At 65.6% G+C, this 115,343-nt stretch carries 99 protein-coding genes and 1 pseudogene (1 of these 100 running past the window's edge); 55 read left to right on the top strand and 45 right to left on the bottom strand.

Annotated elements, in window-relative coordinates:
• A protein-coding gene (locus HZI36_RS07140; RefSeq protein WP_343050027.1) for a FecR family protein crosses the window boundary here: on the bottom strand, positions 1-651 show its 5' end (the start). Its footprint begins 681 nt before the window's first position; 651 of the gene's 1,332 nt are visible here — the first part of the coding sequence; its start codon is at positions 649-651; its stop codon lies off the left edge, out of view.
• 204 nt (positions 652-855) lie between these two features.
• On the opposite strand from HZI36_RS07140, the gene HZI36_RS07135 reads away from it, so the two are divergent.
• The 8 genes from HZI36_RS07135 to HZI36_RS07100 all read left to right on the top strand — a co-directional run bounded on the left by HZI36_RS07135 (position 856) and on the right by HZI36_RS07100 (position 16,090).
• Positions 856-1,674, top strand: a complete 819-nt coding sequence (locus HZI36_RS07135; protein ID WP_179401931.1) for a Crp/Fnr family transcriptional regulator — start codon at positions 856-858, stop codon at positions 1,672-1,674.
• A gap of 31 nt (positions 1,675-1,705) precedes the next feature.
• The gene (locus HZI36_RS07130; protein WP_179401930.1) at positions 1,706-2,920 is read left to right on the top strand and encodes a glycosyltransferase; all 1,215 of its coding nucleotides are present in this window, start codon (positions 1,706-1,708) and stop codon (positions 2,918-2,920) included.
• On the top strand, positions 2,917-4,614 hold the full coding sequence (locus tag HZI36_RS07125) for a mannose-1-phosphate guanylyltransferase/mannose-6-phosphate isomerase (protein WP_246326989.1): 1,698 nt from the start codon (positions 2,917-2,919) through the stop codon (positions 4,612-4,614). Before HZI36_RS07130 ends, HZI36_RS07125 begins: the two co-directional genes overlap by 4 nt.
• A gap of 548 nt (positions 4,615-5,162) precedes the next feature.
• Positions 5,163-5,762, top strand: coding sequence for a cyclic nucleotide-binding domain-containing protein (locus HZI36_RS07120; protein WP_179401929.1), 600 nt, complete (start codon positions 5,163-5,165; stop codon positions 5,760-5,762).
• Between the two features lie 475 nt (positions 5,763-6,237).
• Positions 6,238-13,089: a DUF4214 domain-containing protein gene (locus HZI36_RS07115; protein WP_179401928.1), complete on the top strand. Its 6,852-nt coding sequence runs from the start codon at positions 6,238-6,240 to the stop codon at positions 13,087-13,089.
• 125 nt (positions 13,090-13,214) lie between these two features.
• Positions 13,215-14,504, top strand: a complete 1,290-nt coding sequence (locus HZI36_RS07110) for a glycosyltransferase family 4 protein (protein ID WP_179401927.1) — start codon at positions 13,215-13,217, stop codon at positions 14,502-14,504.
• A gap of 15 nt (positions 14,505-14,519) precedes the next feature.
• The gene (locus tag HZI36_RS07105) at positions 14,520-14,966 is read left to right on the top strand and encodes a nuclease (protein WP_179401926.1); all 447 of its coding nucleotides are present in this window, start codon (positions 14,520-14,522) and stop codon (positions 14,964-14,966) included.
• Positions 14,967-14,971: 5 nt separating this feature from the next.
• On the top strand, positions 14,972-16,090 hold the full coding sequence (locus tag HZI36_RS07100; protein WP_179401925.1) for a DUF3396 domain-containing protein: 1,119 nt from the start codon (positions 14,972-14,974) through the stop codon (positions 16,088-16,090).
• 27 nt (positions 16,091-16,117) lie between these two features.
• Here the strand turns inward: HZI36_RS07100 and vapB are convergent, their stop codons facing one another.
• The 3 genes from vapB to HZI36_RS07085 are packed head-to-tail and all read right to left on the bottom strand — an operon-like array spanning position 16,118 to position 16,770.
• Complete coding sequence (vapB, locus tag HZI36_RS07095; RefSeq protein WP_179402006.1) at positions 16,118-16,354, bottom strand: type II toxin-antitoxin system VapB family antitoxin; 237 nt, start codon at positions 16,352-16,354, stop codon at positions 16,118-16,120.
• 19 nt (positions 16,355-16,373) lie between these two features.
• Positions 16,374-16,553 carry a type II toxin-antitoxin system PemK/MazF family toxin gene (locus HZI36_RS07090; RefSeq protein ID WP_179401924.1) on the bottom strand — a complete coding sequence of 60 codons (180 nt, stop codon included), beginning with the start codon at positions 16,551-16,553 and terminating at the stop codon, positions 16,374-16,376.
• Positions 16,537-16,770, bottom strand: a complete 234-nt coding sequence (locus HZI36_RS07085; protein WP_179401923.1) for an antitoxin of toxin-antitoxin stability system — start codon at positions 16,768-16,770, stop codon at positions 16,537-16,539. Before HZI36_RS07085 ends, HZI36_RS07090 begins: the two co-directional genes overlap by 17 nt.
• Positions 16,771-16,863: 93 nt before the next feature.
• On the opposite strand from HZI36_RS07085, the gene HZI36_RS07080 reads away from it, so the two are divergent.
• Positions 16,864-17,187: a transcriptional regulator gene (locus tag HZI36_RS07080; RefSeq protein ID WP_179401922.1), complete on the top strand. Its 324-nt coding sequence runs from the start codon at positions 16,864-16,866 to the stop codon at positions 17,185-17,187.
• A gap of 4 nt (positions 17,188-17,191) precedes the next feature.
• Positions 17,192-17,464 carry a helix-turn-helix domain-containing protein gene (locus HZI36_RS07075; protein ID WP_179402005.1) on the top strand — a complete coding sequence of 91 codons (273 nt, stop codon included), beginning with the start codon at positions 17,192-17,194 and terminating at the stop codon, positions 17,462-17,464.
• Positions 17,465-17,518: 54 nt separating this feature from the next.
• On the opposite strand, the gene HZI36_RS07070 is transcribed toward HZI36_RS07075, so the two are convergent.
• From HZI36_RS07070 to HZI36_RS07060, 3 genes are all read right to left on the bottom strand, one after another.
• Positions 17,519-17,824 carry an HVO_A0114 family putative DNA-binding protein gene (locus tag HZI36_RS07070; RefSeq protein ID WP_179401921.1) on the bottom strand — a complete coding sequence of 102 codons (306 nt, stop codon included), beginning with the start codon at positions 17,822-17,824 and terminating at the stop codon, positions 17,519-17,521.
• Positions 17,825-17,908: 84 nt separating this feature from the next.
• A complete protein-coding gene (locus tag HZI36_RS07065; protein WP_246326988.1) occupies positions 17,909-18,112 on the bottom strand; it encodes an AbrB/MazE/SpoVT family DNA-binding domain-containing protein in 204 nt (67 codons plus the stop codon).
• A 188-nt stretch (positions 18,113-18,300) separates the two neighbouring features.
• Positions 18,301-18,534, bottom strand: a complete 234-nt coding sequence (locus HZI36_RS07060) for a SymE family type I addiction module toxin (protein ID WP_179401920.1) — start codon at positions 18,532-18,534, stop codon at positions 18,301-18,303.
• A gap of 445 nt (positions 18,535-18,979) precedes the next feature.
• Between HZI36_RS07060 and HZI36_RS07055 the strand changes: the two genes are divergently transcribed.
• Positions 18,980-19,288 (top strand): hypothetical protein, encoded by a 309-nt coding sequence (locus HZI36_RS07055; RefSeq protein ID WP_179401919.1) that lies wholly within the window; start codon positions 18,980-18,982, stop codon positions 19,286-19,288.
• 173 nt (positions 19,289-19,461) lie between these two features.
• Here HZI36_RS07055 and HZI36_RS07050 read toward each other — a convergent pair whose 3' ends face one another.
• From HZI36_RS07050 to HZI36_RS07035, 4 genes are all read right to left on the bottom strand, one after another.
• On the bottom strand, positions 19,462-19,749 hold the full coding sequence (locus HZI36_RS07050; RefSeq protein ID WP_179401918.1) for a HigA family addiction module antitoxin: 288 nt from the start codon (positions 19,747-19,749) through the stop codon (positions 19,462-19,464).
• 10 nt (positions 19,750-19,759) lie between these two features.
• Positions 19,760-19,942: a type II toxin-antitoxin system RelE/ParE family toxin gene (locus tag HZI36_RS07045; protein ID WP_343050034.1), complete on the bottom strand. Its 183-nt coding sequence runs from the start codon at positions 19,940-19,942 to the stop codon at positions 19,760-19,762.
• A gap of 412 nt (positions 19,943-20,354) precedes the next feature.
• Entirely contained in the window at positions 20,355-20,831 is a 477-nt protein-coding gene (locus HZI36_RS07040; RefSeq protein WP_179401917.1) for a hypothetical protein, read from the bottom strand.
• A 727-nt stretch (positions 20,832-21,558) separates the two neighbouring features.
• Positions 21,559-23,163 (bottom strand): EAL domain-containing protein, encoded by a 1,605-nt coding sequence (locus HZI36_RS07035; RefSeq protein ID WP_179401916.1) that lies wholly within the window; start codon positions 23,161-23,163, stop codon positions 21,559-21,561.
• A 523-nt stretch (positions 23,164-23,686) separates the two neighbouring features.
• Between HZI36_RS07035 and HZI36_RS07030 the strand changes: the two genes are divergently transcribed.
• From HZI36_RS07030 to HZI36_RS07015, 4 genes are all read left to right on the top strand, one after another.
• Entirely contained in the window at positions 23,687-24,466 is a 780-nt protein-coding gene (locus tag HZI36_RS07030) for a mechanosensitive ion channel family protein (protein ID WP_179402003.1), read from the top strand.
• Positions 24,467-24,665: 199 nt separating this feature from the next.
• Positions 24,666-24,950, top strand: coding sequence for a hypothetical protein (locus HZI36_RS07025; RefSeq protein WP_179401915.1), 285 nt, complete (start codon positions 24,666-24,668; stop codon positions 24,948-24,950).
• 111 nt (positions 24,951-25,061) lie between these two features.
• Complete coding sequence (locus HZI36_RS07020) at positions 25,062-25,364, top strand: addiction module antidote protein (RefSeq protein WP_179401914.1); 303 nt, start codon at positions 25,062-25,064, stop codon at positions 25,362-25,364.
• Positions 25,354-25,587 (top strand): type II toxin-antitoxin system Phd/YefM family antitoxin, encoded by a 234-nt coding sequence (locus HZI36_RS07015; RefSeq protein ID WP_179402002.1) that lies wholly within the window; start codon positions 25,354-25,356, stop codon positions 25,585-25,587. Before HZI36_RS07020 ends, HZI36_RS07015 begins: the two co-directional genes overlap by 11 nt.
• A 74-nt stretch (positions 25,588-25,661) precedes the next feature.
• Here HZI36_RS07015 and HZI36_RS07010 read toward each other — a convergent pair whose 3' ends face one another.
• A complete protein-coding gene (locus tag HZI36_RS07010; RefSeq protein WP_179401913.1) occupies positions 25,662-26,342 on the bottom strand; it encodes a VTT domain-containing protein in 681 nt (226 codons plus the stop codon).
• 172 nt (positions 26,343-26,514) lie between these two features.
• Between HZI36_RS07010 and HZI36_RS07005 the strand changes: the two genes are divergently transcribed.
• Both HZI36_RS07005 and HZI36_RS07000 read left to right on the top strand, forming a co-directional pair.
• The gene (locus HZI36_RS07005; RefSeq protein WP_179401912.1) at positions 26,515-26,856 is read left to right on the top strand and encodes a nucleotidyltransferase domain-containing protein; all 342 of its coding nucleotides are present in this window, start codon (positions 26,515-26,517) and stop codon (positions 26,854-26,856) included.
• Positions 26,853-27,287: a HEPN domain-containing protein gene (locus HZI36_RS07000; RefSeq protein ID WP_179401911.1), complete on the top strand. Its 435-nt coding sequence runs from the start codon at positions 26,853-26,855 to the stop codon at positions 27,285-27,287. The genes HZI36_RS07005 and HZI36_RS07000 overlap by 4 nt, the downstream gene beginning before the upstream one ends.
• A 72-nt stretch (positions 27,288-27,359) precedes the next feature.
• Here the strand turns inward: HZI36_RS07000 and HZI36_RS06995 are convergent, their stop codons facing one another.
• A complete protein-coding gene (locus HZI36_RS06995) occupies positions 27,360-27,683 on the bottom strand; it encodes a helix-turn-helix domain-containing protein (RefSeq protein WP_179401910.1) in 324 nt (107 codons plus the stop codon).
• Between the two features lie 165 nt (positions 27,684-27,848).
• Between HZI36_RS06995 and mutL the strand changes: the two genes are divergently transcribed.
• Entirely contained in the window at positions 27,849-29,876 is a 2,028-nt protein-coding gene (gene mutL, locus HZI36_RS06990) for a DNA mismatch repair endonuclease MutL (RefSeq protein WP_179401909.1), read from the top strand.
• Positions 29,873-30,847: a tRNA (adenosine(37)-N6)-dimethylallyltransferase MiaA gene (gene miaA, locus HZI36_RS06985; RefSeq protein ID WP_179401908.1), complete on the top strand. Its 975-nt coding sequence runs from the start codon at positions 29,873-29,875 to the stop codon at positions 30,845-30,847. The genes mutL and miaA overlap by 4 nt, the downstream gene beginning before the upstream one ends.
• Positions 30,848-30,915: 68 nt before the next feature.
• Here the strand turns inward: miaA and HZI36_RS06980 are convergent, their stop codons facing one another.
• Together HZI36_RS06980 and HZI36_RS06975 are read right to left on the bottom strand one after the other, a co-directional pair.
• Entirely contained in the window at positions 30,916-31,308 is a 393-nt protein-coding gene (locus HZI36_RS06980) for a YybH family protein (RefSeq protein ID WP_179401907.1), read from the bottom strand.
• Positions 31,309-31,378: 70 nt separating this feature from the next.
• Positions 31,379-32,431, bottom strand: a complete 1,053-nt coding sequence (locus tag HZI36_RS06975) for a DUF1176 domain-containing protein (protein WP_179401906.1) — start codon at positions 32,429-32,431, stop codon at positions 31,379-31,381.
• 344 nt (positions 32,432-32,775) lie between these two features.
• On the opposite strand from HZI36_RS06975, the gene HZI36_RS06970 reads away from it, so the two are divergent.
• The 3 genes from HZI36_RS06970 to HZI36_RS06960 all read left to right on the top strand — a co-directional run bounded on the left by HZI36_RS06970 (position 32,776) and on the right by HZI36_RS06960 (position 44,195).
• On the top strand, positions 32,776-42,081 hold the full coding sequence (locus HZI36_RS06970; protein WP_179401905.1) for a two-partner secretion domain-containing protein: 9,306 nt from the start codon (positions 32,776-32,778) through the stop codon (positions 42,079-42,081).
• Positions 42,056-42,301 (top strand): hypothetical protein, encoded by a 246-nt coding sequence (locus tag HZI36_RS06965; protein WP_179401904.1) that lies wholly within the window; start codon positions 42,056-42,058, stop codon positions 42,299-42,301. Before HZI36_RS06970 ends, HZI36_RS06965 begins: the two co-directional genes overlap by 26 nt.
• A gap of 154 nt (positions 42,302-42,455) precedes the next feature.
• Positions 42,456-44,195 (top strand): ShlB/FhaC/HecB family hemolysin secretion/activation protein, encoded by a 1,740-nt coding sequence (locus HZI36_RS06960; protein WP_179401903.1) that lies wholly within the window; start codon positions 42,456-42,458, stop codon positions 44,193-44,195.
• Between the two features lie 99 nt (positions 44,196-44,294).
• On the opposite strand, the gene purM is transcribed toward HZI36_RS06960, so the two are convergent.
• Complete coding sequence (gene purM / locus HZI36_RS06955; protein WP_179401902.1) at positions 44,295-45,350, bottom strand: phosphoribosylformylglycinamidine cyclo-ligase; 1,056 nt, start codon at positions 45,348-45,350, stop codon at positions 44,295-44,297.
• A gap of 139 nt (positions 45,351-45,489) precedes the next feature.
• Between purM and hda the strand changes: the two genes are divergently transcribed.
• Genes hda through panB form a run of 6 tightly spaced genes read left to right on the top strand, consistent with a single transcriptional unit; the run spans position 45,490 to position 50,667 of the window.
• Positions 45,490-46,209: a DnaA regulatory inactivator Hda gene (hda, locus tag HZI36_RS06950; protein ID WP_179402001.1), complete on the top strand. Its 720-nt coding sequence runs from the start codon at positions 45,490-45,492 to the stop codon at positions 46,207-46,209.
• An 11-nt stretch (positions 46,210-46,220) separates the two neighbouring features.
• Positions 46,221-46,898, top strand: a complete 678-nt coding sequence (locus HZI36_RS06945) for a histidinol-phosphatase (protein ID WP_179401901.1) — start codon at positions 46,221-46,223, stop codon at positions 46,896-46,898.
• Between the two features lie 2 nt (positions 46,899-46,900).
• A complete protein-coding gene (pcnB, locus tag HZI36_RS06940; RefSeq protein ID WP_179401900.1) occupies positions 46,901-48,526 on the top strand; it encodes a polynucleotide adenylyltransferase PcnB in 1,626 nt (541 codons plus the stop codon).
• Positions 48,527-48,559: 33 nt separating this feature from the next.
• On the top strand, positions 48,560-49,099 hold the full coding sequence (gene folK, locus HZI36_RS06935) for a 2-amino-4-hydroxy-6-hydroxymethyldihydropteridine diphosphokinase (protein ID WP_179401899.1): 540 nt from the start codon (positions 48,560-48,562) through the stop codon (positions 49,097-49,099).
• Positions 49,100-49,121: 22 nt separating this feature from the next.
• A complete protein-coding gene (locus HZI36_RS06930) occupies positions 49,122-49,811 on the top strand; it encodes a deoxynucleoside kinase (protein ID WP_179401898.1) in 690 nt (229 codons plus the stop codon).
• Positions 49,812-49,851: 40 nt separating this feature from the next.
• A complete protein-coding gene (panB, locus tag HZI36_RS06925; RefSeq protein WP_179401897.1) occupies positions 49,852-50,667 on the top strand; it encodes a 3-methyl-2-oxobutanoate hydroxymethyltransferase in 816 nt (271 codons plus the stop codon).
• A 77-nt stretch (positions 50,668-50,744) separates the two neighbouring features.
• On the opposite strand, the gene pabB is transcribed toward panB, so the two are convergent.
• The 4 genes from pabB to grpE all read right to left on the bottom strand — a co-directional run bounded on the left by pabB (position 50,745) and on the right by grpE (position 56,691).
• The gene (pabB, locus tag HZI36_RS06920) at positions 50,745-52,592 is read right to left on the bottom strand and encodes an aminodeoxychorismate synthase component I (RefSeq protein ID WP_179401896.1); all 1,848 of its coding nucleotides are present in this window, start codon (positions 52,590-52,592) and stop codon (positions 50,745-50,747) included.
• 6 nt (positions 52,593-52,598) lie between these two features.
• A complete protein-coding gene (dnaJ, locus tag HZI36_RS06915) occupies positions 52,599-53,732 on the bottom strand; it encodes a molecular chaperone DnaJ (protein ID WP_179401895.1) in 1,134 nt (377 codons plus the stop codon).
• A 250-nt stretch (positions 53,733-53,982) separates the two neighbouring features.
• On the bottom strand, positions 53,983-55,926 hold the full coding sequence (gene dnaK / locus HZI36_RS06910) for a molecular chaperone DnaK (protein WP_179401894.1): 1,944 nt from the start codon (positions 55,924-55,926) through the stop codon (positions 53,983-53,985).
• 189 nt (positions 55,927-56,115) lie between these two features.
• On the bottom strand, positions 56,116-56,691 hold the full coding sequence (gene grpE, locus HZI36_RS06905) for a nucleotide exchange factor GrpE (protein WP_179401893.1): 576 nt from the start codon (positions 56,689-56,691) through the stop codon (positions 56,116-56,118).
• A gap of 365 nt (positions 56,692-57,056) precedes the next feature.
• Here grpE and HZI36_RS06900 point away from each other — a divergent pair, with 365 nt between their 5' ends.
• Positions 57,057-57,221: a hypothetical protein gene (locus HZI36_RS06900; protein WP_179401892.1), complete on the top strand. Its 165-nt coding sequence runs from the start codon at positions 57,057-57,059 to the stop codon at positions 57,219-57,221.
• Here the strand turns inward: HZI36_RS06900 and HZI36_RS06895 are convergent.
• The 3 genes from HZI36_RS06895 to hrcA form a co-directional block, all read right to left on the bottom strand.
• Positions 57,190-57,600, bottom strand: a complete 411-nt coding sequence (locus HZI36_RS06895; protein WP_179401891.1) for an RNA-binding S4 domain-containing protein — start codon at positions 57,598-57,600, stop codon at positions 57,190-57,192. The two genes, HZI36_RS06900 and HZI36_RS06895, sit on opposite strands and share 32 nt — an antisense overlap.
• 7 nt (positions 57,601-57,607) lie before the next feature.
• Positions 57,608-58,672 (bottom strand): ferrochelatase, encoded by a 1,065-nt coding sequence (gene hemH / locus HZI36_RS06890; RefSeq protein ID WP_179401890.1) that lies wholly within the window; start codon positions 58,670-58,672, stop codon positions 57,608-57,610.
• A 159-nt stretch (positions 58,673-58,831) separates the two neighbouring features.
• Positions 58,832-59,854 carry a heat-inducible transcriptional repressor HrcA gene (gene hrcA / locus HZI36_RS06885; protein ID WP_179401889.1) on the bottom strand — a complete coding sequence of 341 codons (1,023 nt, stop codon included), beginning with the start codon at positions 59,852-59,854 and terminating at the stop codon, positions 58,832-58,834.
• A 141-nt stretch (positions 59,855-59,995) separates the two neighbouring features.
• Between hrcA and HZI36_RS06880 the strand changes: the two genes are divergently transcribed.
• Positions 59,996-60,898, top strand: coding sequence for an NAD kinase (locus HZI36_RS06880; RefSeq protein ID WP_179401888.1), 903 nt, complete (start codon positions 59,996-59,998; stop codon positions 60,896-60,898).
• Between the two features lie 19 nt (positions 60,899-60,917).
• Positions 60,918-62,567: a DNA repair protein RecN gene (gene recN / locus HZI36_RS06875; RefSeq protein ID WP_179401887.1), complete on the top strand. Its 1,650-nt coding sequence runs from the start codon at positions 60,918-60,920 to the stop codon at positions 62,565-62,567.
• A 44-nt stretch (positions 62,568-62,611) separates the two neighbouring features.
• Here recN and HZI36_RS06870 read toward each other — a convergent pair whose 3' ends face one another.
• From HZI36_RS06870 to HZI36_RS06845, 6 genes are all read right to left on the bottom strand, one after another.
• Positions 62,612-62,875, bottom strand: a complete 264-nt coding sequence (locus HZI36_RS06870) for a hypothetical protein (RefSeq protein ID WP_179401886.1) — start codon at positions 62,873-62,875, stop codon at positions 62,612-62,614.
• Positions 62,876-63,511: 636 nt separating this feature from the next.
• On the bottom strand, positions 63,512-63,799 hold the full coding sequence (locus HZI36_RS06865) for a PAAR domain-containing protein (RefSeq protein ID WP_179401885.1): 288 nt from the start codon (positions 63,797-63,799) through the stop codon (positions 63,512-63,514).
• A gap of 28 nt (positions 63,800-63,827) precedes the next feature.
• Entirely contained in the window at positions 63,828-65,324 is a 1,497-nt protein-coding gene (locus HZI36_RS06860) for a T6SS phospholipase effector Tle1-like catalytic domain-containing protein (protein WP_179401884.1), read from the bottom strand.
• Positions 65,324-65,773, bottom strand: coding sequence for a DUF3304 domain-containing protein (locus HZI36_RS06855; protein ID WP_179401883.1), 450 nt, complete (start codon positions 65,771-65,773; stop codon positions 65,324-65,326). Before HZI36_RS06855 ends, HZI36_RS06860 begins: the two co-directional genes overlap by 1 nt.
• Before the next feature lie 81 nt (positions 65,774-65,854).
• Positions 65,855-66,757 (bottom strand): DUF4123 domain-containing protein, encoded by a 903-nt coding sequence (locus HZI36_RS06850; protein ID WP_179401882.1) that lies wholly within the window; start codon positions 66,755-66,757, stop codon positions 65,855-65,857.
• 186 nt (positions 66,758-66,943) lie between these two features.
• The gene (locus HZI36_RS06845) at positions 66,944-69,496 is read right to left on the bottom strand and encodes a type VI secretion system Vgr family protein (RefSeq protein ID WP_179401881.1); all 2,553 of its coding nucleotides are present in this window, start codon (positions 69,494-69,496) and stop codon (positions 66,944-66,946) included.
• A 411-nt stretch (positions 69,497-69,907) separates the two neighbouring features.
• Between HZI36_RS06845 and HZI36_RS06840 the strand changes: the two genes are divergently transcribed.
• On the top strand, positions 69,908-71,251 hold the full coding sequence (locus tag HZI36_RS06840) for an APC family permease (protein ID WP_179401880.1): 1,344 nt from the start codon (positions 69,908-69,910) through the stop codon (positions 71,249-71,251).
• A gap of 109 nt (positions 71,252-71,360) precedes the next feature.
• Here the strand turns inward: HZI36_RS06840 and glnE are convergent, their stop codons facing one another.
• On the bottom strand, positions 71,361-74,147 hold the full coding sequence (gene glnE / locus HZI36_RS06835) for a bifunctional [glutamate--ammonia ligase]-adenylyl-L-tyrosine phosphorylase/[glutamate--ammonia-ligase] adenylyltransferase (protein ID WP_179401879.1): 2,787 nt from the start codon (positions 74,145-74,147) through the stop codon (positions 71,361-71,363).
• 177 nt (positions 74,148-74,324) lie between these two features.
• On the opposite strand from glnE, the gene HZI36_RS06830 reads away from it, so the two are divergent.
• The 3 genes from HZI36_RS06830 (at position 74,325) to tldD (ending at position 81,011) form a co-directional block, all read left to right on the top strand.
• Positions 74,325-78,557, top strand: coding sequence for a YhdP family phospholipid transporter (locus HZI36_RS06830; protein WP_179401878.1), 4,233 nt, complete (start codon positions 74,325-74,327; stop codon positions 78,555-78,557).
• A 57-nt stretch (positions 78,558-78,614) separates the two neighbouring features.
• Positions 78,615-79,442, top strand: coding sequence for a carbon-nitrogen hydrolase family protein (locus tag HZI36_RS06825; protein WP_179401877.1), 828 nt, complete (start codon positions 78,615-78,617; stop codon positions 79,440-79,442).
• Positions 79,443-79,544: 102 nt separating this feature from the next.
• The gene (tldD, locus tag HZI36_RS06820) at positions 79,545-81,011 is read left to right on the top strand and encodes a metalloprotease TldD (RefSeq protein ID WP_179401876.1); all 1,467 of its coding nucleotides are present in this window, start codon (positions 79,545-79,547) and stop codon (positions 81,009-81,011) included.
• A 110-nt stretch (positions 81,012-81,121) separates the two neighbouring features.
• Here tldD and HZI36_RS06815 read toward each other — a convergent pair whose 3' ends face one another.
• Positions 81,122-81,364: a hypothetical protein gene (locus HZI36_RS06815; protein WP_179401875.1), complete on the bottom strand. Its 243-nt coding sequence runs from the start codon at positions 81,362-81,364 to the stop codon at positions 81,122-81,124.
• Here HZI36_RS06815 and aroG point away from each other — a divergent pair.
• The gene (aroG, locus tag HZI36_RS06810; RefSeq protein WP_179401874.1) at positions 81,363-82,436 is read left to right on the top strand and encodes a 3-deoxy-7-phosphoheptulonate synthase AroG; all 1,074 of its coding nucleotides are present in this window, start codon (positions 81,363-81,365) and stop codon (positions 82,434-82,436) included. The two genes, HZI36_RS06815 and aroG, sit on opposite strands and share 2 nt — an antisense overlap.
• Here the strand turns inward: aroG and hmpA are convergent, their stop codons facing one another.
• Positions 82,437-83,657: an NO-inducible flavohemoprotein gene (gene hmpA / locus HZI36_RS06805; protein ID WP_179401873.1), complete on the bottom strand. Its 1,221-nt coding sequence runs from the start codon at positions 83,655-83,657 to the stop codon at positions 82,437-82,439.
• Positions 83,658-83,864: 207 nt separating this feature from the next.
• Positions 83,865-84,440: a cob(I)yrinic acid a,c-diamide adenosyltransferase gene (locus HZI36_RS06800; RefSeq protein WP_179401872.1), complete on the bottom strand. Its 576-nt coding sequence runs from the start codon at positions 84,438-84,440 to the stop codon at positions 83,865-83,867.
• 169 nt (positions 84,441-84,609) lie between these two features.
• Between HZI36_RS06800 and HZI36_RS06795 the strand changes: the two genes are divergently transcribed.
• The 6 genes from HZI36_RS06795 (at position 84,610) to proC (ending at position 91,756) form a co-directional block, all read left to right on the top strand.
• Positions 84,610-86,019 (top strand): FAD-linked oxidase C-terminal domain-containing protein, encoded by a 1,410-nt coding sequence (locus HZI36_RS06795; RefSeq protein ID WP_179401871.1) that lies wholly within the window; start codon positions 84,610-84,612, stop codon positions 86,017-86,019.
• A 69-nt stretch (positions 86,020-86,088) separates the two neighbouring features.
• A complete protein-coding gene (locus HZI36_RS06790; RefSeq protein WP_179401870.1) occupies positions 86,089-87,582 on the top strand; it encodes an FAD-linked oxidase C-terminal domain-containing protein in 1,494 nt (497 codons plus the stop codon).
• Between the two features lie 138 nt (positions 87,583-87,720).
• Positions 87,721-88,809 carry a glycolate oxidase subunit GlcE gene (gene glcE, locus HZI36_RS06785; RefSeq protein ID WP_179401869.1) on the top strand — a complete coding sequence of 363 codons (1,089 nt, stop codon included), beginning with the start codon at positions 87,721-87,723 and terminating at the stop codon, positions 88,807-88,809.
• Between the two features lie 7 nt (positions 88,810-88,816).
• Positions 88,817-90,043 (top strand): glycolate oxidase subunit GlcF, encoded by a 1,227-nt coding sequence (gene glcF / locus HZI36_RS06780; RefSeq protein ID WP_179401868.1) that lies wholly within the window; start codon positions 88,817-88,819, stop codon positions 90,041-90,043.
• Between the two features lie 162 nt (positions 90,044-90,205).
• The gene (locus HZI36_RS06775; RefSeq protein WP_179401867.1) at positions 90,206-90,904 is read left to right on the top strand and encodes a YggS family pyridoxal phosphate-dependent enzyme; all 699 of its coding nucleotides are present in this window, start codon (positions 90,206-90,208) and stop codon (positions 90,902-90,904) included.
• A gap of 39 nt (positions 90,905-90,943) precedes the next feature.
• A complete protein-coding gene (gene proC, locus HZI36_RS06770; protein WP_179401866.1) occupies positions 90,944-91,756 on the top strand; it encodes a pyrroline-5-carboxylate reductase in 813 nt (270 codons plus the stop codon).
• Between the two features lie 51 nt (positions 91,757-91,807).
• Here proC and ubiA read toward each other — a convergent pair whose 3' ends face one another.
• The 8 genes from ubiA to recG form a co-directional block, all read right to left on the bottom strand.
• Positions 91,808-92,671, bottom strand: a complete 864-nt coding sequence (gene ubiA, locus HZI36_RS06765; RefSeq protein WP_179401865.1) for a 4-hydroxybenzoate octaprenyltransferase — start codon at positions 92,669-92,671, stop codon at positions 91,808-91,810.
• 6 nt (positions 92,672-92,677) lie between these two features.
• Positions 92,678-92,995, bottom strand: coding sequence for a helix-turn-helix domain-containing protein (locus HZI36_RS06760; protein ID WP_179402000.1), 318 nt, complete (start codon positions 92,993-92,995; stop codon positions 92,678-92,680).
• A 7-nt stretch (positions 92,996-93,002) separates the two neighbouring features.
• Positions 93,003-93,332 (bottom strand): type II toxin-antitoxin system RelE/ParE family toxin, encoded by a 330-nt coding sequence (locus HZI36_RS06755; protein WP_179401864.1) that lies wholly within the window; start codon positions 93,330-93,332, stop codon positions 93,003-93,005.
• A 114-nt stretch (positions 93,333-93,446) separates the two neighbouring features.
• Complete coding sequence (locus HZI36_RS06750) at positions 93,447-93,602, bottom strand: hypothetical protein (RefSeq protein WP_179401863.1); 156 nt, start codon at positions 93,600-93,602, stop codon at positions 93,447-93,449.
• A gap of 77 nt (positions 93,603-93,679) precedes the next feature.
• Positions 93,680-95,122, bottom strand: coding sequence for a catalase (locus HZI36_RS06745; protein WP_179401862.1), 1,443 nt, complete (start codon positions 95,120-95,122; stop codon positions 93,680-93,682).
• 78 nt (positions 95,123-95,200) lie between these two features.
• Positions 95,201-95,335 carry a hypothetical protein gene (locus tag HZI36_RS27195; protein ID WP_281376253.1) on the bottom strand — a complete coding sequence of 45 codons (135 nt, stop codon included), beginning with the start codon at positions 95,333-95,335 and terminating at the stop codon, positions 95,201-95,203.
• A 203-nt stretch (positions 95,336-95,538) separates the two neighbouring features.
• Complete coding sequence (locus HZI36_RS06740) at positions 95,539-96,498, bottom strand: hydrogen peroxide-inducible genes activator (protein WP_179401861.1); 960 nt, start codon at positions 96,496-96,498, stop codon at positions 95,539-95,541.
• A gap of 133 nt (positions 96,499-96,631) precedes the next feature.
• The gene (gene recG / locus HZI36_RS06735) at positions 96,632-98,875 is read right to left on the bottom strand and encodes an ATP-dependent DNA helicase RecG (protein WP_179401860.1); all 2,244 of its coding nucleotides are present in this window, start codon (positions 98,873-98,875) and stop codon (positions 96,632-96,634) included.
• A gap of 150 nt (positions 98,876-99,025) precedes the next feature.
• Between recG and queA the strand changes: the two genes are divergently transcribed.
• From queA to HZI36_RS06700, 7 genes are all read left to right on the top strand, one after another.
• A complete protein-coding gene (gene queA / locus HZI36_RS06730) occupies positions 99,026-100,078 on the top strand; it encodes a tRNA preQ1(34) S-adenosylmethionine ribosyltransferase-isomerase QueA (RefSeq protein WP_179401859.1) in 1,053 nt (350 codons plus the stop codon).
• Between the two features lie 83 nt (positions 100,079-100,161).
• Positions 100,162-101,355, top strand: coding sequence for a tRNA guanosine(34) transglycosylase Tgt (gene tgt / locus HZI36_RS06725; RefSeq protein WP_179401858.1), 1,194 nt, complete (start codon positions 100,162-100,164; stop codon positions 101,353-101,355).
• A gap of 217 nt (positions 101,356-101,572) precedes the next feature.
• On the top strand, positions 101,573-101,899 hold the full coding sequence (gene yajC, locus HZI36_RS06720; protein ID WP_179401857.1) for a preprotein translocase subunit YajC: 327 nt from the start codon (positions 101,573-101,575) through the stop codon (positions 101,897-101,899).
• 100 nt (positions 101,900-101,999) lie between these two features.
• Entirely contained in the window at positions 102,000-104,033 is a 2,034-nt protein-coding gene (secD, locus tag HZI36_RS06715; protein WP_179401856.1) for a protein translocase subunit SecD, read from the top strand.
• 18 nt (positions 104,034-104,051) lie between these two features.
• A complete protein-coding gene (gene secF, locus HZI36_RS06710; protein WP_179401855.1) occupies positions 104,052-105,002 on the top strand; it encodes a protein translocase subunit SecF in 951 nt (316 codons plus the stop codon).
• A 237-nt stretch (positions 105,003-105,239) separates the two neighbouring features.
• A complete protein-coding gene (locus HZI36_RS06705) occupies positions 105,240-105,518 on the top strand; it encodes a BrnT family toxin (protein ID WP_179401854.1) in 279 nt (92 codons plus the stop codon).
• Positions 105,493-105,780 carry a BrnA antitoxin family protein gene (locus HZI36_RS06700; RefSeq protein WP_179401853.1) on the top strand — a complete coding sequence of 96 codons (288 nt, stop codon included), beginning with the start codon at positions 105,493-105,495 and terminating at the stop codon, positions 105,778-105,780. The genes HZI36_RS06705 and HZI36_RS06700 overlap by 26 nt, the downstream gene beginning before the upstream one ends.
• A 193-nt stretch (positions 105,781-105,973) precedes the next feature.
• Here the strand turns inward: HZI36_RS06700 and HZI36_RS06695 are convergent, their stop codons facing one another.
• The 3 genes from HZI36_RS06695 to HZI36_RS06685 all read right to left on the bottom strand — a co-directional run bounded on the left by HZI36_RS06695 (position 105,974) and on the right by HZI36_RS06685 (position 107,761).
• Entirely contained in the window at positions 105,974-106,555 is a 582-nt protein-coding gene (locus HZI36_RS06695; RefSeq protein ID WP_179401852.1) for a YceI family protein, read from the bottom strand.
• A gap of 77 nt (positions 106,556-106,632) precedes the next feature.
• Positions 106,633-107,190 carry a YceI family protein gene (locus tag HZI36_RS06690; RefSeq protein ID WP_179401851.1) on the bottom strand — a complete coding sequence of 186 codons (558 nt, stop codon included), beginning with the start codon at positions 107,188-107,190 and terminating at the stop codon, positions 106,633-106,635.
• Between the two features lie 10 nt (positions 107,191-107,200).
• Positions 107,201-107,761, bottom strand: a complete 561-nt coding sequence (locus tag HZI36_RS06685; protein ID WP_179401850.1) for a cytochrome b — start codon at positions 107,759-107,761, stop codon at positions 107,201-107,203.
• 252 nt (positions 107,762-108,013) lie between these two features.
• Here HZI36_RS06685 and HZI36_RS06680 point away from each other — a divergent pair, with 252 nt between their 5' ends.
• The 5 genes from HZI36_RS06680 to HZI36_RS06660 are packed head-to-tail and all read left to right on the top strand — an operon-like array spanning position 108,014 to position 113,938.
• The gene (locus HZI36_RS06680) at positions 108,014-108,679 is read left to right on the top strand and encodes a paraquat-inducible protein A (RefSeq protein ID WP_179401849.1); all 666 of its coding nucleotides are present in this window, start codon (positions 108,014-108,016) and stop codon (positions 108,677-108,679) included.
• An 8-nt stretch (positions 108,680-108,687) separates the two neighbouring features.
• Complete coding sequence (locus tag HZI36_RS06675; protein WP_179401848.1) at positions 108,688-109,341, top strand: paraquat-inducible protein A; 654 nt, start codon at positions 108,688-108,690, stop codon at positions 109,339-109,341.
• On the top strand, positions 109,334-110,974 hold the full coding sequence (locus HZI36_RS06670; RefSeq protein ID WP_179401847.1) for a PqiB family protein: 1,641 nt from the start codon (positions 109,334-109,336) through the stop codon (positions 110,972-110,974). Before HZI36_RS06675 ends, HZI36_RS06670 begins: the two co-directional genes overlap by 8 nt.
• Positions 110,971-111,741, top strand: a complete 771-nt coding sequence (locus tag HZI36_RS06665) for a PqiC family protein (protein ID WP_179401846.1) — start codon at positions 110,971-110,973, stop codon at positions 111,739-111,741. The genes HZI36_RS06670 and HZI36_RS06665 overlap by 4 nt, the downstream gene beginning before the upstream one ends.
• Before the next feature lie 31 nt (positions 111,742-111,772).
• Positions 111,773-113,938 (top strand): site-specific recombinase, encoded by a 2,166-nt coding sequence (locus tag HZI36_RS06660; RefSeq protein WP_179401845.1) that lies wholly within the window; start codon positions 111,773-111,775, stop codon positions 113,936-113,938.
• A gap of 48 nt (positions 113,939-113,986) precedes the next feature.
• Here HZI36_RS06660 and HZI36_RS06655 read toward each other — a convergent pair whose 3' ends face one another.
• Positions 113,987-114,868, bottom strand: coding sequence for a class I SAM-dependent methyltransferase (locus HZI36_RS06655; RefSeq protein WP_179401844.1), 882 nt, complete (start codon positions 114,866-114,868; stop codon positions 113,987-113,989).
• Between the two features lie 74 nt (positions 114,869-114,942).
• On the opposite strand from HZI36_RS06655, the pseudogene HZI36_RS06650 reads away from it, so the two are divergent.
• Positions 114,943-115,203, top strand: a pseudogene (locus HZI36_RS06650) (MerR family transcriptional regulator); the annotation flags it as partial.
• Between the last annotated feature and the right edge of the window lie 140 nt (positions 115,204-115,343).

Below are 115,343 nucleotides of genomic sequence, written 5' to 3'. Positions count from 1 at the left end.
CTGATCGGGCATCAGTTGCGGCTGCGGCGTCTGGATCACGTCCGGGCGCACGCTTCCGCGATACAGCTGCAGCAGCGCACCAGACTGCCGCGCCGCGTAGAGCTCGGTCGACGCAGGCCCTTCGCACGGACCGACGGCGGCCGCCGTGCAGCCCGCGCCGAGCGGCGTCATCACGATGCCGCCGCTACGCACCTCGGCGCGCGTCACGTTCGTATCGGTAAACACGGAGAAATCGGTGCCGCGAATGCCGAGCGCGGCGACCGGCGTATTCATCCGGTACTTGTCGCGCGCCGCGCGCGCGCCTTCGCCGGAGATTTCCCGGACGACGCCCTTGCGAAGTGAAAGATTGATAACTGTGTCGTGCGGATGCGCGGGATCGTATTCGTAGCGATCGACCGACAGCTCGGAGTCGGGGCGCACGCTGATGAAGCCTTTGTCGACGGTCGTCACGTACACATAGCCGTCCGCGCCCGTCTCGATCGTGTCGCCCTGCGCGATCGCCGCGCCCTGCTTCAGCGGCACGCATTCGCGCACGTCGGCCGCACCGGCAGTGCCGGCCTTCACGCACGCGCGCCCGACGACGACAATCGCGTGCCCGATCGCCGTCTCGGCGGCATGCGCGACGTCATGCGCGGGCAATGCGGCCAGCACGGCGCATGTCCCGACCCATAGCCCCCATTTCCGACTGCTACGTCTTCTCATCTTCGCCGTTCCCCCGAGCGCCCAACTCTACGGCTGTGCGATGTTTAATCATCGTTAAAAAATGCCGCCCAAGCTGTGATGGCCGTCACAGAAATCCGCAACCCGTCCGTTTATCTTGCTACGCGGTGAGAGACCCACCCGCATGCGCCATCCATGTCGCCCAAAGAGATAAACATCAGCAGTCCGCTAAAAGCCATCGACCTCCTGAAGCAGCAGAAGCTGTTGCGTAACGTCACCGACGACGTGATCGCCGAAGTCAGCCGGCATATCCACTATCGCCGCTTCGGGAAGCGCGACTTCGTCGTCCACAAGGGCGACGCGGGCACATCGCTGTTGATGCTGATTTCCGGGCGATTGCAAGTGATCGCGCTGTCGGAGGACGGGCGCGAGATCGGGCTCAACTTCGTCGAGACCGGCGATTACTTCGGTGAGCTGTCGATCATCGACGGCGGCCCGCGCTCGGCGTCGATCGTCGCGACGACGGAATCGGTCGTCGGCTTTTTGCCGAAGCCGCAGGCCGAAGCGCTGTTCTATCGCAATCCGGCGGTCGTCGAGGCGCTGCTGCAGCGGCTGTGCCGCACGATCCGGCAGGCGTCGAATTACCGCTCGATGCTCGGGCTGAGCCGGGCGTACGCGCGCGTGTATTCGGTGCTCGCGACGTCGATGCGAAAAGGCGTCGGCGATCTGCTGACGATCGAGAACCTGCCGAATCAGCAGGCGATCGCGATCATGGCGAACGTCAGCCGCGAAACAGTGTCTCGCGCGATCCGGTCGCTGATCGACTCGCAGGTCATCGAGCGCGACAACCGGAGGCTGATCGTCCGGAAACCGGAACTGCTCGCGAAGCTCGCACGCGGAGAAGCGGGGCCGGAGTTCCGGCAAAGAGTGATGAACGACGGCGCGCCGACGCAAGTGTGGCCCGAACAGCAATCAGACGAACCCGCTCCGGGATTGAAGAAGCAGTCGCGTTAAATCCGATCCACCGCCGCCCGGATATCGAGTCATGCGCATTCTCCATTTTTACCGCACCTATTTCCCCGACACGATCGGCGGGGCGGAGCAGTCGATCTACCACTTGTGCCGTGCCGGCGCGAAGCTCGGAGTCGACAACACGGTGCTGACACTGACGCGGCAAACGGACGGGCCGGCGTCGATCCAGTTGCCCGATCACGTCGTCGAGCGTTCGTCGAACAACTTCCGGATCGCGTCGGTCGAGCTGTCGTCGCGCGTGCTGCGGCGCTTTCGCGAGCTCGGCGAGCAGGCGGACGTGATCCATCTGCACTTCCCGTGGCCGATGGCGGACATCGCGCATCTCGTCACGCACCTGCACAAGCCGACCGTCGTCACGTATCACGCGGATATCCAGCGGCAGCGCTGGCTGTTCACGCTTTATCGCCCGCTGATGCAACGGTTCCTGCACAGCGTCGACCGGATCGTCGCGACGTCGCCGCAGTACGCGGCGACGAGCCCGGTGCTGCGCAAGCATTACCGGAAAGTCAGCGTCGTGCCGCTCGGCATCGACCGCGCAATCTATCCGACGCCTGACGACGACCTGAAGGTCCGGTGGTCCGAGCGCATCGGCGGCCCGTTCTTCCTGTTCGTCGGCGTGTTCCGCTACTACAAGGGCCTGCCGACGCTGATCGAAGCGGCCGCGCGCACCGCCTATCCGCTCGTCGTCGCCGGCGACGGCCCGCTCGCGGGCGAGATCCGCGCGCTCGCCGCCCGGTTCGGCGCGACCAACGTCACGTTCGTCGGTCAGGTGTCCGAAGTCGACAAGATGGCGCTGCTCGAACTGAGCACCGCGGTGATCCTGCCGTCGACGAACCGCGCGGAAGCGTTCGGCATCTCGCTGCTCGAAGCCGCGATGATGGGCAAGCCGATGATCAGCTGCGAGATCGGCACCGGCACGAGCCACATCAACGCGCACCGCGAGACCGGCCTCGTCGTGCCGCCGGGCGACGCGCACGCGCTCGCCGACGCGATGCGCGAGCTGTGGAAGAGCCCGATCCTGCGCCAGCGCCTCGGGCGCGGCGCGGCCGCACGCTTCGACGTGAACTTCACCGCCGACCGGACGGCTGCCGCGTACGAGCGTATCTACCGCGAAGTCGCCGCCGGGCAGCGTTCCGGCGCGCGTGCGCCGCACGCCGCACCACAACCCGCCGCGCGGCCGAGAACCGGGCCGCAGACGCAATGCGACCCGATCACCAAACATCAATGATGGACACCACCGTGGGCCACGCCGACCATCTCCCCCGCATCCTCGACGGCCGCATCGCGGCCGGGATCTCCGCGATGCCCGATTGGGCACCCGACGTGGTACTCGACGCGACGCCCGACGCGATGCCCGACATGGCACTCGCCGCGACGCCCGACGCCGCACCCGACGTTGCGCCCGACATCCTGCCCGTCGTGCTCGCGGGCGGTTCGGGCACGCGGCTCTGGCCGCTGTCGCGCGAAGCGTATCCGAAGCAGTTGCTCGGGTTGCTCGGCGAGCGCTCGCTGCTCGAGCAGGCGGTCACGCGCCTCGACCGCGCCGGAACGAACGCGGCGAATACAGCGAATACAGCGAATACAACGAACGCGGCGAATCGCGGGCTGATGGTCTGTGCGGCCGGCCATCAGTATCTGGCCGCCGAGCAATCGAAGGCCAGCGCGCGCAAGTGGCAGATCATCGTCGAGCCGGTCAGCCGCAACACCGCGCCGGCGCTGACGCTCGCCGCGCTCGCGGCGAGCGCCGACGGCCGCGACCCGGTGCTCGTGATCACGCCCGCCGATCACGCGATTAGCGACACGCTCGCGTTCGAGCGCGCGATCGCCGCCGCCGCGCGCCTCGCGCACGCGGGCCACGTGGTGACGCTCGGCGTCGTTGCGACGCGCGCCGAATGCGGATACGGCTACATCGAGATCGGCGAGCCGATCGACAGCGAACGCGCATCGGGCGCGCGCACGGTTGCGCGCTTCGTCGAGAAGCCCGATCGCGCGACCGCGAACGCGTTCCTGAACGGCCAGCGGCACTGGTGGAACAGCGGGATCTTCGTGATGCGCGCGTCGGTCTGGCTGCGCGCGATCGACACGCTGCGCGCCGACATCGGCCGCGCGTGCCGCGCCGCGCTCGACAACTATCACGCGGACCAGGACATCTGGAACGTCGCGGCGGACACGTTCGCCTGCTGCCCGTCGGATTCGATCGACTACGCGGTGATCGAGCGGCTCGCGGAAGGCGGGCTGTCCGGGGCGGTGGTGCCGCTCGACGCCGGCTGGTCCGACGTCGGCTCGTGGGATGCCGTGTGGGACGCGATGCCGAAGGATGCGCAGGGCAACGTCACGCGCGGCGACACGCTGCTCGAGAATGCGTCGGGCATGTACGTGCATTCGGAAGGACGCCTCGTCGCATGCGTCGGCACGAACGATCTGGTCGTCGTCGAGACCGCCGACGCGGTGCTCGTCGCGCACAAGGAACACGCGCAGCAGGTGAAGGCGCTCGTCGCGCGAATGCAGGAGCGCGAACGCAGCGAGCGCACGCACCATCGCAAGGTGTTCCGGCCGTGGGGCTACTACGATTCGATCGATCGCGGCTCACGCTTTCAGGTGAAGCGGATCGTCGTCGCGCCCGGCGCCGCGCTGTCGCTGCAGCTCCACTATCACCGCGCCGAGCACTGGATCGTCGTGCGCGGCACCGCACAGGTCACGCGCGGCGACGAGACGTTCCTGCTGACGGAGAACCAGTCGACGTACGTGCCGGTCGGCATCAAGCACCGGCTCGAAAACGTCGGGCGGCTACCGCTCGAGCTGATCGAAGTCCAGTGCGGCGATTATCTGGGCGAGGACGACATCGTCCGCTTCAACGACCGGTACGCACGGCAGACGGTCGGTGAATGCGAGCCGAAATCCCGGAATAACGGCGGTATTTAGCCTTTTTTCAAATCGTCGCGCGGTTCACGGATAGACTCAGGCGTTTAAACCGTCCAGGCGGTCGGCGGGCCGCCGGACACCGTAAAAAATGCCGGAGACAAAATCACATTCACCCTCCCGTCCCGCCGCCAGCCTTGCCGGAGGTACCATCTGCCGATTTTTTTATGCGTGGGAATCGAGCGCATTGCAAATCGTTTGCGGGGGAAAAAGAGGCAGCTTTAATTCACATGTTTGCCACGTGAGCGCGATCGCAAACGTTTTCTTTAAAGCGCAGCCGCGACTGTAATATTTGACAGTATTTGACGAACGCCCGAATTTCAAGATAAGCTCTCAGCGCCTCTTTAAAAAAGAAACGTCCGTTTTCAAACGAGACGAGAATAGTTGGGCGAGAACATCTTTCATCAGAGGGAATGGCCGGGGCTGCCATCAAATTTTCGCCGTCAGACCAATTGCATCAGACCAGGTGTTAAAAAATGCGGCAGGAATTGCGGGCACGGCTGGGAAAATTATCGATCTTTCAATCGAGCGAACCACGCACACTGGACATCGTGGAACGATTCGCTCGCGTCAAAACCTACGAACCCGGTGCGATCGTGTGCATGCAGGGCGACATGCAGTCGCCACTGATGCTGGTGCTGTCGGGCCAGCTCCGCGCATGCTCGATCTCGCCTGACGGACGCGAAATCCAGGTCGGCACCGCCGACGCGGGCACGTGCGCGGGCGAAGCGCCGATCATCACGAACACGCCGTCTCCCGTTCACATTCTTGCAACCGACCGATGCGTCGTCGCGTTGCTGTCGCGCGAGCATGCACGGCAGGTGTTCGCCGATCCGGAGGTGATGCGCGCGATCAACCTGCGGCTCGCGGAAAAACTGACGCACCTCGTGCGCAGCACATCGGATCAGGGCGTGCAGCGCGCGGCGTCCCGCATCTCGGCGATCATTGCCGACGCACTGGACGACAACGGTGGTGACTGCACGGTTGCGCTGAAGTTGCCGAACCAGTCGCTGATCGCCGCGCGCGCGCGGGTGAGCCGCGAAACGGTGTCTCGCGAACTGGCCACACTGCAGCGCCGCGGCATCATCATGAAGGAAGGACGCTGCATCTTCGTGCGCGATCCCGCCACGCTACGCAGCACGCTCAACTGAACGGCTGAACGGCTTCGGCGCGTGACCTTCACGCGCCGCTTCCCGCACGCATCGAAATCGCAAGATTGCAAACTCGCTCGCACCGCAACGGCGTAGGCGATGTGTGCTTGCGTGCGCAACCAATTCGGGCGACCACCGGCACGACTGATCACCCGCGCGCCGGACCGCCCCCTGCACGCCCTCTTCCATTCACTCGCACGCGTCGATCGCGCGTTGCCGACGCATGCGCCCATGCGCCGGCGAACGCGGCTGCGCGCACCGCCCACCGGGCGATTGGCAAGCGTCCCCTACTCGCCTGACTATTTGCGATTTTGTGCGCGCCATCACACATCGCTTTAAAGGGGCCGCAGAGAATGCAGCCAGCGTTGTAATGCATGTGAATGGTCGCATGGGTCATTGCCTCCTGGCCGGTCACACGCCATCGACGCACACACGTGTGGGTTCGCGAGCGAACTCTCTATAAGGAGAAGATTCAATGGCTGCAGCACAATATAACGAGCTGATCCAGGAAGCCTACATCGCCTACTACGGGCGGCCGGCTGACCCCGCGGGTCTGGCTTACTGGGCGCAACAGTTGGCGAACGCCAACGGCAATCTGAACGTGATCATCAACGCGTTCGGGAATTCGGCGGAATCGCAGGCACTGTATGGCGGCTCCAACACCGCGGCGCAGGTCAACGCGATCTATGAAACGCTGTTCGGCCGTCAAGCGGATACCGCCGGCCTCAACTACTACGTTCAGGGCATCACCCAAGGCCAGTTCACGCTCGCCTCGGTTGCACTGAACATTTACAACGGCGCGCAAGGCGCCGACGCCACGCTGCTCGCCGACAAGCTGGCCTACGCAGACGCGTTCACGGCCGGCGTCAGCCAGTCGACGTCGGCTCAGATCGCCTACAACGGCACGATCGCAGCGAACAACGCGCGCGCGGCACTCGGCGCCGTGACGGACCCGGGTAGCGAGCAGACGGCCCTGACCAATCTGCCGACGACGCTGTCGAACATCGGCGTCGACAACAGCCAGACCTATACGCTGACGGCAGCCACGAGCAGCGTGAACGAAGGCGCGCATGACCTGATTACCCTGCACACGACTGGCGTCGCGGCAGGCACCGTGCTCACGTACAACATCACCGGCATCGACGCGACGCGCCTGACGAGCGGCACGGGCACCGGCCAGGTGACGGTCGACGCGAACGGCAATGCAACCATCGATCTCGGCGTGGTCGCGAACAACCACACCGACGGCCCGACGACCGCCAACGTGGCGCTCGCCAACGGCAAGGCTGCCGTGAACGTCGTGGTGAACGATACGTCCGTCACGCCGGTGCCGACCTATACGCTGACGGCGACGACGGACAGCGTGAACGAAGGTTCGAATGACCTGATCACGCTGCACACGACCAACGTCGCGGCAGGCACCGTACTCACGTACAACATCACCGGCATCGACGCGGCGCGCCTGACGAGCGGCACGGCCACGGGCCAGGTGACCGTCGACGCGAACGGCAACGCGACCATCAATCTCGGCGTGATCGCGAACAACCACACGGACGGTCCGACGACCGCCAACGTGGCGCTAGCCAACGGCCAGGCTGCAGTGAACGTCGTGGTGAACGACACGTCGCTCACGCCGGTCGTGCCGGTGCCGACCTATACGCTGACGGCAGCCACCGACAGTGTGAACGAAGGCGCGCATGACCTGATTACCCTGCACACGACCAACGTCGCGGCAGGCACCGTGCTCACGTACAACATCACCGGCATCGACGCAACGCGCCTGACGAGCGGCACGGGCACCGGCCAGGTGACCGTCGACGCGAACGGCAACGCGACCATCGATCTCGGCGTGATCGCGAACAACCACACGGACGGCCCGACGACCGCCAACGTGGCGCTAGCCAACGGTCAGGCCGCAGTGAACGTCGTGGTAAATGACACTTCCGTCACGCCGGTGCCGACCTATACGCTGACGGCGGCAACGAGCAGCGTGAATGAAGGCTCGGATGACCTGATCACGCTGCACACGACCAACGTCGCGGCAGGCACCGTGCTCACGTACAACATCACTGGCATCGATGCAGCGCGCCTGACGAGCGGCACGGCCACGGGCCAGGTGACCGTTGACGCGAACGGCAACGCGACCATCGACCTCGGCGTGATCGCGAACAACCACACGGACGGTCCGACGACCGCCGTCGTGTCGCTGGCGAACGGCCAGGCTGCGGTCGACGTCGTGGTGAACGACACGTCGCTGACGCCGCCGCAGGTGCTGACCACCGGGACCGACACCATCGCCGCACAGGCGGCCGACATGACCATCCTGGGTCAGGTCGGTGACGGCGGAAACGGCACGGACAACGTGTCGACGCTGAACTCGTCGGATATCATCCACGGCAATTCGAGCGACCTGAACGTGCTGAAAGTGACGGCCACCGGCTACACGCCGTCGGTCAACGGCTTCAGCATGGACGGCGTTCAAACGCTGGAAGTGGATTCGTTCACGAGCGGTGAGGGTAATGGCGTCACGCTCGGCCTGGTGAACGTTCAGGGCCTGCAGCACGTGGTGTCCACGAACAGCACGGGCAACATCACGCTGGACGCCATCCAGAACAACGTCGACCTGACGCTGAACGGCACCGGCGGCACCGCTTCGGGCGGCGTCGACGTCACGCTCCAGTATTCCGCTGGCGCGGTCGCGGCCGACGCGACGCAGGCGATCGCACTGAACGGCTTCGGCGGCAACATCATCGTGGGCGACGTGAACGGCAACGGCATCTCCGAAGTCGATGTCACGACCACCGGCAGCGCGTCGAACATCACGTTGGCTAGCAACGATCTGGCGACGCTGAAGATCGCCGGCACGGCCGACCTGAGCCTCGCGACGAACAGCAGCCTGCTGGGCACCGTCGATGCGTCCACGTTCAACAACAACCTGACGCTGGCGGCCCAACTGGCCGGTGATTCGACCGTGACCGTCGGCAACGGCGCGAACGAGCTGAATCTGGATGTCTATGGCGGCACTTCCGGCGGGGCTGTCCCCACCGGTCCGGCTCCGGCCATGCCGGTCTCGGCGTCCGGCGCTACCACGATCAACGTGGGCAACGGCGCGAATATCGTCAACATCACCGAACATACGGGCGATGCGCTGTTGGGCTCGCACAATGGCCCGCATGAAGCATCGATCACGGTCAATGCCGGCTCGGGCGCCAACCAGATCAATGTGATCGGTCTCGAGGGTGGGTTCACCGACGTGACGGTCAACGCTAGCGGGGGCGGCAATACCATCGATGTCGGCGTGCAGAGCAACTGGTCTGGCGGCGGCGACTGGGCTCACACCGCCCACAATGTCAACATCACGACGCTCGGCGGTAACAACACCATCGACGTCGCCAATGCGAACGTGGTGGCGATCAACACTGGCACCGGCACCGGCACCAACAACATCGACGTCGGCAATACGTACTCGGTGGCAATCGGCACCGGCGACGGCACCAACAACATCGACGTCGGCAATGCGAACTCGGTGGCAATCAGCACCGGCGATGGCACCAACACCGTTGACGTCGGCAACGTTGTCACCAACGCGATCATCGCCGGCGGCGCGGGCAATGACACGGTGACGATCGGCAACGTGACGGGTACGCTGGTTGCGTTGCTCGGCAACGGCGAAAATAGCCTGACGACGGGCACGGTGCATACGGCTCGCGTGAGCGACGTCGGCGGCAGCGACGGCGGCGGCGACGGCGACAACACCATCACGATCGGCGGCCTGACTGCCAACGCGGCGCTGACCGTAAGCCTCGGCAACGGAAACAACAACGTCACGCTCAACAACGCCAGCAGCGGCGGCTCGAACATTTCGATCAGCGCGGGCGACGGCACCAACTCGGTCGATCTCAGCGGGTTTACCGGCTATGCGGCGGGCGTCCTGCCCGCCGATCAGCTGACGGTCCAGCTCGGCAACGGCGCCAACACCGTGACGCTGGGCGAATCCGGGCTCGAGTATGGCAACACGAACACCGCGGCAAGCAACACCTACACGATCACGGCCGGCACGAGCGGCGAAAACACGCTCGTCGCGCCGACGTTCGACCACCTGATGGGAGCCGGCGACTTCTCAACCGTCAGCAACTTCCAGACGCTGGAGATCACGGGCCATGCGAATGGCTCGTTCGACGGCATCACGACGGGCGCGAACACGACAGGCATCGTCAACTACGTGCTGGACGGCCAGATCAACGGCAACCTGGCGCTGACGAACGTCGTCAACAACGTGACGGTCGACGTCAACGGCGGCACCGATCGCGTCTGGGGCTGGGGCCACGCGGTGGATCTGAGCATCGCCCAGCCGGCAGTAGGCACTGCAACGGTGGCCAACGTCAACTTCAACGTCGGCGAGGGCACGACGAGCACCTACGGCAGCCATGGCGCCAACACCCATGTGTCGTTCGAGAATGTCGGCACGCTGAACCTCGACGCCAGCTACGTTCCGGTCGACAGCGACCTCTCCGGCGCCAGCACCGTCAACCTGCGCAGCGTGATTGCCCACGACACGACGACGCTGAACATCTCGGGCAACGCCAACGTCAATATCAGCACGGCGTACAACAACAATGACATTGCCAAACTGTCGACGATCAATGCGAGCACCGAGACCGGCAACCTGACGCTGGATCTGTCCGACGCCAATCATCCGGCTGTCGGCGGCATCACCATCACGACCGGCACGGGCTCGAACGACATCACGACCGGTATCGGCGCGGTGACGATCGACGCAAGTGCCAGCAACGTCGACAACTGGTTCTACGTCGAATCGGGCGGCGGCGATATCACGGTCACGGCGGGCGGTGTCGCCGATGCAAACGGTGTCTCCGGGTCGAGCGATTACGCCAACCTGTGGACGGACGTTGGCAACATCAACGTCCACATGGGGGACGGCAACAACTCCATCTCGGCAGACGCGGTCAACGGCACGACGTCGATCACGCTGGGCAACGGCAACAACACCGTCACGTCGACCGCGCTCGGCGGCACGTCGATCACGCTCGAAAACGGTAACAACACCGTCACGTCGGAGACGCTCAACGGCACGACGTCGATCACGCTCGGTAATGGCACCAACACTGTCAATGCCAACACCTTCAACGGGGACGACTCGTCAGGCAACGTGACCGTTACCGCCGGCAATGGCGTCAACGTCGTCACGACCGGCGTCAATGTCGGCTCGGGCGTGCACGCGGTGAACACCACGGACACCATCACGCTTGGCCTGGATCATGAAGTCACGACCTGGGACATCAATGGCAACCGCAGCACGGTGGTCACGACGGGCAATAACGGCGGCACCGACGGCAACGACACTGTCCACTCGTACAGCCACAACTCGGTCATCACGACCGGCTCCGGCAACGACACGATCTACGTGCAGAACGACGGGATCACGGAAGTCCACGCTGGCGCCGGCGACGATACGATCATCATCGGCTACGGGAACGAACTGACTGCCGCGGACATTCTGGACGGCGGCTCCGGCAACAACACGGTGATCATGGAAAGCGGTGGCATTAGCGGCACCGGCAGCCTCGGCACGCAAGACGATTCGCTGTTCCGCCACTGGTTCGGCATTCAGAACCTCCACCTTGCCGACGGCCACAACGATCTGACGCTGGGCTGGATCGCGCAGAACGATGCAGGCCTGCAGTCGGTCTGGCTGTCCGACAACGGCACGGGTGCAACGGGTGCAGGCGACACGCTCCGGTTCAACAACGACTTCACCGGGTCCATCAATGTTCATCTGAGCAATGGTGCCGACACGATCGAGAGCAGCACGATCAATCCGGTGACGTATGGCGGCCCGGCCGCGGTGAGCGTGTACGCGAACGACTCGCAGGTGACGTCCGCTGACATCCTCAACCTCAACGGTTTCAACGGTACGAATACGCTGTTCGTCACGGCCACTGGCTACGCTGCCGACCTGACCGCGCTGCAAGGCGGCTTCGAGAATGTCAATGTCGTTGCGGGCACGCAGGGCTTCGGAACGACGCTGAGCCTCGGAGCCGACGGTTCCATCGTGAACGGTGGCGAGGCACTGACCATCGATGCCCGCGGCCTGACCAACCTGAACGTTCCCAGCAGCGCCGTCCATGACGTCGCGACAGATCAACCGATCAACCCGGCCGGAACGTTCACGCTCACCGACAACGGCAATACGTCGATCACCAACGGCCTGACGATCTTTGGCGGCGCGGGTTCGAACGACATCGAACTGGGCCACACGACCAGCGTTGTCAGCATCGACCTGACGAATAGCACTGCCGCTAACACTCAGTACCACACCGTCAGCGGCATTTCGTTCAATGGTTCGCCCCTGATCGGCACTCTGGCGGTCGACAACGTCGTTCACCTCGGATCGGGCGCCAGCACCGTCACGACCGGCAACAACAATTCGTACATTGCTGTTGACGGCCTGGGCATGAATGGCGACGCCGCCGCCGGCGTCGGTAATAGCAACATCATCGTCGGCAATGGCAACAACATTGTTTCGGTGGGCGGCGCGCTGGCGTCGACTAACGACACGGTGACGATCGGTACGGGCAACAACCAGATCGCCGAGCACTCAAGCGGCATTGGCTCGTCGCTGACGGTAACCTCCGCCGGTGAAAGCACCGGGATGAACTGGATCGACAGTTCGGCCCTGAGCAACACCATCACCCTGGGTGACAGCAACAACTTCATCCATACGAGCGCCGGTAACGACCTCATCACCGTCGGTAACGGTAACAACTGGATCGATGCGGGTGCCGGCGGCAACACCATCACCGTCGGTAACGGTAACAACTGGATCGATTCGGGTGACGGCGGCAGCACCATCACCGTCGGTAACGGTAGCAACGTGATCTACTCGGGCGTGGGCGCGGACACCATCAACCTTGGTGTGGCGGGGCCAAGCCATGCTCAGGACACGATCGTCTACACCAGCAACGCCGATTCGTCCGGCACGGCGCTCGACACGATCAACAATTTCACCGTTGGCCGCGGTGGTGACGTCATTGATCTGTCGCGTGTGGTGGCTGCAGCTGAGGTAGCCGCCGGGCACGCTCTGACTGCGCAATTCCTGGGCAGTTTCGATAATTTCGTCGATGCATCGTTTGCGCTGGCAAGCGCGGCGGCTAATCAGGTCAGTGTCGTGTACGACAACGCAGACCACCGTCTGATTGTTGATTACAACCACAATGGCGTGGTCGACAGCGGCGACATGAGCATCAAGCTGATCGGCACGACGAATCTGACGGCGGACAACGTGCAGTTCCACACCCCCGTCTGATCGCCGGTTGATTAACCCGTCGATGTCGTTATAGACGGGTTTGATCGCCCCCAAAGGCCAACCGCAAGGTTGGCCTTTTTTTATCAGGATATGGGTAGGACGACCGCAAACTCTGTTTTCTGATCATGCAAAACCAGCCGATTTCCCCCGAACCGACCCCGCCCGCACAGTCCGCCAACGCAACACGCCGCCCGATGCGCGTCGGCTTTTTGTCGATGACTGCGCTGATCGACCCGGCGAGCGGAGCGTCCCAGTCGATCCTGACCATGCTGCGCGCACTAGCCGAGCGCGGCGTCCAGTGCCACGCGCTGTCGGGAACCTGCTTCGATTCACCTCACGGGCAGCAGCTGCCCGCCTTTCTCGAGGGACAAGGCCTGACGCCCGGCGCCTTGCGCCAAGGCGGCCCGCTCGTCTGGCGAGGTTCAGTGCAAGGTGTCGCGGTGCACATGATGCATGTGCAATCCCAGCATCGAATGACCGCGACCGCGATCGAGGAGTTGAATTTTCGGGATCTCGCGGAGTCCTGGCTTCGGCAGACGAAACCGGACGTGATCATCGCGTTCGGAGGATTCGTGCTCGACATGGAATTGATGCGCCAGGCACAGCGCCACGGCGCGGCGGTCGTGTTCTATCTCGCCAATGGCAATTACGCACGGCTTCAAACATTCGAGCCGGTCGACTTGGTCATCACCAACTCGGCCAGCACGGCGGCGCTATACAGGAGCCGACTGCAACTGACGGCGCACAACGTCGGCCTGTTCGTCGACAGCCGGCCGCAGGAATCTCCGCTGGCGGACCGACGGTACGTCACGTTCGTCAATCCACAGCCGGAAAAAGGTGTCACGCTGTTCCTGGCGCTGCTTCAACGGGCTGCGCGGGAATGCCCGGACATGCGCTTTCTCGTCGTGGAAAGCCGCGCGGAGCTCCTTCCCGCGATCAGGAAGCTTGGGTTGCCGGAACAATTGCTGGACAAGGTCGAACGCGTGCCGCGCCAGACCAGCCTCAAGCCGATTTATGCACAGACACGGATACTCCTGATGCCGTCGTTCTGGTTCGAGGCCGCGGGCCGCGTGCTGATCGAGGCGACGAGCAACGGCATACCGGTGATCGCCGCCAATCGGGGCGGCATTCCCGAGACGCTGGCGGGCGGCGGCGTCGTGCTCGACATTCCCGAAGCCTGCATCAAGGATCACTGGCAAGTACCGGACGAACGGACCGTCGATGCGTGGTGGAGCCATCTCAAGCGCCTTTGGGAAGACGCCGACGCTTACGCGCACGCATGCACGACGGCGTCGACGGCAGCACGCAGCCATGCGCTGGACGTCAAGGTTCAACGATTGCTGACGTTGCTCCACGCTGCGTTGGCAAACCGGAATCGACGCATCGAACGGCTTGCGCAGATGTCGCATGGGTAACCGCCGTCGCCGATCATGTCCGACGCCGATCCGCTGGTGCCGCACGACAACCTGTTGGACTATATCCGCAACAGTTGGCCGGGCAGGATGGCCGACTACCTGGAGGGGAAGCGGGCCGGAAAAATACAAACGCGCCGACCTGACGTAGTGGTCGTGAACGACCCCTCGCAGCCGCCAGTACAATCGAACATTCGAGCGGTCGTCGAAATGAAGTTCGACGACGATTTCGGCCCCGGTCAGGACGACGCCTATCGTCGGATTGCCGGCGACGACGACAAATACGCCCCGCTCGGCCGCGCCGACTGTGGATGTGGGGACGAGAAGCGTGAGAAGCAGCCTGCTCGATCGGCAAAGACGCATTCCGAAACTGAAGAGCTTTTCGGCGACACTCCGAGGGGGTTGAACCGCACGCCCCTCGGTTTGCCGCCAGCCCCAGTCCCATCGCCCATTCCGATCCTCTGAAGGCCATGACGAAAGACGAACTGATTGCGTGGGCCAAAGATCCGCGGCGACAAGATACCCTGCCATTCGGCCTGTACGAAGAGCCCTACCAGAAGGGAATCGTGGGCGCTGCGCTCGTCGTGCGCGGTGTACTGTACTTCAAGGGCGGATACACCCGCGAGGTACGGCGAACGCTCGTCCAGTGCTACGACAGCTACCTCGCGGCAATCACCGAGTACGAGAAAGCTTCCGCAAAGGAAGGTGGAATCGAAGTACCGACGGCCGGCCCGATGCGCTGGTTCTACGAAGAGGGCGCAAAGCCTGTCGCCTTCGACAAGACGCCTGGATTCCCGCACTTGGCGAAGGATCTGCCAAGCGAATCGATCCTCGTTTCCTCGACGACGAGCGCCGACCACAAGCTCGCGGCGGGTTTCTACGAATTCTCTGTCTTCTGCCTCGAGGACTGGCAAGCAGCGATGGGTACCCGGGGCCTCGACGTGATGGTGTTCACGGTACCGCGTCGGTTCCTGCAGATCAGCCCGGGCACGTTCGAGAAGCTGTTCGCCGAGTTTGCTGCAGCCGTGCCGACCGTCCACGGGCATGCGGGCTACGGAGTGAACGTCCCGCCGATGGGCCGTCGGCCGAACGAAGCGAGCGAATATTTCTGGGGACGCCTTTACGGCCCCGGAATCGACGTCGGCGATCCGATGCGGACCGGACTCCGTGACCTGGTGGAGAAGATCAAAACCGTCGACTGGCTGGTCGCGCTGAATGCTGACCTCGTTCAGCGGGCGGGCGGCGCTGATAGCCTGATGCTCCCACCGGACTGGTACCGAAAGACAACGCTCGACGATGGCGGCCTGATCATTCAGGCAGGCATAGATCCGGTCGCTGGCGTGGCCTTGGGAAAGGGAGTCCCGCCCGCGCCTCCCTCCGCGTATGTGCTGCTGAACCATGCGTTGCACGCGATCGTCGCCGACAAGATCAACAGCCTACAGAGCGGCACCGCGAGCAGCACCGCGCCGCTGCTCAATACCAGCGTGGCAAGCGAGGCATGGTTGCAGCGCTTCAACGTGCCCGCCGATGAACTCAACGAGTACTGGGTTGAACTGCACAAGACACCGAAATTCCCGCCGGGGGGGTAATGCCCGTGTCGAGTATGAAGCGCGCCATTACGGGGCCTCGCGCTCGGCCTGCTCCTGATCGCCGCGACCTTCGGCCATGAAATCCGCCCCGAATCTCGCGAATTTCTTCAGCACGCCGGCAAGCGACCGGCGGGCGGGCCGAATACGCAGTTCGTCGCCGATGCGCTCGATTTCCAGCTCAACGTCCATGCGGTCGTAGGCCAGGTCGGCGGGAATGCGCACGGCCTGGGAGTGTCCATTTTTGAAGACTCGGGTGGTATGCAATTTCATCTCCCTCGGGGAGTTACAACTGCACCAGAATCCGCAGCGCGTCCTCGATGCGACGCATGTGGTTGGTGCTGAGCGTGGTGATTGGCTTGTCGCCCATCAGCCGTTTGTTGGAAATGGCCCGAATCTGGTCAACGAGCAGGTCGGTGGCCTCATCGACGGCCCATACCTGGCCACGTTTAACTTTCAAGGCCATCGGCGAGCGTGTCCTCTACTGATTCGTTGAATGCGAGATGCTTTGCGCTGAGCTGCCGTGACAGCATGGCGATGCGCTCGGCCATCATGCGCTCGTTTTTTTCCCGAACAGCTTCGCGGATGTAGTCGGAGCTCTTGAGACCAGCCAAGGTGGCCGATTTGCGCGTTTCTTCGACAAAGTCGTCGCCGGCTCGAAATGAGAGCGTGGTGGTATGCACTGCTTCCCTCCATGGATGGTGCTGCATGAGGTTCCCTGCCCCCGAAGGGGCGGCCGCTTGCCGAATATACGCCATTGGCGTATATTCGGCCGCATGTACACAGTCATCGAAACCCCGATCTTTCGGCGCCACGCCGACGCTATTTGGTGTGACGACGAGCGCGAGGAATTCATCAATTGGATCGCCAACAATCCTCTCGCAGGCGACGTCATCAAAGGCACGAGCGGCGTGCGCAAAGTGCGATGGTCGCGGCCCGGAATGGGTAAGCGTGGCGGAGCACGGGTGATCTACTATAACGTGCTTGACGACGGTAAAGTCTGGCTGCTGATTGCGTACACGAAAGCGAAGTTCGACGATCTGCCGACGAGCTTCTTCAACCAACTTCGTGAGGAAATCGACCGTGAAAAAGGTAGATAAGGAAATGGAACAGTTCCAAGCGGATCTACTGCAATCGGTCCGCGAGATGAAGGCCGGCATCGTCGGCCGCATCACCCACGTCGAGCCGACTGTCGCGTCGGTCGCGCGCATCAAATCAGGTCTTTCGCAGAGCGCGTTTGCGAACCTGATTGGCGTCTCGGTTCGCACGCTTCAGCAATGGGAGCAGGGGCGACGCGAGCCGACCGGTGCCGCGCGAACGTTGCTGCGCGTGGCCGTGCAACATCCCGAGGCGCTACGGGATATTCAGGCGATTTGAGGTGCGCACGCTTGGTATCCCAGGAAAACCGTGCAGCTTTCACGCGCGCAACGGTCAGACCGGTAGCCATGCAGCCGTCACGAGCCCGGCACGACAGAGCGCGTCAACATCGCGATTGACCACGCTGCGGTCGCGCGACAGCCGGGCCGCGATAACCGCAACGGACGCGGCCCCTTCCTTGATCGCGCGAAACACCCCGATACGAGCCTGAGTCAGCAGCAGTGCGAGGTCGGCCGGGTCTTCAAACATGACGATGTGGGTTTTAGCAGGCACCTCGCGTCGGTCAAGCTGCTGGGCAAGGCGCTTGCCGCGAGCAAAAAAGTCCGCTTCAGTACCGATTTCAACTTGGATCTTGCTCATCAATAGCTCCGCACTGCGGTCCAGTCCTGGGTGAACTGGTCCTCGATATCTTCTTTAAAGTCGACAAAATCGACGGGCGTCCCCTTACCATTCATCTTCGGTTGATGGATCTCGGAGGTCAGTACCAACGGCGGCGCCCTTGTCGAGCATCGGATGGAAGTCGCCTACCTTCATCGACGTCAATTGCTTGCGATATTCATCCCAGCTGAAGCCCTTGATCGCGGGCATGGCTGTGAAGCCACCATCCGTGATGACAATTTCGATCTCTTGGTCTTCGCTCAGATGCAATTCCTCCGCGATACCGGCCGGTATGCACATGGCGAGGCTGTTGCCCCCACCGCTTGATTGTCTGCACTGCCATATCTCATCACTCCGGCAAGAACGTCTAACAGCGCGGCACCGTCGACCGCGACGAACAGAACCCGCCAGCCACGAGCGTGTGACCGCGGGCCCGATTTCAAACATGGGGAGCCATATCAGCTCGCGGTGATCGTCAGCCTCCCTTCCTCGACCGCGATCCTGACCCGCTGCCCCGGACTGAACCCCGCATGCTCGATCCACCGTCCGGCAAGCTTTATCCACGGATAAAACGTTGGTTCGATGTATTTTCCGGTGGCCGTCCGCCACTTGCGCCGATACCGCTGCGACTCCTGAATGGTTACAAACCTTTCCGTGACGAAAGGTTGTGTTTTATGATTGGCGTCAGCCATGATCAACTCCCTTGTAGAGTTGGTTGTGGTCAGCGGGCCGCAGGTGTTGGTAGCACCTACGGCCCGCGCTTCGTTTACGTCCTGCATTCCCTCCTATGTTCGATGGGCGGACGACGTGCCCTCGCCTTCCATTGCATAACAATCGCCCGTTGCGCGCGTTGCCGCAATACGCCAGATGGCCAAGTCCGAGTGGCTAACGTTGCGGCCTCCCCCGATGCGCTCAAGCTCCGACTCCGGGATACGGGCCATAAACTGGCCTTTTGGCTAACGCCTGCCAACAATCCATCGATCCTCACTCCAGAACCTTAGAATTCACCAACGCCAGTTCAAGTACGAGACCGAACGATGGTCATCCAAATTGAAGTGACGTAAACGAAGCGCGGGCGATGAGTGCGCCAACACTCACCGCCCGCTGACCACCACCAGTTCAACTGAGGAACTGACCATGGCTGATGCCAATCTTAAACCACGTCGCGCTCGCGCCGAGCCGCAAACGACTTTTTCCGTCGAACTCGAGCGGGCCCGCGCCACCGTCAGCCCACACGAACAGCGCAGACGCCTCGCCTTCCCGTGGATGACCGTGACCGAAAATCTCCTTGAACACGCGGGCTTCAAGCCTGGGCAACACGTGTTGTTCAGCGTCGATTACGTACGCAGACGCATCACCATTACCGTTGATCAGGACTACATGATTGCCGACAGGCCCATGACCCGGGAGGAAATCAGGCAGCGCGATACATTCCGCGCCGACTGAACCAGAGGGTGGCGAGACCATGTCTCGCCACCCTGGCGAACAACATCAGCCGCCGAAGCGGCTCCTGATACTGCCCGACGCTGCGCAGACGTGGGCGACTCAATGAGACCCGGAAAAGAAAACCGCCTCACAACGGAGGCGGTCGGCTTGACCAATGGTGTATCGGAGGAAAATCAGGCCGCGTGTCTCACGAGTGGTTGGATGGTCGGCCGCGGCTGCTGCTCTGCCTGCCACAAGTCCCATTGCGACTGCATACCGATCCACAAATCGGGCGACGTGCCGAGCCATGCGGCCAGCCGTAGTGCAATGTTCGCGGTCACGTTCCCGCTGCCGTTCAGCAGGTTCGACAGCGTGACGCGATTGATCTGCAACGCTTCGGCGGCTTGCGTGATCGTCACGTCTTCGGGGATCCATTCCCGCAGCACTGCGCCGGGGTGCGGCGGGTTGTGCATCCTGCTCATATCCATTTCCTCAGCGGTAGTCCTGGCAATCGACAAGCTCGGCGTCTGCACCGTTGAATGTAAAAGTCAGACGCCAATTACCGTTGACCCAAACCGACCAATGGCCTTTCAGGTCGTCGTGCAGCGGGTGCAGCTTCCAGTTCGGCGCGTTCATGTCGTCTGGCCCTGTCGCTTGATCCAATGCGCCCAGCATGATGCGCAACTTGGCGGCGTGGTGCGGCTGGATTCCAGCCTTGCTACCCGTACGAAAGAATGCGAGCCGCAAACGACGTTTTCCGTCGCACTCGAGCGGGCCCGCGCCACTGTCAGCCCACACGAACGGCGCAGACGCCTCGCCTTCCCCTGGATGACCGTGACCGAAAATCTCCTCGAACACGCGGGCTTCAAGCCTGGGCAACACGTGTTGTTCAGCGTCGATTACGTACGCAGACGCATCACCATTACCGTTGATCAGGACTACATGATTGCCGACAGGCCCATGACCCGGGAGCAAATCAGGCAGCGCGATACATTCCGCGCCGATTGAACCAGAGGGTGGCAAGACCAAGTCTCGCCACCCTGGCGAACAACATCAGCCGCCGAAGCGGCTTAATTCACGCGTCCCGTTACTCCGCCGGCTCGTGCTCCTGCGTCTCTTTATGGCTGCGGCGACTGAACCTCACCGACAACGCCTTCCTTGCCATATCCAGCCCTTCTCCGCGCCCCGCGATCTTCAGGAACGCATAGCCTTCCAGCGCGGCGGTCATCACGTCACTGCCCAGCGCCAGTTGCGAATCGCGCATCTTTTCATAGAGCTTTTCCACGCGGACAAGGCGGGGGCGCAGGATATCGAAGGCAGCCAGATCGCGCCGGACTTCCGGCAAGCTGAAGTTAGCCGACAACACCCCGGCGTTGTTGCCGAGCACCTCCACCGTCGTGCGGCAAAACGCTTCGGATTTGCCGCCCATCTTCACCAGCGTGCCGCGCTGCTCGGGCGACAGGTCGATCAGGCCGCTGAGCTTTTTCTCCAGGGTGTCCAGTGCGGCATCCACCGCGGCCAGATCGGCCTGGTTGAGTTGAAACGAGATCAGGTTCTGTGACATTGCATTCCTTCTGGACGGGTTGGCCATGTCATGCCGGTTGGCACGACCGGACGAGATTGCCCCATCGCGTAAGCATTTTGCAAAGTTCTCGCCATTTTTCAGACAAGTCCTAAAAAGCGGCGGGACTTTCCACGTGCACCACGTCCAGATGCCGGCGCATGCAACTCAGACGGCGGCGCGCGGAGATTTGCCCCCGGGACTCGAACCGCCGCGATCGGTGCACGCGGGCTGGAGCGCCGAACTCGGGCCTCTGCGCTCCGTGCATGGCAGTTTGAGCGCTACATTCGGGCCTCTGCCCCTCAATCGCGAGAGATCAACTTCCGCGCACGGGCCTCTGCCCCTCAATCCCGAGGGATCAACTTCCGCGCACGGGCCTCCGACCTTCAATCGCGCCGGTTTAACGCCGCGCACGGGCCTCCGACCTCCGGGTACATGAGGGTTTGATCTCGGCGCGCGGGCCTCGAACCTCCACGCACGGTTCGCTGACAATCGTGCGCGAGGGTTGACCTCGGCCCGCGAGCCTTCGACCTCCATCCGTATGATGATTTGACCTCGGCGTGCGAGTCTCTGATTTTCGTCCGCGAGGGTTTGACCTCGGCGTGCGAGCCGCCGACCTTCGCGCGCGCGAGGGTTTGCCCCGTACACGAGCCTCTGAGCGGAAGAACGGGCTGGGCAGGAGTTTGTATTTTTCGAGAGAATGCTGTCGTGATGACTCGCGGCCTCGATCTCAAGCCTTCCAGCCAGCCTCACTCATGCTCTTTCCGGAGGGAGCAAACCACTTGTTTCGGAGATCTTCTGCTCGTAGCGGTCGCTGATAGAGATATCCTTGCGCGTATTCAACACCGATCTCCCGCAGCGCGTTGTGCTGTTCCTCGGTTTCGACGCCTTCCGCGATAATTTCGAGGTCGAAGTGTTCCGCGACCGAAACAAGGCCCTGTACCAGTCTCGCTCCGCTTGTTTCGAGCTCCGCCACGAACTGGCGATCAATTTTCACGTAGTCGAATGGATACCGCGCGAGCAAATCGAGATTGCTGTGATGCGTACCGAAGTCGTCAATCGCAAACTTGACCCCCTGCGATCTGAGGGCCTGGAAGATGCTCATCGTTCGCGAGCTCTTCTCGAGCAGAAACCGTTCCGTCAATTCCAGAACCAAGGTCACGCCAGGCGGCAACCTGCTGATCACTGCTACGACTTCAGAGGTAAATTGGGGGCGCTCCATATCCTTCGGCCCAACGTTGACCGCGAGACGCAACGGAGCGGGCGGACGGTGAGCCTTCATGTCGGCAATCGTCGTCCGGAGAACGTAGGCGGTTACCTTCGCCAACATGGTGCTTGACTCCACATCAGGCATAAATGCCGCCGGACTAATCGCCCCCCACTTCGGATGGTTCCAGCGCAGTAGCGCCTCGACACCGACTAACGCGCGACTCTCGATGCTTACGATTGGCTGATACTCGAGATGGAACTCGTTGCGTCGAATCGCGTCGCGAACGGCCTTCAGCAACATTCGGCGTGGCGCAAACACCAGCAGATAAATGGCTGCGACGACGCAGTTCAGGAGCAGCCCGATTGTCAAGAAAATCAATCGGTATTTCCAGCACACGTGTGAAACGTATTCCTCGGAAGGCGATACCGAAACGGTGAATGGCCAGGTTTTCGACGCAATGCGTGTCGCTCTTTCGGGTTTGTATGACGAATCCTGCATCAGTTTTCGCTGATCGCTCAGGAGTGCCTTTCCGTTCATCGATAAAGTGGCTGTCGCCGCACCATATCGGGTGCCGCCGGCCAGGATATCTGCAATGTAATCCCCTTCAATGACATACAGGACACCAGCATCGCGCGCGGTCGCACGGTACGCGACGAGGACGGGAATGCCGGGTTGAAACGGAGTCTGGGGCAGAAGAGTTGCTCTCGTTGCTCCGGGCCGTGGAGAGGTTGGCAAATACGTGGCGACTGGCACGTCGATCGGGCCCGACGCCGAGGAGCAATAGACACGTCCTCCCGTTACAAGGGCGACCTCGCGAATGTAACGGAAGTGTGATGCCGATTCCGACAGCGCCTGAAAAATCGTCGCACAAGGTTGCCCGCGAAGCGTAGTGAACGCCTCCTGATTTCGGGACGTAATATCGTTCAGAATGCGATCCACGGACGACACGACGCCGTTGGCGATCAGATACTCGCGCTTGGCAATCGCGTCATCCGCGTAATGGTCAGAAAGTGCGATTGCGGCCAGGAGAACGAGCAGGCCGACGTTCAATGCAACGAGAAAGCCAAGTCGGTGCCATGCCCCGCGACGTGGAAAGCGGAATTCCGGAGCAAGGGTAGTCTGCATCGGTTGGCTTATTGTGTTTGGCGTGTTGCGCATGGTGACGATGCAAACCGGAATCTGTCGCCAAATATCTCTAAATCAGCTTTGGTGGCAAGGCGGATGTTGGCAGAGTATAGAGATTTACGCAATATCGCGTATCACAGCAAGTGTTAAAGATCCACGTTAAATAAGACGATTGAAAAACGGCATAACTTTCGATTTAAGGCGGAGTCGGGACATACACGAATTATCAGGAAGCAATTTTATGAAAAATCTAGCGGATTAATTCATGGCTTCCGTGCCTGGCGCCATTAATCAGGGTGAATCGCGGACTCGAACTGAATCCCGCATACTCGATCCACGGCCCCTCGCGAAGGTTTGACCGCACCCGGACCATCGCCCCATCGCCCCGCCGCCACTTGGCGGCCCCGGTTGCCACCCTCCCGCCCGTCGGTTATAAAGCTCCGACGAATCCCGGCCACGAGCCGGCCTTTCAAACCGATACGGAGAACGCACCTTGAACCTCGCCACCGCCCAGGAATTCGTGATGACTCGCGGCCTCGATTTCGGCCTGAACCTGCTTGCGGCGATCGCCCTCTGGCTCGTCGGCCGCTGGGCGATCCGGATCGGCACGTCGCTGCTCGGCAAGGTCGTGCGCCGCAGCGGCAAGGTCGACCCGACGCTGTCGAACTATCTGACGTCCGTCGTCAGCGTGCTGCTGACGATCCTGCTGATCCTCGCGATTCTGCAGATCTTCGGCGTGCAGACGACATCGTTCGCGGCACTGCTCGCCGGCCTCGGCCTCGCGGTCGGCACCGCGTGGGGCGGGCTGCTCGCGCACTTCGCGGCGGGTGTGTTCATGCAGGTGCTGCGGCCGTTCAAGGTCGGCGACACGATCAGCGCGGGCGGCGTCACCGGCACCGTGAAGGAACTCGGGCTGTTCGGCACGACGATCGTCTCGGCCGACAACGTCGTGACGCTCGTCGGCAACAACAAGATCTTCTCCGACAACATCTCGAACTACAGCGCGACGCCGTACCGCCGCGTCGACCTGAGCGCGAAGATCGCGAACAGCGTGGATGCGGTCGACGCGATCGAGCGTCTGAAGGCGGCGGTGCAGAACGTGCCGAACGTGCTGCCGAATCCGGCGCCGGACATCGGCGTGCTGCAGTTCACGCCGGAGGGCCCGCTGCTGTTCGTGCGGCCGTTCACGGCGCCGGCGAATTACTGGCAGGTGACCTGCGACACGAACCGCGTGATTCTCGATACGTTCCGCGACGCCGCGTATCCGACGCCGGAAACGCCGGTCGCGCAGCGGCATATGTGAGGGTGTCGCTTTCGAATGCTGGAAGCCCCTCACTCTCACGAGCGCTGGGCTTCTGTCTTTTCCATATACGTAAGACGCGGCCGATCTCGATCCGGAGTACGACGACGAAGATCGATAAGCTACGCGCATTCCTGAAAGCCCAGCCGAAGTTTCAGGTGCCGGGCACGGTGCTCAAGGCCTACGGAAAGGTGATGGTTCGATGAAGCTGGTCAGTCGCATGTTGCTCGCGCTACTACTGACTCTGCCCGTCCAGATCGCATTGACGTCACTCCCGTGGATGGCGAAGTGGTTCGGCAACGGGAGGGAAGGATGGAACGTCCTAGCGCCGCTATTTCGCGCACTCGGCTCCGTAGGGGGCGAACAAAACGAGGACATATTCGTCGGCGTTCTGCTGCTCCTCAGCTTTGCGATCTCTCTCGTGCTGTCGTTCGGGTTGATTGGATGGCATTCGCGGTTTCGCAGGCCGCCGAAGCGAGGGGTGTAGCGTCCGTGCGGACTCGCTCTTTTCTGCTGTGCGGCCGTGACAAGTCGACGCAAGCCGCTGACATAAAGGCTGCGCACAAGATACTGTGCCAACCTCTCTACGGAGCAAGCGATGACGACGATCAGAACCCGGCCGTGGGATTCGGCCGAACACCTGAAAACCGAAGCCGATATGGCCGAATATCTCGAGGCCAGTCTCGTGGAAGGCGGTGACGATCCTGCCTTCATCGCGCACGCACTCGGTGTCATTGCCCGAGCGCGCGGCATGGCGCAACTCGCCCGCGATACCGGCATTTCCCGCGAGGGTTTGTACAAAGCCCTGTCCGAAGACGGCAATCCTAGCTTTGCAACGATTCTGAAGGTCATCCGTGCGCTTGGCATCGAGCTGCATGCAACGCCATCCCATGCCTGCTAACCGGGTTTCGAAATCTGAATTCAAGGCAAGGGCGCTTGAATTTTTCCGGCAGATTGAAGCGTCCGGCGAAAGCCTGGTCGTGACCGATCACGGCAAGCCGGCGTTGGAAGTCCGGCCGTATCGCAGCAATGAACGCAATCCGCTCGATGTGCTGCGCGGCTCGGTCGTTCGCTATATCGATCCCACGGCGCCGGTGGATGTGGCGTGGGAAGCGGCGCAGTGATCGGAGGGCATGCTGAGCGCTGCGCGGAAGGCGGATGACGCCAATCCATCACCGATCCTTCAGCATCCTCCGACTCAGCGCCCCCCCGTTTTCTGCGCATCCCCCGACCGACCGCGCAACACCTTCCACAGCGCGCCCCCCGCAACCGGCACGATCGCCGCACCCGCCCCCACCAGCACGATCACATTCAGATAGTGCCGAATGAACGGAATATTCCCGAAGAAATACCCGAGCAGCACGAGCAGCAGCACCCAGAACAGCGCGCCGAGCGAGTTGAACAGTTGAAAGCGCGCCGCGCGCATCGACGACGCGCCCGCGACGAACGGCGCGAACGTCCGCACGACCGGGATGAAGCGCGCGAGCACGATCGTCTTGCCGCCGTGCCGTTCGTAGAAGTCGTGGGTCTTCTGCAGCGCCTTGCGGTCGAGGAAGCGCTCGAGCACTGGAACATGCGTGTTGAACACCTTCGGGCCGATCGCGCGGCCGATCAGATAGTTCACCGTATTGCCGCCGATCGCCGCGACGAGCAGCAGCACGATCAGCGCGCCGAGCGACATCTCGCCCGACGCCGCGAACGCGCCGCCGATGAACAGCAGCGAATCGCCCGGCAGGAACGGAAACACGACGAGCCCGGTCTCGCAGAACACGATCAGAAACAGCACCAGATAGACCCAGGCGCCGTATTGCCGGATGAAGTCGCCGAGAAACGCGTCGATGTGCAGGACGAGATTGAAGAAATGAAGCAGCGTGTCCAAATGAAAATCCTTGTGCGCGGAAAGCGGGAACGGCCGCCGCCGGCGGGGCGCGGGCGGACGGCGTCATGATACCCAAAGTACCTTAAGGCACTGTGAAAAACGTGGCTCATCCAGCGGAAATGAATCTGACCTACAATCCACTCGTTGAGAGTTCTCGAAGCGGGAGATCGCTGTGGGCAAACCCATCGATGCGGCCACTGCGCATGCTGCCGATCTGTTCCTGAAGCAAATCAGCGGCCGCTACGCAGTCCAACGCGCCATCCTGTTCGGAAGCCGCGCGCGGCACGAGTACACCGAAGAAAGCGATGCCGATATCGCCGTGATCCTCCCCGATGAGCATCGCCGACGCATCGACGTCGCCCTCGATATGGCCGGCGTCGCCTTCGATGTGCTGCTGGAGACGGGCATCCTTGTGGAAGCGCTACCTCTTTGGGCAAACGAAATCGAGCACCCCGAGCAATTCAGTAACCCCGCGCTGATCGAGAGCATCCGTCGCGAGGGCATCCCTCTATGACGTCGGGCAAGCTGTCGGCCGAGACGTACATCGAGAAGTCCTCCCGGGCATTGCAAGGTGCGCAGGCGCTGCTCGCCGTCGAAGACTACGAAGGCGCCTGCAGCCGCGCCTACTACGCGATGTTCGACGCGGCACATGCCGCGCTGCTCGCAGCCGGAATTACCACGCCGGAATCGTCCTCGAAAACACACCGGAGCCTGATCGCGTCATTCGGCCTGAATCTCGTCAAGTCGGGGGCTATCGCGCCAGAACTCGGCAGCGCCATCAATAAAGTGGAGCGATTGCGGCGCCTTGCCGATTACACGGGCGAGCCAATCGAGGCAGCCGACGCTACATGGTCAGTCGGCAAAGCATCCGAACTGATCGCCGCCGTCCGCGATCTGATGCATATATCGGATCCACAGTCGCGGCCACCCGACCCACGTCCATGAATACGCGACACGACAAGGCAGCGAGTTCGTAGAAGTCACGGGCGTCCGGCGCCGTGTCGGCGATCGCGGTGCTCATAGTGCCCCTGCGGTGCGGGGCTTGCTGCGCACGCGCTTGGGCAGTTGCTCGTCCATCAGCGTGAGGCCAATGTCGTCGTTCGAGGTATCCAGTAGTTGCTCCAACGCCGAAATCTCTCCGAACACGTGCAGAGCACGGGCAAAAAAGTGGATGGGCACCCGAACGTCCCCCTTCTCCATACGCCGGACGGTAGACAAGGATGCTCCCATACGCTCAGCCAGTGACGCCTGGGAAAGATGCCGCCGCCGCCGAGCCAGCGAAATATCGCTGCCGAGCTTGCGGATCGCACGTTCGACAGGCAGAGGAAGAGGGATTTCCATTTCAAGAACTCTCCTGAGAGCGACAATAATGATTTAGCGCTCTGATCAGAGCGATTATAGTCAACTGAGGAGGGAGCCACCCATACCGTCTCCGCAGGCGACCCCGTAGCCATGCCGCCGCGGGGCACTTCCTTCGCACAGCCGCCGCGTCGCTATAATTCCGCCATGTCCGAATTCACCGAAACGGCCGAGGGCGCCGCGCCCTCCCCGCACTCGCCCTCCCCGCCCCCGCCGCGCGCGATCCAGCCGCTGCCCGACCAGCTGATCAGCCAGATCGCCGCCGGCGAGGTCGTCGAACGCCCCGCGTCGGTCGTCAAGGAGCTGCTCGAGAACGCGCTCGACGCCGGCGCGAGCACGCTGCGCATCGTGCTCGACGAAGGCGGCGTCAAACGGATCTCGATCACCGACGACGGCTGCGGGATTCCGCCGAACGAGCTGCCGCTCGCGCTGATGCGTCACGCGACGAGCAAGATCCGCTCGCTCGAGGAGCTCGAAGCGGTCGCGACGCTCGGGTTCCGCGGCGAAGCGCTCGCGTCGATCGCGTCGGTCGCCGAGATGGCCATCACCAGCCGCACCGCCGACGCGCCGCACGCGACGAAGATCGACGCGCAGACGGGCGTGCTGTCGCCCGCCGCCGGCACGACCGGCACGACGATCGAGGTGCGCGAGCTGTACTTCAACACGCCCGCGCGCCGCAAGTTCCTGAAAAGCGAGCAGACCGAGTTCGGCCACTGTCTCGAGATGATCCGCCGCGCGGCGCTCGCGCGGCCCGACGTCGCGATCTCCGTGCTGCACAACGGCAAGGCCGTCGAGCACTGGAACGCGACCGAACCCGCGCAGCGCGTCGCGAAAATCCTCGGCGACGGCTTCGCGACCGCGCACCTGCCGCTCGACGAACGCGCCGGCCCGCTCGCCGTCTACGGCTGCGCCGGCCTGCCGACCGCGAGCCGTGGCCGCGCCGATCAGCAGTATTTCTTCGTGAACGGCCGCTTCGTGCGCGACAAGCTGCTCACGCACGCGGTGCGCGCCGCGTACGAGGACGTGCTGCACGGCGACCGCTACCCATCGTACGTGCTGTTCCTCGACCTGCCGCCCGAGGGGGTCGACGTGAACGTGCATCCGTCGAAGATCGAGGTGCGCTTCCGCGATTCGCGCTCGATTCACCAGTACGTGTTCCACGCGGTGCAGCGCGCGCTCGCACGGCATGCGGGGGCGTCTCCGGAAACGACGGCCGGCGGCCACGCGGCGAGCATCGCGCCGATGCCGGGCCCCGCGTCGTTCCAGCAGACGCCGCTCGGCGCCGCGAGCGGCGGCGAACGCGCGGGCGCCGCCGCGCAAGCGCCCGGCAGCACGTGGCTGCGTCAGGCGCGGATGACACAGGGCACGCTGCCGGTCGCGCAGCCGCTCGCGCTTTACGACGCGCTGTTCGGCCGCAAGGACGTCGGCGCGGGCACGTCGGCCGGCACGACGTCGAACGCGACGTCGAGCACGCCGGAAGCCCCGAACGCGGACCACGCGCCGCCGTTCGCGAGCGACGCGATGCACGCGCGCGCGCCGTTCACCGCACAACCGTCACACGCGGCGCACACGATGCACGCGGCCGACGACGATCAGCCGCTCGGCTTCGCGCTCGGCCAGATCCACGGAATCTACGTGCTCGCGCAGAACGCGCACGGCCTCGTGATCGTCGACATGCACGCGGCGCACGAGCGCATCCTGTACGAACAGTTCAAGTCCGCGCTCGCGGACCGCTCGATCGCGGTGCAGGCGCTGCTGCTGCCGGTGTCGATGAACGCGACGCCGGTCGAGATCGGCACCGTCGACGAGGAGCGCGACACGCTCGACGCGCTCGGCTTCGATCTCGCGGTGCTGTCGCCGACGACGCTCGCGATCCGCGCGGTGCCCGCGCTGCTGAAGGACGCGGATCTCCAGGCGCTCGCGCGCGCGGTGCTCGCGGATCTGCACGCGTTCGGCGGCTCGCGCGTGCTGACCGAACGCCAGCACGAACTGCTCGGCACGCTCGCGTGCCACCACGCGGTGCGCGCGAACCGGCGCCTGACGCTCGACGAGATGAACGCGCTGCTGCGCCAGATGGAAGCGACCGAGCGCGCGGACCAGTGCAATCACGGCCGCCCGACCTGGTATCAGCTGACGCTCGGCGATCTCGACCGCCTGTTCATGCGCGGACAATGAGCGCGGCGAGCGAAACCCGGCCGACGACGGTCGCCTGCCTGCTCGGCCCGACCGCGTCGGGCAAGACGGCGGCCGCGCTCGCGCTGGCGGAGCGGCGGCCGATCGAGATCGTCAGCGTCGATTCGGCGCTCGTCTACCGTGGAATGGACATCGGCACCGCGAAGCCGACGCGCGACGAGCGCGCGCGCGTGCCGCATCACCTGATCGACATCCTCGATCCGGCCGACGCGTATTCGGCCGCCGCATTCCGCGCGGACGCGCTGCGGCTCGTGGGCGAGATCGTCGCGCGCGGGCATACGCCGCTGCTCGCGGGCGGCACGATGCTGTACTACAAGGCGTTGACGCAGGGGCTGAACGATCTGCCGGGTGCCGACCCGGCGGTGCGCGCCGAGCTCGACGCCGATGCCGCGCGCGACGGCTGGCCGGCGCTGCACGCGCGGCTCGCGCAAATCGATCCGGAAACGGCCGCGCGCCTTGCGCCGAACGATTCGCAGCGGATCCAGCGCGCGCTCGAAGTGTTCATGCTGAGCGGGCAGCCGATGTCGGCGCTGCTCGCCGCCCCGCCGCGCGCGGACGATGCGGCGGCGCGCTACCGCTTCGTGCCGGTCGCGCTCGAGCCGTCGGATCGCGCGGTGCTGCACGCGCGGATCGCCGCGCGCTTCGACGCGATGCTCGACGCGGGCTTCGTCGACGAGGTCGAACGGCTGCGCCGCCGCGACGATCTGCATCTCGGACTGCCGTCGATGCGCTGCGTCGGCTACCGGCAAGCGTGGGAATTCCTCGACGGCGAGATCGACTACCGGACGATGCGCGACAAGGGAATCTTCGCGACACGCCAGCTCTGCAAGCGGCAGATCACGTGGCTGCGTGCGATGCCGGAACGGATCGTCGTGGATTGCGTCGCCGAGGATGCGACCGCGCACGCGCTCGACGCGCTCGAACGCACGATCGACGGCCGCGCACCGCGCTGATGCCCGCCGGGCGGCAGGCAGTACCACGCGTGCGCCGGGCTGTGACCGCCGCACGGCGGCGCGCGCGATCAACCACCAAACGGCAGCAGATTCGCGTCGCGCACGAGCCGCCAGCGGCCGTCCTTTTCCTTGCGGAGAATCGCGAGCGTATGCCCGCTGCGGCGCATGGTTTCGCCGCCGGGCGGCGTGACCGAGATCTCGAGGAAGTTGCGCAGATACGCCCAGTCGCCGAGCACGCGCACCTCGTCGATCCGGTAGCGGCCGTCCATCTGCGGCGCGCCGGCCGCCGCGGCGCCGCGCGACGCGACCGCGAACGCCGCCTTGTCGAACGGCGGACGGCCGGCCACCATGAAGATCGCGTCGTCGGCGATCAGATCGAGCACCGTCGTCAGGTCGCCGCGCTGGCTCGCGGTGAACCAGGTTTCCACGAGTTCGCGGATCGCGCGTTCGTCTTCGCTCATCGTCATTCCTCCAATGCTGGGTCCACGTATTGTGCGGCTATTTGGCGGCTATTTGGCGGCCATTCGGCGGCTATTTGGCGGTTCGATATAGCGTCGGGAAATCCCCTGGCTGGCTCCCGCCGCATTCCGTCTGCAACGCGGCGGACGACAAAAGGAAATTCCGGCCGTCCCAGACCCAACTGATCGCTTCCCCGCAATCGGCGATGCCGCGTCCTTTACCGAAAGAAGACAGCGTACCCGTCTTCGGATCGAAATCCGCTTCCATGACGCTGGCGCGACCGTCATCGTGACCAACGGGCTCGGGAAGACGGAGCGGCAATTCCGCATTGCCCGCCTGACGCGACACCAGATGAACGTCGTAGCCGGTCTGGTACGCGCCGTGATTACAGGCAATCAGAACGAGCGCCGTCTTCGCGTCGAGCGCATAGGCTGCGTGGCCGGCCGCCGCGCCCGTGCTTGAAGAATCGTCACATTCGTCGGCGTCTTTCTTCACGAATTGCTCGACGAAATGCTTCGCTTCGCCATCCGAAAGGTTTGCCGTGATCTTGCGTGGCGGCACCACGGGGAGCGCCGGCGCGGCCGGCACCGCGGATGCCGGCGCCGATCCTTTGCGAATCCAGGCCGTCACGTTTCCGATGCGGCCCTGGCGATCGTCCATGCGCAGCAACGCGGCGACCATCCCGTCGAGCGGAACCACGTGCTCCGGATCCTTGCCAACCTGCAACGCCTTGCCATTGCGGAGTTGCGACAGCAACTGGTCCATCGCTTCGGGCCGCGTCGGCAAAAACGTGATGGATTGATTGGAGCGATCGTCATTCACGCGCCAAGCAGACGGATCGAGCTTGATCGGCTTCCCGTCGATACGAAGGTCGGCCTGCCCGAAAGGATCGATGGAAGTCAGTACGACGCTGGCACTGCCGGCGGGACCGGCCGCACGAACGACGCGAAGGTCCGGCGTGCCTCCGGAATCCTGCGTGAAACCTTTGGCTTCGCAGGTCAATGCGTTATCGCAGGCGACCAGCCAGGATTTGTAATGATCGTACGACGGCGTGGCGGCGGACACGGCGCCCGCCAGCATGGAACCGAAGAGTGCCGTCAGCGTTTTGCGATGAATCATTCCCATGTTGATTGTTGTCGTGACGGGGTCACGTCTCCTTGGGGGAAGGTGGGTCAATGAATCTCGGGGTGGGCATGGGTGAAACACACCGGGCTTGCAACGCGTGCTTGGTGCCACGCTGATGCAGCCCGATCGCAGTTTTACGTGACAGGAACTGCTGCGTCTAGCGGACAGTGGACACGGAAGCGCTCAAAAGCAGGTGGACCGACGCGGCCGCTCCGACGCCCGGGGCAATCGCGGGTTTGTGATTTTCCGTCAACGGCTTAGCAATTTTTCACAGTGATTAATCAGACGTTTGGGTAAGCTCGCGCACAATAGCCAAACAATGGACGCGGGCCGCGTCGACGAGAATGAACAAGAATACGCACCACCTGGTGTATTCCAGGCTTCGGGGTATGGTGGTCGCCGTCGCGGAGACGGCGACGGCTGATGGCAAATCGGCAACGGGCGAGGCACGCGCGCGGCGGCGTTCATCGGCGTCTGGCACGCGCGTCGTTGCAGCAGGCGTCGCCGCGCTCGGCATGCTGCCTACCTTGTCCGGTGCGCAAATCGTCCCGACACCGGGTACCAGCACGCAGGTGATCCAGACGCCGAACGGCTTGCCTCAAGTCAACGTGGCGCGTCCGTCGAGCGCAGGTGTCTCGGTCAACACCTACAACCAGTTTGATGTACAGAAGGCTGGCGCGATCCTGAACAACTCGGCCACGATGGTTCAGACCCAGCAGGCGGGCTGGATCAACGGCAACCCGAATTACGGAGCCGGACAGGCCGCGCGGATCATCGTCAATCAGGTCAACAGCCCGAACCCGTCCCAAATCCGCGGCACAGTCGAGATAGCAGGCGCCCGTGCGGAACTCGTCCTGGCTAACCCGTCCGGGATTTTTGTCGACGGCGGCGGCTTTCTCAATACCAGTCGCGCGACCCTGACAACCGGCGTGCCTTTCTACGGTGCCGATGGGTCGCTTGCCGGCTACAACGTTAGCCGCGGCCTCGTGACCGTCGCTGGCGCGGGCCTGAATGCAGCCAATATCGATCAGGTCGATCTGATTGCACGCGCGGTGCAGGTGAACGCGGCGGTCTACGCGAAGAATCTGAACGTGATCGCCGGCGCGAGCCAGGTCAACCACGACACGCTCGCCGCGACGCCGATCGCTGGCGACGGCCCCCCGCCGTCGGTTGCAATCGACGTGAGTCAGTTGGGCGGCATGTATAGCAATCGGATCTTCCTCACCTCGAATGAGAACGGCGTGGGGGTGGCCAACGCCGGTACGATCGCGGCGCAGGCGGGCGATTTGACGCTGCAGTCGAACGGCCGGCTCGTACTCACGGGCAAGACGACCGCGAGCGGCAACCTCGCGCTGTCGGCCACAGGCGGCGTCCAGAATAGCGGCACGACGTACGCGCAGCAATCGCTGTCGGCCAGCACAAGCGCCGATCTCACGAACAGCGGGACGCTCGCGGCGCAGCAGAATACGACAGTGAATGCCGGCAGCGTCGATTCGACCGGCACGCTCGGCGCGGGCGTGAACAACGACGGTTCGGTAGGCCATGGCGGCGATCTGAATTTGACAGCCTCGGGCCAACTCAGCGCATCCGGCCAGAACGTAGCGGGCGGTAACGCTTCGCTGACCGGCGCCAACGTGAATCTCGCGGGCAGCCAGACGGCGGCGAACGGTAATCTGTCGCTGAACGCGACGGCCGGCGACGTGAATCTCGCGAACGCGACGACGAGCGCGCAAGGTGCAGTCTCCGCGAACGCTTCGGGCACGGTGGTCAACGATCACGGCGGCCTGTCGAGCGGCGGCGGCACGACGCTGACCGGTGGCGCCCTCTCGAACCAGAGCGGCAAGGTGTCGTCGCAGGGCCCGCTGTCGGTCAACGTGGCCGGTCAGATCGCTAATCAATCCGGCGAACTGGTCTCCGAAAGCACGGCGGACATACATGGCGGCGCCATCGCGAACAACCAGGGCACCCTCCAAAGCGCGGCCGGCATGACGGTGGCCGGTGCGTCACTGGATAACACGGCGGGACGGATCACGTCGCTCAACGGCGACGGCCTGTCGGTGACGACGAGCGGCCAATTGACCAACGCCGCGGGCACGACCGCGAACGGCGCACAAGGCGGTGTCATCGGCGGCAACGGTGATGTGTCGGTCCAGGGCGCAAACGTTGTCAACCGCGGCGCGATCACATCCAACACGAATCTCCACGTTGCGGGCCAGTCGGTCGACAACGGCGGTGGCACGCTACAGGCCGCTCAGACCGTCGCGGTCGACGCCGGTGCGCACCTGACGAACAGCGGCGGCTCGATCGTCGGCCAGACAGCAACGGTCAGCGCAACGACACTCGACAACAGCGCCGGCAACGTGCAGGCGAGCCAGGTGTCGTTGAACGCGACCGACCTCGTGAACCACGGCGGCACGATCACGCAGACCGGGACCGGCTCGATGGCCGTCAATGTGTCGCGCACGCTCGACAATTCCAACGGCGGCACGCTGCAAACCAACAGTACCGACCTGGCGCTCGCCCCGACATCGATCGTGAACGACGGCGGCACGATTACACATGCCGGCAACGGCACACTAACGCTCGGAAGCGGTTCGGATTCAGTGTCGAACGTGGGCGGTTCGATCGCGAGCAACGGCCGCGTCATCGCGCAAACCAGTTCCCTGAACAACACGTCAGGCTCGATCAACGCGCAGACCGGACTGACGGCGGGCGTCGGCGGCACGCTGAACAACGCGAACGGCAGGCTGCTGTCGAACACGGACCTGAGTGTCACCAGCGGTACGCTGGCGAACGACGGCGGCCAGATTGGCGCGGGCACGAACGCGGCGATCCACACAGGCTCGATGACGAATCAGGGCGGTTCAATCGTCGCGCCGAACCTGTCGGTCACGGCCGATTCGACGCTCGACAACAGCGGCGGCAAGCTCGAGGCCAATCAGCTTGCGCTCACGGCCGCAAACCTCGTGAACCACGGCGGCACGATCACGCAGTACGGCTCGTCGGCAATGGGCATCAACGTCAGCGGCACGCTCGATAACTCGGCCGCCGGCGTGATTCAGACCAACAGCACGGACCTGACGCTCAAGCCGGCCGAGCTCAACAACGCAGGCGGCACGATCACGCATGCCGGCACGGGCACGCTGACCATCGCGCCGGGTAACGGCGCCAGCGCGCTGAACAACGCATCGGGCACCATCGTGACGAAGGGGCAAGCCTTCATCAACGCCGGCACCTGGAACAACGCGAGCGGTATCCTCGCGGCGCAGCGTGGCATCAACGCGACCATTGCCGGCGATGTGAACAACTCGCAGGGCCTGCTCCGTTCGGACACGTCGCTGTCGTTGACCGACGGCGGAGCGTTGTCGAACCACGGCGGTCACGTCCAGGCCGGGCAATCGACTGCCGGCGACACCAGCGGGCTCGATATTCAGTCAACGTCGATCGACAACACGGATGGCGCCATCGTCGACCTGGGCGCGGGCAAGATGACCGTACAAGGCGGCAATCAGATCGCCAACAGCCACGCCGGCGGCGTAGCGGGAATGGGCGCGATTACCGGCAACGGCGATGTGACGATCGGTGCAGCGTCGATCAGCAACACGCAAGGCGGTCAGCTCAGCGGCGCATCGCTTCATGTTCAAGGCAACACGTTGGACAACAGCGGCGGCACCATTGGCAACGTCACGAATTCGAGCGGCGATGTGGACGTCACGACGACCGGCGCGATCACGAACACGAACGGCCAGATCAGCTCGACGCACGACCTGTCGGTCGCGGCGGCCACGCTGCAAGGCGGCGGCACATACAGCGCGACGCATGACGCCAACGTGAACCTGCGCCCCGAAGGAAGTCCCCTTGGGGGACAGGGCGATTACACGGCGGCATCCGACACGCAGTTCAACGTCGGTCACGATCTCGCCCTCACGTTGCCCGGCACCTTTACGAACAACGCGAACCTGCAATCGGTCAACAACCTGAGCGTCAACGCGGGCAACATCGTGAACACGGGGGCCTTGACGGCTGGCGGTCTGCTGCGCACGCAATCGACCAATCTGACGAACACGGGCGCGCTCGTCGGCGCCAGCGCATCGCTGAACGCGACGGATACGATCTCGAATCTTGGCCCGACCGCGTTGATTGGCGGTTCAGACAGCAACGGTACGCTTGAGATTCTCGCGCACGACATCGAGAACCGCGACGACACGACGGCCACCGATTCGATGGCCACGACGGCCATCTTCGGCATGGGCAAGGTCGTGCTGGCCGGCGGCAAAGACGCAAGCGGCAATTACACGAACGCGGCGCTGGTCAACAACGTGTCTGCCCTGATCCAGTCCGGCGGCGACATGGAATTGCATGCCGACAAGGTGACGAGCACGCGCCACGTGATGAAGACTTCCACCGGCCAGATCGATCCGGCATCGCTTGCGCAGTTCGGCATTCCGATCAGCGGCCGCACGGGCCAGGTCGGCGTGAAGGATCCGGACAGCATCGGCGGCGTCTACACCGAGCCGCCTCATGGCGGTCAGTGGAACAGCACGTATCAGTTCACGACCTACTATGCGGACAGCGCGACGGCGACGACCGTGACGGACATCAGCCCGGCCGCCCAGATCGTGTCGGGCGGCAAGATCGATGCGTCTTCGGTCGGCACGCTGCAAAACTACTGGAGCAACATCGCGGCGGTCGGCGACATCAACATGCCGGGGAACTACGACGCCGACGGCTGGGCGGCGTCCGGTCAGAAACTGCCGGGCGTGTCGGTTTCCTACTCGGGTCAATATCACTACAACAACTACGACAACACCGAACACGACTGGCAGCTGCCGTTCGGCAATGCGCCGTTCGCGACGGGGCGTCCGGGCGGTTATACGCAGGCGGCGCCGGCATCGATCAAGGATTACACGCTGCCGGGCTATTTTTCGACTTTAAGTTCGAACGGTACGATCTCGGGGACGGGTGTCAGCGTCAGCAACACGGCGGGTAACGCATCGATTCCGTCGCTTGGTTTGCTGCCGGGCCAGTCTGTGCCGGGCCTCACGCCAACCAACTTGAGCGGTAACGCGAGCGGTGCGAAATCGGGGGCGTCGTCGGTGCACGGCGGTGCGCCGGCGCCGGTCGACCTGATCATCGCCAGCGCGACGGCGCTGAACGTGCTGAACAACCTCACCATTGCGCAGGGTGGACTGTACAAGCCGACCACGGCGCCGAACGCGAGCTACGTGATCGAGACGAACCCGGCGTTCACGAACCAGAAGAATTTCATTTCGAGCGACTATTTCTTCGGTCAGCTCGGCGTCGACCTCACGCGCATCCCAAAGCGGCTCGGCGACGGTTTCTACGAGCAGCAGCTCGTGCGCAACGAAGTCACGGCGCTGACTGGCAAGGCAGTGCTCGGACCGTATGCGGACCTGCAGACGATGTATCAATCGCTGATGGGAGCCGGCGCCGATCTGTCGAAGTCGCTCGATTTGGCCGTAGGCGCGAGCCTGTCTGCCGATCAGGTATCGAAGCTGACCAGCAACGTGATCATGATGGAAACGCGGGTGGTCGACGGTCAGTCGGTGCTCGTGCCGGTCGTGTATCTCGCGAAGGCCAGCCAGCAGAACATCGATGGCCCGTTGATCAGCGCGACGAACATCGATTTCCAGAACGCGCAGTCGTTCACGAACAGCGGCACGATCAAGGCGGACAACACGCTGGCGATTCAGGGCAAGCAGATCGACAACGCGTTCGGCGCGCTGCAAAGCGGTGGGCTGATGTCGCTGAAGACCGAGAACAACATCGATCTGACGTCGGCGAATGTGAAGGCTGGCAGCCTTCAGCTTGATGCCGGCAAGGACCTGATTCTCGACACGGCGACGAAGACGAACACGCGGGTGAGCCGTGACGGTGCCACGAGCGTGGTGACCACGCTCGGGCCGACCGCCAAACTGGACGTTGCCGGCGACGCGTCGATCACGACGGGCGGCAACTTCCAGCAGAACGCGGGCAATCTGTCGGTCGGCGGCAACCTCGGCATGAATGTCGGCGGCAACTGGGATCTTGGCTCGGTGCAGACGGGCGAGCACAAGATCGTGCAGCGGGCCAACGGCGTATCGAACACCGACATCAACAAGGTGGTCGGCGGCTCGGTGACGGTCGGTGGGCAATCGATTATCGGTGTTGGCGGCGACGTTACCGCGAAGGGCACGCAGATCGACCTCGGCCAAGGCGGCACGATCGCGGCCAAGGGCAATGTCACGCTCGGCGCGGCGAGCGCCGCGTCGACGGTGAACAGCAATAGTTCAGGCAGCGACAGTCACGGCAGCTACGCGGAAACGCTGCATACGTCCGATCAGGCGCTGACCGGGACGACGCTCAAGGGTAGCGACACAGTCAACATCGTGTCGGGCAAGGACATTACGCTCTCCGGCAGCGCGATCAGCCTCGACAAGGGCAACGCGAACCTGCTGGCGGCCGGCGATGTGAATGTCGGCGCGGCAACCGAGACACACGAGCTGAATTCGCACGAAACGCACAGCCACAGCAATGTCGTGAGCGGTTCGAAAGTCGCGAGTGGGATCGACCAGACGATGACGCTGAATCACGGCAGTCTGGTGTCAGCGGACGGCGTGAACATCGTCAGTGGGAAGGACGTCAATGTTCAAGGTAGTACCATCGTCGGTACGAACGACGTGGCGCTCTCTGCAGCGCACAACGTGACGGTTACCACGTCACAGGATACCTTGCAGTCGTCGAGCTACTATGACAAGAAGGAATCGGGGCTGATGTCTGGCGGCGGCCTGTCGGTGTCGGTTGGCAGCAGTTCGCTGAAGACGACTAGTCAGACGGCCGAGGTGTCGAACAACGGCAGCACGATCGGATCGCTGAAGGGCAACGTCAGCATGACTGCTGGAAACGACCTGCACGTGACGGGAAGCGACCTGATCGCGGCGCAGAACCTCAGCGGCACGGGCGCGAACGTGACGATCGACGCAGCGCAGGACACGCGTCACCGCGGCGAGACGCAGGAAGTATCGAAGAGCGGCCTGACGCTGGCGCTGAAGGCACCCGTGATCGACGCGGTATCGAATGCCGTGGGTCAATCGCGCGCGGCCGGCAGTAGCCAGGATGGTCGCGCGGCAGCGTTGCACGGGATGGCGGCGGCAAGCGCGGCGTGGGACGCGAACATGGCGGCAGGCGATCTGGTCAATACGCTCGGAGCGGGCAACACGCCTGAATTCAAGGTTGAAGTCAGTGTTGGCAGCAGTCATAGCAAGAGCGCATTCACCGAGAACAGCGCGACGAATCGCGGCTCCAGCGTCACCGCCGGTGGAACAGCGGCGTTTGCGGCGACCGGTAACGGCCAGTCGGGCAACGGTAACGTGACGATCGCTGGCTCGAACGTGAACGCAAACGATGTGATATTGGCCGCGAAGAATCAGGTCAATCTCGTCAATACGACGGACACCGATTCGACACGCAGCACGAATGAATCGAAGAGCGCGAGTGTGGGCGTATCGTTCGGCACGGGCGGCTTCGGCGTCTCGGCGGCGATGTCGAAAGCCAACGGCGACGGCAACAGCGATCTGGCCACGCAGAACAACAGTCATGTCAACGCTGCAAACGGCGTGACGATCATCTCGGGCGGCGATACGAACATCATCGGTTCGAACGTCAACGCCAAGCAGGTGAACGCCGATGTGGGCGGAAATCTGAACATCGCGAGCGTGCAGGATACGCTGGCGAGTGCTGCGCATCAGTCGAGTTCGGGCGGCGGCTTCAGCATCAGTCAAGCGGGCGCCAGCGCGAGCTTCAGCCAGAGCAAGGGAAATGCGTCAGGCAGCTATGCGGGCGTCAACGAACAAGCCGGGATTCATGCGGGCGATGGCGGCTTCAATATCAATGTCACCGGCAATACCGATCTGAAGGGCTCACTGATCGCGAGCGATGCGGACGCGGCGAAGAATACGCTGACGACGGGTTCGCTGTCCTTCTCGGACATCCAGAACCGGTCGCACTACGATGCGAGCTCGAGCGGCTTCAGCGCGGGCGCGACGACTGGCGATGGCGGGATGAACTACAGCACGCACGGCAGCACGTCGGGCAAGAATGCGGGCGGTGCCGCGCCCATGCTTGGCCAGAACGACAGCGGCAGTGATAGCGCAACGACGAAGAGCGGCGTAAGCGCGGGGGTGGTCACGATTTCGGATTCGCCGAACCAGAAGCAGGATGTCGCGAGCTTGAACCGCGATACGACGAACACGAACGGTACGGTTGCCAAACTCCCCGACATGCAGAACCTGCTGGACAAGCAGTCGGACATGATGGCCGCGGCCAGCGCTGCCGGTGAAGCGGTATCGCGCCGGATCGGGGACTACGCGGACAAGATGATGAAGGACGCCGCGGCTAATGGTGACCAGGCAGGCGTCGATGCGTGGAAGGAAGGCGGAGCGAACCGCGCACTGATGCAAGGTGCCGGCGCGGCGCTGGTGACGGGATTGGCGGGCGGCAATGCGGTAGGTGGCGCCGCCGGCGCGGCGATTGCATCGATCGCGTCAGGCAAGCTGAACGAACTGAGCAGCGCGATCGCGGGCAGCGATCCGACCGGTAACGCCAATATGAATCAGGCGCTGGGCAACATCGTGGCGAACGCGCTTGCGACCGGGGCGAGCGGAGTCGTGGGTGGTGAATCGGGAGCGTTTTCTGGATACAACGTTGACCGGTTCAACCGGCAACTCCACCCTGACGAAAGACAGTGGGCAAAGGATAAGGCGAAGGACTTCGCGAAGTTCTATGAAGAAAAGACCGGCAAGGTACTCACTGCGGAGCAGGCGCAGAGTATGCTGCTGGCGAACGGTTATCGTTTGGTGGATGCGGCGGCAAGCAAGGGACCGGGAGGGGACGCAACGGCGGTGGCGTATATCAGTCAGAACAGTGGCGGGCTGTTCCACGCGACGCCGGCGGAGTACAACCGTCCGTTCTTGTCTGGGAACAAGGATGGCTCACTGACACCGGAGCAGAGAGCGTTGCCGGGCGCGGTGGCCAATCCAAAGGCCGGGCTCGTCATTGCCGGCGGCCTGGTAACTGCTGGACTGGCGACAGAGATTGCTGCCGGATTGGCCGCCATCCCCGGCGCGCCAATTTTTGGTTCGACCGGAGCGTTGGGATCCAGCGCGTGGGCGTCGCCTGTTGGTATTGGTGTCCTAACTGGTAGTGTAAATGCGACATCGCAGTACATCCAGAATGGCACAGTCAATCCAGTCGATGTTGGGTATGCGGCATTGGCTGGCGGAGCCGGCACTTACACCAAGCTCTTTGGGAATGTCGTAATAAACGCAGTGACAGGTGCTCTTGATACTGTCACTAACAATGCGATCTCTGGCAAACACGACAGCATTGCAACCGGCGCAGCGGTGAACGCGGGTGCGGCAGCTATCGGTTATGGTACGGGACTCGCCATGCAAAATTTAATTTCCGCGTTGTCCAAGTCGGCGATGGGTAGCTTGGGTTGGTCCGGGTCTGGTGTTTGGGCGGGATCATCAGGAAAAAGTCTGTTTAACCCGAATAATGTTCCTGCAATTGGTGCCGGCATCGGCGGTGCTGCCGGCGCTGAAGCAGGAACGAAAGCGATAAACGATGCCAAATCTCGGCTTGGGAAGTGAAGAAATGTTTAGATTGATCGCCTTATATTTGGCTGCTTTCTTGCTGTCATTTCTGTGTTTTGCCTCCATAAAATTATTTGCAATGGCCATCGTGGCCTATTTTTATGGTGGCGGTTTCTTATGGGCGAGCGACGACACAAGATTCGTTTTGGTAAACGGCGCCCTGTTGGGGCTTGTGTTTTGTGTTTTCGCGACAGTGGCTTTTGTGCGAAAAAAATAACTCCTGATGTCATTGTGCAATCCGATTCAATCTGCAGTTGCACGATGTAGCTGGGCGGACCGGGCTGATGATTGCATGCAAATCGATCGGAAGTGATGCATGGATAGCACGCACGTCTCAGCCGTAGTACACGATCGCATACCTAGAAAAACATATGAGAACTATTCGCCGAGGAAATCCTGCTGCGGCAGCATTGCTGTTTATCGCAACTAGCGTGTCGGCGCAGGAAGCTCCGCACCTGATCATCCCGGGCAACGATCAGCAAACCCGACAGCAGGAAGAAGCGCGCGAGCGCGAACGTGCAGTCTCCGCGCCCGGGGTGCGATCGGAAGTAGTGGCGAGCGCTGAGTATCCAACGCTGCCTTCGGAAACGCCCTGCTTTCGAATCGAGCGTTTCAGACTCGAAGTACCCGATGCGCTGCCCGCTTCCCTGAAATCGCAAGGCGCGTCGGCATTGCCGATGGATCGCTTCGCATTCGCGCGTGAATGGCTTGGGCACTACACGGGCCAGTGCGTTGGCAAACAGGGGCTCGACCTGCTCGTCAAGGGCCTATCGCAAGCCATCCTGGCGCGCGGGTATGTGACGACACGCGTGCTGCTGCCCGAACAGGATCTGTCGACCGGCGCCCTCAAGTTTTCGCTGATCCCCGGCGTGATCCGCCACGTGCGCTTCGCCGACGAGAAGCTGCGTGGCACATGGAAAACCGCGTTCCCGACGCGCGACGGCGAACTGCTGAACCTGCGCGACCTCGAACAGGGTCTCGAGCAGATGAAGCGCGTGACGAGCCAAGACGTATCGATGCAGATCGTGCCGGCCGACGTGCCCGGCGAAAGCGACGTGGTGCTCGACGTGAAGCGCGGCAAACCGTGGACGGTCGTCGCTTCGATCGACAACTCGGGCACGCGCGAGACGGGCCGCCTTCAGGGCAATTTGTCTCTCGGTATCGACAATCCCCTTGGCCTGAACGATATCTTCAACGTCGGCGTGAGCCAGGATCTCGAATTTGGAGACAAGCGGCTCGGCTCGCATGGCTGGAACGGCTTCTATTCGATCCCGTGGGGCTACTGGACCGCGACGCTGTCGGCGTACACCAACACGTACTACCAGCAGATCGCCGGCGTGAACCAATCGTTCATCGCGAGCGGCAATTCGAAGACGGTCGATTTCAAGCTGAACCGCGTGCTGTCGCGTAGCCAGAACGACGTGTTCGGTGCGCAGTTTCGCTTGTCGCGCCGGTTCGGGCATAGCTTCATCGAGGACACGGAAATTCCGCAGCAGCGCCACAACAATACGTTCATCGAGTTTGGCTTGACCGATCGCCACTATTTCGGCAATGCGCAGTTCGACGGGACGCTCGCATACCGGCAAGGCATCGGCGCGTTCGGCGCGCAGGACGACAGCCTGGCAGCCGACGGCGGCCCGACCTACCGCTACAAGATGGCCGTGCTCGACGCGAATCTGTCGGTGCCGTTCGCAATCGCGCAGCAGCCGTTCCGCTACGTGACCACGTTCCATGGACAATACACGGGCAACACGCTGTACTACATCGACGACCTGACGATCGGCAGTCGTTACACCGTACGCGGATTCGACGGGGAGACGATGCTGGCCGCCTCCCGTGGCTTCTACTGGCGTAACGAATTGCAGGCACCAATCGGCCAAACCGGGCAGGCGGTATATGCTGGAATTGACTACGGCCGCGTGTGGGGCCCACAGCCGGTCGCCCTCGTCGGCACGCAACTGGCGGGCGCGGTGATCGGCGTCAAGGGCAGCGTCGCGACCCGATTGGGGGCCTACGGTTACGACCTGTTTGCCGGCACGCCGATCTACAAGCCGTCTGGGTTCCCTACGGCACGAGTGACGGTTGGTTTTCAGGTCACGGCACAGTTCTGATGAAGGGGGCGCGATCCGATACCCTTCCACGGCCGAACAGCGCGTCTCGGCCTGCACGGTACTAGGTGCGCGCCAGCGCCCCCGGTACCGCGCGTCACATCAAACCACAACCGTCTGCGCCTCGCCGTCGCGGCTCGCGCGCACGGTGCCGATCTTCCACACCTGCTCGCCGGCGGCGCTCAGTTGACGGACCGCCTCGTCCGCGTCGGCGGCCGCGACGATCACGGCCATCCCGATCCCGCAGTTGAACACGCGGTGCATCTCCGCATCGGCAACACCACCATGCTCCTGCAGCCACTGGAACAGCGGCGGCAGCGGCCACGCGTTCTGGTCGAGCTCGGCCGTCAAACCTTCGCGCAGCACGCGCGGAATGTTCTCGACGAGCCCGCCGCCCGTGATGTGCGCCATCCCCTTCACCGCGATCGTCTGCATCAGCGCGAGCAGCGGCTTCACGTAGATGCGCGTCGGCGCCATCAGCGTGTCCGCGAGCGAGCGGCCGTGGAAATCGGCGGACAGATCCGGATTCGCGCGCTCGATGATCTTGCGCACGAGCGAGAAGCCGTTCGAATGGATGCCGCTCGACGCGAGGCCCAGCACGACGTCGCCCGCGGCGATCGTGCTGCCGTCGATGATCTTGCTCTTCTCGACCGCGCCGACCGCGAAGCCCGCGAGATCGTATTCGCCGTCCGGGTACATGCCCGGCATCTCGGCCGTCTCGCCGCCGATCAGCGCGCAGCCCGACAGCTCGCAGCCCTGCGCGATCCCCTTCACGACCGTCGCCGCGGTGTCGACGTCGAGCTTGCCGCACGCGAAGTAGTCGAGGAAGAACAGCGGCTCGGCGCCCTGCACGAGGATGTCGTTCACGCTCATCGCGACGAGATCCTGGCCGACCGTATCGTGTTTGTTCAGATGAAATGCGAGCTTCAGCTTCGTGCCGACGCCGTCCGTGCCCGACACGAGCACCGGCTCGCGGTATTTCTTCGGCACTTCGAACAGCGCACCGAACCCGCCGATGCCGCCGAGCACGCCGTCACGCAGCGTTTTCTTCGCGAAGGGCTTGATCTTGTCGACGAGCGCGTCGCCGGCGTCGATGTCGACGCCCGCGTCGCGATAAGAGAGACCCTGGGCGTCAGGTGCGGATTTCGGAGGATTCATGGGGGAATGCGAGAAGGTCGGTAAAATGCGATTTTACCCGAAGCCGGCCACCGGCCGGAATTCTCGTCAGGGATCGAATCTTGCCCAACCCGTCCACGATTTCCTCGCCCGGCACGCTTCGTGCGTGCCGCTTCGCATCGTGACCGTGTCCCGTCAACTGACGCTCGATCTCGGCACGCCGCCGCCGGCCACGTTCGACAATTTCTTCGCCGGCACGAACGCGGAGCTCGTCACGCGGCTGCTCAGGCTCGACGGCGCGCTCGCGGAGGGCCCCGTGGCCGACCGCACGTTCTACGTGTGGGGCGAGGCCGGCAGCGGCCGCAGCCATCTGCTGCAGGCGCTCGTGCACGACACGCCGCCCGGCCACGCGCGCTACGTGAGCCCGCAAAGCGGCCTCGACGCGTTCACGTTCGATCCCTATCTGTCGATCTACGCGGTCGACGACTGCGACCGGCTGAATCCGACCCAGCAGATCGCGCTGTTCAATCTGTTCAACGAAGTGCGCGCGCATCCGTCGAGCGCGCTCGTCGTCGCGGGCCCGGCCGCGCCGCTGGCGCTCGGCGTGCGCGAGGATCTGCGCACGCGCCTCGGCTGGGGCCTCGTGTTCCATCTCGCGCCGCTCACCGACGCGGGCAAGGCCGCCGTGCTGAAACACGCGGCGAAGGAGCGCGGCGTCGTGCTCGCCGACGACGTGCCCGCGTATCTGCTCACGCACTTCCGCCGCGACATGCCGAGCCTGATGGCGCTGCTCGACGCGCTCGACCGCTTTTCGCTCGAACAGAAGCGCGCGGTCACGCTGCCGCTGCTGCGGGCGATGCTCGCGGCCCCGCCCGCCACGGAATCGGACCGGTTCAAGTAAAATGCGCACCCATGACTAATCTGGCACTCTTTGACCTCGATCACACGCTGATCCCGACCGATAGCGACCACGAATGGGGCCGCTTCATGGTGAAGCTCGGCATCGTCGACGCGGAAAGCTTCTCGCGTCAGAACGACCAGTTCTTCGCCGACTACAAGGTGGGCAAGCTCGACATCCACGCGTACCTGAGCGCGATGCTGACGCCGCTCGCGAAGTATCCGCGCACGCAGCTCGCGCAATGGCACGAGCAGTTCATGCACGAGGTGATCCGCCCGGCGATGCTGCCGGCCGCGCTCGAGCTCGTGCGGCAGCACATCGACGCGGGCGACCTCTGCTGCATCGTCACCGCGACGAACGAATTCATCACGCGGCCGATCGCGACCGCGTTCGGCGTCGACACGCTGATCGCGTGCGAGGTGGAGACGACCGACGGCCACCCCGATTCGCCGTACACGGGCCGGCCGACGGGCACGCCGAGCTATCGCGAAGGCAAGATCGTACGCACCGACGCGTGGCTTGCGTCGCTCGGCAAACGCTGGGAGGATTTTCCGCGCAGCTACTTTTACAGCGACTCGCACAACGATATTCCGCTGCTCGAGAAAGTCACCGACCCGGTCGCGACCAACCCCGACGACACGCTGCGCACCCACGCACGCGAGCGCGGCTGGCGCGTCCTCGATCTCTTCTGAACGTGATCAAAAAACTCATCCGCAAGCTGCTCGGCCAGGATTCCGCCCCGCCGCCCGAAGCCAACACCGACACCGCCACCGATACCGCTGACGCGCCCGCCAAAGCGCGCGCGACGAAAACCGCCTCGCCCGGCGGCACGCACGCGAAAGCGGCGCACCCGGGCGCGTCGAAAGGCGCGCGCGGCGCCGCGAAACCCGCGCGCAGCAACCACGAACCGACCGTCGTGCCGGCGAGCGTGCACGGGATCGATCCCGCGCTGATCTCGCGCAACGCGGTGCGCGTGACCGATACGCTGCAGCAGGCGGGTTTCCGCGCGTTCATCGTCGGCGGCGCGGTGCGCGACCTGCTGCTCGGGATCGCGCCGAAGGATTTCGACGTCGCGACCGACGCGACGCCGACCGAAGTCCAGCGCCTGTTCCGCCGCGCGCGCGTGATCGGCCGGCGCTTTCAGATCGTGCACGTGCAGTTCGGCCAGGAGCTGATCGAGGTGTCGACGTTCCGCGCGCTCGTCGATGCGCCGCCGGCCGATGCCCCGAAGGAAACCCCCTTGGGGGGCGCGCCCGCCGAGCCGCCGAGGCGCCTGAAGCGCGACGAGCTCGACCGTCGCACGCACGCGGTCGACGCGAGCGGTCGCGTGCTGCGCGACAACGTGTGGGGCGAGCAGCACGAAGATGCGGCGCGCCGCGACTTCACGATCAACGCGATGTACTACGACCCGGCGACGCAGACCGTGCTCGACTATCACGACGGGATGGCCGACATGCGCGCGCGCCTGCTGCGGATGATCGGCGATCCGGTGACGCGCTATCGCGAGGATCCGGTGCGGATGCTGCGCGTCGTGCGCTTTGCGGCGAAGCTCGGCTTCGACATCGAGGCGCACACGCGCGAGCCGATCCAGGCGCTCGCGGATCTGATCAACAACGTGCCGGCCGCGCGCCTGTTCGACGAGATGCTGAAGCTGCTGCTGTCCGGCCACGCGCTCGCGTGCCTGAAGCAGCTTCGCAGCGAAGGGCTGCACCACGGCCTCCTGCCGCTGCTCGACGTCGTGCTCGAGCAGCCGCAGGGCGAGAAATTCATCACTCTCGCGCTGAACAACACCGACGCGCGCGTGCGCGCGGGCAAACCGGTGTCGCCGGGCTTCCTGTTCGCGACGCTGCTCTGGCACGACATGCGCCAGCGCTACGAGCAATACGTGGCCGAAGGCGACATCCCGGTGCCGGCGCTGCATCGCGCGATGGACGACGTGCTCGACATGCAGACCGAGAAGCTCGCGATCCACAAGCGCTTCTCGGCCGACATGCGCGAGATCTGGGGGCTGCAGCTGCGCCTCGAAAAACGCTCGGGTCGCGGCGCGCTGCGCCTCTTGGAACACCAGCGATTCAGAGCGGGGTATGATTTCCTCCTGTTACGCTGCGAATCCGGCGAGCTGGAACCGGATGTCGGGCAGTGGTGGACGGATTTCATCGAAGGCGACTCGGCCGCGCGCGAGGCGCTGCTCACGCAGGGCGGCGCGAAGGACAAGGCGCCCCGCAAGCGCCGCCGCCGCGGCGGCGCGCGCAACCGCAAGACGGACGACGGCGCCGGACAGGCGCCCGAGGCCGCCGAGGACGCCGGTCAGGAAGACTGACGCGCGCCTTCGCACGACGTAGGAAGTGATGCCATGACGGTTGCTTATCTCGGGCTCGGCGCGAATCTCGGCGATGCGCGGCAGACCTTGAAGGACGCGGTGGTCTGCCTCGCGCAGCAGCGCACGGTCGCCGTGCTCGGCAAGTCGAGCCTGTACCGCACCGCGCCGGTCGATGCCGGCGGCGACGACTACTTCAACTGCGTGGTGAAGATCGACACGTCGCTCGCCGCCCGGGAGCTGCTGGCGCTCTGCCACCAGATCGAACATCACTTCGGGCGCGAGCGCCCGTACCGCAACGCCCCCCGCACGCTCGACCTCGACATCCTGCTGTTCGGCGACCATTCGATCGACGAGCCCGACCTGATCGTCCCGCACCCGCGCCTGACCGACCGTGCGTTCGTGCTCGTGCCGCTCGTCGAGATCGATCCGTCGCTCGCGATTCCGGCGCGCGGCCGCGCGGACGCGTTTCTCGCGTCGGTCGCGGGCCAGCGCATCGAAAAGGTGCAGACCTGCCAATGCATGATGCAGAAAACGCCCAGCGACGCGAACGCCGACAAGAACCGTTGCCGATGACCCTGCCGAGACCCGCCTGCCGATGAATCCGACGACTCCGCTGACCGTCACCGCCCCCGACCTGCGCCCGCCGCATCGCTACATCGCGATCGAAGGGCCGATCGGCGTCGGCAAGACGACGCTCGCGCTGCGCCTCGCCGAACGCTGGGCGATGCAGCCGCTGCTCGAGCGCCCGCAGGACAACCCGTTCCTCGAGCGCTTCTATCGCGACACCGCGCGCTACGCGCTGCCGACGCAGCTCGCGTTCGCGCTGCAGCGCGCGCAACAGGCGCGCGAGCTGAACGCGACGCTGCAGGGCGGCCGGCCGGTGGTCGCCGACTTCATGCCGCAGAAGAACGAGATCTTCGCGCGGCTGAACCTGCCGGACGACGAGTGGCAGCTCTACCGCGCGCTCGCCGCGCATCTGGACGGGCCGCACGCGCCGGCGCCGGATCTCGTCGTGTATCTGCAGGCGAGCCCGGAGGTGCTGTTCGCGCGGATCCAGAAGCGCGGCCTGCCGATGGAGATGCAGATCGGCGACGCGTACCTGCGCGCGCTCGCCGACGCGTACAACGAATTCTTCTATCACTACGACCGCACGCCGGTGCTGACGGTCGCCGCGGAGCACCTGAATCCGCTCGATTCTCCCGAAGACCTCGCGCTGCTCGTCGAACGCATCGGGACGATGCGCGGCCGCAAGGAGTTCTTCGTCAAGGGCGAGACCGCGCGCTGAGCGCCCTCGCCGTGTCCTTTTCCTTCGAACCGGATTTGCCATGACTTACCTCCAGGAATCGGCCCGGCCGGCGATCACTGTGCCGAAGCTGCAGGCGATGCGCGACGCGCACGAGAAGATCGCGATGCTGACCTGCTACGACGCGAGCTTCGCCGCGCTGCTCGACCGCTCGGGCGTCGACGTGCTGCTGATCGGCGATTCGCTCGGCAACGTGCTGCAGGGCCAGACGACGACGCTGCCGGTCACGCTCGACGACATCGCGTATCACACCGCGTGCGTCGCGCGCGCGCAGCCGCGCGCGCTCGTGATGGCGGACCTGCCGTTCGGCACGTACGGCACGCCGGAGGACGCGTTCGCGAGCGCGGTGAAGGTGATGCGCGCGGGCGCGCAGATGGTGAAGCTCGAAGGCGGCGAATGGCTCGCGGACACGGTGCGCTTTCTGGTCGAGCGCGCGGTGCCGGTGTGCGCGCACGTCGGGCTGACGCCGCAGTCGGTGCATGCGTTCGGCGGCTTCAAGGTGCAGGGCAAGACCGAGGCGGGCGCCGCGCAGTTGCTGCGCGACGCGCGCGCAATGGAAGCGGCGGGCGCGCAGGTCGTGTTGCTCGAGGCGGTGCCGGCGTTCGTCGCGGCCGAAGTCACGCGGATGCTGCGGGTTCCGACGATCGGAATCGGCGCGGGCGTCGATTGCTCGGGGCAGGTGCTCGTGCTGCACGACATGCTCGGGATCTTTCCGGGCAAGCGGCCGCGCTTCGTGAAGGATTTCATGAACGGGCAGCCGAGCATCGGGGCCGCGGTCGAGGCTTACGTGAAAGCGGTGAAGGACGCGACGTTCCCGGCGGCGGAACATTCGTTCTGATGCCGCGGCGCTGCCGCCGCGCCGTGGGGCGCGGTGGTGCGCCGTGGTGTGCGCATTAGCGCGCGGCGGCAACGGCCTCAGGCCGGCGCGCGCCCTCGAATCAGCCGCGCCGTCAGTGCGCCACGCAGCGCATTGCAGATCATCAGCTCGTCCGCGTTCAGCACGTCGTCGAGCGTCAGCACACGTTCTTCGGCACCGAACGCCGGATCGTCGAGCAGCACCCCGCGCATCACGCCCGGCAGCACGCCGCACGCGAGCGGCGGCGTCGCCCACTTCCCGCCGCGCTTCACGAACACGTTCGAGCGCCCGCCTTCGGTCAGCGCGCCGCGCTCGTTGAAGAACAGCATGTCGAACGCGCCGAGCGCCTCCGCCGCCTGCCACGCGCGATCGTAGTCCGCACGGCGCGTCGTCTTGTGCAGCAGCAGCGCGTCGTCGGAACGCATCGGCGCGAAGCCGTGCTCCGGCGCGAGCAGCACGCCGACCGGCCCCGCCGGCAACGGCTTCAGCGGCGCCGACGCGATGTCGAACGCGCCGTCCTTCGCGAGCGACAGCTTCATCCTGAACGGGCCGTCGCCGTCGAGTGCCGCGCGATACGCTTCGATCCGCTCGCGGCAGGCGGGCTCGTCGAAGCGAAAACCGAACGCCTCCGCGCCGCGCCGCAACCGCGCGAGGTGACGTTCGAGATCGCGGATGCCGCCCGCGCGCGTCGCATACGTCGTCTCGAAAAGCTGGAAGCCGGGATCGGCGTCGGTCAGGAATCGCGCTTTCAATTCACACTCCGCATATTCGTCGGCGGCGACGCTATCGAGCACGATGCCCGCGCCGACGCCCATCGTCCCGGTGCGCCGCCCCGACGCATCGCTCGCAGGCTCGAGCGTCAGCGTGCGGATCGCGACCGACAGGCAGAAATCGCCGCGCGCGTCGAGCCAGCCAATCGCGCCGGTATAGAGGCCTCTCGGCGTCGTCTCGAGCGCGTCGATCAACTGCATCGTCCGGTGTTTCGGCGCACCGGTGATCGAGCCGCACGGAAACAGCGCGCGCAGCATCGCGGCGAACGTCGTGCCGTCGCGCCACTCGGCCTCGACGGTCGACGTCATCTGCCAGACCGACGCATACGGCTCGACCGAGAACAGCGCCGGCACCCGGACCGTGCCGGTGCGCGCGATCCGCGACAGATCGTTGCGCAGCAGATCGACGATCATCACGTTCTCCGCGCGGTTCTTCGCGTCGTTCGCGAGAAACGCGGCCGCCTGCGCGTCGCGCGCCGGATCGTCCGAACGCGGCGCGGTGCCCTTCATCGGCCGCGCGCGCAGCATCTCGCCATGCTTCTCGACGAACAGCTCCGGCGAGCACGACACGACCCAGCGGCCGTCCGGCAGCGCGATCAGCGCGCCGTAGCGCACCGGCTGCCGCGCGCGCAGCCGCCGGTACAGCGCGGGCGGCGTGCCGAACGCGTCGAAGCGCAGCCGGTACGTGTAGTTGACCTGATACGAATCGCCAATGCGCAGCGCGTCGTGCACCGCATCGATCGCCGCGTCGAACGCGTCGCGCGTCACGCTCTTCGTCACGTGCGCGACGCCCGCGATCGACGGCACGGCCGCGCCGCCGTCCTGCTTCGCGAGCCACGCGTCGACCTCGTCGCGCGACAGCCGCTCGCAGCGCGCGAACAGCAAAAAGCGCAGCGGAGCATCGCCCGGCTGCGCCCATTGCAGATTCCGCCCGAATTCGTAATCGCCGACGACGACCGCATGCAGGCCATCGCGCAGATCCCGCGCGAGCGCCGCATCGACTGCGTCGAGCCACGCGGGATCCGTGCAGACGTGCTCGCGCACGAATCCGCTGTACAAACGACTCGACCGCGCGGACGCGGTCGAATCGCAATCGTCCAAGAGCGCGAAGATCGCGCTCTCGCTGCCGTCCGTCATGCCCGATTACTCGAAGAAGCTCTTCACACGGTCGAACCAGCTCTTGCTCTGCGGGCTGTGGCGCGCGCCACCTTCCGACAGCGACTTCTCGAACTGCTTCAGCAGATCGCGCTGATGATCGGTCAGCTTCACCGGCGTCTCGATCTGCACGTGCACGTACAGGTCGCCGGCGATGCTCGCGCGCAGCCCCTTGATCCCCTTGCCGCGCAGACGGAACGTCTTGCCCGACTGCGTGCCCTCGGGCACCGGGAACGTCGCGCGGCCCGCGAGCGTCGGCACTTCGATGTCGCCGCCGAGCGCCGCCGTCGTAAACGGAATCGGCATCTGGCAGTGCAGGTCGTCGCCGTCGCGCTCGAACACCGCGTGCGGCTTGATGTGGATCTCGACGTACAGATCGCCGGACGGCCCGCCGTTGATCCCGGGCTCGCCGTTGCCGGACGAACGGATCCGCATCCCGTCGTCGATGCCCGCCGGGATCTTCACTTCGAGCGTCTTCGTTTCCTTCACCTTGCCGGCGCCGTGGCAGTGCGCGCACGGATCGGGGATGTAGGTGCCGGTGCCGTGGCACTTCGGGCAGGTCTGCTGGATGCTGAAGAAACCCTGCGACATCCGCACCGTGCCCTGGCCGTGGCAGGTCGGGCAGGTTTCGGGCTTCGTGCCCGGCTTCGCGCCGGAGCCGTGGCAGACTTCGCACGATACCCAGCTCGGCACGCGAATCTGCGTGTCGTAGCCATGCGCGGCCTGCTCGAGCGTGATCTCCATGCTGTAGCGCAAATCCGCGCCGCGATACACCTGCGGGCCGCCGCGGCCGCCACGGCCGCCGCCGGCCGCCTGGCCGAAGATGTCGCCGAAGATATCGCCGAACGCGTCGGCAAAACCGCCGAAGCCCTGTGCGCCCGCCGCCCCCATGTTCGGATCGACGCCCGCGTGCCCGTACTGGTCGTACGCGGCGCGCTTCTGGTCGTCCGACAGCATTTCATAGGCCTCCTTCGCCTCCTTGAAATGCTCCTCCGCATCCTTGTTGTCCGGGTTGCGGTCGGGGTGGTACTTCATCGCGAGCTTGCGATACGCCTTCTTGATTTCGTCGTCGCTCGCGTTCTTCGCAACGCCCAGAACCTCGTAGTAATCCCGTTTCGCCATATCGATTCATGCCGCCGCGCACTCGCGCCCACGGCGGCTCCTCTCGCTTGCAGTCAAGTCTCGCGACTCGTCCGGTGCCGCGCCCGTCCGACGACGTCGCGGCACCCGCCAAAAAACAAATGTGCCCGGAGGGCCGCGAAGCCCGCCAGGCGTGGTAATGATCCGGCCGTCCGGAAGGAAGGACGGACCCTGCCGGCCGCGCCGCGCGCGTGCGCATCACACGCGGCGCGGGCGCGGCGGCAACCCGGCCTCAGTCCTTCTTCACTTCCTTGAACTCGGCATCGACGACGTCGTCGGCCTGCTGCGCGCCGCCCGCCGCCGCACCTTCGGCTGCACCCGCCGCGCCGGCGGCACCGGCCTGCGCCTGCATGTCGGCGTACATCTTCTCACCGAGCTTCTGCGACGCCGTACCGAGCGCCTCGACCTTCGCGTCGATCGTGGCCTTGTCCGCGGACGTGTTCTTCAGCACGTCCTCGAGGTCCTTGAGCGCCGCTTCGATCTTCTCCTTCTCGCCCGCGTCCAGCTTGTCGCCGTACTCGGCAACCGCCTTCTTCGTGCTGTGGACGAGCGCGTCGCCCTGGTTGCGCGAATCGGCGAGCTCGCGCAGCTTGTGATCTTCCGCCGCGTTCGCTTCCGCGTCCTTGATCATCTGGTCGATCTCGGCTTCGGACAGGCCCGAGTTCGCCTTGATCGTGATCTTGTTTTCCTTGCCGGTCGCCTTGTCCTTCGCGCCGACGTGCAGGATGCCGTTCGCGTCGATGTCGAAGGTCACTTCGATCTGCGGCATGCCGCGCGGGGCCGGCGGAATGCCTTCCAGGTTGAACTCGCCGAGCAGCTTGTTGCCGGCCGCCATCTCGCGCTCGCCCTGGAACACCTTGATCGTCACGGCCGACTGGTTGTCGTCCGCCGTCGAATACACCTGCGCGTGCTTCGTCGGGATCGTCGTGTTCTTGTTGATCATCTTCGTCATCACGCCGCCGAGCGTCTCGATGCCGAGCGACAGCGGGGTCACGTCGAGCAGCAGCACGTCCTTGCGGTCGCCGGACAGAACCTGGCCCTGGATCGCGGCGCCGACGGCCACCGCTTCATCCGGGTTCACGTCACGGCGCGGATCCTTGCCGAAGAACTCCTTCACCTTCTCCATGACCTTCGGCATGCGGGTCTGGCCGCCGACGAGAATCACGTCGTCGATGTCCGACACCTTGACGCCCGCGTCCTTGATCGCGATGCGGCACGGCTCGATCGTGCGCTCGACCAGATCCTCGACCAGCGCCTCGAGCTTCGCGCGCGTGATCTTCAGGTTCAAGTGCTTCGGGCCCGACGCGTCCGCCGTGATGTACGGCAGGTTGATTTCGGTCTGCTGGCTCGACGACAGCTCGATCTTCGCCTTTTCGGCGGCTTCCTTCAGGCGCTGCAGCGCGAGCACGTCCTTCGACAGGTCGACGCCCTGCTCCTTCTTGAACTCGCCGATGATGTAGTCGATGATCCGCTGGTCGAAGTCCTCGCCGCCGAGGAACGTGTCGCCGTTCGTCGACAGCACTTCGAACTGCATCTCGCCGTCGACGTCCGCGATCTCGATGATCGACACGTCGAACGTGCCGCCGCCGAGGTCATAGACGGCGATCTTGCGGTCGCCCTTCTCGGCCTTGTCGAGGCCGAACGCGAGCGCGGCGGCCGTCGGCTCGTTGATGATCCGCTTCACTTCGAGGCCGGCGATGCGGCCCGCGTCCTTCGTCGCCTGGCGCTGGCTGTCGTTGAAGTACGCCGGCACCGTGATCACGGCTTCCGTGACCGGCTCGCCGAGGTAGTCCTCGGCCGTCTTCTTCATCTTGCGCAGCACTTCGGCGGAGACCTGCGGCGGCGCGAGCTTCTCGCCGTGCGCCTCGACCCACGCGTCGCCGTTGTCGGCCTTGACGATCGCGTACGGCATCAGGCCGATGTCCTTCTGCACTTCCTTCTCTTCGAAGCGGCGGCCGATCAGGCGCTTGACCGCGAACAGCGTGTTCCTCGGGTTCGTCACCGACTGACGCTTGGCCGGCGCGCCGACGAGCACTTCGTTGTCGTCCATGTACGCGATGATCGACGGCGTGGTGCGGGCGCCTTCCGAGTTTTCGATGACCTTGACCTGATTGCCTTCCATGATGGCGACGCACGAGTTCGTGGTGCCGAGGTCAATACCGATAATCTTTCCCATTTTTCCCTAATCTCCAGAAATCTTCGTTTGCCGGGCGAAACCGCGCGTTTTTCGCCGGTTTGGCCTGCCAGAATTCAACTCTGCCCTCGAAATAGGTCCGGCCGGACCGTTTTCAAGACCCGACACGCTATGAGGGCATTAAATTTTTTCGATCGCCGGCGGTGGGCCCGGCAGCCGCCATCGCCGGACTTACTTCGGCTGCGCGACGGTGACGAGCGCCGGGCGCAGCACGCGGTCGGCGATCGTGTAGCCCTTCTGCAGCACCGTGACGACGGTGTTCGGCTCCTGATCGGCCGGCACCATCGAAATCGCCTGATGGCGATGCGGATCGAATTTCTCGCCGACCGGGTTCACCGCGCTCACGCGGCCTTTCTCGAGCGCGCTCTGCAGCTGGCGCAGCGTCAGCTCGACGCCTTCGCGAACCTTCGCGAGATCGCCGGACGTGTCGCCGACGGCCGCTTCGAGGCTGTCGAGCACCGGCAGCAGATGTTCGGCGAAGCTTTCGATCGCGAACTTGTGCGCCTTCGCGACGTCGTCCTGCGCGCGGCGGCGCACGTTCTCGGTCTCGGCCTTCGCGCGCAGGAAGCTCTCCTGCAGCTCGACGATCTTCGCTTGAGCGTCGGCGAGCGCGGCTTCGGCGGCGAGCACGGCATCGGCTGCCTGCGCGGCTGCCGGCGCGGCGGCCTGCTGTGCGTCCTGCGGCGCCTGGGTCTGGCCGGTCTCGTCGGTCGATGGGGTAGCCGGATTCTCTTGCGTGTTTTCCATGTCGCTGAAAGTCGATTTAGAGGTTAAAGCCAAATCGGCAGCCGTCGGACGACGTCCGGCCGGCACCGCACATTGTTGGTGCAGATAAGGGTGAAAACCGCCATTTCAAGAGGGTCTTTCCGGCCCATTCGTCAGCGCCGCGAAACAACCGCGCAAGCTGCCGGTGCATGGCCCGGCACCCTCGCCGCCGCACCGAAATGGCCTGTAACAACCCTTACCAGACGGGGGCTAGCTCGCCCGCCGGGCGCTGAACTACACTGCACATAGGCATCGAAAAGGCGTGGACAAGACATGTTTACCCTGCCCTGACGAATGCCCGACCATCCACCGGCGCCGTTATCACCCGTCTTTCAGAGGGGAGTACCGTGAAACTGACCTTTGCGATATCGGTGGTCGCGCTGGTACTCATTGCCGGCACCACCACCATCTGCCTTTCAGGGGCGGTCACCGACCGCACGACCGAATACGGGAGCGTGCAGGCGACGTTCGACCAGATGTTCAATCCCCACCACCAGAAACTTTGTCGATGATGCGACGGTCGCGCTTCGTGGGCCGGCCGTGCAACTCGGCCGCCGGCTCGCGGAACATCCGCCGCCGGTCCTGTTCGGCGAGCCGCTTCGCCCGCCCCGCTTCCGATTCCGCGTAAAGCGTCTGCGCGACGCTCGCCGGGCCGCGCACGTCGCAGATGCCGAGCACCGCGATCTGCCAGACCACCCCCTCGATCGAAATCTCGACCTCGTCGCCGACCCGCACGTCCTTCGACGGCTTCACCGGCGCGCCGCCGATCCGCACGCGGCCCTTCTCGACCGCATCCGCCGCGAGCGAACGCGTCTTGAAGAAGCGGGCGGCCCAGAGCCATTTGTCGATCCGCAGCCGCGCGCCGGGTTCGGTGGAAATCTTGTAGTTCATTGCATCTTCAATTGACGGTTTCGGGCTGCGCGGCTCTGACCGGCCAGCCCTGCAAGTTCTCCGCGACGATTTCGCCGAGCGCGTCGATCCACGGCTGCGCGCTATTCAGGCACGGAATGCGGTGGAACGACCGGCCACCGCCCGCGAGAAATTCGTCGCGCACTTCCATCCCGATCTCCTCGATCGTTTCGAGGCAATCGGCGGTGAATCCGGGACAAAACACGTCCGCGCGCTGCACGCCCGCCGCGCCGAGCTCGCGCAGCGTCGGCGCGGTGTACGGCTGCAGCCACTCGGCCTTGCCGAAGCGCGACTGGAACGTGACGCGGCACTCGATCGTCGACAGCCCGAGCGCGGCCATCAGCAGCGCGGCCGTCCGCTGGCACTGGTCGTGGTAAGGATCGCCGAGATCGAGCGTGCGCTTCGGCACGCCGTGAAAGCTCAGCACGAGTTTGTCGCCCGCCGCGAAATCGGGCGCCCCGTGCGCCGCCCAGTATTGCCGCACCTGCTCGGCAAGCGCGTGGATGTACGCCGGATGGTCCGCGTAATGGCGCACCGTGCGGATTTCCGGCTGGTTGCGCACGCGCGCGAGCGCGGCGAACGCGGCGTCGAACGCGGTGGCCGTCGTCGACGCCGAATACTGCGGATACATCGGCATCAGCAGCACGCGCTCGACGCCCGCGCGCTTGAGCTGCGCGAGCACCTGCGGGATGCCCGGCGCGCCATAGCGCATCGCGTAGTCGACGAGCACCTGATAGCCGTTCGACGCGAACAGATGGCGCACACCCTCGACCTGGCGCTCGGTATGCACGCGCAGCGGCGAGCCCTCCGGCATCCAGACGGCTGCGTACTTCTTCGCGGACGCGCGGCCGCGCAGCGGCAGGATCAGCGTGCGCAGCAGGATCTGCCAGATCGCCTGCGGAATCTCCACGACGCGGGGGTCGGACAGGAATTCCGCGAGATAGCGCCGGACCGCGCGCGGCGTCGGTGCGTCGGGCGTGCCGAGATTGATGAGCAGCACCGCGATGCGATGGGCGGCCGCGACGTTCGAAGGCGGCTCAAGATCGAAGCGCATAGGCAGGGGACGTTCGGACACGAAACCGTGACGGCCTTCGATTATACCGGGCCGCTTTCGGAGCCGGGACTGGCCGTTCGGCCGATTGCGCGCCGCGCGGCGGCGCGGCACGATGGCGGGGCCGGCTTATTGTTGGCTCACTGCTGGCTTGTTGCTGACTTATTGCTGGCTGAGCGTGAGCGAAAGCAGGCGCGCGGTGATGTCGACGATCGGGATCACGCGGTTGTACGCCATCCGGGTCGGGCCGATCACGCCGAGCGTGCCGACGATCTGGCCGTTCACCTCGTAAGGCGCGGTGACGACGCTCATTTCCTCGATCGGCACGAGCGTCGATTCGCCGCCGATGAAGATCTGCACGCCCTCGGCGTGGCTCGACACGTCGAGTAATTGCAGGAGGCTCGTCTTTTGGTCGAAAACGTCGAACAGCTTGCGCAGCCGCGCCATGTCGGACGAAAGATCCGCGACTTCGAGCAGGTTGCGCTCGCCGGAAATGAGGACCGTATCCTCGTTGTCAGGGGCCTCGGTGCTCGCGGTCACGGCCGCGTGCATCAGCGCGGTCATGTCGCCGCGAAGCTGGTCGATCTCGTCGCGCAGGCGGCGGCGCACCTCGTCGAACGACAGCCCGGCGAAATGCGCGTTGATGTAATTGGACGCCTCGGTGAGCTGCGACGGTGCATAGTCGCGCTGGGTCGCCATGATCCGGTTCTGCACGTCGCCTTCCGGCGTCACGATGATCAGCAGGATGCGCTTGTCGGACAGGCGCATGAACTCGATCTGCTTGAACACGTGGCTGCGGCGCGGCGCGAGCACGACGCCCGCGAACTGCGACAGGTTCGACAGCACGCTCGCGGCGGCCGCGACGACCCGCTGTTGCGGCTCGCCCGCCTGCAGCGTGTTTTGCACCGTGCGCGTGACGGCTTCCTCGTCGATCGGCGCGTCGACGGTCAGCATCGTGTCGACGAACAGGCGATAGCCGCGCGGCGTCGGCACGCGGCCGGCCGACGTGTGCGGGCTCGACACGAGGCCGAGCTCCTCCAGGTCGGACATCACGTTGCGGATCGTCGCCGGGCTCAGCTCGAGCCCGGAGTATCGGGACAACGTGCGCGATCCGACCGGCTGACCGTCGGCGATATACCGTTCGATCAGGGTTTTCAGGAGGGTTCGTGCGCGAGGATCTAGCATGGAAGAAAATTCTAGCTCAACCGGGCCTTCGCCGCGAGGGATACGGCCGGCCGGGGCGCGCCGGGCCCCCGGCGTGCGCCGCGCAGCCGGCCACGGCCGCGATTGGTTCTTTTCGTCATCCAGCTATGGTGTAATGCCGGCATGAAAACCGGTAACCAGTTCCAAACCGTCGCGATCGTCGGCCGCAGCAATACGCCCGGCATCGTCGAGCCGCTCGCCGCATTGGCGGATTGCCTCGCGAAGGCCGGCTTCGAAGTGGTTTTCGAAGCCGGCACCGCGCGAGAGATCGACATCGACCGCTACCCGGCCGTCACGCCCGCGGAAATCGGCGCGCGCGCCGACGTCGCGGTCGTGCTCGGCGGCGACGGCACGATGCTGGGCATCGGCCGCCAGCTCGCGCCGTACAAGACGCCGCTGATCGGGATCAACCACGGCCGGCTCGGCTTCATCACCGACATTCCGGCGGCCGACATGCTCGCGGTCGTCCCGGTGATGCTGTCCGGCAAGTTCGAGCGCGAGGAGCGAACGTTGCTCGAGTCCCGGATCATGCGCAACGGCGAGCCGATCTACCACGCGCTCGCGTTCAACGACGTCGTCGTGAACCGCAGCGGCTTCTCCGGGATGGTCGAGCTGCGCGTGTCGGTCGACGGCCGGTTCATGTACAACCAGCGCTCCGACGGCCTGATCGTCGCGACGCCGACCGGCTCGACCGCGTACGCGCTGTCGTCGGCCGGGCCGATCCTGCATCCGCAGTTGCAGGGCATCGTGCTCGTGCCGATCGCGCCGCACGAGCTGTCGAACCGGCCGATCGTGCTGCCCGACGACACGAAGATCGCGATCCAGTTCGTCGGCGGCCGTGACGTCAACGTGAATTTCGACATGCAGTCGTTCACGTCGCTCGAACCCAACGACACGATCGAGGTGCGCCGCTCGAAACACACGGTGCCGTTCCTGCACCCGGTCGGCTACAGCTATTACGTGACGCTGCGCAAGAAGCTGCACTGGAACGAACACCTGTCGAACGGCGACGACACCGAATCCTGACGCCTTCCCGCCCGACCCCATGCTCCGCCATCTCTCGATTCGCGACTTCGTCATCGTCGCCGCGCTCGATCTCGAATTCGACCGCGGCTTCACCGTCTTCTCCGGCGAAACCGGCGCCGGCAAATCGATCCTGATCGACGCGCTCGCGCTCGCGCTCGGCGAGCGCACCGATGCGAGCGTCGTGCGCGCCGGCTGCACGCGCGCCGACATCACCGCCGAATTCTCGTCGCACGACCGTGTCGCGCGCTGGCTCGACGAGCACGCGTTCGACGCCGACGACGCGGTGATGCTGCGCCGCGTGATCGACACGAACGGCCGCTCGCGCGCGTTCATCAACGGCACGAGCGCGACGCTCGCGCAGTTGCGCGCGGTCGGCGAGATGCTCGTCGACATTCATGGCCAGCACGCGCATCAGCTGTTGATGCGGCCCGACGCGCAGCGCGAACTGTTCGACACGCACGCGGGCCTCGCCGCCGATGCCGCGAACGTCGCACGCGCGTGGCGCGTGTGGCGCGACGCGACGCAGGCGATCGAAGCCGCGCAGGCGCACGAGCGCGAACTGCAGCTCGAGCGCGAGAAGCTCGCATGGCAGCTCGCCGAGCTCGACAAGCTCGCGCCGCAGCCCGGCGAATGGGACGAGATCAACGCCGAGCACAAGCGGCTGTCGCATTCGGCGAACCTGATCGACGGCGTGCAGGGCGCGCTGAACGCGCTGTCCGAGGCCGATGACGCGATGCTCGCGCAGCTCGGCGCGATCGTGTCGAAGCTGCGCGGCCTCGCCGATTACGATCCGGCGCTCGGCGACGCGCTCGCATCGCTCGAGCCCGCCGAGATTCAGTTGCAGGAAGCGGTCTATTCGCTGTCGCACTACGCGCAGCGGCTCGACCTCGATCCGGACCGGCTCGCGCAGGTCGAGCAGCGCGTCGACGCGCTGCATTCGACCGCGCGCAAGTTCCGCCTGCGGCCCGAGACGCTGCACGACGAGCACGCGGCGCGCCGCGCGCAGCTCGCCGCGCTCGACGCGGCCGCCGACCTCGGCGCGCTGCAGGCCGCGCAGGCGAACGCATGGAACGCGTATCTCGTCGGCGCGAAGCAGCTGTCGAAGGCGCGCGCGAAGGCCGCGACGGCGCTCGGCGCGGCGGTCACCGCGGGGATGCAGGAGCTGTCGATGGCGGGCGGCCGCTTCGACGTCGCGCTCGCGCCGCTCGCCGACGGCGGCCCGCACGGGCTCGAGCAGATCGAGTTCCGCGTCGCCGGGCATCCGGGCGTGCCGCTGCGGCCGCTCGCGAAGGTCGCGTCGGGCGGCGAACTCGCGCGGATCAGCCTCGCGCTGGCGGTGATCGCGAGCGCCGCGAGCCCGACGCCGACGCTGATCTTCGACGAAGTCGACACCGGGATCGGCGGCGGCGTGGCCGAAGTCGTCGGCCGGCTGCTGCATCAGCTCGGCCGCGACCGGCAGGTGCTGTGCGTGACGCACCTGCCGCAGGTCGCCGCGCGCGGCGATCATCACTTCCAGGTCGCGAAGGGCGCCGACGCCGCCGGCGGCACCGTGTCGACGGTCGTGCCGCTCGACCGGGCGAACCGCGTCGAGGAAGTCGCGCGGATGCTCGGCGGCCTCGAAATCACCGCGACGACGCGCAAGCACGCGAAGGAAATGCTCGCGGCGTGATGGTTGCGCGTCGCGCGGCCTTGAGCGCGAAATGGGAGACGAGCTCATCTCCCATCCGTTTGATGCTGGGGACGCTCATCGACGTACTCTGCTGATGTTTCCGCGAAAACGGTCTTGTCGGGATAAAGATGAACCGTCAGCACCTTTGCGTCGCCCGACATGTGGTCGATTACGGTCGTTGCCTGAAGCTTGGTTCCATTTCCAGGTGCATTACTCTCCGAACAGGCGGTAAGTGGCATCACGGACATCAGACTGACGAGCAAGCGGCAAGCTAGCGAATTCATTGCAATTTGATGCTTCGGTTTCATTTGCGCAACTCAGCAGGTAAGCAGGTAAGCAGGTAAGCAGGTAAGCAGGTAAGCAGGTAAGCAGGTAAGCAGGTAAGCAGGTAAGCAGGTAAGCAGGTAAGCAGGTAAGCAGGTAAGCAGGTAAGCAGGTAAGCAGATCATTCATGCACTGCGTCGACGGTCGGAATATCCCGAGGAAAATTCTTCACGAGATCGTCGAAGGCGAGTAGCCTTGTTCTGACCTGTTCGAGCTACACGGCGACTTCCGACAGGGACTTGAACGAATCACCGTGAGCGAGCTCGATACAGCAATATCGGTTTCAAACCGCTCCGATATCGCTTGCTCAGGCACCGGCAACCGCGCCTCACGGGCGATATCGTGCACGCGGGTCAGCGTCTGCCCGGTCCGGCATCGCTCGCACAGCAGCAGACCGCGCTATCCGCGCAAGCGGCGTCTCAGGCTCGCTCCGATTTGGGATGAGGCGTGCTGGCACTGGCTGCCGCAGCGAAACCGATATTGACTCCGTGCCCCGCACCACTCCCGACACAGCAGGGTGAATCCCTCGACTGCAAGATGGTCGCGCATCCTTGCTATACGATAGTCACCGGCTGTCACACGGGCTGTCCTCCCTCATCAGTTGCATGGGGAATGGAGTGTCATGCGTCGATCGACATGGTCTGCTGCGAAGCGATGAGCTTCGGCGGCGGATCGCACTTGCAAATGCAGAGATCGTCGCTCAATGCCGCTTGCCGGCCGTCGGGCGCGGTCATCGACTGACGCGGACCGTCGCATTGGATTTTGCCGGTCGTATTGCATGCCGGACATTGCACTTCATCGCCCTCGTGGGCGACATCGCGGCCTTCGAACTGGATCGTGGCCGGCATAGCGATTACCGTTCCATTCGCGGTGGTCTTGTCGCCGTTGAGGATCAGATAGCGTTGCATGGTTTGCGTTCGCAAGGCAGTTGCCAGGTTACGATTTTTGTTCGAAGACTCCACGCGGCCGGAAATAGCTGAATGGTTCAACGTTCGCTACGAAATCGACCTTGGAGTTATGAACATAGTGCGCAAAAAAATTGACAATACTGTCAGACGCATTCGTCATCCAGGCATCGAGCCTCCATTGCTCGGGCTTGAACGTATAAAAAAAGACCCGCTCTTCACGTGTTCCGCGATTGGTCACGACGACATCGCGATGCGTCTTCAATGCCTCGGCATAAGCAGGTGCCTCGATGTCGATCGTTCCCCACATCGCATGCTTCACTGAGTTCTGATTGAACGATTCTTGACCGACGAGTGGTTGCTTTCTGCGCGAAAGCGTCCCGTTGCTTTCGTAGTACGCCTTCATGTGGCACTTCATGTCGGCCTCAACAGATGTTCCGGGCGGGCGGACGGCGATCATGTAGTTTTGATAGCTCTGCTGCGTCTCTGGCTTAACAGTAAAGCGGTCAGCAATGGGGGCAAGGGTGCTCTTGATTTCCGCTTGCGACAATAAACGAACACCGGCCTTTAGCGCTTCCTGGTACATGTCGGCCATAGGAATCCGGGCATAATTTCCATCTAGATTCTGCTCTTTTGGCCCATATCCGCCACCGATATCGGAATGCACACCGGGGTAGACCTTTTCGGTCCATCCTGCATGGTAGCGCCCGCTTTCACGGATCAAGTCTACTGGAAACGAATAGCGGAGTTCATTGGCTGCGACGTAATGTACACATCGCTCGACACAGGTCGGGATACGTAAGTCACGTTGCTCCTGGGGAAGCGTAAGGTTGTGTGCGGGCAGGCCAAACGAAGCAACAGTGTCGAATAGACCCAAGAACGTGAAACGGACTGGAAAACCATTCAATGTCAGCGAGCCGACTCCCTGTTTCTTGCACTGCCCAACAAGCATGTTCACGAATGCACGAGAGAGAGCCGCTCCGCGAGAGAAGCCGATCACCGATATATTGACGACCTTGATAAGGCGATGCGCGCCAATCGCCTGGTTCAAATCGTTTAGACTTGCACTTTTGTTCTTTTCGACATACTGTTTGACCTCTCCCCCCACCTTCCTGGCGTTGTTAACCAGAGCCTGACGCAGTGCCTGATTCAGATGGTCTTCGCCATCAATCAGTCGACGATCGCCTCCTGCGCCGAATGCGCCGCCTAATAACGTGTCTTCAAGCCAAACATCAGGTTTGTCGACCCAGGACGCTTCGCCGTTGAATGGTGTGCCAACACCACTGATATAAAACCGGTAAATGCCTTTTGACGGATCAGCCATTGCTGCATCGTACAATCGCGCGACGTTGCTCCACCGTTGTCCTGCGGCATCGGCATCCCGATTATTTCCGGTACCGTCAAAGAAGAACGTGAGGTGAATTACATCAGAACAATCTTGCTTCGCAGTGGGCGAAACTTTCGGCACGTCACGCGTCGCAGCCGTGATGATCTGCATCAACGAAGGAGGTTGCGGGAGCGAACTCATTATTTTTTTCCCTCTGGCTCTGGCCGTTCATCGACATATTCTTTGGATGCTTCAGCAACGGCCGATTCATCAGGGTATACATGGACGGTAAGAATTTTGGAATCTCCCGGCAATTCAGATAAAACGGCAGTTGCATGAATTCTCTCACCCAATCTTGGAGCGCCTTCTGATCCTCCGAGCGAATATTCGATCGTTACCGTCCCCGGCTTGACCTTCACACAGCAGACGGTTGAACCACCTGCGCCACCTGGGTGATAAGCCATATAAGCACCACCCGCATATTGCCCGTTGACAGCAACGTCATAAATGGCGCGAGGCCAGTAGTTGTAAATTGCAACATCGAGATTCATGACTCTCTCCGAACAGGCGGTGAGCGGCAACACTGAAATCAGACCGACGAGCAAGCGGCGGGCTAGCGTGTTCATTGCAGCATCTGCTTTCGACTTCATTCTTGTTGTCTCTAGGGTTTGGGGCGCTCGTCAACAATTTGAGAACTCTGTCTCATTCGCTTGACTTGGCAGGTGACCAGATCACGAATGCACAGCATCAACGGTCGGAATTTCCCGAGGAAAATTCTTCATCAGATCATCGAAGGTCAATAGCTTTGTCCTGACCTGTTCGAGCAATACGGCGACTTCCGGCAGGGTGTTGAACGACGCTCCATAAGCGAGCGCGATACAGCAATAATTGACCAAATCGCCGGTGCCTTCCAGCCCATATTGCCGGGCATTCAGAATCTGCGAGCGTACAAATGCGTACTGCGCCGACTCGGGTACGTGGAGCAGCAGGCCGGGCATGTTGAGCCGGATGTAGTACAGGATGTTGTCCGGCACGCTGGCTTCGACAAGCTCGTCAACCTGACGCTGGTCGAGTTGCAGTGGTGGCTGTATTGACAACGCGGCATCCGCAACCGGACTCCGGTCCCAGTCAATCGACTTCAGGCGGCCAGCACGATCCCAGTACCACCATTCGAGAACGGGAGCCAGGAAGGCCTGTTTCTGTTCGGCCGTCAGCACCGGACCGCGAACATGCTGAGTGCCATCTCCGTTGGCGCCGTTTAGTACCGCAAGAATGCTGGGGTCCCAGAACGCGAGTGCCATGACCGTCCGATCCGGCAGTACGACATCGACGAACGCGCTCAAATGTCCGGCAAGCGCCTCTAGCGGCATCGTGGAAATCAGCAGCGTCGCACACGGCACATTCGACGCGTGTTGATCCAGCCATTCGCCGGCGCGAAGATAATTCGTCTCGTCGATCGGGATGAGATGCGGCGCGGCTGCTTTTACATCGGCCCCGCCATCCAGCAGGCACACAGCGTTTCCTGAGTCGAAAAGCAACGCCGCCGGCAAGGTTTTGTCTTGAGCCGGATCGGCGAGAACATAAACGTGTGCGCTGCGCGACCGAGCTGCCTCAAATACGGTTACGGCTTCCATCTCGTCAGGGTCCTTTCTTGTTCACGAAAGCCGCCCGCGTGGCTGCTCGCTGCCGCAGGCACTCCGCACAGGCCGATTGCGGCTTTCTCTTGTGCTCGCATCTTCTCCTGTAGTTGGCTCACAACCATGTGGACATACGCGCTTGACGCAAACCCTTCATCGGGGACCGTTGGTACAAAAGGCACGTCAGACCCCCTTCGTGATGAGCGCAGAGCGGGCTGCGGCACGTTTCAACAGGCACTCGACGCAAATGGATTGCGGCAATCCAGGCAACGGATAAGGCAAGCTTGCCGGGCCAGCGAATGAATGCTGCGCTCCCTTGATGTCGATCTTCCCCGGCGCGTGAATCTCGATGTTGCCATCCTTGATGCGGATATAGGCACCGCCCGAAGTCAGCAAGATTTCCTGTTTCGCGACCGCTTCGATATTCTCTGTCGCCGACAGAACCTTCACCGTCTTCTGCGCAGTCAACTCGATATTGTCCGAGTGCGCCTGAATCTCAACCTTGCCCTTCGCCGCAAACAGTTTCATCCCCGCGTTCTGCACGAACAGGCTGATCCTCTCCGCCACGCTGGCAACGAGCGACTTGCCGCTCGCGATGTGCGTGCTCTGCCCGCTGACGAAATTGGTCTGCTGATCGCTCGACACATGCACCGACTGCTGCGTCGACAGCGCAACGCCGGACGGACTCGCCAGCAACATAACCGGCGCCTGAAATGCGTTCGCACTGCCCATGCCACCTCCCGCCGTCCTGCCGCCTGACTGCGAGCCTTGAACGCGGTGCTGCGTCGCATCGGTGAACGTTTTCAGCGCATCGTGGCCTTCCTCGAGGCTCTCCGCCTGATGTGCGTGACTCGCCTGCGACATCGCCTCAACCACGCTCTCAGCATTGACAAGCTGCTGTTGCGCCTCGCGCACGTCGAGTTGCTGGCTGCTCGCCTGCTTCGGATGCGTCGTGACGTACAGTCCCTGTGCGGCACGCACAGCACCGTACGAATCCGTCTTCAGGTCAAATCCTGAGCCAAGATATGCACCACGTGTGTTGCCGCTCTGGTCGATCAGGTACCCCAGATGAAGCAGACTGTTCCCTGTACTGCTGAACAATTTGGCGCGATTTTGGGCGGTCGCATCGTCGAGGACCATTTCGTTATAACCGGCCCCTGAATACTCCTTCGACCGGTACCCCGACAGGATGCCGTTGCTGTGCCATTGCGGCTGGACATCCCCGTTGTAGACGCGATGCAGAACGATGGGCCGGTCACAGTCGCCACCCACGTAACCGATCAGGACTTCTTCGCCGACCCGTGGAACGTGAACGCTCCCGTAGCCTCCACCCGTATCCGACTGCGCGACTCGCACCCAGCACGACGCGCCCGCATCTCCCGGGTTCTGCCGGTCCCAGATGAACATCACCTTGACCCGGTTCAGTTCGTCCGTATAAACCTCTTCGCCTTGCGGCCCGACAACGATGGCCGTCTCCAGGTGCATCACCGGCTTTTTGTGCTCGAACGGACTACGGTATGGAACCGTCTTCCGCTGCGCCTCGATCTCGACCAGATAAAAACCCGCCGAACCGTCCTCATGAATGACGGCGTCACCCGTGTGCCCGGCTTTCGCCAGCGCCAAATCGTTCTGCAGGCTGTGAGGAAAGCTCGCTTCGTGGTCAGATAGCGGCAGGTTGTTCTCGATGTACCGCCGCACCTTGATCGCCGCGAATTCCCGCTGGCCGACCGGATCGAGATCATGCTCCGGATGACCGGTCAGTTCGAAGCGCAGACCCGCGTCGATACCCCGAACGCCGCCCGCCGCGAAAAACCGCTTGGCCCGCGACTCCCACTCTTCCAGATGAATCTTCGAAAGCTGCTCGCCGCGATCCGTTTCCAGGTATGTGTAGGCACCGGTGTATTCGTAGACTTCAGTCTGCTCCGGCAAATCCCCCTGGCCGGGCATCGTCGGCAGCGATGTGCCTTTGGGATTGAAAACCGACGCCGGCGCCTTGTAGTCGAACGTGCGCGTCGTATGCAACGTGCTTTGCAAGGTCCGCGAACCCGACCACTGCGTGAATGCATCCGTTTCGCTGCCCGTGCCGGACCGGTAGAACATGACCTGATTGGGCGACATCTCATCGAGCGCATAGATATCGTCGGTCACGACCAGCGTATGCGACTTGCCGTCCTTACCCTGACGCCAGAAGCCGTACAGGCCTTCCTCCTCCATCAGCCGATGGACAAAATTCCAGTCGGTTTCACTCTGGCGGCAGTACGAGCGCTGGGGCAGCGGCTTGCGCAAAGCAAATTGGAACTGGCCTCTGGCCTGTGGATGCATGTTGAATACATCCGTGATGATCGCGTCGACACTTTTGTCCTGCCAGTACCGCATATCGCTGCGAAACTTGAGGAAATTCAACCATGAAGCGAATGTCAGTTGGTAACTGCTGAAACTGCCGTCCCCACCGAGCCGGCGAGCGGTATGAATATAGCCATTGACCGGATGGTAGGACTTATCCGCCTGCTGAATCCACAGCGTCATCGGCTGGGCGATCAGCGTCTTGAGTTCGATGTCGCCCTCAGTGGACACCATATCGAGCATGACACTGAAATCACGGCCCAATTCGGAATAAGTTACCGCTCGACGCGGCACGAGCGCATTATCCGGTAATAATGGGATATCGGTCTTGATTAGGCGGTCCTGCTGAATAAGGCCGCCACGGATCATCCGGGCCAGTTCGGTCGGGTTCATGCGTTTTCCATATTCTTGGGCATTGCAGGCCGACACCGCACTCTCAACGGATTCAGCCCCCCATTGCATAACCGACCGATTCTAGTTTTTGTGACCATGCAGCGTCAACCGGGCGACATTCAGGAATTGCAAACGCGGTTTAACAATCGAAGTGACAATCCCTAATATCAAGCGCGATTCACATTGCATAAACACGCCAATCCTGCTGACTCGGCAGACCGCCAACCCAACACTACCTCCCACCGCACTGCACCAGCCGCGCGCTCGTCGACACCCCTCCCCGACGTGATGACCACCCTCTCCGTTCCGCAAAATGAACATCCCATTTCATTATCAAAAAAAACCGCATCATTGAAATTTTCACACCATTCACTTACGATGCTCCGCGACATCGCCCCCCGGAGAAACGGAATGTCCATCGAGGAGTTTGGCTACACGCAGGAACTCAAGCGCGCGCTGCGGTTCAAGGATCTGGTCGTCTACGGGCTGGTCTGGATGATTCCGATCGCGCCGTTCGGCATCTACGGCTACGTGTCCGACGCCGCGAACGGCATGGTCGCGCTGGCCTATGCGATCGGCGTCGTCGCGATGTTCTTCACCGCGATGAGCTACAAGGCGATGTCGGCCGACTTCCCGCTCGCGGGCTCCGTCTACACGTACGCGCAGCGCGGCATCGGCGAGGCGGCCGGGTTTCTGTCCGGCTGGCTGATCCTGCTCGACTACATCCTGATTCCGTCGCTGCTGTACATCGCGAGCGCCGCCGCGCTCGCGCCGCTGTTCCCGGCCGTGCCGAAGTGGCTGTGGGTCGTCGGGTTCGCCGCGTGCGGCGCCGGCGTCAATCTGTGCGGCGTCGAGATCACCGCGAAAGCCAGCCGGCTGATGCTGTACGCGCAGCTCGTCGTGCTCGCGATCTTCTGCGCGGTCGGCCTCTACGCGCTGTACGTGCGCGGCATCGGCGCCGGGCATCTGACGCTCGACCCGCTGTTCCAGCCGTCGAAGTTCAACGTCGGCGTGATCTTCTCGGCCGTGTCGGTCGCCGCGCTGTCGTTCCTCGGCTTCGACGCGATCTCGACGATGTCCGAGGAAGTCAGCGACGACGATCGCCAGGTCGTCGGCCGCGCGACGCTCGTGTCGCTGCTGCTCGTCGGCGGCCTGTTCATCCTGCAGACGTGGATCGCCGCCGATCTCGCGCACGGGATGAAGTTCGCATCGCTCGACACCGCGTTCTATGAAACCGCCGAACGCGCGGGCGGGCACTGGCTGAACCTGCTGACGTCGTGGTCGACCGCGATCGCATGGGGGATCGCGAACTCGCTCGTGTCGACCGCGTCGATCGCGCGGATCCTCTATTCGATGGCGCGCGACCGCAAGCTGCCGGCGGTGCTCGCGCGCGTGTCCGGCAAGTCGCGGGTGCCGTACGTCAGCATCGTGCTGGTCGGCGTCGTGTCGCTCGTCGTGTCGACCGTGTTCATCGACCGCCTCGACCAGATCACGTCATTCGTGAATTTCGGCGCGCTGACCGGCTTCCTGATGCTGCACGCGTCCGTCGTCAACCACTTCATCGTCCGCAAGAAGTCGACGCAGTACGTGCAGCATCTGCTGTTCCCGGTCGCCGGCTTCGCGATCCTCGCGTACGTGCTCTATTCGATGGGCCGCGCGACGTGGATGCTCGGGCTGATCTGGCTCGCGGTCGGCGTCGTCTATTACGTCGTGCTGACCCAGGTGCTGCGCCGCAACGCGCAGCTTCAGGTGTAACGCGGATACCGCGCGGCGGGCGCGCGCCTCCGGGCCACCCCGCCGCCCTGCCGCCCCGCCGCTCTACCATCCTGCCGCGTCGACCGCCGCGCGCCGCCCCGCCGCCGCGTCAGCCGAACACCCGCTTCCACAGCGCGCCGACGACCGCGCGCTCGTCGGCGACGGCCGCCGGATCGACGCGCGCCTTCTCCATCCCGTCGAGCCGCAGCTTGTGCTGCATCCGGCGATAGGTCCGGTACGCGGCGCCGACCCGCTCCGCCTCGTCCTCGCTCATCAGCCCGAAGCGCGCGACCTCGCGCAACAGCGCGATGTTGCCGGTGTTGCGGATCAGCTCCGGATCGTGCGACGCGTGCAGCAGCACCCAGTACTGGACGATGAACTCGATGTCGACCATCCCGCCGCGATCGTGCTTCAGGTCGAACAGGTCGCCGTGGTTCGGATGGCCGGCGAACACCTTGTCGCGCATGTCGACGATCTCCTTCGCGAGCGCGTCGGCCTCGCGCGGCATCGTCAGCACCTGCGTGCGGATCGCCTCGAACGCGGCGCCGATCGCTGCGTCGCCCGCGCTGTAGCGCGCACGCGTCAGCGCCTGGTGCTCCCACACCCACGCGGTGTTCGCCGCGTCGCCCTCGCGTAGCTGGTAGCGGCGGAACGCGTCGAGATCGGTGACGAGCAGCCCCGCCTCGCCGTTCGGCCGCAGCCGCAGATCGATGTCGAACAGCGTGCCCGCGCCGGTCGCGGTCGTCAGCCACGTGATCAGGCGCCGCGTGAACGTCGTGTACACGTCCGCCGCGCGCTCGTCCGGGTCGTCGTACAGGAAGATCAGGTCGAGATCCGACGCGTAGCCGAGCTCCTTGCCGCCGAGCTTGCCGTATGCGATCACCGCGAAGCGCGGCGCGTCGCGGTGGCGCTTCGCGAGCTGCGACCAGACGATCTCGATCGTCACGTCGAGCACCGCGTCCGCGAGTTCGGACAGCCGGTCGCTCACGTGCTCGACCGTCAGTTGCCCGGCGAGGTCGATCAGCAGGATCCGGAACACCTCCGCGTGCTGCGCGTGGCGCAGCAGGTCGAGCTGCTGCTCGGGGCCGTCGGCCGCCGCGAGCTTCGCGCGCAGCGCGTCCTTGAACGCGGCCCAGTCGAACGGGCTCGCGATCGCCTCGTCGTCGAGCAGCTCGTCGAGCAATTGCGGATGGTGGATCAGGTAGTCGCCGCCCCAGCGCGTCGCGCCGAGCACCGACAGCACGCGGTCGAGCGCGGCCGGATATTCGGTCAGCAGCGCAAGGTACGCGCCGCGCCGGCCGATCGTCTCGAGCAGGTCGAAGAGGCGCACGATCGTGTCGTCGCGGTGCGCGGCGTCGATCCGCGGCGCCGCCTCGAGCGCGCGCTGCGCGACGGTGTCGAAGCGCTGGCGGCTCTTCTCCGGCAGGTTCGTGTAGCGCGACGATCGCCAGACCCCGCGCAGCCGCGTCGCGACCGCCTCCGGATCGCCGAAGCCGAGCGACTCGAGGCGCGCGTTCAGCACGTCGTCGGCGCCGTCGTCCGCGAGCGCGCCGCTCCAGATCCACGCGGCCGCGCCGTCCTCGGACGCGCCGCACGGGCCGCCACCGTTCACCTTGTCCGCGAAGATCTGGTCGAACTGCGCCTCGACGAACGCGCGATGGCCGTCGAGCGTCGCCATCAGCGCCGCATAGTCGGCGAAGCCGAGCGACGCCGCGAGCGCCGCGCGGTCGTCGGGCTCGACGGGCATCGCATGCGTCTGCGCATCGTTGCGGTACTGCAGCCGGTGCTCGATCTTGCGCAGCAGGTTGTACGCGTCCGCGAGGCGCGCGCGCACGTCGGCCGCGATCAGCCCGCGCGCCTGCGCGTGGCGCAGCACCGCGAGCGTCGGCCGCACGCGAAAGCCCGCGTCCTGCCCGCCGCGGATCAGCTGGAACACCTGCGCGCTGAACTCGATCTCGCGGATGCCGCCGCGCCCGAGCTTGATGTCGTCGGCCTTGTCGGGCCGCATCGACGCGCGCCGCTGCGCCTCCTGCCGGATCTGCTGATGCAGCGAGCGAATCGCGCCGATCACGCCGAAATCGAGATAGCGACGGTAGACGAACGGCTTCACGATCGCGTCGAGCTGCTTCGCGAGGCGCCGCGCGGCGACGCTGTCGTGCTCGGACACGATCCGGCCCTTGATCCACGCGTAGCGCTCCCATTCGCGGCCCTGCACGTAGAAATATTCCTCGAGCATCCCGAGGCTGCACACGAGCGGCCCCGAATCGCCGTTCGGGCGCAGCCGCATGTCGACGCGGAACACGTAGCCGTCGGCGGTCACCTCGGACAGCACGCCGATCAGCCGCCGGCCGAGCCGCGTGAAGTATTCCTGCGTGGACAGCGCCGCGCGCGCGCCGCCGGCGGTTTCGCCGTCGTCCTCGTATACGAAGATCAGGTCGATGTCGGACGACACGTTCAGCTCGCGCCCGCCGAGCTTGCCCATCCCGATGACGCCGAGCGCGAGCCGTTCGCCGTCCGCGCCGCGCGGCTCGCCGTACAGCGCCTCGAGCTCGGCCGACAGCAGCACGAGCGAGCGCTGGATCGACACCTCGGCGAGATCGGTCATCGCGCCGGTGACTTCGGCGACATCGGCGAGCCCGCGCAGGTCGCGCTCCGCGATCGCGCCGAACGCCTCGATCCGCAGTTGCCGCAGCGCGCGCTTGAGCACGTCCTCGGACGGCGCCGGCGCGCCGGCCGGGCCCGCGAGCAGCTCGGTCAGGCGCGCGTCGAGCTGCGCGCGCGCGATCGGCGCGGCGGCCCAGGCGGCGATCCGCTCGGCGAGCGCCGCGCGCGTGGCGACCGCGCGCGCGAGGTAGTGGGAATAGGATGGGCAGGACAGTGCGGAAACGTCGGTCATCGGAAGGCGGGCCTTGCAAAGATCTGCGCGGCGGGCAGCGCGCGACGATCGCGCCCGCCCTGCGCCGCGCGCCGGGAAGCCCGTGCCGAACGCCGTCGCAACGGCCGCCGGCACGAACCCGTGTGATACATTTCAACGTCAGTTCGCAAAACTACCATATCGCCGTCTTTTCGCCGCATGTCCGACCGTCAGGAATCCGCCGTCGCAGCACCCGAAGCGGGACCTCCCAAGCACGATCACCCCGTCCTGCGCCGGGTGTTCAAGGTGACGCTGGCGGTTGGGATCGGCGCGTATTTCGTCTCCGCCGGCACGCTGCTCGGGCTGCGCTACGTGCTGCTGCCGCGCATCGACGAATTCCGGCCGCGCATCGAGCAGGCCGTCTCCGCGAAACTTCACGCGCAGCTGACGATCGGCAAACTTTCCCCTTACTGGTCCGGCCTGCAGCCGGGCGTCGAGGTCACGCAGCTCACGATCCGCGGCCACGACGGCAAGCTCGCGCTGTCGGTGCCGCACGCGCGAGCCGCGCTGTCGTGGAGTTCGCTGCTGCATCTCGCGCCCGCGCTGTCGAGCCTGATCGTCGACCAGCCCGACCTGCTCGTCGAGCGCACCGCGGACGGCGCGCTCTACATCGCCGGCGTCGCGGTGCCGACGGTGCGCCGCGGCGGCAACGACGCGTTCAGCACGTGGCTGCTGAAGCAGGAAGCGATCGTGCTGCGCGGCGGCACGCTGCGCTGGCGCGACGCGAAGCACGACGCGCCGGAGCTCGCGCTCGCCGGCATCCGGCTCGCGGTGCTGAACGACGGCCGCGTGCACAAGCTCGCGTTGCAGGCGCCCGCGAACGGCACGCTGCTGCTCGGCCCGCTCGATTTCCGCGCGCGCTTCACGAGCAAGGCGCTCGAGCCGATCGGCAAACCGGCGAACTGGACCGGCGACGCGTATCTGTCAACCGGCGCGGTCGACCTGCCGACGCTCGCGCGCTATGTGACGATGCCGCTGACGATGCACGCGGGCCGCATCGACAACGCGATCTGGGCGACGTTCCACGACGGCCGGCTGCGCTCGGCGGGCGGCAACCTGCAGGGCAGCGACGTCGCGCTGCGCGTACAGCCCGCGCAGCCGCGCCTCGACGTGCCAGTCGCCGGGTTCGGCTGGGACATGACGATGGAGCCCGGCCGCGACTACACGCTGCATCTGTCGCATCTGCACGCGGAGCTCGGCCAGCCGCCGCTGCCGGACGGCACGCCGCTGTCGCGCACGCTCGCGCTCGCGACGCTGACCGCGCGCTACCGCGTGCCGGCCGCCGACCAGGGGCAGCTGTTCAGCGTGGCCGGCGATCGCGTCGATCTCGGCATCCTCGGCGAATTCGTGCGCGCGCTGCCGCTGCCCGCGCGGCTGCGCAACGCGCTCGTGCGGATCGATCCGCGCGGGATGGTCGCGAACTATCGAATCGAGCTCGAGCGCGCGACGCCCGCGCGCGCGGAGCTCGCGAACGAGGCGCAGCCGCACCCGATCGCGCCGATCGTCCATTACCGCTTCCTCGCCGACCTGCAGGGGATCAGCTTCGCGGCGCAGGAGCCGCCGCCCGGGCTGTCGCCGCGCGGCCACCCGCGCGCGGGCGTGCCGGGCGTCGAGAACCTGTGGGGCCACGTCGACGCGAAGGAGACCGGCGGCGCCGCGCGTTTCGACACCGTGAACGCCGCGGTCACCGTGCCGGGCGTGTTCGACGTGCCGCGCCTCACGTTCGACCGGCTGCAGGGCAGCACGAGCTGGGTCGTCACGCCCGCGCCGGGCGACAAGCACGCGCGCGTCGACGTGCAGGTGCCGAAGCTCGTCGCCGCGAACCCGGACGCCGAGGTCACGGTGTCCGCCAGCTATTCGAACCCGGGCCATGGCCGCGGCTCGCTCGACCTGCGCGCGGACTTCGCGCGCGCGGCGGTCGCGCGGATTCCGCGCTATCTGCCGACGAGCCTGTCGGACCGGCTGCGCGCGTATCTCGGCCACGCGCTGCAGGCCGGCCAGGTGACGAAGGGCGCGTCGATCGTCGCGCACGGCCCGCTCGCGACGTTCCCGTACTCGCGCAATCCGGACGACGGCATCTTCCACATCGTCGCGCCGTTCACCGGCGGCCAGTTCGAGCCGACGCCGTATCCGCCGCGCACGCTCGCGAACGGCACGCCGAACTACTGGCCGGCGCTCGAAGGGATCGCCGGCACGTTCGAGATCTCGCAGAACAAGCTGCGCTTCGACATCGACCGCGGACATTACAAGGGCGTCGCGGTGACGAAGGTCAGCGGCCGGGTCGCCGATCTCGGCCATCCGCTCGTGTCGCCGCTCGTGATCGACGGCCATGCGCGCGGCCCGCTCGCCGACCTGATCGACTACGCCGATCACAGCACGCTCGGCGACCTGAGCCGGCACGTCGGCGAGAAGGTGCGCGCGACCGGGCCCGCGTCGCTCGCGCTGAAGCTGACGCTGCCGTCGCACCTCACGCACAAGCGCCCGAGCATCGAGGGCACGCTCGGGTTCGACGGCGACACGCTCGCGGCCGACGGCGTGCCGCCGCTATCCGCGCTGCGCGGCGACGTGCGCTTCACGCAGGCGGGCGGATCGGTGCAGAACCTGACCGCGCGCCTGCTCGGCGGCCCCGTGCGCGCGAGCGGCAGCGCGCAGACGCACGGCGGCTACGCGTTCAACGTCGACGGCCGGATCGGCCTCGACGCCGCGCGCGGCGCCGCGCTGGGCGGCCTGAGCCTGCGCGGGCCGGCGGCCGCGCTGCTCAAGCGCGTGACCGGCGACGCGCCGTACCGGCTCACGGTGCGCGGCGCGAAGGGCAGCCTGCCCGAGATCGACGCGCATTCGGACCTGACGGGCGTCGCGCTCGACTTCCCCGCGCCGTTCGCGAAGCCGGCCGGCGCGGCGATGCCGTTCAGCTTCACGCTGAAGCCGGCGCCGCAGGCGAGCGCCGGCCAGCGGCTCGAGAACGCGAACCTGCAGTTCGGGCCGGTCACGGCGAACTACGTGCTCGACGCGACGCGCGGCGCGGCGCTGCGCGCGGTGCGCGGCGCGATCGGCGTGAACCGGATGCCGGACATGCCGCAGGACGGCGTCAGCGGCGCCGTCGACATCGCCGCGCTCGACGCGGACGCGTGGCTCGCGTTCGCGCGCACGCTGCGCACGCCGGGCCCGGCCGAGGCGAGCGCGCCGAACGCGACGAAGCTCGATGCCGCGAGCTTCGTGCCGAAGCGCTTCGCGCTCCACGTCGGCGCGCTGACGCTGCTCAAGCGCAACTGGGAGAACGTGATCGTCGGCGCGTCGCACGTCGACAATCTGTGGCAGGCGAACATCGCGTCGAATCAGGTGTCCGGCTATCTGTCGTGGACGCCGGGCGGCCGCAACGGCGCGGGCGCGCTCAACGCGCGGCTCGCGAAGCTCGTGATTCCGGAAGGCACACAGCACGATCTGGTCGGCCGCGCGGTGGATCTGTCGACGCCGCCCGACCGCCCGATGCCGTCGATCGACCTCGTCGTCGACCAGGTCGTCACGCGCGGCCACGACATCGGCCGGCTCGAGGTCGACGCGCACAACTTCGACGACAACGGCGCGCCGGTCTGGCAGCTCGACAAGCTCGAGCTGTCGAATCCGGCGGCGAAGCTCACCGCGACCGCGAACTGGCGCGCGTCGCGCCGCGCGCTCGCGGACGGCTCCGACGAAACCAGCGCGCCGCGCCGCACCGTGTTCGACTTCAAGCTCGACATCGGCAATGCGGGCGACCTGCTCGACCGCGTCGGGCTGCCGCGCACCGTCGAGGACGGCCACGGCTCGGTGACCGGCCACGTCGCGTGGCGCGGCGGCCCGACGAAGCCCGACTATCCGTCGCTCGACGGCCATGTCGCGCTCGATCTCGAGCAGGGCAAGATCCTGAAGGTCAACCCCGGCGCGGCGAAGCTGCTCGGCGTGCTGAGCCTGCAGAGCCTCGCGCAGTTCCTGACGTTCGACTTCCACAGCCTCGTCGGCAAGGGGCTGCCGTTCCAGAAGATCACCGGCACGAGCCAGATCGCGAGCGGCGTCGCGCGCACGAACGACTTCCAGATGACGACCGCGCCCGCGAAGGTCACGCTGAACGGCATGGTCGATCTGCGCGCGAAGACGCAGGATCTGCACGCGCACGTCGCGCCGAAGGTCGGCGCGGGCACCGCGGCGATCGCGGCCGCGATCGTGAACCCGGTGCTCGGCCTCGGCGTGCTGGCCGCCGACGTCGCGCTGTCGCAGACTTTGCAGCACGCGTTCGCGCGCGACTACGCGATCACCGGCTCGTGGACGCACCCTCACGTCGAGCGGGTGCGCGGCGATCAGGGTAAGATGAACCGCGATGCGGGCGGCTCGGGCGCGGCGGGCAAGCCAAGCCCTTGAGCCGACCGATCCGACCCTACGCGGGCCGCCCCTATTGATGACGCAACCGATTCCGCGATGACCGACTCCACCGTTTCCGCCGGGCCCGTGCGCGTCGCCGCGCTGCAGATGGTGAGCACGCCGGACGTCGGTCGCAATCTCGCCGAGGCCGACCGGCTGATCGCCGAGGCGGCGGCCGGCGGCGCGACGCTCGCGCTGCTGCCCGAATATTTCTGCTTCATGGGCCACCGGGACACCGACAAGCTCGCGCTCGCCGAGCCGCACGGCGACGGCCCGATCCAGCGCTTTCTCGCCGACGCCGCGCGCCGCCACCGCGTGTGGGTGATCGGCGGCACGCTGCCGCTGAAAGCGCCCGAGCCGGGCCGCGTGCTGAATACGACGCTCGTGTTCGACCCCGCCGGCCGCGAGGCCGCCCGCTACGACAAGATCCATCTGTTCAATTTCGAGAAGGGCGACGAGTCGTTCGACGAGGCGCGCACGATCCGCCCCGGCGACACGGTCGTCACGTTCGAGGCACCCTTCGGCCGAGTCGGGCTGTCGGTCTGCTACGATCTTCGCTTTCCGGAGCTGTACCGGCGCATGGGCGACTGCGCGCTGATCGTGGTGCCGTCCGCGTTCACGTACACGACGGGCCGCGCGCACTGGGAAATGCTGCTGCGCGCGCGGGCGGTCGAGAACCAGTGCTACGTGCTCGCGGCCGCGCAGGGCGGCAAGCACGAGAACGGCCGGCGCACGTGGGGGCACAGCATGCTCGTCGATCCATGGGGCGAGATCGCCGCGCTGCGCGACGAGGGCGCGGGCGTCGCGGCGGGCCCGCTCGATCCGGCCCGCATCGCGGACGTGCGCCAGAGCCTGCCCGCGTGGCGGCACCGCGTGCTGAAATGAAACGCTCCCGGGGCCGACACGCCCCTTGAAACGCGGCGCACGTGCGCCACCTGCAACGAACGAACACGCTTCAGACCATTTTTTAGAGTTCCCGACATCCGCATGAACATCATCGAACCCGGCATCCGCAATCTCGCACTCGCGAAGGACATCCTGCTCACGCCGTACGGCCTCGACGAGGGGCTGCTGACGCGCACGATCGCCGACATCTTCACGCATCGCGTCGATTACGCGGATCTCTACTTCCAGGCGACCCGCAGCGAGGCATGGAGCCTCGAGGAAGGGATCGTCAAATCGGGCAGCTTCAGCATCGACCAGGGCGTCGGCGTGCGCGCCGTCGCGGGCGAGCGCACCGCGTTCGCGTACTCCGACGACCTGTCGCCGGACGCGATCCGCCAGGCCGCGGCCGCCACCAAGGCGATCGCGGCGGCGGGCGGCGGCAGGCAGAAGGTGAAGGCGGCCACGTCGCTCACCGGCATCTCGGGCCGCGACCTGTATCTGCCCGCCGACCCGCTCGCGTCGCTCGACGCGACCGCGAAGGTGAAGCTGCTCGAGCGCGTCGAGCAGATGGCGAGGAGCCGCGACCCGCGCATCACGCAGGTGATGGCGGGCCTCGCCGGCGAATACGACGTCGTACTCGTCGCACGCAGCGACGGCGCGCTCGCGGCCGACATCCGCCCGCTCGTGCGCGTGTCGGTGACGGTGATCGCCGAGCAGAACGGCCGGCGCGAAATCGGCAGCGGCGGCGGCGGCGGCCGCTTCGACTACGGCTACTTCACCGACGCGGTGCTCGAGCGCTACGTCGACGACGCGGTGCACGCGGCGCTGGTCAACCTCGACGCGCGCCCGGCGCCGGCCGGCGCGATGACGGTCGTGCTCGGGCCGGGCTGGCCCGGCGTGCTGCTGCACGAGGCGATCGGCCACGGGCTCGAGGGCGACTTCAACCGCAAGGGCTCGTCCGCGTTCGCGGGCCGGATCGGCGAGCAGGTCGCGGCGAAGGGCGTGACCGTCGTCGACGACGGCACGCTGCCGAACCGCCGCGGGTCGCTGAACATCGACGACGAAGGCAACCCGACGCAGTGCACGACGCTGATCGAGGACGGCATCCTGAAGGGCTACATCCAGGACACGCTGAACGCGCGCCTGATGAAGATGCCGGTGACCGGCAACGCGCGGCGCGAATCGTACGCGGCGCTGCCGATGCCGCGGATGACGAACACCTACATGCTGAACGGCGACAAGGATCCGCAAGAGATCATCGAGTCGGTGAAGAACGGGCTCTACGCGGTGAATTTCGGCGGCGGCCAGGTCGACATCACGAACGGCAAGTTCGTGTTTTCGGCGTCCGAGGCGTACATGATCGAGGATGGCAAGATCACGTATCCGGTCAAGGGCGCGACGCTGATCGGCAGCGGCCCGGAATCGCTGAAGTACGTGAGCATGATCGGCAACGACATGTCGCTCGATTCGGGCGTCGGCGTGTGCGGGAAGGAAGGCCAGAGCGTGCCGGTCGGCGTCGGCCAGCCGACGTTGCGAATCGACCGGATGACGGTCGGCGGCACGGCATAACCGCATCGCCACGCAGATAATCCGCGCGCATTGCGCAACGCGCGCGGATTTTCCGCATTTTTTGCATTCCCCGGTTGTCAGCCGCGCTTCGACCCGGTATAAATATCGCATCAACTTTTTTGATGAATCGCGTCGCCGCCATGTCCGCCAAGTTTTATTTTTACTTTTACTGGTATCTCAGACCGCTGGCGGATCGAGAGGGTTGATGGCGCGCGAAGCGCAAACGAAATTCCCGAAAAACCGCCGGCAAGCCCGGCGGTTTTTTTTCGCCCGCCGCGCCCAGCCGCCGGCCCCGGACCGAAACGATGAATCAGCCGCCCGAGCGCGGCCAAACGAACCAGGAGAATCCACATGCCCCCGCACAATACCGACGACGTTCGCATCCGTGAACTGAAGGAACTGACGCCGCCCGCGCACCTGATCCGCGAATTCGCGTGCTCCGAAGCGGCGTCCGAGCTGATCTACAACGCGCGCCGGTCGATGCACCGGATCCTGCACGGCATGGACGACCGGCTGATCGTCGTGATCGGGCCGTGCTCGATCCACGACACGAAGGCGGCAATCGAATACGCGGGCCGGCTCGCGAAGGAGCGCAAGCGTTTCGCGAACGAGCTCGAGATCGTGATGCGCGTGTACTTCGAGAAGCCGCGCACGACGGTCGGCTGGAAGGGGCTGATCAACGATCCGCACCTCGACAACAGCTTCAAGATCAACGAGGGCCTGCGCACCGCGCGCGAGCTGCTGCTGCAGATCAACGAGATGGGCCTGCCCGCCGGCACCGAGTACCTCGACATGATCAGCCCGCAGTACATCGCGGACCTGATCTCGTGGGGCGCGATCGGCGCGCGCACGACCGAGTCGCAGGTGCACCGCGAGCTCGCGTCGGGGCTGTCGTGCCCGGTCGGCTTCAAGAACGGCACCGACGGCAACGTGAAGATCGCGGTCGACGCGATCAAGGCCGCGTCGCAGCCGCACCATTTCCTGTCGGTGACGAAGGGCGGCCACTCGGCGATCGTGTCGACGGCCGGCAACGAGGACTGCCACGTGATCCTGCGCGGCGGCAAGGCGCCGAACTATGACGCTGAAAGCGTGAACGCCGCGTGCAACGACATCGGCAAGGCCGGCCTCGCCGCGCGCCTGATGATCGACGCGAGCCATGCGAACAGCTCGAAGAAGCACGAGAACCAGATTCCGGTCTGCGCGGACATCGGCCGCCAGCTCGCCGCCGGCGACGAGCGGATCATCGGCGTGATGGTCGAATCGCATCTCGTCGAAGGCCGCCAGGACCTGAAGGAAGGCTGCGAGCTGACGTACGGCCAGAGCATCACCGACGCGTGCATCAACTGGGACGACAGCGTGAAGGTGCTCGAGGGCCTCGCGGAGTCGGTGAAGGCGCGCCGCGTCGCGCGCGGCAGCGGGAACTGATCATTCGAGCGCGCCGGAGCCGAAGATCTCGGTGTTCACGCGTTCCGGCGCGACGCCCAGCGCGACGAGCGCGTCGCGCTGCGCCCTCATGAACGCGATCGGGCCGCAGATGTAGTAATCGGCATCGGGCACGAGCGCGTACTGCTCGATGCGCGCCGGCGTCAGGCGCCCTTCGAGATCGTGATCGACGCCGACGCGATCGTTCGGCCCGACCTCCTCGTACAGCACCGTGCGCGTCACGTTCGCGTGCGTGCGCGCCGCGTCGTTCAGCCAGTCGCGGAACGCATGCACCGCGCCCGAGCGGCACGCGTGCACGAAGCGCACGTCGCGCGGGCTGCCTTCCTGGCTGCCGTCCGCGATCAGCGTCGACGCGATCGACACCATTGGCGTGATCCCGACGCCGCCCGAAATCAACACGACCGGCGTTTGCGCATCGCGCTTCAGCGTGAAATCGCCCATCGGCGCGGTGACCTCGACGATCGCGCCCTCCTCGACGCCGTCGTGCATCAGCGTCGACACCTTGCCGGCCGGAACCGCTTCGGCGCCGCCCGCCTCGCGCTTCACCGAGATGCGCAGCCACTTGCCGTGCGGCGCGTCCGACAGGCTGTACTGGCGCGGCTGTTCGACGCCGAGCTCACCGACGAAGCGCTTCACCGTCACGTACTGCCCCGGCTCGAACGACGGCGCCGCGCCGCCGTCGGCGGGCGTCAGGTAGAACGACGTGATCTCGTCGCTCTCGCGCACCTTGCGCGCGACCTTGAACGGCCGGAAGCCGCTCCACGCGGCGCCCGCGTACAGATTCGCCTCGACGCCGATCAGGATCTGCGCGAGCTGGCCGTACGCGACGCGCCACGCTTCGAGCGTGGCCGGATCGACCGCGTCGCCGAGCACCTCGACGATCGACGCGAGCAGGTTGTCGCCGACGATCGGGTAATGCTCGGGGCGGATGTTCAGGCTCGCATGCTTGTGCGCGATCCGCGTCACCGCGCCGCCAAGCGCGCCGAGATTGTCGATGTTCGCCGCGTACGCGTAGACCGCGCGCGCAAGCGTCTGCTGCTGGCTGCCGGTCGCCTGGTGCGTCTGGTTGAACAGGTTCTTCAGCTCCGGATGGCGGTTGAACATGCGCTGATAGAAATGCTTCGTGATCGTCGCGCCGTGCTCGGCGAGGACGGGGGCGGTGGCCTTCACGCGGGCCATCTGGTCGGTGGTCATCTGGGTCATGAGCGTTCTCCGTTAAACATGCTCACACAATACATCTTTAAGACCGCAACCTGCCCCGGGCAAATTGTCGCAGTGCAATAACGGGGAGCGAAGGCGGCCGGCCAGGTGCGGCCAGTCAAGTTCGGCCAGTCAAGTTCGGCCGGCCGGGTGCGACGGGCGCCGCGCGTGCGTGCCGTGCGCCGGCCGGTCGTTACGTCAGGTGTGTCGTCAGCGCACGCGCTCGCGGTCCCAGAGCACGTCCGTGCCGCCGGCCGCGCGGTTCAGCACGCGCGCGAGCACGAACAGCAGGTCGGACAGCCGGTTCACGTAGCGGCGCGGCGCGTCGTTCAGCGTATCGCCCGGCGTGTCGTTCAGCGCTTCGCGGCGGCCGAGCGCGACGATCGCGCGCTCCGCGCGGCGGCACACCGTCCGGCACACGTGCGCGAGCGAGGCCGCGCGCGAGCCGGCCGGCAGGATGAATTCCTTCAGCGGCGGCAGCGTCGCGTTGTAGTCGGCGAGCCAGCCGTCGAGCCGCGCGAGATGCTCGGTATCGATGAACGCGTGGCCCGGCATGCACAGCTCGCCGCCGAGATCGAACAGATCGTGCTGGATCGTCACGAGCGCCGTGCGCACGTCGTCCGGCAGCGGCTCGGCGAGCAGCACGCCGATCTGCGAGTTCAACTCGTCGACGTCGCCGATCGCGGCGACCCGCGCGTCGTCCTTGCCGACGCGCCGCCCGTCGCCGAGTCCGGTCGTGCCGTCGTCGCCGGTGCGCGTCGCGATCTTGCTCAAGCGGTAGCCCATAACGCAATGCTCTCCTTGGTGTCGATGTGTGTCGATGTATATCGATGTGTATACGCCCGCGATTATCGCAGCCCGCGCCGCGGCTCGCAGCCGGCGTTCGAGCGTAGAATGAGCCGGATCGCCGTGTATTGCGGCAAATTGTTGCGGCAAATATAAGCTGGAGACTCGCGTGAATCACCCCGCCCCGCCGGCCGTCGGCCGCCGGCCGCTCCCCCCTGCCCTGCTCGATGCGCTGCGCGCCGCGTTCGGCGAGCGCGTGTCGACGTCCGACGCGGTCCGCACGCATCACGGCCGCGACGAATCGCCGTTCGATCCACAGCTCCCCGACGCCGTCGTGTTCGCGCACAGCGCCGACGACGTGCGCCAAGTGGTGTCGCTCTGCGCGCTCCACGGCGTGCCGCTGATCCCGTACGGCGCCGGCTCGTCGCTCGAAGGTCATCTGCTCGCGGTGCGCGGCGGCGTGTCGCTCGATCTGTCCGACATGAACCGCGTGCTGTCGATCGACGCGGAAGACCTGACCGTCACCGTCGAGCCCGGCATCACGCGCAAGGCGCTGAACGACGCGCTGCGCGACACGGGCCTCTTCTTCCCGATCGATCCCGGCGCCGATGCGAGCATCGGCGGCATGACCGCGACGCGCGCGTCCGGCACGAACGCGGTGCGCTACGGCACGATGCGCGAGAACGTGCTCGGGCTGACCGCGGTGCTCGCCGACGGCCGCGTGGTGAAGACCGGCACGCGCGCGCGCAAGTCGTCGGCCGGCTACGATCTGACGCGCCTGTTCGTCGGCTCCGAGGGCACGCTCGGCGTGATCACCGAGATCACGCTGCGCCTGCATCCGCTGCCCGAGGCGGTGTCGGCCGCGATCTGCGCGTTCCCGTCGATGGGCGACGCGGTGCGCACCGTAATCGAGACGATCCAGCTCGGCGTGCCGATCGCGCGCGTCGAGTTCGTCGACGCGCTCGCGATTCGCGCGATCAACCGCCACTCGAACATGACGCTCGCCGAGGCGCCGACACTGTTCTTCGAATTCCACGGCACCGAAGCGGGCGTGAAGGAACAGGTCGAGCTCGTCGAATCGCTCGCCGCGCAGCACGGCGGCCAGGACTTCGAATGGGCGACCCGCCCCGAGGACCGCAGCCGCCTCTGGGCCGCGCGACACAACGCGTACTTCGCGATGCTGCAATTGAAGCCCGGCTGCCGTTCGGTGACGACCGACGTCTGCGTGCCGATCTCGCGGCTCGCTGACTGTGTCGTCGAGACCGACGCGGACTTGCGGGCGTCGTCGCTGCCGTGCCCGATCGTCGGCCACGTCGGCGACGGCAACTTCCACGTCGCGATCCTCGTCGATCCGGCGAAGCCGGAGGAGCTCGACGAAGCGGAACGGATCAACGAGCGGATCGTCGAGCGGGCGCTGCGCATGGGCGGCACCTGCACCGGCGAGCACGGCGTCGGCCTGCACAAGATGCGCTTCCTCGAGAAGGAGCACGGCGAGGCCGCGGTCGATACGATGCGCGCGATCAAGCTCGCGCTCGATCCGCGCAACCTGATGAACCCGGGCAAGATTTTCAAGTGCTGAGCCCGCGGCTTGGCATGGGGCCGGAGTAAGCGCTGAAGCGCCAACTCCGGCCGACAAGGAGGAGACACAATGAACGCACCCGCCGAACTGTCGGCCGAGATGCGCGCGCAGCGCCAGCGCGAAGTCGTCCAGGCGCTGATGGCCGTGCTGCCGACGCAATGCCTGCGCTATCGCGACGAGGACACCGCCGCGTACGAATGCGACGGGCTGTCCGCGTACCGGCGGCTGCCGCTCGCGGTCGCGCTGCCCGAGACCGAATCGCAGGTGCAGCGCATCGTGCAGATCTGCCGTCGCCTCAACGTACCGATCGTGCCGCGCGGCGCGGGCACGAGCCTGTCCGGCGGCGCGCTGCCGATCTCGAACGGCGTCGTGCTGTCGCTCGCGCGCTTCACGCGGATCGTCGAAGTCGATCCGTACGCCCGCACCGCGACGGTCCAGCCCGGCGTGCGCAACCTCGCGATCTCCGACGCCGCCGCGCGCTACGGGCTCTACTACGCACCCGACCCGTCGTCGCAGATCGCGTGCACGATCGGCGGCAACGTCGCCGAGAATTCCGGCGGCGTGCACTGCCTGAAGTACGGCCTCACCGTCCACAACGTGCTGCGCGTGCGCGCGGTGACGAGCGACGGCGAGATCGTCGAGCTCGGCTCGCTCGCGCTCGACGCGCCCGGCCTCGACCTGCTCACGGTGCTGATCGGCAGCGAGGGAATGTTCGCGATCGTCACCGAGGTCACGGTGCGGCTGATCCCGAAACCGCAGGCCGCGCAGCTCGTGATGGCGAGCTTCGACGACGTCGTGAAGGGCGGCAACGCGGTCGCCTCGCTGATCGCGTCCGGGATCATCCCGGCCGGGCTCGAGATGATGGACAAGCCCGCGACGCAGGCGGTCGAGTCGTTCACGCACGCCGGCTACGACGTCGACGCGAAGGCGATCCTGCTGTGCGAATCGGACGGCACACCGGAGGAAGTCGCCGAGGAGATCGTCCGGATGACCGCGGTGCTGCGCGAGCACGGCGCGACGCGCGTGCAGGTGTCGCGCACCGAGAGCGAGCGGCTGCGCTTCTGGTCCGGCCGCAAGAACGCGTTCCCGGCGGCCGGCCGGATCTCGCCGGACTACTACTGCATGGACGGCACCGTGCCGCGCCGCGCGATCGGCCCGCTGCTCGCGCGGATCGAGCAGATGGAGACGCAGTACGGGCTGCGCTGCATCAACGTGTTCCACGCGGGCGACGGCAACATGCATCCGCTGATTCTCTACAACGCGAACGATCCCGACGAGCTGCACCGCGCGGAGCTGTTCGGCGCCGATATCCTCGAGACCTGCGTCGAGTTCGGCGGCACGGTCACGGGCGAGCACGGCGTCGGCGTCGAGAAGCTGAACTCGATGTGCGTGCAGTTCTCGCCGCAGGAGCGCGACGCGTTCTTCGCGGTCAAGCGCGCGTTCGATCCGCCCGAGATCCTCAATCCGGACAAGGGCATTCCGACGCGCGCGCGCTGCGCCGAGTATGGCCGCCAGCACGTGCGCGGCGGGTTGTTGCCGCATCCGGACATTCCGCGATTCTGACGCGCGCGGCAGCATGCGCCGGGCGGCATCGCGCCGCGCCGTCCGGCGACGTTTTTCCGGACCCTAGGGATAGTCGCGATGTACGCGCATGCGACCCCGGTACAATCGACCGGACGTACCACGAGACAACAACCGATCATGGAAGAGGACGACATCGTCGCCGGCTGGGCCGAGCGCATCCGCGCCGCCAGCGCCGACGGCCGCACGTTGCGGATTCGCGGCGGCGGCACCAAGGACTGGTACGGTCAGACGCTGGACGGAGAGATACTCGACACGCGCGCACATCAAGGCATCGTGTCCTACGATCCGGCGGAGCTCGTCGTGACGGCCCGTGCCGGCACGCCGCTGATGCAGCTCGAGGCGGCGCTCGCCGAGCGCGGCCAGATGCTGCCGTTCGAGCCGCCGCATTTCGGCCGCGCGGCGACGCTCGGCGGCTGCATCGCGGCCGGCCTCGCGGGCCCGCGCCGCGCGACGGCCGGCGCGCCGCGCGACTTCGTGCTCGGCGTCCTGCTGATGAACGGCCACGGCGAGGCGCTGCGCTTCGGCGGCCAGGTCGTGAAGAACGTCGCCGGCTACGACGTGTCGCGGCTGATGGCCGGCGCGCTCGGCACGCTCGGGCTGATGCTCGAGCTGTCGATCAAGGTGCTGCCGGTGCCGGTCGCCGAAGTCACGATGAAATTCGACATGAACGCGACCGACGCGGTTCGCAAGCTCAACGAATGGGGCGGCCGGCCGCTGCCGATCAGCGCGAGCGCGTGGCGCAACGGCACGCTCGCGCTGCGGCTGTCCGGCGCCGAGGCCGCCGTGAAGGCCGCGAAGACGACGCTCGGCGGCGAGATCGTCGACGCGGTCGAGAGCGAGCGCTTCTGGGAAGGCCTGCGCGAGCAGACCGACCCATTCTTCGCGGCCATTCCGCCCGGCTACGCGCTGTGGCGGCTGGCGTTGCCGTCGATCACCGAGCCGCTGCACCTGCCCGGCACGCAGCTGATGGAATGGGGCGGCTCGCAGCGCTGGTGCATCACCGACGCCGACGCGCAGACCGTCCGGATGAGCGCGAAGCAGGCGGGCGGCCACGCGACGCTGTTCCGCGCGGGCACGTCGTACGACCGCAGCGCGGGCGTGTTCACGCCGCTACCGGCACCATTGATGAAAATCCATCGCGGCCTGAAGGCCGCGTTCGACCCGGCACGCATCTTCAACCGCGGCCGGCTGTACCCCGATCTCTGAGAGCGCGATGCAGACGAACCTCGCGGATTTCATCCGCAATACGCCCGACGGCGACGAGGCCGACGCGATCCTGCGCAAATGCGTGCACTGTGGCTTCTGCACCGCGACCTGCCCGACCTATCAGCTGCTCGGCGACGAGCTCGACGGCCCGCGCGGCCGCATCTATCTGATCAAGCAGATGGTCGAGGGCGCGACCGTCACGCGCAGCACGCAGCAGCATCTGGACCGCTGCCTCACGTGCCGCAGTTGCGAGACGACCTGCCCGTCCGGCGTCCAGTACGGCCACCTCGTCGAGATCGGCCGCAAGCACGTCGAGGCGCAGGTGCGGCGCCCGCTGTCGCAGCGGCTGTTCCGGCGCGTGCTCGCGAGCTTCGTGCCGAACAGCGCGCTGTTCTCGCCGGTGATGCGGCTCGGCCAGCACGTGCGCCCGCTGCTGCCGAAGCGGCTGCGCGACAAGGTGCCGCCGCGCACGCGCCTGCTCGAATGGCCGCACCGCACGCACGCGCGCAAGATGTTGATGCTGGCCGGCTGCGTGCAGCCGTCGATGCTGCCGAACATCAACATCGCGACCGCGCGCGTGCTCGACGCGCTCGGCGTCGAGACCGTCGTCGCGCCCGAGGCCGGCTGCTGCGGCGCGGTGCGGCTGCATCTGAACTATCACGACGAGGCGCTCGACGACGCACGCCGCAACATCGACGCGTGGTGGCCCTACGTCGAGCGCGGCGTCGAGGCGATCGTGATGAACGCGTCCGGCTGCGGCGCGACCGTGCTCGAATACGCGCACCTGCTGCGCGACGACCCCGCGTATGCGGCGAAGGCGCTGAAGATCGCGTCGCTGACGCGCGACATCTCGGACGTGCTGCTGCCGTTCGAGGCCGAGCTCGCGACGCTCGCGCGCCGCCGCGCGGTCCACACGGTCGCGTACCATCCGCCGTGCACGCTGCAGCACGGCCAGCAGTCGCGCGGCAAGGTCGAGCGGCTGCTCGAGACGCTCGGCATCGAAGTCCATCTGCCCGCCGACAGCCATCTGTGCTGCGGCTCGGCCGGCACCTACTCGCTGACGCAGCCGTCGCTGTCGTACAAGCTGCGCAAGCAGAAGCTCGCGAAGCTGCAGGCGCTCGAGCCGCAGATGATCGTGTCCGCGAACGTCGGCTGCATCGCGCATCTGCAAAGCGGCACCGCGATTCCGGTCGCGCACTGGGTGCAGCTCGTCGAGCATCTGCTGTACGGCTGACGCGCGGCGCGCACGGCACGCCGCGCCGCGCCGGCCCCAGCGCTCCGTATAATGCGAACCGAAGCGCCGCGCAGCGTGCGGCGCGCCGCTATCGCCATTCCAGCCGTTCCAGGCGTTTGCGCTGTTATTCGCTGTCATCCGCTGTTATCTTCGCCCGCCGTCATGTCCGATCTCGCCGCCCGCCTCGATTCCGTCCACCGCCGCATCGCCGACGCCGCCCGCGCGGCCGGCCGCGATCCCGCCGCCGTCACGCTGCTCGCCGTATCGAAAACGTTCCCCGCCGACGCGGTGCGCGACGCGCACGCGGCCGGCCAGCGCGCGTTCGGCGAGAACTACGTGCAGGAAGCGATCGACAAGATCGACGCGCTCGCCGATCTGCGCGCGTCGCTCGAATGGCATTTCATCGGGCCGCTGCAATCGAACAAGACGCGGCCCGTCGCCGAGCGCTTCGACTGGGTGCATTCGGTCGACCGGCTCAAGATCGCGCAGCGCCTCGCCGAGCAGCGGCCCGCGCACCTGCCGCCGCTGAACGTCTGCGTACAGGTGAACATCAGCGGCGAGGCGTCGAAGAGCGGGGTCGCGCCGGCCGACGTCGCGAGCGTCGCGCGCGCGGTCGCCGCGCTGCCGGCGCTGCGGCTGCGCGGGCTGATGGCGATCCCCGAGCCCGCCGGCGACGCCGACGCGCAACGCGTGCCGCACCGCGCGCTGCGCGAGATGTTCGACGCGCTGCGCGCGGACGGGCTACCGCTCGACACGCTGTCGATGGGCATGTCCGCCGATCTCGACGCGGCCGTGCTCGAAGGCGCGACGATCGTGCGCGTCGGCACCGCGATCTTCGGTGCGCGCGACTATTCGCGCTGATCCGCCGCACTCCTCTCATCCCCTGACTTTCCGGACATTATGAAAATCGCATTCATCGGCGGCGGCAACATGGCCGCGGCACTGATCGGCGGCCTGATCAAGCGCGGCATCGCCGCGAGCGGCCTGTACGCGATCGACGTCAACGAAGCGGCGCGCGAGCGCACCGCGCAGCAGTTCGGCATCGCGACCGGCGCGGCCGTCGACGCGGCGCTCGCCGGTTACGACGCGATCGTGCTCGCGGTGAAGCCCCAGGTGCTGAAGGACGTCGCGCAGGCGCTCGCGCCGCATCTGCAATCGCAGCTCGTGATCAGCATCGCGGCGGGCATTCGCGGCACGGACCTCGCACGCTGGCTCGGCGGCTACGCGCGCATCGTGCGCACGATGCCGAACACGCCGGCGCTCGTCGGGATGGGTGTGACGGGGCTCGCGGCACTGCCGGGCGTCGACGCCGCGGGCCGCGCGCTCGCGTCGGACGTGCTCGGCGCGGTCGGCGAGACGGTGTGGTTCGACGACGAGTCGCAGCTCGACGCGGTCACGGCGATCTCGGGCAGCGGCCCCGCGTACGTGTTCTATTTCATCGAGGCGCTGCAGGAAGCGGCGCGCCGCCTCGGCCTGAACGACGAGCAGGGCCGCGCGCTCGCGGTCGCGACGTTCACCGGCGCCGCGCAGCTCGCCGCGCAGTCGGGCGAGCCGGCGAGCGTGCTGCGCGAGCGCGTGACGTCGAAGGGCGGCACGACGGCGGCCGCGCTCGCGTCGTTCGACGCACAGGGCGTGAAGGAAGCGATCGTGAACGGCGCGCTTGCGGCGCAGGCGCGCGCGAAGGAGATGGGGGACGAGCTGGGCGCGGCGTAACGGTCGGCCGGCGAGTTGACCGGCGAGTGGCCGGTGAGTCGGCCGGCGAGCTCAGAAACCCGCGATCGCGTAGTGCGCGGCGATACCCGCGAACAGCGCGCCGCCGAGCCAGTTGTTGTGCCTGAACGCGGCGAAGCAGGCCATCCGATCGCGCCCCTTGATCAGCGTGTAGTGATAGATCGCGCAGCCGGCCGCGACCGCCCAGCCGGCCCAGAACGCGAACCCGAAGCCGAGCGTCGCGCCGATCCACGCGTAGACCCCGAGCGTCGCCGCATAGCAGAGCATCACCGCCGCGACGTCGAAGCGGCCGAACGTCAGCGCGGACGTGCGGATACCGATCTTGATGTCGTCGTCGCGGTCGACCATCGCGTATTCGGTGTCGTACGCGACCGACCAGAACACGTTCGCGGCAAGCATGATCCACGCGAGCGGCGGCACCGCGTCCTGCACGGCCGCGAACGCCATCGGAATGCCGAAGCCGAACGCGATCCCGAGATACGCCTGCGGAATCGCGAAGAAGCGCTTCATGAACGGATACGTGCCGGCGACGAACACCGCGACGACCGACAGCTCCTTCGTCAGCGCGTTCAGCGGCAGGATCAGCAGGAACGCGACGAGCGACAGCCCGACCGCGATCGCGACCGCCTCCCACGCGCGGATCTTGCCCGACGTCAGCGGACGCTCGGCCGTGCGCTTCACGTGACGGTCGAAGTCGCGGTCCGCGTAGTCGTTGATCGCGCAGCCGGCCGAGCGCATCAGGATCGTGCCGAGCGCGAAGATGGCGAGCAGCGACACGCGCGGCCGGCCGTTCGACGCGATCCACAGCGCGTTGAGCGTCGGCCAGAGGAGCAGCAGGCTGCCGATCGGCTTGTCCATCCGGACGAGCCGCAGATACAGGGGAAAGCGCGCGAACATGGGGCCTCAGGCAAATGAAATCACCAATTTTTTGCCGCAAGCGGCAGCGTATTTGCGCAAGGTCGCAAATGACGGCGAATGCTTCTCGCTCGAAAGGGAAGTCTCCAGCCGCGAGACGGCAGAGGCGGTCGTACCCATGCGCGCGGCAATCTGGGCCTGCGTCAGCCCGGCCTCCTTGCGCGCTTCCAGCAGCGCGTTGAGTGCCGTGAACTCCTCTTCGAGCGCATCGTACGCGTCACGGAACTTCGGGTCGGCGAACAGGCGTGCGTCATCTTCCGCGGTGTGCGAAACCGGGTTGAACTTCTCTGCCAGCTCCCGTGTCAGTCTGCTCTTAGCCATAGCCTCGTACCTCTTTCATCCGTTTTCGCGCGATGCGCATTTCATCGTCCGGCGTCTCCTGCGTTTTCTTCACGAACGAATGCAAGACGACGATGCGCCGGCCAACCAAGGTGCAGTAGAACACCCGGCCAATGCCTTCACGGCCGCGCGGCCGCAATTCAAACAATCCGTCACCCATTGCTCTCGAGTGCGGCATGCGAAGATCCGCCCCGTACTGCTGCATAAGCGCAACCAAGCGTCGATATGCGGCAAGGACGCCGGTCGGCAGATCGAACACTTCCCGTTTGATGCGCTCGCTGTAATAGATGACTTCCCATTCCATAGGGGCGAATGTTAGCAGATTTGCTATTTTCGCGGGAGGCGAGCAATCCGAGTGTGGCGGTCAGCACGTGACCCGAACCGCGCCAGTGTAGCGGTTGCCGGCGCGCGGCCCCGCTCAACCGCCGGCGAGATGATGCACGGCCTGCCCGATCAGCACGGCCGCGCCGCTGCCGGTGATCGCCGCGCCGATGGCGCGCCGCCACGCGAGCGCGCCTGCGTGCCGCATCGTCGCGGCAAGCGCGTCGCGTCGTTCGAGAATCAGTTGGGTCATGATCGCCTCTCCTTTGAATGCAGGTGGTCGGTCGCATCGCGCGGGCGGCCCGAAAGCCACCCGCCCCGACCCGACCGTTATTTCCCGAGCTTCGCGATCGCCGCCTTCACGCCCTCCGCGTACGCGGGATCGATCTTCGCGAAGTGCTCGAGCGCACGCTCGACGATTTCCGCCGGCACGCCGTCGATATGCCGCGCGATGTTGCCGAACAGCCGCGCCTTCTCGCCCGCGTCGAACAGCCGGAACAGCGCGGCCGGCTGGCTGTAGTAGTCGGCATCCTCGCGATGATCGTAATGATCGACCGCCCCCGCCTGCAGCGCCGGCTCGAGCGCGTTGCGGTCCTGCGCGAAGTCGCCGAAGCGGTTCGGCTCGTAGTTCACGTTGCCGCCGAGGTTGCCGTCGGTGCGCATCGCGCCGTCGCGGTGCGACGCATGGAACGGGCAGCGCGGCGCATTCACCGGAATCTGGTGATGGTTCACGCCGAGCCGGTAGCGCTGCGTGTCGCCGTACGAGAACAGGCGCCCCTGCAACAGACGGTCCGGCGAGAAGCCGATTCCCGGCACGACGTTCGCCGGCGTGAACGCGGCCTGCTCGACGTCCGTGAAGTAATTCCGCGCGTTCCGGTTCAGCTCGATCACGCCGACGTCGATCAGCGGGTAATCCTCGTGCGGCCACACCTTCGTGATATCGAACGGGTTGTACGGCACCTTCGCCGCGTCCGCCTCCGGCATCACCTGAATGCGGAACGCCCAGCGCGGGAAATTGCCCTGATCGATGTGGTCGACCAGGTCGCGCTGCGCGCTCTCGCGATCGCCGGCGATCACGCTCGCCGCTTCGGCGTCCGTATAGTTCTCGATCCCGTTCAGCGACTTGAAGTGGAACTTCACCCAGAAACGTTCGTTGTCCGCGTTGTAGAACGAGAACGTATGCGAGCCGAAGCCGTGCATCTGCCGATAATTCTTCGGAATTCCGCGGTCGCTCATCAGGATCGTGATCTGGTGCAGCGCTTCCGGATGGCGGGTCCAGAAATCCCACGCGGCGATGTTGCTGCGCAGGTTCGTGTACGGGTCGCGCTTCTGCGTGTGGATGAAGTCCGGGAACTTCAATGGATCGCGAATGAAGAACACCGGCGTGTTGTTGCCGACGACGTCCCAGTTGCCCTCTTCCGTATAGAACTTGATCGAAAAGCCGCGCACGTCGCGCTCGGCGTCGGCCGCGCCGCGCTCGCCGGCAACGGTCGAGAAGCGCATGAAGAGCGGCGTTTGCCCGCCGACCTGCGAGAACACCTTCGCCTTCGTGTATGTCGAGATGTCGTGCGTGACCGTGAGCGTGCCGAACGCGCCCGAGCCCTTCGCGTGCACGCGGCGCTCCGGAATCACCTCGCGGTCGAAGTGCGCGAGCTTCTCGAGCAGCCACACGTCCTGCAGCGCGACAGGGCCGCACGGGCCGGCGGTCAGCGAATTCTGGTTGTCGGCGACGGGCGCGCCGGCGGCGCTCGTCAGTTTCTTGTTCTCGGACATGCTGTGCTCCTTGGGTTGGCTGTGCGACGGGGGCGGATAAGCGGCAACGGAAAAACGGCGGCGGAAAAGCGGCGGTGCTCAGCTGCCGTACGCGCGATCCGCGAGATACGCATACGCGATCGGGCGCAGGCGGCGGAACGCGGCCCGGGCCCGATGGACGAACTTGCCGCGCGACGAAGCCTCGCGCGGCACCGGGTGCATCATGGGTCGCATCACTGATCGCATCACGACTGCCTCCTTTCACGCTTGCGTTGGGCCGGTCCCGGCCGGACCGGCACCGCGCCGATCCATGCAGTGCATTCTATTTAAAACTATCGATTAATTTAATTTGATAAATTTTATCTATTCGATAGGCAAAAATAAACGGGGCCGAAAGGCCCCGCTCCGCCGGACGGACGCTGCGGCCGGGCGGCCGCTCAGTTCACGGTTGCCGGGATGTCGAGCTTCGTGACGCCGGGCAGGTCGCACGCGGCGATCGCATCGCTGATCGCGTCGATCGCCGGCATCCGCGTGAAGCTCTTGCGCCACGCGAGCACGACGCGCCGGTCGGGCACCGGCTCGCTGAACGGCACATACGACAGCAGCTCCGCGTCCGGGCCGTTCGCGCGCGGCCCGACCTCGGCGACCGACATCCGCGGCAGCACCGTGATCCCGACCCCGCTCGCGACCATGTGCCGGATCGTCTCGAGCGACGAGCCCTCGAACGTCTTCTGGATGCCGTCGGCCGTCTGCGAGAAGCGCATCAGCTCCGGGCACACGCCGAGCACGTGATCGCGGAAGCAATGGCCGTTGCCGAGCAGCAGCATCGTCTCCTGCTTCAGGTCGGTCGCGTCGATCTTGCGGCGCTTCTCCCACGGATGCCCGGACGGCAGCGCGACGACGAACGGCTCGTCGTACAGCGGCCGCACCATCAGGCCGGTTTCGGGGAACGGCAGCGCCATGATCGCCGCGTCGATCTCGCCCTGCTTCAGCAGTTCGAGCAGCTTCAGCGTGTAGTTCTCCTGGAGCATCAGCGGCATCTGCGGGACGCTGCGGATCATCTGCTTGACGAGCGTCGGCAGCAGATAGGGTCCGATCGTGTAGATCACGCCGAGGCGGAACGGGCCGACGAGCGGATCCTTGCCCTGCTTCGCGATCTCCTTGATCGCGAACGTCTGCTCGAGCACGTGCTGCGCCTGCGTGACGATCTGGTCGCCGATCGCCGTGACGCTCACCTCGCTCGCGCCGCGTTCGAAGATCTGCACGCTCAGTTCATCCTCGAGCTTCTTGATCGCCACCGACAGGGTCGGCTGGCTCACGAAGCAGGCTTCCGCCGCGCGGCCGAAGTGCCGCTCGCGCGCAACCGCGACGATGTATTTCAGTTCAGTCAGCGTCATTGTGGGTCAATCAGATAGATACAGGCGATAGATTTGATTTATACACCGCCGGTGCCGATTCGCCAACATGCGCCGCATCATCGGCCGCCGATCCGGCGTCGGCCGGCCCGTTCCCGCAGCCGCGACCGTCGCGTCACGCCTTCAGGTATTGCTCGCGCGCGCCGAGCCAGCGCGCGAGATGCTGCGTGACGACGTCCGGATACGCGGCGATCAGCCGGGCGGCCGCGTCGCGCGCGGGCTCGATCAGCCAGCCGTCCTGCTCGAGATTCGCGAAGCGCAGCATCGCCGCGCCCGACTGCCGCGCGCCGAGGAATTCGCCGGGGCCGCGGATCTCGAGGTCGCGCCGCGCGATCTCGAAACCGTCGGTCGTCTCGCGCATCGTCTTCAGCCGCGCGCGGCCCGCGAGCGACAGCGGCCCGCTGTACAGCAGCACGCAGACCGACGCGGCGGTGCCGCGCCCGACGCGCCCGCGCAACTGGTGAAGCTGCGCGAGGCCGAAGCGCTCCGCGTGCTCGATCACCATCAGCGACGCGTTCGGCACGTCGACGCCGACCTCGATCACCGTCGTCGCGACGAGCAGCTGGACTTCGTTGCGCGAGAACGCGTCCATCACCGCGGCCTTGTCGGCCGGCGCGAGCCGCCCGTGCACGAGCCCGACCTTCAGCTCCGGCAGCGCGGCGACGAGCGTCTCGTACGTCTCGACCGCCGTCTGCAGCTGCAGCGTTTCGCTCTCCTCGATCAGCGGGCACACCCAGTACACCTGCCTGCCCGTCAGCGCGGCCTCGCGCACGCGCGCGGTCACCTCGTCGCGCCGCGCGTCGCCGACGAGACGCGTCAGCACGGGCGTGCGGCCCGGCGGCAGCTCGTCGATCGTCGACACGTCGAGATCCGCGTAATACGTCATCGCGAGCGTGCGCGGGATCGGCGTCGCGGACATCATCAGCTGGTGCGGCTGGAAGCCGGCCGCACCGTCGGCCGCGTTCGCAGCCTTCGCGCGCAACGCGAGCCGCTGCTCGACGCCGAAGCGATGCTGCTCGTCGACGATCACGAGCCCGAGCCGCGCGAACTCGACCGCATCCTGGATGATCGCGTGCGTGCCGATCACGAGCTGCGCGGTGCCGAGCGCGGCCGCCTCGATCGCCGAACGCTTCTCCTTCGTCTTCAGGCTGCCGGCGAGCCACGCGACCTGCACGCCGAGCGGCTCGAGCCATGCGCGCAGCTTGCGCGCGTGCTGCTCGGCGAGGATTTCGGTCGGCGCCATCAGCGCAGCCTGATAGCCGGCGTCGATCGCCTGCGCGGCCGCGAGCGCCGCGACGACCGTCTTGCCGCTGCCGACGTCGCCCTGCAGCAGACGCTGCATCGGATGCGGCTGCGTCAGATCGTGCGCGATCTCGTCGACGACGCGCGTCTGCGCGCGCGTCAGCGCGAACGGCAGCGCGGCGTGAAGGCGCGTCGTCAGCGCATCGGCGTCGCGCGCGGCGTGCGGGTCAGACTGGTTACGCGAGTCCCGGCGCGGCATCGCGGGCGCCGCGCGCGTGCGGCGCTCCTCGTGCGCGCGCTTGAGCGACAGCTGCTGCGCGAGCAGCTCGTCGAACTTGATCCGCGTCCATGCGGGATGCGAGCCGTCCATCAGCGCGGGCTCGTCGGCGTCGGTGCCCGGGTGGTGCAGGATCTTCACCGCGTCCGCGAGCAACGGCAGGCCGAGCGGCCGCAGATACGCATCGGCGACGTCAGGCGGCAGGATCTCCGGCAGCGGCGTGCGCGCGAGCGCGTTGTCGATCGCCTTGCGCAGATACGCCTGCGATACGCCCGCGGTGCTCGGATAGACGGGCGTCAGCGCCTGCGGCAAAGGCGCGTCCGCTTCGACGACCTTCACCGCCGGATGCACGATCTCCATCCCGAAGAAGCCGCCGCGCACGTCGCCGCGCACGCGCAGCCGCTGGCCGACCGCCATCTGCTTGACCTGCGACCCGTAGAAGTTCAGGAAGCGCAGCGCGAGCACCGCGCCGTCGTCGCCCTGCAGCTTCACAACGAGCTGGCGGCGCGGCCGGTACGCGATCTCGTTGTCGATCACGACGCCTTCCGCCTGCGCGATCTCGCCGGGCAGCAGCTCGCCGACGGGCGTCAGCGTCGTCTCGTCCTCGTAGCGCATCGGCAGGTGCAGCACCAGATCGATCGAGCGCGTGAGGCCGAGCTTCGCGAGCTTGTCGGCGGGCTTCACGGGCTTCGCGGATTTCGACCGGGACGGCGCGGCGGCGTCCACGTCGTGCCCGTCGAACGGATCGACGGAATCGACGGATTCGACGGAATCGACGGATTCGACGGATTCGACGGAATCGGCGGCGGCGGCAGTGGAACGGCGGGGTGACACGGGCATCGGATCGGCAGGGTGCTTCGCAACGCAAGTACAATAGCGGCTTTCACGTCGTCCCGACCAGCGACGCCGGTCCAGCCGCGCGACCCCGCCATCATAGCGGCTCGCGCCCCTCCGATGCGAGGTGCGCCGGCCGTTTCGAGCCATTGCAGCATGTTCACCCTTTCCGATTTCGATTTCGATCTGCCACCCGAACTGATCGCGCAGACCGCGTTGCCCGACCGCACCGCGAGCCGTCTGCTCGACGTCGACAACACGGTCGAGCCGCCGCGCCTGACCGATCGCCGCTTCGCCGAACTGCCGTCGTGCGTGTCCGCCGGCGACCTGCTCGTGTTCAACGACACGAAGGTGCTGAAGGCGCGCTTCTTCGGCCAGAAAGCCAGCGGCGGCAAGGTCGAGGTGCTGATCGAACGCGTGACCGGCACGCACACCGCGCTCGCGCAGATTCGCGCGAGCAAGTCGCCCGGCCTCGGCACGACGATCACGCTTGCCGATGCGTTCGACGTGACGGTCGGCGAGCGCGTCGAGCCGTTCTACACGCTGCGGTTCCCGCAGCCATGCCTCGACCTGATCGAGCGCTTCGGCCGGCTGCCGCTGCCGCCGTACATCGAGCACGATCCGGACGCGACCGACGAGACGCGCTACCAGACCGTCTACGCGAGCAACCCGGGCGCGGTCGCCGCGCCGACGGCCGGACTGCACTTCGACGACGCGCTGCTCGCGAAGCTCGACGCGATGGGCGTCGAGCGCGCGACACTGACGTTGCACGTCGGCGCGGGCACGTTCCAGCCGGTGCGCGTCGAGAACATCGCCGAGCACAAGATGCACAGCGAGTGGTACGACCTGCCGCAATCGCTCGTCGACAAGATCGCCGCGACGCGCGCGCGCGGCGGCCGCGTGATCGCGGTCGGCACCACGTCGATGCGCGCGCTCGAAGCGGCCGCGCGCGACGCCGAGGTCGCGGGCCGGCCGCTCGCCGCGATGCAGGCGGAAACCGACATCTTCATCACGCCGGGCTACCGGTTCCGCGTGGTCGATCGGCTCGTGACGAACTTCCATCTGCCGAAGTCGACGCTGCTGATGCTCGTGTCCGCGTTCGCGGGCGTCGAGACGATTCGCACCGCTTATCGGCATGCGATCGACGAGCGGTATCGGTTTTTCAGTTACGGCGACGCTATGCTGCTGACGCGGCGGGACGGCGCGTAACCCCATTTCCTCGCCGCCGGTATTCTCCGGTGGCGTTTTCAACATGCGCCGGACTGTTCTCCGGTGGCAAGGAGCACTCTGTGATGACCGAAGGTTCATCCCACGATCACGATACTCACGCAAACGCGCACGTCCCGCCCGACAACGGGCTCAAATTCGAACTGCTGACGACCGACGGTCACGCGCGCCGCGGGCGGCTGACGCTCAACCACGGCGTCGTCGAGACGCCGATCTTCATGCCGGTCGGCACGTACGGCACCGTGAAGGCGATCCAGCCGCGCGAGCTCGACGAGATCAAGGCCCAGATCATTCTCGGCAACACGTTCCATCTGTGGCTGCGCCCGGGCCTGGACACGATCGCCGCGCACGGCGGCCTGCACGGCTTCATGGGCTGGAAGAAGCCGATCCTGACCGACTCGGGCGGCTTCCAGGTGTTTTCGCTTGGCGATCTGCGCAAGATCACCGAGGATGGCGTCACGTTCGCGTCGCCGATCAACGGCGACAAGCTGTTCCTGTCGCCGGAAGTGTCGATGCAGATTCAGAAGGTGCTGAACTCGGACATCGTGATGCAGTTCGACGAGTGCACGCCGTACGCGACGAACGGCGTGCCGACCACACACAAGGAGGCGGCCGACTCCATGCGGATGTCGCTGCGCTGGGCGAAGCGCTCGCTCACCGAGTTCGACCGGCTCGGCAATCCGAACGCCCTCTTCGGGATCGTCCAGGGCGGGATGTTCGAGGATCTGCGCGACGAATCGCTCGCGGGCCTCGCCGAGCTCGGCTTCCACGGGCTCGCGATCGGCGGGCTGTCGGTCGGCGAGCCGAAGGAGGACATGATGCGGATCCTCGAGCACGTCGGGCCGAAGCTACCCGCGCACAAGCCACACTATCTGATGGGCGTCGGCACGCCGGAGGATCTGGTCGCGGGCGTGGCCGCGGGCGTCGACATGTTCGACTGCGTGATGCCGACCCGCAACGCGCGCAACGGGTGGCTGTTCACGCGTTTCGGCGACGTGAAGATCCGCAACGCGACGCACAAGCACTCGCTGAAGCCGCTCGACGAAAGCTGCGCGTGCTACACGTGCCGGAATTTCTCGCGCGGGTATCTGCACCATCTGCACCGCGTCGGCGAGATCCTCGGCGCGCAACTCAACACGATCCACAACCTGCATTACTACTTGCAGTTGATGAGCGAGATTCGGGAAGCGATCGATACGCACACGTTCGACGCGTTCAGGAAGCGGTTCGCGGAGGATCGGGCGAGAGGGGTCGATTGACGGGCACGCGGAACCGCGTGGCCCGCCGAAATATTACAATTTACTTTCCGCCGATCGCGACCGCGCTTGCGCCCGAAGTGTGACGAAAGCGTCAGCGATGCGATAACGAAGCATTAACGGCTTGATCCGAAAGCGCATTTGCCGCGCGGTCGCCCCTTTGGGCCGGTGGTAGAATAGCCGGCTTAATTTTTAGATCTTCCTTTACGGAGAGACCAACGTGCCGTTCATTTCCAATGCCTTCGCGCAAAGCGCCGCGGGTAGCACCGAGTCGAACCTGATGAGCTTCCTGCCGCTCATCCTGATGTTCGGCGTGCTCTACTTCATCATGATTCGCCCGCAGATGAAGCGCCAGAAGGAGCACCGCAACATGCTCTCCGCGATGGCGAAGGGCGACGAAGTCGTCACGAGCGGCGGCATCGTCGGCAAGGTGACGAAGGTTTCGGAAGCTTACGTCGGCGTCGAAATCGCCGACAATACCGAAGTCACGGTGCAGAAGGCCTCGATCACGACCATCCTGCCGAAGGGCACGATCAAGTCGTTGTAATGCCCTCCCGGGTCCGGCCCCCGCGCCGCCGCCCTCCGGCGGTTCGCGCCGCGGCGCCGGACGCGACGCATCCTCGCCAACTTTCCCGTTCGGCCCCCTCATGAATCGTTACCCACTCTGGAAGCATGTCGTGATGGTCGTGGCGCTCGCCATCGGCTTTCTGTACACGTTGCCCAATTTCTTCGGCGAAGCGCCGGCGGTGCAGGTGTTGAGCGGCAAGGCCACGGTCAAGCTCGACTCGTCGACGCTGAGCCAGGTCGACGCCGCGCTCGCGGCCGGCCAGATCCAGCCCGACGACGTCACGTTCGAAAACACGGCCACCAACGCGAACATCCGCGTGCGCGTGAAGGACACCGACACGCAGCTGCGCGTGAAGGATCTGCTGCAGAAGGCGCTGAACCCCGATCCGACCGATCCGCAATTCGTCGTCGCACTGAACCTGCAGAGCGCATCGCCGCGCTGGCTGACCGCGCTGCACGCGCTGCCGATGTATCTCGGCCTCGACCTGCGCGGCGGCGTCCACTTCCTGCTCCAGGTCGACATGGCCGGCGCGCTGACGAAGAAGCTCGACTCCGACGCATCCGACGCACGCACGCTCCTGCGCGACAAGAACATCCGCGACGGCGGCGTCGACCGCGTCGACCAGTCCATCGTCGCGAACTTCGCCGACCAGCAGACCGCGGACGACGCGCGCCAGATGCTGTCGTCGTCGGTCTCCGAGCTGCAATGGGCGACGCAGCCCGGCGGCGGCGGCATCCAGGTGATCGGCACGTTCACGCCGGCCGTGCAGAAGGCCGTCCAGGACGCCGCGCTGAAGCAGAACATCACGACGCTGCACAACCGCGTGAACGAGCTCGGCGTCGCCGAGCCGGTGATCCAGCAGCAGGGCAGCGACCGCATCGTCGTCGAGCTGCCGGGCGTGCAGGACACCGCGAAGGCGAAGGACATCATCGGCCGCACCGCGACGCTCGAGGCACGCCTCGCCGATCCGATCAACACGCATCCGGATCCGAGCGCGCCGGTGCCGCCGGGCGAGGAGCTGTTCACGCAGGGCAACCAGGTGCCGGTGCTGTTGAAGAAGCAGGTGATCTTCACCGGCGACCGCATCATCGACGCGTCGGCCGGCTTCGACGAGCATCAGCGTCCGTCGGTCAACATCCGCCTCGATTCGGCGGGCGGCCGCGCGGTGCGCGCGGTGTCGCGCGACAACATCGGCAAGCCGATGGCGATGGTGCTGTTCGAGAAGGGCAAGGGGCAGGTGCTGACGGTCGCGACGATCCAGTCCGAGCTCGGCGACCGCTTCCAGATCACCGGCCAGCCGACCCCGCAGGCCGCCGCCGACCTCGCGCTGCTGCTGCGCGCGGGCTCGCTCGCCGCGCCGATGGACATCATCGAGGAACGCACGATCGGCCCGAGCCTCGGCGCGGACAACATCAAGATGGGCTTCCACTCGGTGGTCTGGGGCTTCTGCGCGATCGCCGTGTTCATGATCGCGTACTACATGCTGTTCGGCATCGTGTCGGTGATCGGTCTGTCGGTGAACCTGCTGCTGCTGATCGCCGTGCTGTCGATGCTGCAGGCCACGCTGACGCTGCCGGGCATCGCCGCTATCGCGCTCGCGCTCGGCATGGCGATCGACTCGAACGTGCTGATCAACGAGCGCGTGCGCGAGGAGCTGCGCCGCGGCGCGCCGCCGCAGCTCGCGATCCAGGCCGGCTACGCGCACGCGTGGGCGACGATTCTCGACTCGAACGTGACGACGCTGATCGCGGGCCTCGCGCTGCTCGCGTTCGGCTCGGGCCCGGTGCGCGGCTTCGCGATCGTGCACTGCATCGGCATCCTGACGTCGATGTTCTCGGCGGTGTTCTTCTCGCGCGGGCTCGTGAACCTCTGGTACGGCGGCCGCAAGAAGCTGAAGTCGCTCGCGATCGGCCAGATCTGGAAGCCGGAGGCGGCCGAGCCCGCCGCCGCCACGTTCGGCGCGCAGGACGGCGCCACCGACACCGCGCGCGCCGCGCAGCAGCTCGCGTCGCCGGCGAAGTCCGGCGGGGCCGGCGCGCCGCGCGGCAAGCCGGTCGTGCGCCGCCGCTCGAACCCCGGCATGCCGCCGAAAAAACCGGGCGCGTCCAGTTAAGCGCCGGAGATAACGCACATGGAATTTTTCCGCATCCGTAAAGACATCCCGTTCATGCGGCACGCGTTGGTCTTCAACGTGATCTCGCTCGTGACGTTCATCGCCGCCGTGTTCTTCCTGTTCCATCGCGGGCTGCATCTGTCCGTCGAGTTCACGGGCGGCACGGTGATCGAAGTGCAGTACCAGCAGCCCGCGCAGCTCGAACCGGTGCGCGCGACGCTCGGCCAGCTCGGCTACGCGGACGCGCAGGTGCAGAACTTCGGCACGTCGCGCAGCGTGATGATCCGCCTGCCGCTGAAGCAGGGCCTGACGTCCGCGCAGCAGAGCGACCAGGTGATGACCGCGCTGAAGGCGCAGAGCCCCGACGTCGCGCTGCAGCGCGTCGAGTTCGTCGGCCCGCAGGTCGGCAAGGAGCTCGCGACCGACGGCCTGATGGCGCTCGCGTGCGTCGTGATCGGCATCGTGATCTACCTGTCGTTCCGCTTCGAATGGAAATACGCGGTCGCCGGCATCATCGCGAACCTGCACGACGTCGTGATCATTCTCGGCTTCTTCGCATTCTTCCAGTGGGAGTTCTCGCTCGCGGTGCTCGCGGCGGTGCTCGCGGTGCTCGGCTATTCGGTCAACGAGTCGGTCGTCATCTTCGACCGGATTCGCGAGACGTTCCGCTCCGAGCGCAAGATGAGCGTGCAGGCGGTGATCAACCACGCGATCACGAGCACGATGTCGCGCACGATCATCACGCATACGTCGACCGAAATGATGGTGCTGTCGATGTTCTTCTTCGGCGGCCCGACGCTGCACTACTTCGCGCTCGCGCTGACGGTCGGCATCATGTTCGGCATCTACTCGTCGGTGTTCGTCGCCGGCTCGCTCGCGATGTGGCTCGGCATCAAGCGCGAGGATCTGATCAAGGACAGGAAGCAGGCGCACGATCCGGACGATCCGAACGCGGGCGCGCAGGTTTGAACAGGACATCGGGATGAGCGTGACAGACCGGTACTCACGGAACCGGGCCTGACGGGCTCGTCGATCCAGCCGAAAAAGCCCAATCAGCGTTGCTGATTGGGCTTTTCTCTTTTCCGCGCACCGCACATTCGCTTGACCACATGGCCAACGATCGACTCGCGTCGTCGTCCGCGCAACTTGCCCGCATAGAATGATCCGACGCTTGACCATCAACTTTATTGTATGTACGATCAGCCATTGGAAATCGATTTCGATCCGTACAAAAACGCCAGAAACATTCGAGAGCGTCAGCTTTCGTTCGGCCGGGCGCGGGACTTCAATTTCGATTCCGCACTGATCGCCGTCGACGATCGATGCGACTATCGCGAAACGCGCTACGTCGCACTCGGTTTCCTCGACGGCCGGCTGCATGTGCTCTGCTTCACGGAAACGGGAACAGGCATCCGGGTGATCAGCTTCAGGAAAGCCAATTATCGGGAGGCGCAACGCTATGACAGCGCACAAACCACTCGTTGACGAGCACGGCGAGGTTCGGGAGATTGCCGACGCTGATTTGACACGCTTCAAGCCGGCGTCCGAGGTGCTCTGCGCATCGCTGCGGAAAAAGGTCGGCGTACGCGGCCCACAGAAGGCGCCGACCAAAGTGCAGACGTCGATTCGCCTGTCTGCTCCGGTCATCGACGCATTTCGCGCATCGGGAACCGGCTGGCAGACACGCATTGATGTCGTGCTGACCAACTGGCTGAAAAGACACGCGCCGGAAGAAATCGAAGTCTGACCGCCCGCCGTTTCGTTCAAACAAAATGGCCGATTGCCCCGCTTCGGTGAACTGAGCCCCAATAGTTGGAGATAGATCCGACCCTTGGGGTTTTTCATGGCGGGGCCGTTTTAAAAAAAAAACGCCGCGCCCTCCGAACGGAGAACGCGGCGGTTCATGGTGCGCAACGTCACCCCTCGAGGCGACACATCGCTTACTGCTGCTTGATCGCCTCGGCGGTAATCAGCAGCTTCGTCGCCATCTTGAAGCCGTACGCCTTGCCGTAGTCGATCCCGAAGTCGGCGCGATCGAACTCGCCGATCGCGTCGACGCCGCACACCTCGCGCTTGAGCATCGGATGCGGCATGCACTTGAACGAATCGATCTTCAGCGTCAGCGGCTTCGTCACGCCGTGCATCGTCAGGTTGCCGACGACCGACGACGGCTCGTCGCCCGTGAACTGGATCGTGCCGACGTAGTGCGCGTCCGGATACTTCGACGTGTCGAAGAATTCCGGCGACTGCAGGTGCGCGTCGAGTTGCGGGTTGCCGGTGTGAACCGACCCGATCTGCGTCGTCACGTCGACGGTGCCGGTCTTCGCCGCGCGGTCGAGCGTCACGGAGCCCTTCGACTTGTCGAACTTGCCGCGCCAGACCGACAGCCCGCCCAGGTGATCGGCCTCGAAGCTCGGATACGTGTGGTTCGGATCGAACTGGTAGGTCGCAACCTCCGCGTGCGCGGCAAACGACAGCGAAGCGGCGAGCATGCCCGCCGCGATCATCAGATGCTTGTTCAAAACGCTCTCTCCTGAAAACTGCGCCGCGCGGCCCGCGCGGCGTCGGTGCAAGGCGGCGCGAGCGCGCCGCCGTATGACTACTTGGTAACGATGTGGAACTTGATCTGCACGTCGTCGGCGACGACCGACGTGTCCTTCCACTCGCCGGTGCCGACGTCGAACGCCGAGCGCTTGATCGGCAGCACGCCGTCGAAGGTCTGCGTCGCGCCGCTCTGCGTGACGGTGACGGGCACCGTCAGCGTCTGCGTCTTGCCCTTGATCGTCAGCTTGCCGGTCACGTTGTACTTGTTGCCGCCGGCGGGCGCGATCGCGGTCGACACGAACGTCGCCCGCGGATAGTCCTTCGCATCGAACCAGTCCTTGCCGGCGACCTGGTCGTTGTACATCGGGTCGCCGAGATCGTAGCTCCCGACGTCGATGCTCACCTGCGCGCTGCCCTGCGCGGCCTTCGCCGGATCGAACCGGACCTGCGCGGAGAATTTCTTGAACACGCCTTCGGTCGGCACGTTCATCTGCTTCGCGATCACGGACACCTTGCTCTTCGCGGCGTCGACGTCCGCGCGCGCGGCGCCCGACGCGACGAGCGACGCGGCGGCGAGCGCGGTCAGCAGGAAGCGGGAAACGGAGCTTTTCATGGGATCCTCGTCACTTGAGAAACGGAAGCATGCGCGACAGCAGCCCGTCGCGATCGATCAGTTGATGCTTGACGACCGCGATCACGTGCATCACGACGAGCGTCAGCAAAATGTAATTCAGGAACACGTGCGCCGCCTTCAAGGTTTCCTTCAGCGCCGGATCGGGCGCGATCAGGCGCGGCAGCGGCACGATCCCGAGATAGACGACCGGAATGTTCGACGCCGAGCTGTACAGATAGCCAGTCGCCGGAATCACGAGCATCAGCGCGTACAGCACCCAGTGCACCCCATGCGCGGCCAGGCGCTGGAACACGGGCATCCCGGCCGGCAGCGGCGGCGGCCGGTGCGTCGCGCGCCACAGCACGCGCATCGCCGCGAGCGCGAACACGGTCACGCCGATCCACTTGTGCCACGAGTAGTACTTGAGCTTCGTCGGCGTGAAGCCGGGGATGTCCGTCATCACCCAGCCGAGCGCGAAACCGCAGATGATCAGCAGCGCAATCAGCCAGTGAAGCGCGATCGCGGGTCTGCTGTATGACGCCGGTGCAACCGGCGACCGATTTGAAGCCATACCTGTCCTCTTTGATGCCCAAACCGCGCCGCGGCAGCGCGCGACGCATAACGAGGGCGCCATCGTACCGCAACCGGCCGGCGCCGGCAGATTACCACCACGGCGGGCGGCGCGCGCGGCCCGCCGAATTCGAGGTGAACGCCCAGTCACAACGATACGCCACCTGACGCCGCCGAAACGCGTTTTGGTAAGATGGGCGCGGGTTCCGGCCCCGCCGACGCATCGTTCCGATGCCGCGCAACCGTATTCCCCATGCCACGAGACGATCTGATTGCCTGTCATGAATGCGACGCACTGTTGCGCAAACCGCGCCTTGCCGGCCGCGAAGTCGCGCGCTGCCCGCGCTGCGATGCGCTGCTTTTCCGCAACAGCGCCGCGCGGCTCGACCGGATCTGCGCACTGACGCTCGCCGCGCTGATCACGTTCGTGATCGCGCAAGCGTTCCCGATCCTCGAGATGGACCTGAACGGCAACCGCGTGCGCACGACGCTGATCGGCGCGCTCGACGCGCTGTGGCAGCAGGACATGGGGGTCGTCGCGGTGATGGTGTTCTGCTCGACCGTGCTGTTCCCGCTCGTCGAGATGGCCGCGTTGCTGTATCTGCTGTTCCCGCTGCGGCGCGGCATCGTGCCGCCGCTGTTCAACCCGGTGCTGCGGATGATCCAGCTCGTGCGGCCGTGGGGCATGATCGAGGTGTTCATGCTCGGGATCCTCGTCACGATCGTGAAGATGGTGAGTCTCGCGCGCGTCGTGCCCGAGGCCGCGCTGTTCGCGTTCGCGGCGCTAACGTTGATGCTCGCGGTCGTGCTGATGTTCGATCCGCGCGTGCTGTGGGACATCGCCGACACGCTGCGCCCGCGCGCCGCGCCCGCGCGGGCCCGCGATGCGGCGCCGCTGCCCGGGGCGCACGGCGGATGACGGCGCCGATGACCACGCCAACCACGGCGCCAACGACAGCGCCCACCGCGGCCCGCGCGGGGCTCGCGAGCTGCCACGTCTGCGAGCTCGTGCAGTCGCCGGCCGAGAACCGCGGGCACTGCGCGCGCTGCGGCGCGGCGCTGCACCTGCGCACGCCGAACAGCATCGCGCGCACGTGGGCGCTGCTGATCGCCGCCGCGATCCTGTACATTCCCGCGAACCTGCTGCCGATCATGCGCACCGCGTCGATCGTCGGCTCGCAGGAAGACACGATCATGAGCGGCGTCGTCTACTTCTGGACGTCCGGCGACTGGCCGCTCGCGGTCGTCGTGTTCGTCGCGAGCATCCTCGTGCCGATGCTGAAGCTCGGCGTGCTGCTGATCCTAGTCACGAGCGCGCAGCGCCGCTCCGCGTGGCGGCCGCTGCAGCGCACGCGCCTGTTCCGGATCGTCGAGCGAATCGGCCGCTGGTCGATGCTCGACATCTTCGTCGTGACGCTGACCGTCGCGCTCGTCCATTTCCGCTCGCTCGCCGTGATCACGGCCGGGCCCGGCGCGCTCGCGTTCGGTTCCGTCGTGATCCTGACGATGCTCGCGTCGATGCAGTTCGATCCCCGCCTGATCTGGGATCCCGTCGAAACCCCAGGGAAACACCATGAATAGTCCGCAAGGCCCGCAGCACGACCCGGACACCGGGGGCGGCCATCCGCCGCCGCCGCCCGACCCCGTGATCACGTCGAAGGCCGGCTGGCTGCCGTCGCTCGTGTGGCTCGTCCCGCTGATCGCCGCGCTGATCGGCATCGGCCTCGTGGTCAAGTCGGTGCGCGAGCGCGGCCCCGAGATCACGATCAAGTTCCGCAACGCGGAAGGCCTCGAGCCCGGCAAGACGCAGGTCAAGTACAAGGACGTCGAGATCGGCACCGTGAAGACGATCAAGCTGTCGAAGGACCTGGCGCAGGTGCTCGTCAACGTGCAGTTGAAGAAGGAAGCCGAGGACTTCGCGGTCAAGGGTTCGCGCTTCTGGGTCGTGCGCCCGCGCGTCGGCGCGTCGGGCGTGTCGGGGCTCGGCACGCTGCTGTCGGGCGCGTACATCGGCGTCGACGCGGGTCGCACGCAGGACACCGAGACCGAATTCACCGGGCTCGAGACGCCGCCCGCCGTCACCGCGGACCAGAAGGGCACGCAGTACGTGCTGCGCGGCGATTCGCTCGGCTCGATCGACATCGGCTCGCCGGTCTACTACCGGCGCGTGCAGGTCGGGCAGGTCGTCGGCTTCTCGCTCGACAAGGACGGCACCGGCGTGACGATCCACGTGTTCGTGAACGCGCCGTACGACCAGTACGTCGGCACGAACTCGCGCTGGTGGCAGGCGAGCGGCGTCGACCTGCGGCTCGACTCGAGCGGCTTCAAGCTGAACACGCAGTCGCTCGCGACCGTGATCCTCGGCGGCATCGCGTTCCAGGCGCCGCCGGGCCAGAGCGGCGGCGCCACCGCGCCGAACAACGAAACGTTCCGCCTCGGCTCCGACGAGGCCGACGCGATGCGCGAGCCGGACGGCCAGCCGATCCAGGTCGTGATGAACTTCAACCAGTCGCTGCGCGGGCTCGCGATCGGCGCGCCGGTCGACTTCCGCGGCATCGTGCTCGGCGAGGTCACGAACATCGGCATCGACTACGATCCGGCGACGAAGAACTTCACGATGCCGGTCACGATGAACGTGTATCCGGAGCGGCTCGGCCGGCGCTTCCGCGAGACGATCGAGAGCCAGGGCGAAACCGCGCGCCGCGAGATCCTCGCGCGGCTCGTGCAGCACGGGCTGCGCGGGCAGTTGCGCACCGGCAACCTGCTGACGAGCCAGCTGTACGTCGCGCTCGACTTCTTCCCGAAGGCGGCCCAGGTGAAGATCGATCCGACGCATCTGCCGATCGAGCTGCCGACCGTGCCGAACTCGCTCGACGAACTGCAGCTGCAGGTCGCCGACATCGCGAGGAAGCTCGACAAGGTGCCGTTCGACCAGATCGGCTCGAACCTGAACAGCGCGCTCGCGAACGCGGACAAGCTGTTCAAGCAGCTCGACACGCAGGTCGCGCCCGAGGCGCGCGACACGCTGTCGGCCGCGAAGCAGACGTTCTCGACCGCCGAGGCGACGCTGCAGCAGGATTCGCCGCTGCAGTCCGACGTACGGCAGGCGCTGAAGGAGCTGACGCGCACGCTGCAGTCGCTGAACACGCTCGCCGACTATCTCGAGCGCCATCCGGAATCGCTGCTCAAGGGCAAGCCAGGAGACAAGCCATGACGACACGCGTGAACGGTCCCGCACGCGGCGCGGTCGCCGCCCGTGCCACCCTCGCCGCCTGCACCGCCGGCGCGCTGCTGACGCTCGCCGCGTGCAGCTCGCCGCCGGCGCGGTTCTACACGCTGAGCCCGGATGCGCGCGCGGTGCACGCCACGCCCGCGAATCCGCCGTTCCTGATCGAAGTGCCGGCCGTCGACGTGCCCGAGCAGATCGCGAAGAACCAGCTCGTCGTGCAGAAAAGCGCGACGCAGGTCGATGTGCTCGAGCAGGAGCGCTGGGCCGCGTCGCCCGCCGACGAGATCCGCCGCGCGCTGTCCGACGATCTCGCCGCGCAGCTCGGCACGATCGACGTCGCGGGCGCCGCGTATCCGCCGGGCGTGCCGGTGTATCGCGTCAGCGTGAACGTGCAACGCTTCGAGTCGTGGCCGGGCAAGCGCGCGGCGATCGACGCGGTGTGGAGCGTGCGCGCGGTCGGCACGCAGGCGGCGATGACCTGCCGCACGAGCGTCGAGGAGCCGGTCGGCGACGGCTACGACGCGCTCGTCGCCGGCCACCGGCGCGCGATCGATGCGCTCGCGCGTGCGGCCGCGGCCGGCGTGCGCGCGATGGCCGCCCAGCGCAGCGAACCGGCAGCCGGCGGGAAAAATGCCCCGGCGGCGGCCGTGCGCTGCCCGGCGAACGCGAGCACCGGCGACGCGGCCGGGGCAACTGGCGCGACCGGAGCAACTGGAGCAACCGACGCGGCCGGCCGGTCCCCCGGTTCATGACGGCGCGCGACCACCTTTCGGGAAAGCGTCCATGTTCCGCGCGCTGACGACCCTGCTCAAGAAGTGGCGCGCGTCGCGCAGCGCGAGCCATCAGCTCGACGCGCTGCTCGCGAACGCGCCCGACGGTGACGCGCCGCACGCGGAGCGCAGCGAATGGCTGATCGAGCTCGCGCACTGGCTGCACCGCGGCGGCGCGTTGCAGCCGGCGTCGTCAGCCGAGCACAACGGCAGCGACGGCAACGACGGCAACGACGACGATGGCGGAGATGACGGCCACGCGCGCGCACACCCGGCGCACGCGCGGCTGCGCTACCTGCTCCACGTGCTCGACCGCAATCCCGCGTGGAAGACGCGCGCCGCGCGAATCCTGCGCGGCGCGCTGCGCGAGAACGACGGTATCTCGCTGCTGTGCGACGCGGGGATGCCGGTGCACGCGGGCTTCTTCGGCGCGCTGTTCGAGCGGATCGACGCGTCGCTGATCCCGCCCGCGCCGAACCGCCGCGAGCTGTCCGCGCTGTTCACGCTGATGTTCCCGTCGCCGGCCGACGCGCAATGGATCGGCGCGCTGCCCGACGATCTGCTCGCGCGTCTGGCCGGACTGTTCGCGTTCGACGTGACCGACGACGAGCGCCACGAACCCGGCTCGTTCTCGCGCGATCTGCTCGCGGCGCTGCACAACCTGACCTGCCAGATCAGCTCGACGGGGCTGTCGCAGACGGTGCGCAGCCGCCTCACCGGCGACGACGCGAAGCAACCGCTCGAAGCGCTGCCGTTCTACCGGCTGACGCGCGCGATGCTCGCGGTCGAGACCGCGAGCGACGTCGCGAGCGAAAGCGGCGATACGAGCAAGCTGCTGCACGAGGTCAACTATCTGCGCGTGCTGCTCGACGAATGCCGCGAGGCGGCCGACGACGTGTTCGCACATCTGTACCGCAACGGCGTGTCGGTCGACATCGTGTTCCAGGTCGCGCGGATGCGGATGCGGATCCAGCGCGCGGAGCTGCTGCTGAACGCGTGGATGACGCGCGACGACCTGCACGGCCTCGCGCACCTCGCCGCGGAGCTCGTCGACGCGAACCTGAACAGCCAGAGCGTCGGCCATCTCGTGCGCAGCAACTTCTCGCTGTTCGCGCGCAAGCTCGTCGAGACGAACGCGGACACCGGCGAACACTACATCACGCGCGAGCGCGGCGAGTATCTGAAGATGCTGCGAATGGCCGCGGGCGGCGGGCTCGTGACGGTCGCGACGGTCTGCGTGAAGTTCTGGATCACCGGCGTGCATCTGCACACGATGCTCGAGGGCGTGCTCGCCGGAATCAACTACGCGGCGAGCTTCATGCTGATGCACTTCCTGCACTTCACGCTCGCGACGAAGCAGCCCGCGATGACCGCGCCGACGCTCGCGCGCGAGCTCGACGGCACCACGCACGACGCGGGCGTCGCGCAGTTCGTGTCGTCGGTGATCGCGCTGATCCGCACGCAGACGGCCGCGATCTGCGGCAACGTGCTCGCCGTGCTGCCGGCCTGTCTGCTCGTGCAACTGTTCGCGGGCCGCGTGCTGCATGCGAACCTGATCTCGCCCGAGAAGGCGCACGCGACGCTGCACGGGTTCTCGCTCATCGGCCCGACGCCGCTCTACGCGGCGCTGACGGGCGTGCTGCTGTGGGCGTCGAGCCTGCTCGCCGGCTGGGCCGACAACTGGTTCGTGCTGCACCGCGTCGGCGACGCGCTCGCGTACAACCGCCGGCTGCGGCTCACGCTCGGCCCGTCCGGCGCCGCGAAGCTCGCGCGCTTTTGCCGGTCGAACGTCGCAGGCGTCGTCGCGAACGTCGGGCTCGGGCTGATGCTCGGCCTCGTGCCGGCGATCGTCACCGCGTTCGCGTTCACGTTCGAGGTGCGGCACGTGACGCTGTCCGCCGGATCGATCGGCATCGCGATCGGCGTGCTCGGCAAGGACGCGCTGCGCTCACCCGAGCTGTGGTGGGCAGTCGCCGGCGTCGCCGGGATGGGCATCCTGAACGTCGCGACGAGCTTCGCGCTCGCGTTCGCGATGGCCGTGCGCTCGCGCAGCCTGCGGCCGACGAAGGTGCGCGCGCTCGTCGCCGCGATCGGCCGCGCGATCGCCGCGAATCCGCTCGGGCTGTTCTGGCCGGCGGGTGGTGCGCGAGCGGGCGGGAGACAGTCGGAGTCGCATTGACGGCCGGACGGCCAGATCGTCCGGCATCAGATTCGGATAGTCCACTGCTCAGACATCGACTACCTCCTTCGGCAAGGCTGACGTAGACAGCGCTCGCGCGCTGACCATCCAGCAGGCAGCGGTGTAGCGAACTTCGGTTCCGTGTACAAAGGAATCAAAGGCGGGGCGGACAGATTCAATGACCTGTGTGCGCGTCCGCTCGTCTGTCTCTTGAAGGATCTTACCGACAGGGCCGAGCCGGCTGAAGTAGTTGACCAACTCCTTCTCGGGCAGGGTGCAGTCTATATCGATCGGCCGAATGTCGATCTCCGCCCAGCCGCTCTCCTCCAGGATAGAAGCGACCCGACACTGGTCTGCGAAGGAGAACTGCCCCGGCGCGTCAGGCCGACGGGCGGGCAGATTCGGCAGCAGCGGCGCGGCGGCACGCTCGGCGGTGGCCATGAACGGATTGTCAGCGGCACTGCGCCAGGCGATGCAGCACAGCTCGGCTCCGTCCCTTGCGGCGCGCCGCAGGGTCGCGAAGGCCAACACCGGGTTATCGAAGAACATGACGCCAAAGCGCGACATGATCCTGTCGAAGCTCGCCGGCTCGAAGGCATGGGTTTGCGCGTCGGCACAGATGAAGCTTGCCGTCGAGCCCTCCCGTTCGGCGCGTGACTGGGCGCGGGCGATCATCGGAGCCGAAACATCGACGCCGATGCAATGGCCCTTCGCGCCGAGCCGCCGCGCCGCCGCCAGCGTCGTGCTGCCCGTGCCGCAGCCAACGTCGAGCACGCGGTACCCGGCTCCGGCGTCGATCATGTCAACGAGCAGATCCTCAAAGGGCCTGAACATCTGGTCGAGTACCTCCTGCGTGGCTACCCATGCGCGCCCGGAACTGCCGTTCCAAAGTGCCTTCTGCGTGTTTTCGGTCTGGTGTATGACATCCATGATCGTTGTCCTTTGCTTGCTCCCGGGGAGCGGAAGCTAAACTATGCAAGCTCAAGTCGACTTGAGGTCAAGAGATGATCAAGCTAGACATCGGCGAGGTGGTGCAGCAATCCGGCGTTCCCGCATCAACGCTGCGGTTCTACGAGGAAAGGGGGCTGATTACCTCAAGGGGCCGGCGAGGGTTGCGCCGCCAGTTCGATCCTGGCGTGCTGGACCGGCTGGCATTGATCGCGCTGGGGCGCGCCGCCGGCTTCTCGCTGAATGAGATCGCGCTGATGTTCGCGCCGGAGGGGCAACTGCGCATCGACCGGCAGATGCTCGTAGCAAAGTCCGAGGGGGGGTGTCAGGATTTCCGTGTTCAAGGCGGGTTGAATAATCACACGGACGGGCGAACGAATCGATCCTGATAGAGGATAGCGAACTGGTTCATCGCTGCCTTCCAATCATGAGCAGCACGACTCCAGTCGGCCGTGAT

It is taken from the genome of Burkholderia guangdongensis (assembly GCF_013403875.1).
GTDB lineage: Bacteria > Pseudomonadota > Gammaproteobacteria > Burkholderiales > Burkholderiaceae > Burkholderia > Burkholderia guangdongensis.
Note: the sequence above shows the minus strand (reverse complement) of the source record. Positions and strands in the feature narration are given on the sequence as shown.

What these genes read in the sequence shown, in the direction of transcription:
- HZI36_RS07135 (WP_179401931.1), top strand. Translation starts at nt 856, where the DNA reads ATGTCGCCCAAAGAGATAAACATCAGCAGTCCGCTAAAAGCCATCGAC.
- HZI36_RS07130 (WP_179401930.1), top strand. Translation starts at nt 1,706, where the DNA reads ATGCGCATTCTCCATTTTTACCGCACCTATTTCCCCGACACGATCGGC.
- HZI36_RS07125 (WP_246326989.1), top strand. Translation starts at nt 2,917, where the DNA reads ATGATGGACACCACCGTGGGCCACGCCGACCATCTCCCCCGCATCCTC.
- HZI36_RS07115 (WP_179401928.1), top strand. Translation starts at nt 6,238, where the DNA reads ATGGCTGCAGCACAATATAACGAGCTGATCCAGGAAGCCTACATCGCC.
- HZI36_RS07110 (WP_179401927.1), top strand. Translation starts at nt 13,215, where the DNA reads ATGCAAAACCAGCCGATTTCCCCCGAACCGACCCCGCCCGCACAGTCC.
- HZI36_RS07105 (WP_179401926.1), top strand. Translation starts at nt 14,520, where the DNA reads ATGTCCGACGCCGATCCGCTGGTGCCGCACGACAACCTGTTGGACTAT.
- HZI36_RS07100 (WP_179401925.1), top strand. Translation starts at nt 14,972, where the DNA reads ATGACGAAAGACGAACTGATTGCGTGGGCCAAAGATCCGCGGCGACAA.
- HZI36_RS07090 (WP_179401924.1), bottom strand. Translation starts at nt 16,553, where the DNA reads ATGGCCTTGAAAGTTAAACGTGGCCAGGTATGGGCCGTCGATGAGGCC.
- HZI36_RS07080 (WP_179401922.1), top strand. Translation starts at nt 16,864, where the DNA reads ATGTACACAGTCATCGAAACCCCGATCTTTCGGCGCCACGCCGACGCT.
- HZI36_RS07075 (WP_179402005.1), top strand. Translation starts at nt 17,192, where the DNA reads ATGGAACAGTTCCAAGCGGATCTACTGCAATCGGTCCGCGAGATGAAG.
- HZI36_RS07070 (WP_179401921.1), bottom strand. Translation starts at nt 17,824, where the DNA reads ATGAGCAAGATCCAAGTTGAAATCGGTACTGAAGCGGACTTTTTTGCT.
- HZI36_RS07060 (WP_179401920.1), bottom strand. Translation starts at nt 18,534, where the DNA reads ATGGCTGACGCCAATCATAAAACACAACCTTTCGTCACGGAAAGGTTT.
- HZI36_RS07055 (WP_179401919.1), top strand. Translation starts at nt 18,980, where the DNA reads ATGGCTGATGCCAATCTTAAACCACGTCGCGCTCGCGCCGAGCCGCAA.
- HZI36_RS07050 (WP_179401918.1), bottom strand. Translation starts at nt 19,749, where the DNA reads ATGAGCAGGATGCACAACCCGCCGCACCCCGGCGCAGTGCTGCGGGAA.
- HZI36_RS07045 (WP_343050034.1), bottom strand. Translation starts at nt 19,942, where the DNA reads ATGCTGGGCGCATTGGATCAAGCGACAGGGCCAGACGACATGAACGCG.
- HZI36_RS07040 (WP_179401917.1), bottom strand. Translation starts at nt 20,831, where the DNA reads ATGTCACAGAACCTGATCTCGTTTCAACTCAACCAGGCCGATCTGGCC.
- HZI36_RS07035 (WP_179401916.1), bottom strand. Translation starts at nt 23,163, where the DNA reads ATGCAGACTACCCTTGCTCCGGAATTCCGCTTTCCACGTCGCGGGGCA.
- HZI36_RS07030 (WP_179402003.1), top strand. Translation starts at nt 23,687, where the DNA reads ATGACTCGCGGCCTCGATTTCGGCCTGAACCTGCTTGCGGCGATCGCC.
- HZI36_RS07025 (WP_179401915.1), top strand. Translation starts at nt 24,666, where the DNA reads ATGAAGCTGGTCAGTCGCATGTTGCTCGCGCTACTACTGACTCTGCCC.
- HZI36_RS07020 (WP_179401914.1), top strand. Translation starts at nt 25,062, where the DNA reads ATGACGACGATCAGAACCCGGCCGTGGGATTCGGCCGAACACCTGAAA.
- HZI36_RS07015 (WP_179402002.1), top strand. Translation starts at nt 25,354, where the DNA reads ATGCCTGCTAACCGGGTTTCGAAATCTGAATTCAAGGCAAGGGCGCTT.
- HZI36_RS07000 (WP_179401911.1), top strand. Translation starts at nt 26,853, where the DNA reads ATGACGTCGGGCAAGCTGTCGGCCGAGACGTACATCGAGAAGTCCTCC.
- HZI36_RS06995 (WP_179401910.1), bottom strand. Translation starts at nt 27,683, where the DNA reads ATGGAAATCCCTCTTCCTCTGCCTGTCGAACGTGCGATCCGCAAGCTC.
- mutL (WP_179401909.1), top strand. Translation starts at nt 27,849, where the DNA reads ATGTCCGAATTCACCGAAACGGCCGAGGGCGCCGCGCCCTCCCCGCAC.
- miaA (WP_179401908.1), top strand. Translation starts at nt 29,873, where the DNA reads ATGAGCGCGGCGAGCGAAACCCGGCCGACGACGGTCGCCTGCCTGCTC.
- HZI36_RS06980 (WP_179401907.1), bottom strand. Translation starts at nt 31,308, where the DNA reads ATGAGCGAAGACGAACGCGCGATCCGCGAACTCGTGGAAACCTGGTTC.
- HZI36_RS06975 (WP_179401906.1), bottom strand. Translation starts at nt 32,431, where the DNA reads ATGGGAATGATTCATCGCAAAACGCTGACGGCACTCTTCGGTTCCATG.
- HZI36_RS06970 (WP_179401905.1), top strand. Translation starts at nt 32,776, where the DNA reads ATGAACAAGAATACGCACCACCTGGTGTATTCCAGGCTTCGGGGTATG.
- HZI36_RS06965 (WP_179401904.1), top strand. Translation starts at nt 42,056, where the DNA reads ATGCCAAATCTCGGCTTGGGAAGTGAAGAAATGTTTAGATTGATCGCC.
- HZI36_RS06960 (WP_179401903.1), top strand. Translation starts at nt 42,456, where the DNA reads ATGAGAACTATTCGCCGAGGAAATCCTGCTGCGGCAGCATTGCTGTTT.
- purM (WP_179401902.1), bottom strand. Translation starts at nt 45,350, where the DNA reads ATGAATCCTCCGAAATCCGCACCTGACGCCCAGGGTCTCTCTTATCGC.
- HZI36_RS06945 (WP_179401901.1), top strand. Translation starts at nt 46,221, where the DNA reads ATGACTAATCTGGCACTCTTTGACCTCGATCACACGCTGATCCCGACC.
- folK (WP_179401899.1), top strand. Translation starts at nt 48,560, where the DNA reads ATGACGGTTGCTTATCTCGGGCTCGGCGCGAATCTCGGCGATGCGCGG.
- HZI36_RS06930 (WP_179401898.1), top strand. Translation starts at nt 49,122, where the DNA reads ATGAATCCGACGACTCCGCTGACCGTCACCGCCCCCGACCTGCGCCCG.
- panB (WP_179401897.1), top strand. Translation starts at nt 49,852, where the DNA reads ATGACTTACCTCCAGGAATCGGCCCGGCCGGCGATCACTGTGCCGAAG.
- pabB (WP_179401896.1), bottom strand. Translation starts at nt 52,592, where the DNA reads ATGACGGACGGCAGCGAGAGCGCGATCTTCGCGCTCTTGGACGATTGC.
- dnaJ (WP_179401895.1), bottom strand. Translation starts at nt 53,732, where the DNA reads ATGGCGAAACGGGATTACTACGAGGTTCTGGGCGTTGCGAAGAACGCG.
- dnaK (WP_179401894.1), bottom strand. Translation starts at nt 55,926, where the DNA reads ATGGGAAAGATTATCGGTATTGACCTCGGCACCACGAACTCGTGCGTC.
- grpE (WP_179401893.1), bottom strand. Translation starts at nt 56,691, where the DNA reads ATGGAAAACACGCAAGAGAATCCGGCTACCCCATCGACCGACGAGACC.
- HZI36_RS06895 (WP_179401891.1), bottom strand. Translation starts at nt 57,600, where the DNA reads ATGAACTACAAGATTTCCACCGAACCCGGCGCGCGGCTGCGGATCGAC.
- hemH (WP_179401890.1), bottom strand. Translation starts at nt 58,672, where the DNA reads ATGCGCTTCGATCTTGAGCCGCCTTCGAACGTCGCGGCCGCCCATCGC.
- hrcA (WP_179401889.1), bottom strand. Translation starts at nt 59,854, where the DNA reads ATGCTAGATCCTCGCGCACGAACCCTCCTGAAAACCCTGATCGAACGG.
- HZI36_RS06880 (WP_179401888.1), top strand. Translation starts at nt 59,996, where the DNA reads ATGAAAACCGGTAACCAGTTCCAAACCGTCGCGATCGTCGGCCGCAGC.
- recN (WP_179401887.1), top strand. Translation starts at nt 60,918, where the DNA reads ATGCTCCGCCATCTCTCGATTCGCGACTTCGTCATCGTCGCCGCGCTC.
- HZI36_RS06870 (WP_179401886.1), bottom strand. Translation starts at nt 62,875, where the DNA reads ATGAAACCGAAGCATCAAATTGCAATGAATTCGCTAGCTTGCCGCTTG.
- HZI36_RS06865 (WP_179401885.1), bottom strand. Translation starts at nt 63,799, where the DNA reads ATGCAACGCTATCTGATCCTCAACGGCGACAAGACCACCGCGAATGGA.
- HZI36_RS06860 (WP_179401884.1), bottom strand. Translation starts at nt 65,324, where the DNA reads ATGAGTTCGCTCCCGCAACCTCCTTCGTTGATGCAGATCATCACGGCT.
- HZI36_RS06855 (WP_179401883.1), bottom strand. Translation starts at nt 65,773, where the DNA reads ATGAAGTCGAAAGCAGATGCTGCAATGAACACGCTAGCCCGCCGCTTG.
- HZI36_RS06850 (WP_179401882.1), bottom strand. Translation starts at nt 66,757, where the DNA reads ATGGAAGCCGTAACCGTATTTGAGGCAGCTCGGTCGCGCAGCGCACAC.
- HZI36_RS06845 (WP_179401881.1), bottom strand. Translation starts at nt 69,496, where the DNA reads ATGAACCCGACCGAACTGGCCCGGATGATCCGTGGCGGCCTTATTCAG.
- HZI36_RS06840 (WP_179401880.1), top strand. Translation starts at nt 69,908, where the DNA reads ATGTCCATCGAGGAGTTTGGCTACACGCAGGAACTCAAGCGCGCGCTG.
- glnE (WP_179401879.1), bottom strand. Translation starts at nt 74,147, where the DNA reads ATGACCGACGTTTCCGCACTGTCCTGCCCATCCTATTCCCACTACCTC.
- HZI36_RS06830 (WP_179401878.1), top strand. Translation starts at nt 74,325, where the DNA reads ATGTCCGACCGTCAGGAATCCGCCGTCGCAGCACCCGAAGCGGGACCT.
- HZI36_RS06825 (WP_179401877.1), top strand. Translation starts at nt 78,615, where the DNA reads ATGACCGACTCCACCGTTTCCGCCGGGCCCGTGCGCGTCGCCGCGCTG.
- tldD (WP_179401876.1), top strand. Translation starts at nt 79,545, where the DNA reads ATGAACATCATCGAACCCGGCATCCGCAATCTCGCACTCGCGAAGGAC.
- aroG (WP_179401874.1), top strand. Translation starts at nt 81,363, where the DNA reads ATGCCCCCGCACAATACCGACGACGTTCGCATCCGTGAACTGAAGGAA.
- HZI36_RS06815 (WP_179401875.1), bottom strand. Translation starts at nt 81,364, where the DNA reads ATGTGGATTCTCCTGGTTCGTTTGGCCGCGCTCGGGCGGCTGATTCAT.
- hmpA (WP_179401873.1), bottom strand. Translation starts at nt 83,657, where the DNA reads ATGACCCAGATGACCACCGACCAGATGGCCCGCGTGAAGGCCACCGCC.
- HZI36_RS06800 (WP_179401872.1), bottom strand. Translation starts at nt 84,440, where the DNA reads ATGGGCTACCGCTTGAGCAAGATCGCGACGCGCACCGGCGACGACGGC.
- HZI36_RS06790 (WP_179401870.1), top strand. Translation starts at nt 86,089, where the DNA reads ATGAACGCACCCGCCGAACTGTCGGCCGAGATGCGCGCGCAGCGCCAG.
- glcE (WP_179401869.1), top strand. Translation starts at nt 87,721, where the DNA reads ATGGAAGAGGACGACATCGTCGCCGGCTGGGCCGAGCGCATCCGCGCC.
- glcF (WP_179401868.1), top strand. Translation starts at nt 88,817, where the DNA reads ATGCAGACGAACCTCGCGGATTTCATCCGCAATACGCCCGACGGCGAC.
- HZI36_RS06775 (WP_179401867.1), top strand. Translation starts at nt 90,206, where the DNA reads ATGTCCGATCTCGCCGCCCGCCTCGATTCCGTCCACCGCCGCATCGCC.
- proC (WP_179401866.1), top strand. Translation starts at nt 90,944, where the DNA reads ATGAAAATCGCATTCATCGGCGGCGGCAACATGGCCGCGGCACTGATC.
- ubiA (WP_179401865.1), bottom strand. Translation starts at nt 92,671, where the DNA reads ATGTTCGCGCGCTTTCCCCTGTATCTGCGGCTCGTCCGGATGGACAAG.
- HZI36_RS06755 (WP_179401864.1), bottom strand. Translation starts at nt 93,332, where the DNA reads ATGGAATGGGAAGTCATCTATTACAGCGAGCGCATCAAACGGGAAGTG.
- HZI36_RS06750 (WP_179401863.1), bottom strand. Translation starts at nt 93,602, where the DNA reads ATGACCCAACTGATTCTCGAACGACGCGACGCGCTTGCCGCGACGATG.
- HZI36_RS06745 (WP_179401862.1), bottom strand. Translation starts at nt 95,122, where the DNA reads ATGTCCGAGAACAAGAAACTGACGAGCGCCGCCGGCGCGCCCGTCGCC.
- HZI36_RS27195 (WP_281376253.1), bottom strand. Translation starts at nt 95,335, where the DNA reads ATGCGACCCATGATGCACCCGGTGCCGCGCGAGGCTTCGTCGCGCGGC.
- HZI36_RS06740 (WP_179401861.1), bottom strand. Translation starts at nt 96,498, where the DNA reads ATGACGCTGACTGAACTGAAATACATCGTCGCGGTTGCGCGCGAGCGG.
- recG (WP_179401860.1), bottom strand. Translation starts at nt 98,875, where the DNA reads ATGCCCGTGTCACCCCGCCGTTCCACTGCCGCCGCCGCCGATTCCGTC.
- queA (WP_179401859.1), top strand. Translation starts at nt 99,026, where the DNA reads ATGTTCACCCTTTCCGATTTCGATTTCGATCTGCCACCCGAACTGATC.
- tgt (WP_179401858.1), top strand. Translation starts at nt 100,162, where the DNA reads ATGACCGAAGGTTCATCCCACGATCACGATACTCACGCAAACGCGCAC.
- secD (WP_179401856.1), top strand. Translation starts at nt 102,000, where the DNA reads ATGAATCGTTACCCACTCTGGAAGCATGTCGTGATGGTCGTGGCGCTC.
- secF (WP_179401855.1), top strand. Translation starts at nt 104,052, where the DNA reads ATGGAATTTTTCCGCATCCGTAAAGACATCCCGTTCATGCGGCACGCG.
- HZI36_RS06700 (WP_179401853.1), top strand. Translation starts at nt 105,493, where the DNA reads ATGACAGCGCACAAACCACTCGTTGACGAGCACGGCGAGGTTCGGGAG.
- HZI36_RS06690 (WP_179401851.1), bottom strand. Translation starts at nt 107,190, where the DNA reads ATGAAAAGCTCCGTTTCCCGCTTCCTGCTGACCGCGCTCGCCGCCGCG.
- HZI36_RS06685 (WP_179401850.1), bottom strand. Translation starts at nt 107,761, where the DNA reads ATGGCTTCAAATCGGTCGCCGGTTGCACCGGCGTCATACAGCAGACCC.
- HZI36_RS06680 (WP_179401849.1), top strand. Translation starts at nt 108,014, where the DNA reads ATGCCACGAGACGATCTGATTGCCTGTCATGAATGCGACGCACTGTTG.
- HZI36_RS06675 (WP_179401848.1), top strand. Translation starts at nt 108,688, where the DNA reads ATGACCACGCCAACCACGGCGCCAACGACAGCGCCCACCGCGGCCCGC.
- HZI36_RS06670 (WP_179401847.1), top strand. Translation starts at nt 109,334, where the DNA reads ATGAATAGTCCGCAAGGCCCGCAGCACGACCCGGACACCGGGGGCGGC.
- HZI36_RS06665 (WP_179401846.1), top strand. Translation starts at nt 110,971, where the DNA reads ATGACGACACGCGTGAACGGTCCCGCACGCGGCGCGGTCGCCGCCCGT.
- HZI36_RS06660 (WP_179401845.1), top strand. Translation starts at nt 111,773, where the DNA reads ATGTTCCGCGCGCTGACGACCCTGCTCAAGAAGTGGCGCGCGTCGCGC.
- HZI36_RS06655 (WP_179401844.1), bottom strand. Translation starts at nt 114,868, where the DNA reads ATGGATGTCATACACCAGACCGAAAACACGCAGAAGGCACTTTGGAAC.